The sequence below is a fragment of the Clavibacter californiensis genome, assembly GCF_021952865.1.
Taxonomy (GTDB): domain Bacteria; phylum Actinomycetota; class Actinomycetes; order Actinomycetales; family Microbacteriaceae; genus Clavibacter; species Clavibacter californiensis.
Window position 1 is genome coordinate 2,480,969 of the sequence record NZ_CP040792.1, and the last position, 112,772, is coordinate 2,593,740.

A 112,772-nucleotide genomic window follows, 5' to 3' on the forward strand; every position below is an offset into this window, starting at 1 on the left:
CTCGGCCACGTCCTCGCCGCCGCCGAAGTTGTCGACGAAGCCCTGCACGCCGTTCGGCGCCGCCGCGCGGATCCGGTCGGCCAGGCCGTCGCCGTAGACGACCGGGGTGACCCCGATCTGGCGCAGGTAGTCGAAGTTCCGCTCGCCGCACGTGCCGATGACACGGGCACCGCGCCTCATGGCGAGCTGCGCCTCGATGCTGCCGACGCCGCCGGCCGCCGCGGTGACGACGAGCGTGTCGCCCTCGGCGACCGTGACCGCGTGCAGCACGTCGTGCGCGACGAGCCCGGCGAGGAAGAGGCCGCCCGCGACCTCCCACGGGAGCTGCGCGGGCTTCAGGACGACGTTGCCCGCGGGCACGACCACGTGCGTCGCGTGCGCGGCCATGACGGTGTGGCCGAGGACGTCCTGCCCCTTCTTGAAGCGCGTGACGCCCTCGCCGACCGCCGCGATGCATCCGGCGAAGTCGCTGCCCTGGCCGTTGGGGAACGCGGTCGGCACCTCGTCGGGGAAGCGGCCCTGGCGGATGTACGCCTCGATGTGGTTGATGCCCGCCGCGAAGACCTCGACGAGCACCTCGCCGGGGCCGGGTGAGGGACGCGGGACGTCGACGACCTCGAGGACGTCGACGCCGCCGAAGGATCCGAACTGCACCTGCTGGCTGGTTGATCGCGATGAAGGGCTCATGGGCGTCATCCTGCCGCTCCCGCCCGCGACGCGCGAGGGCACGGAGCCGATCGTGAGACCTCGTTCGTAGACTGGACGCGGCCGGCATGCCAGGAGTCGGCCGCGATCGGAGTCACGTGCAGAGGATCCTCGGTGGCGTGCGCCTGGTCGCCGCGATCGTCGTGGTCGTCGCGCTCGCGGGCGACTTCGACTACGTGCAGGGCTTCACGACCTTCGCGGCCGAGAACTGGTTCAGCTACTTCACGACGCAGAGCGGGATGGCCGGTGTCGTCGTGCTCGCCGCCTCCGGGCTGCAGGCCCTCCGCGGCCGCGCCGAGCCGCCGCTCATGGCCGCGGTGCGCGCGGTCGTGCTGAGCTACGTCGTGGTGTCCGGCGTGGTCTTCGGCCTCATCGTGCTGGAGTCGAGCTCGCAGGCGTACTACGTCGAGGTGCCGTGGTCGAGCCGGCTGCTGCACTTCGTGATCCCCGCGTACGCGCTCCTCGACTGGACCCTCGCGCCGGGACGCCCGCGCGTCACGTGGAAGGCCGTCGGCTGGGCGATGCCCTTCCCGGTGGCCTGGTGCGCGTTCACGGAGGTCCGCGGTCCGCGCGTCGGCTGGTACCCGTACTTCTTCCTGGATCCCGCGCAGGTCGGCGTCCCGTTCGAGATCGCCGCGTGGCTGGCGCTCGTCGCGGGCGTGCTGGCGGGGGTGTCCGCGCTCGTCGTGGCGCTCAGTCGCGTCCGGCCGGCCGACGGCGGGCCCCGGAGGCGGACGCACGACGGCGACGCGCCGTGCGGGACGCCCTCCCGGGAGCCCGCGCCGTCGGGTGCCGATGGCGAGGCGGTCGCGGAGAGCGCGGGGGCACCGGCGCCCCGGCAGGCGCGGGGATCCGCGGGCGACAGGGAGACCGTCCGCCGCTGAGGGACGGACCACGGCATCGGCCGGCTCCCGTGGCGCCCCGCGGTCGCGTGACAGCATGGACGGATGGTCACCGACGACGGAGGCGGCGCTGCCCGACCCGATGACGCGGCACGTGGGCCCGTGCTCGAGCTGCGCTGGCCGTCGGTGGTGCGGGACGACCCGGATCCGGAGGCCCTCGTGGTCAACGTCGGCGACGCACGCTGGGGCCCGTCGCGTCGTTCCACGTGGTCGGCGGCCTGACGCCGCGCGGCGGCGTCGTACGCGGCATCGACTTCGCGTCCGTCGACGGGTCGCACGGCGCCGTGCCGCTGGATCCGGGTGACAGCACGCGCGTGCCCGTCCACGTGGCCACGTCGCAGTGGCGCGACCTGGAGCCCGGCGAGCACGAGGCACGCGCGACGATGCCCGCCTTGGGGATCCGCACGGCCGACCCGCTGCCGGTGCGGGTCACGGCCGCGATGATCGCGCGACACGTCCCGGGAGCTGTCACAGCTCTCGGAGCGGCCGCCGGCCGCAGCGCCGTCGAGACGCAGATCTCCGCCGACAGGGCACGGCTCGCCGCCGGTGCCGACCTGGAGGCGCTCGGCGCGACGCTCGCGCGGGCGGAGTCCCACGAGGACGCGATCGCCCGCATCGTCGACCTCGTCGGCGTCGACCGCGACGGAGCCCAGCAGGTGCTCAGCAGCTTCGTCGGCTGGCTGCTGCCGTACGAGATGGCCGAGACCCGGCGCCGCCTGGCGCGCAGCGAGAGCAGGCGCGACGCGCTCCGGGACGGCCCGGCGGGTACCGCGGTCTAGGGGGTCGGCTCGGCGCTCGGGCCCGGGTCGGGGGTGGCCGTCCCCTCCGCCAGGAGCTCCGGATCCGCGAACGGCGCGAGCGAGCGCAGCGCCGCCGCCCGCAGCGCCTCGTCGTCCATCGCCGCGATCCGCTCCGCCGCCTCCGCGCCCACCTCGGCCATGAGGACGGGCTCACCCGAGATCGGCATGAGGTTGTACCAGCGGGTGAAGCGGCCGTCCTCGTCGTAGGAGGTCCAGACCGTGGCCGTCGTCGACCAGAACGGCTCGGCGAAGCGCAGCCAGATGCGGTCCGCACGGCCGGGGCCGAGGGCGCGGATGGCGACGTCATGCGACGAGGGGAGCGCGGGGTCGAAGGCGATCGCGCCCTCCTGCAGCACGCCGAGCGGCACGGTGACGACCACGCGGTCGACCGAGAGCGACTCGCCGGATCCGAGCCGCAGCCCCACCCGGCCGTTGCCGTACGCGATCCGCGAGACGGTCGACTCCCGCAGCACGTCGATGTCTTGGTCGCGCAGCAGGTGCTGCACGAGGCCCGCGAAGCCGCCCGTGACGGCGACGTTGCCGACGGGCGCCGGCTCGTCGAGGCCGTGGGCGCCCGAGAGCTCGTCGGACGCGGCGCCGTGGGCGATCGCGACGTCGGTCGCCAGGAGCGCGGCGAGGCGGGCGGCGGGGGACGCGGCGCCACCCTCGGTGGAGAGGGCGTCGGCGCCGGTCTCGCGCAGGGCCGCGGCGAGGCTCACGGCTCCCGGCTGCGCGAGGGCCCAGGCGCGCGCGGCGGCGAGGGCGTCGGATCCCGCGCTCGAGGCTTCCAGCACCGCGCCGTCGGGTCCGCGGTCCTCCGCGACGAGCGCGAGGCCGTAGCGGGTGATGCCGGCGGCCTCGATGGCGTCGCGCAGCAGGTCGTCGCCGTCGGCGGCGATCCAGAGCGCGCCCAGCTCCGCGGGGTGCGGCCAGTCGGTGCCGCCGGCCGCGCGGATCCGGCCGCCGAGGTCCGCGCGCGCCTCCACGAGGACGACGTCGTGCCCCACGTCGCGGAGGGAGCGGGCGGCCGCGGTGCCCGCGATGCCGGCGCCGACGACCGCGACGCGCTCGGATCCGGCGCCCGCGCGATCCACCTCGCCCGCCGCGCGGAGCCCCGACGCGTACGCGCCCGCGACCGTGCCGGGGCGGTCGGCGCTCGTGGCCTCGCCGGCGAAGAACACGCGGTCCTGGATGGGGCGGGCGAGCGCCTCGCGGTCGGCGGTCGTGGCGCCGGGTCGGAGGAAGCTGCCGGATCCGCGCGCGAACGGGTCGCCCGCCCAGTCGGAGCGCGCGAAGGCGACGGGTTCGGGGAGGCCGGCTGCTCCCGCGGTGGGCGTGGGGGTCGGCGTCGTGGAGGGGGTGGCCGTGGGTGTCGCGGGCGTCGGCGTCGTCCGCGTGCACGCCGCGAGCCCGAGGAGCGACAACCCCGACACGGACGCGGCGAGGAGGGTGCGGCGGGAGATCGACATGCTCGGGCCAGCGTACCGGGGAGCCGTCGCCTAGGGTCGGAGGATGCCCGCCGACGCCGCCCCGCCCCCCGCGCGGCCCGCGGACGCCGCGCAGGCCGCGGTCCGGGTCGACAGCTGGCTCTGGGCCGTGCGGATCTACAAGACCCGCTCGCAGGCGACGGCCGCCTGCCGGGCCGGGCACGTGAAGGTGGCCAACGAGCGGGCGAAGGCGTCCCAGTCCGTGCGGCCCGGCGACGAGGTGCGCGTGCGCGTCGCAGGTGCCGAGCGGATCCTCGTGGTGCGCCGCACGCTCGTGAAGCGCGTGGGACCCGCGATCGCCGCGGAGGCGATGACCGACCTCACTCCCCCGCCGCCGCCGCGCGACGCCGCGCCCGCGACGATCGTGCGGGACCGCGGCGCGGGACGCCCGACGAAGCGCGACCGGCGCGAGATCGAGCGGCTGCGCGACCCGGAGGGGATGCGCGGGCGCTAGAGCCCGGCGGCCGCCGCGCGACGCGCGTGCGCGAGCTCGACGAGGATCCGCGCCCGCAGATCGTTCGACCGCTCCGCGAACCCGCGCTGCTCGGCCGCGTAGCGGGCCTTGCCCGCGGGCTCCTCGATGCGCACCGCCTCGAGACCCAGGCCGGACACGTCGTACGGGCTCGCGCGCATGTCGAGCGAGCGGATGTCGCGGGCGAGCTCGAACGCGTCGAGCAGCAGCTCGCCGGACACGAGCGGGCCGAGCTTCGTGGCCCACTTGTAGACGTCCATGCCGGCGTGCAGGCAGCCGGGCTGCTCGAGGTCAGGCTGGGTCTCGCGGGTCGGCGCGAGCGCGTTCCGCGGCACGGCCTCGGGCGTGAAGAACCGGAACGCGTCGATGTGCGTGCAGGCCAGCTTGTGCGTCTCGACGACCTCGTCGGTCGCGGCGGATCCGAGCCGCAGCGGCAGCCGCTCGTGCCGCTGCTCGCCAGGCCCGACCCTGTAGACCATCGCCCACTCGTGCAGGCCGAAGCAGGAGAAGCGGCCGGGGCGCGCGGCGGTGCGGCCGAGGATCCGCTCGATGAAGGACGCGGTGGATCCACGCGCCTCGAGATACCCGGACGCGTCGACCCGCACGCCGCCGGCCACCCGGTCGGCGTCCGCGACGTACCAGCGCCAGGCTGCGCGCTCGTCGCCCGCCGCGGCCGCGAGCACGACGCCCGCGCCCGGGTGCCAGCGGCGGAGGAGCGACGGCTTGTGCGGGTAGTAGGTGAAGAGGAAGTCGTCGACCTCGTGGGTGCGGCCGGCGAGGCGGCGCGCGCGGAACCCGGCGGAGAACGCGTCGGCGCGGTCGGCGTGGCGGGCGGCGCGGGCGCGCCAAGCGGCGGCATCCAGCACCTCGGGCAGGTCGCGCGCCTCCGCGCCGGTCGCCGGGACCGTCGCCGCGGAGGGCGCGAGGTCGGCGGCGGGGGTCATCCGTCGAGGCTACCCGCGGGATCCGCCCGGATCCGCCGGATGGCGCGGGACTCCGGGCCCTCCGGACGCCCCGCCCCGGATAGCATGAGCGCATGGATGATGACTCCCTTCTCACGCCTCCCGGCGTCGCCGGCTACACGATCACCGAGATCGTCGAGAGCGAGTCGGGCGGCGAGCCCCTCTTCATCTCCGCGATCCACCTCGACGGCGAGCACGTCGCCAACTGGATCTCCACCGACCTCGACGAGGACGACGGCATCGTCGCCGACCTCGACCAGGCGTTCGGCGGCCCGGCCACCGACCGCATGTTCCGCCAGGCCGCGGCGATCTTCCCGGACGCCGTGCTGTCCGAGATCCTCCCCGAGCTCGTGAGCTTCCTCTGGGTCGTGGCCGACGTCGCGGGCGTCGCCGACGACCAGGACCTCGACTTCGAGGCCGCCATCCGCGTCGTCGCCGCCGAGGGCGACCTCGACGCGCAGGACCGGGATCTGCTCGGCCGCCTCGAGAGCCTCACGCGCATCGACTGAGTCGCCGTCCACGAGCGCGCCGTCCGCATCGCGGGCGGCGCGCTCGTGCGTGGGCCGCGGGTGTGGACGGGACGGGCGCCCGGCGGGACGTGCGGCCTAGCGTGGGCCTGGCGTCCCGATCCGGCCGGCGACCCCGCCCACGGCCGTCGGGACGCGGGGCGCCCGACGGCGCGACACGAGCGCCGGAACGCCGGCGCCCCACGGGAAGAGGCCTGCCACCGCATGATCAACGAGACCCTCATCGACACGCCCCCGCAGCTGTGGCGCACCTCGGAGCTGGTCGACAACGCCCGGCGGTACGTCGCCGGCGGCGACGACCGCACGCCCGACCACCTGTTCCTCGCGCTGAACACGCTCACCCTCGTGCTGGCGCGCGCGGGCCAGGCGGAGCGGGCGTCCGCGCTGCTGGACCGCGGGATCGCCGCCGCCGACCGGCTCCTGCGCACGGACGCCGACGCGATCCGGTACGGCGTCGAATGCGTCATCAACCACGCCGACCTCCTCCGCTACGCCGGTCAGCCGCGCGCCGCCATCGCGCTCCTGCGGGAGGTCCACGAGCTGTCCAGCGGACGGCAGCCGGATCGCGACGAGATCCTGGGGGTCGACCTCGTGCGCGGCCGGGATGCGCGCCCGGCGGTGCTCGGGGGCGCCATGTTCATGCTGCGGCTGCGCAGCCGGATCTCGCTGCTCAAGACGCTGGTCGCCGTGGGCGACGAGCGCGAGGCGCTCGAGCTCGCGCGGCGCTCGGCCGAGGACAGCCGCGACGGCGGGGGTCCGCTGCTCGACGCGGCGCTCGACTACGTCGCGGCGCTCGACGACGCCGTGCCGCCCGCCGTGGGCGGGCCGGACTCGCGGACGCCGACCACGGCCGTCGAGGTCTGCCAGCTCATCCGGGTCGGGTCCCGGAGCGGACGGGCGATCCTCGCCGTCGACGAGTTCGACGCGGCCGTCGACCGCGTCGTCGCGACGACGACGCTGCACAACCCGCGCACGCCGATCCTCTGGCGCGTGGCCCACGCCCGGGCGGCGGGCCTCGAGGCGCGGGTCGGTCACCACCTGGGCGTCATGGGGGACGCGTGCGTCGCCGCCGGGGACAGGCGGCTGCACGAGCGTGCCCTGGTGTTCGCCGGTCGGGACGCCGGTGAGGCGCGGGGGCTCTTCCCGGATCCGCGCCCGGATGCCGGGGAGCTCGCGTCGCTCGCCGCCGACTTCGCCCGCTGCGTCGACGAGATCGGCTCCCCGCTCTCCCCCGCCGCCTGAGCCGCGCGTCGGCTGGGCGGCGGGTGCGCGTCTCGGCGGGCCGGACGTCCGCGGTGCTCCGGCGTACGGTCGGGTGATGAGCGACTCCGACATCGATCCCCTGTCCACCGTCCAGGGCGCCCCCGGCGTCACGCAGGCCGTGCCCGGCGAGGGCGACTCCGACGCGAGCGTCGGCGGCACGGTCCCCGGCGGCGAGAGCATCCAGCACGTCGACGACGACGAGGCGCCCGGCGACGGCGGACTCTCCAGCGGCGGCGACTCGCTCGGCACCGACGAGGACGCGGCCGACACGGGCGACGGCGCGGGCGACGCGCCCACCGACCTGCCCGCCTGATCCGGCGTCAGCCCGCCGCAGGCCCGAGCAGCGTCAGCCGCTCGCGGAGCAGCGCGCGGACGGCGTAGGGATCCGCGACGCTGAGCCGCCCGTCTTCCGAGACGCCGTCGCGCAGCACGAGCGGCAGGACGGATCGGCGGACGACGAGGGCGCCGCGGTTGCGCCCACGCTCGACCCGCTCGACGGGCTGCGCAAGCGCGTCGTCCGGGACGACGACCACCGCGGCCGCGAAGCGCACGCCCGCCGAGGCCGCGAGCGAGCGCGCGGCGCCGACCAGCCACGTGACGGGCGCGTCGCCCGGGGCGAAGGCGCCGTCGGGATCCGCCGCGACGGGCTGCAGCTCGCCGCGCACCAGCTGGACGGCCGTGCCCCAGTCCTCGGAGCTCAGCGCGAAGAGGCCGGCGGGCGCGAGCACGACGTGGTCGACCTTGCCCGCACTGGCGAGCGGGCGCACGTCGTGGAAGATCGTGGCGCCCATGCCGAGCGACGCCGCGGCCCGCGCGGTCGCCTCCTCGGCGAGGGCCTTCGCGAGCAGCCAGCGGACGTCGCGCGGGGCGCGGCGCACGAGCTCGGGCGACCAGGGATCCACGCCGAGGTCGCCGCCCGGCGCGACGCCCTGCCACTCGGCCACGCGGTCGAGGTAGTGGGCGCGGGCGAGCGCGCCCGCGACGCCGTGGACGGCCGCTCCGAGTCGCGTGCCGGATCCGGGCGCGGGCGCGTACCCGGCGTCGTCCGGGCCGAGCGGGTCGTCGTCCGCGGTCGTCGTGCGCCCCTGGCCCCGGTCGTACGCGGCGCGGTCGTCGGGATCCCCCACGAGCTCCCACGCGCGCTGCACCGCGTGGAACAGGTGCGCCTCGCCGCCCGTGTCCGGATGGGTGGCGCGCACGAGCCGCCGGTACGCGGCGCGGAGGGCGGCGACGTCAGCCGCGGGATCCACGCCGAGCACCTCGTACGGCGTGCGGTCGGCGGGGCTCCCCGCGCGGGTCACTCGGCCGGAGCGGCGGGCGCGCCGGACGGGTCGGCGGCGTCAGCGACCTCCGCCTCCCAGGGCGCCGGGATGCCGTAGTAGCGCTCGAGGAACTCCTGCACGCGCGCCTGGCGCTCGTCGGCCGGCACCTCGGGGAACGATCCGTCGTTCAGGCAGAAGAAGTCCTGCGACCGGCGCTTGAGGAGCCCGGGCAGGAGGTCGAGCCCGGCCCGCGACGTCGTGTCGACGTAGAGGACCTTGGCGTTCTCCTGCTGCACCGCACGCGCGGTCATCTGGGCGTAGTAGTGGTACAGCGAGTTGGTGACAGAGATGTCGGTGCTGGAGCGGAAGCGGCTGAGCTGCGTGCGGTGGAAGTCCTCCGCGAACTCCTGCTCGAGCTCCAGCAGCACGCTCTTGCGCAGCGGCGTGGCCGCGTGCTCGAGGTGACGGGTGATGAGGCGGCCGAAGCGGTCCATGAGCAGGCGCCGGTTGACGCGCGCCGAGTTCTCGAAGCCGCTGCGGTCGGAGTCGTTGTCACCCAGGCCGATGCGGGTGGACGCCTCGATGAACTTGGTGATCCCGCCGGGCGAGAAGAACATGCCGGGCTGCACGGGGCGGCCGAAGAACATGTCGTCGTTCGAGTAGAGGAAGTGCTCGCTGAGCCCCGGGATGTGCTGGAGCTGCGACTCGACGGCCTGCGAGTTGTGCGTGGGGAGGGCGGCGGGATCCGTGAAGAACTCCTCGCTGCGCACGAACGTGACGGCGGGGTGGTCGGCCAGCCACGACGGCTTCGGGGAGTCGGTGACGATGAAGATCCGCCGCACCCACGGCGCGAACAGGTACACCGAGCGGAGCGCGTACTTGAGCTCGTCGATCTGACGGAAGCGGGCCTCCGAGTCGTCGCCCTCGCCGACCACGACGTCCTTCATGCGCTCGGCGCGCCGCTTCTGGAACTCGGGGTCGTTGCCGTCGACCCAGGAGAAGACCATGTCGATGTCGAAGGTGATGTCGGACGCCTGCGCGTCGAACATGCCGCGGAGCGTCTTCCACTCGTGGCCGTACATCTCGACCGTGGTGGGCACGACCTCGGCGGCGGGCAGGATCTCACGGGTGAGCGAGTTCTCGACCGGCCAGACGATGGTCTCGCCCTCGAAGCGGAAGAACTGGAGCTCGACCGCGGTGGACGCGCCGTACGCCAGCAGGCCCACCGGCTCGATCCGCGGGCGGTAGAGGCGGAAGATCCCGGCGTCGGGGTTGTCGGTGAGGCGGCCGTCGGCGACGAGCAGCGGCGGGCGGCGGCGGCCGTCCACCGTCTTGGCGTACAGCGGCTCGTCGGCGCACGCGGCGACGAGGGCGCGGACGACCGTGTCGCGGTTCTGCACGTCGATGGCGATGACCGGGCGCTCGTCGTTGCCGCGGATCAGCCAGAAGTCGATGCCGGTCGCGAGCAGCGCGTCCCGGATGAAGAGCAGGTCGGTCACGAGAGCCTGGTGCGGCGTGAGCGTGCGGTTGACGAGCGTGGCGAGGCCCTTGCGGACGACCACGTCGGGGCGGTGGTGCGTGGTGGGCCACGTGGCGGGGGCGGGCGCGACCGCGTCGTCCTGGCGGGAGAACTCCTCCTCGCTGGTGGCGGGATCGACCGTCGGCTCGAGCGCTACGTTGAACTGCCGTGCGCTGCCCGCCATGGATCATCCCCTTGGTGCTTCTCGTGTGCCTGGTGCGGCCGCCCGACCCGACGGGTGGCGACGGATCATTCTACCGAGCGCGGGTGCGCGCCCCCGGTCGGGGGCTGCCCCCGATCAGGCGCGGTCGGTTCCCGGTCCTCGACTGTGTCGGCGCGCGCGGCGCGGCGGCGTCATCCCTCGGCCTCGGGCTCGGCGTCCGCCGGGAGGGCGGCGACCTCCCAGACGCCGGGCGCCGCGAGGAACGGGTGCGTCGCGGGATCCGGCGTCTCGGGGACGGTGCGCGGGACGTCGTGCCAGCGCAGCTCGGCGAGCTCCTGGCCGACGGGCACGGCGTAGACGACGCACTCCAGGTGCTCCTCGGCGGCGTGGCCGTCGTCCGGCCGGAGGACGGGCATCTCGTACGGGCACTCCGCGGACGCGCTGACGCCGCCGACCTGACGCTGGATGATGTCGACCTCGGTGCCGTCGGCGAGGAAGGGGCGGAGCACCGGACCGTTCGCGGGGCCGCGCTCGCCCTCGAGCCAGCGCGTCTGGACGAACGCGAAGAACGGGATCCGGTCGGCGAAGCGCGCGCCGTCCTCGTAGCCGGACCAGTAGGCGGGCCGGCCCTCGGCGACGCCCAGCACGGAGGTGGCGACGACGGGACCCGCGGCGCCGTCCGCATCCGCGCTCGCGAGGGCGACGACCTCGCCCGCCGCGACGCGCTGGTCCGGGACCGCGGTGGGCGCCTCGGCCGGCAGGGCGACGGCGTCGAACGGCGGTGCCGGAGGGCTGTCGGGGGCGGAGGCGCAGCCGGCGAGGAGCAGGGACGCGGCGAGCGCGGATCCGGTCGCCGTGAGCGCGCGGCGGCCGCGAGGTCGACGGCGGGGACGGGCGGCGCTGGCGGTGGTGCGGATGCTCATGGTCTCCCCGGGTCTCGACCCGAGAGTGGCAGCGCGTCCCGACGGCGGCAACTCGGGGGCGCGCGGGCGGGGGCGGGGCCGGGCGGATGCGAGGATCGCTGTCACACACCGTGCACGCCCGCGCTCCCCGGAGGACCCGCGGCCGTCGACCGGGACGCCCTCAGAGGAGACCCATGGACCAGCCCACCGTCCGCTCCGTAGTGCCCGCCCGGACGCGCGACGACCTCGCCGCCCTGGGGCCGAGCGTGGCGGCGCTCGCGGGCGGATCCGGCATCTTCGCCGAGCCGCACCCGCATCTCACCGGTCTCGTCGACCTGCACGCGCTCGGCTGGGAGTCGCTCGCGGTCACGGACGACGGGCTCGAGATCGCCGCGACGTGCACGATCGCGGAGGTCGCCGGGATCCCGCCGCGGGACGGCTGGGCGGCGCACCCGCTGTTCCTGCAGGCGTGCACGGCCCTGTTCGGGTCGACGAAGATCTGGCGGGTCGCGACCGTAGGGGGGAACATCTGCTCGGCGCTGCCCGCGGGGCCGATGACGGCGCTCGCGTCCGCCCTCGACGCCGAGGCGCTCATCTGGCGGGCCGCGACGCCCGACGACCCCGCCCGCGACGAGCGGATGCAGGTGGCGGAGCTCGTGACCGGCGACCGGACCACCGCGCTCCGCCCGGGCGACGTGCTCCGCTCGATCCACGTGCCGGCGGCCTCGCTGCGCGCCCGGACGGCGTTCCGCAAGATCGCGCTGTCGCCCATCGGCCGGTCCGGGTCCGTGGTGATCGGCCGGCTCGACGAGGGCGGCGCGTTCACGCTCACCGTGACCGGCGCGACGCTCCGGCCCGAGCTGCTGCGCTACCCCGCGCTCCCCGCGTCCGACGCGCTCGCCGACGACGTGCGGGCGATCGGATCCTGGTTCACCGACGCGCACGGAGCCGCCGACTGGCGCCGGGCCGTGAGCGCGCTGCTGGCGGAGGAGATCCGCGCCGAGCTGGCGGGCGACGACACGGGCTCCGGCGACGGGCCGGCTTCCGGTGAGCGCGGCACGCCGCCCGGCGCCGCCGCCACGACGACGGCAGGAGCACGCTCGTGAGCATGACCGTGGACGGCCGCGAGATCCCCGGAGAGCCGGCGCCCGGCCAGAGCCTGCGCACGTGGCTGCGCGCGCACGAGGTGTTCAGCGTGAAGAAGGGCTGCGACTCCGGCGACTGCGGGGCGTGCTCCGTGCTCCTCGACGACGAGGCCGTGCACTCGTGCATCCTGCCGGCGTTCCGGGCCGAGGGCCGCGAGGTCACGACCGCGGCGGGGCTCGGGACCCCGGGCGACCTGCATCCGGTGCAGGAGCGGTTCGTGGAGGCGGCCGGGTTCCAGTGCGGGTTCTGCACGCCCGGCATGGTCGTGACGGCGGCGTCGCTCGGCGCTGGCGACCTCGACGACCTGCCGCGCCTGATGAAGAGCAGCCTCTGCCGGTGCACGGGGTACCGGGCGATCGACGAGGCGATCCGCGGGGAGCACGGCGGCGCGGACCACGCGCACGCCGAGGGCTGCGGCGGCGGGCGGCCGGAGGGGCTCGGGCCGGTGCGGGCGACGGGATCCGCTCCCGCCGCCGGGTCCGCCGCGACGGCCGACGACGCCCGCGCCGCCGAGCGCGCCCAGACCGGCCGCGTCGGCACGTCGCTGCACGCGCCCGCGAGCGAGCGCGTCGTCAGCGGCCTCGAGCCGTACACGCTCGACGTGGCGATCCCCGGCCTGCTGCACGCGAGCCTGGTGCGGAGCCCGCACCCGCACGCGCGCATCCGCTCCATCGACACGACGGAGGCGCTCGCGCTGCCGGGCGTGCACGCCGTGCTCACCCACCACGACTCCCCCGCCACGCTCTACTCGTCCGCCCGGCACGAGGACCGCTTCGACGATCCCGACGACAGCCGCGTGTTCGACGACGTCGTGCGCTTCCGCGGGCAGCGCGTGGCCGCGGTGATCGCCGACGACATCGGGATCGCGGAGGCGGCCGTGCGCCTGGTGCGGGTCGACTACGAGGTGCTGCCCGCCGTCTTCGACCCCGAGGACGCGAGGCGGCCGGGCGCTCCCCTGGTGCACGGCGACAAGGATCCCGCCGTCTCGCGCCTCGCCGACCCGCAGCGCAACGTCGTCGCGGAGATGCACGGCGAGCACGGCGACGTGGCGGCCGGCCTCGCGCGCGCCGACGAGGTCGTGACGGGCACGTGGTCCACGCACCGCGTCGCGCACACGCACCTCGAGACGCACGCGACCGTCGGCTGGATGGAGGAGGGCCGCCTCGTCCTCCGCACCAGCTCGCAGGTGCCGTTCCTCGTGCAGCGCGAGATCTGCCGGCTGTTCGAGCTCTCGCCGGATCAGGTGCGCGTCTTCACGGCGCGCGTCGGCGGCGGGTTCGGCGGCAAGCAGGAGATCCTCACCGAGGACGTCGTCACGCTCGCCGTGCTCGCCACCGGCCGCCCGGTGCAGCTGGAGTTCACCCGGTCGGACGAGTTCACGCTCTCCCCCGCGCGGCATCCGATGCGCGTGGGCGTGACGGTCGGCGCGACGGCCGACGGCGTGCTCACGGCGCTCGCCGTCGACGTGCTCTCCGACACGGGCGCGTACGGCAACCACGGGCCCGGCGTCATGTTCCACGGCTGCAACGAGTCGGTCGCGCTGTACCGCTCGCCCGCCAAGCGAGTGGACGCGCAGAGCGTCTACACGAACAACCTGCCGTCGGGCGCGTTCCGCGGCTACGGCCTCGGGCAGGTGATCTTCGCGATCGAGTCCGCGCTCGACGAGCTGGCGCGGAAGCTCGGCATCTCGGGCTTCGAGATCCGGCGACGGAACGCGGTCGTGCCGGGCGACCCGCTGATCATCACGCACGCCGAAGGCCCCGACCTCGGCTTCGGCGGGAGCTACGGCCTCGACCAGTGCCTCGACCTCGCCGAGCAGGCGCTGCGCGACGGCGGCGGGGATCCGGTGCCGGAGGGCGACCGCTGGCTGGTGGGCGAGGGCATGGCCGCCGCGATGATCGCCACGATGCCGCCCCGCGGGCACTTCGCCGACGTGACCGTGGCTATGGCCGCGGACGGGGTCGTGACGGTGTCCGTCGGCACGGCCGAGTTCGGCAACGGGACGACCACGGTGCACGCGCAGCTCGCCGCGACGGCGCTGGGGACGACGCCCGACCGGATCCGCATCCGCCAGTCCGACACCGACGTCACCCGCTACGACACGGGTGCGTTCGGCTCCGCGGGCACGGTCGTCGCGGGCAAGGCCGTGCACGGGGCCGCGACCGCGCTCGCCGGCATGCTGCGGGAGGCGGCCGCCGCGCGCGCGGGGATCGCCGCCGACGCGTTCGCGCTCACGCCGGACGCGCTGGTCGCCGACGGCGTCGCTGTGCCCATCGCCGAGCTGGTCGGGCCCGACGGCCTGTCCGCGGCGGCGCACGAGGACGGCGCGCTGCGCTCGCTCGCGTTCAACGTGCACGCCTTCCGGGTGGCCGTGGATCCCGCGACGGGCGAGGTCCGCATCCTCCGCTCCGTGCAGGCCGTCGACGCCGGGACGGTCCTCAACCCGGCGCAGCTGCGGGGCCAGGTGGAGGGAGGGACCGCGCAGGCGATCGGCACGGCCATGTTCGAGGAGGTCGTGCACGACGGCGAGGGGCGGATCCTCACGGACGTGCTGCGGAACTACCACATCCCCCAGCTGGCCGACCTGCCCGTCACCGAGGTGCTCTTCGCCGCCACGCACGACGACAACGGGCCGCACGGCGCGAAGTCCATGAGCGAGGCGCCCTACAACCCGGTCGCGCCCGCGCTCGCCAACGCGGTGCGCGACGCGATCGGGATCCGCCCGCACGACCTGCCCATGTCGCGCGACCGCGTGTGGCGGCTCCTCCACGGCGGCGGCCCGCAGCCGCGGTTCGACAGCCCGACGACGCTCGGGGAGCGCGGGACGCGGGAGTAGCCGGGGACGTCGGTCGCGGCGATCAGCGCGTGGCGGCGGCCCGGCGCCGACGCGCGAGCACGACCGCGCGCCCGACGACCCCGACCAGCAGCACGCCGACCCCCACGGCGATGGACGCGCCCGGCAGCGTCGCCACGAGCACCAGGCAGCCCACGACGCCGAGCACCTGCAGCGCCCGCGGGTACCGGCGGTCGGCGCGCTCCTGCGTGAAGGCCGCCGCGTTCGCGACCACGTAGTACAGCAGCACGCCGAAGGACGAGAAGCCGACGACGCCACGGAGGTCCACCGTGAGGACCAGCGCGACGACGACGACGGCCACCGCGATCTCGGCCCGCTGCGGCACCCGGTACCGCGGGTGCACGACGGCGAGCGCGCGCGGCAGGTCGCCCTCGCGCGCCATCGCGAGCGACGTGCGCCCGATGCCCGCGAGCAGCGCCAGCAGCGCGCCGAGGCACGCGGCCGCCGCGCCCACGCCCACCACCGGCACCGCCCACGCCCAGCCCGCGTCGCGCATGACGTCGGCGAGCGGCGCGGTGGATCCGCCGAGCCGCGCCTCCCCGAGCACCCCGAGCAGCGTCACGGCCACGAGCGCGTAGACGACGAGCGCGCCACCGAGCGCGAGGAGGATCGCGCGCGGGATGGTGCGGGCCGGATCCCGCACCTCCTCCCCCATGGTCGCGATGCGCGCGTAGCCCGCGAAGGCGAAGAACAGCAGCCCGGCCGACTGGAGGACGCCGTAGGGCGTCGTGTCGACGACTCCCGCGATCGGGCCGGCGGCCGCGGTCGGCCCGCCTGCGACGAGGCCCGCCACGAGCACGAGGGCGATCACCGCGAGGACCACCGTGATGATCACGCGGGCGAGCCGGGCCGTGCGGGTCACGCCGAGGCAGCCGACCACCGCGAGGGCGACGACGGCGAGCGCGGCGACGGGCCGCTGCCACGCCGCGGGCACCGCGTACGCGGCGAACGTGAGGGCCATGGCGGCGCAGCTCGCGGTCTTGCCGATGACGAACGACCAGCCCGCGAGGAAGCCCGGCCACTCCCCGAGCCGCTCGCGGCCGTAGAGGTAGGAGCCGCCGGACGACGGGTAGCGGGCCGCGAGCTGCGCGGACGCCGTCGCGTTGCAGAACGCGACGACCGCCGCGATCGCGAGGCCGACCAGGAGGCCGCCGCCGGCCGCGCGGGCGGCGGACGGCATGACCGCGAATATCCCGGCGCCGATCATCGCTCCGAGACCGAGGACGGTGGCGTCGAGCAGGCCCAGGCGGCGGGCGAGGCCGGGCTGGGCGGGGGCGGCGGACGCGGCGGCGGTCATGCGCTCTCCTTGTGGATCGGTCCCGTGGTCGTCGTCAGCGGCGCGCCCGCGGTGCCGGCGCGCGCCGCGAGCACCTCCGCGAGGATCGACACCGCCGTCTCCTCGGGCGTCGACGCGCCGATGTCGAGGCCGATGGGTGAGCGCAGCCGCGCGAGCTCGGCCGCCGTCACGCCCTCCTCCACGAGCAGCGCCCTCCGGCGCGCGTCGGTGGCGCGGGATCCCATGGCGCCGACGAACGCGACCGGCAGACGCAGCGCGGCGACGAGCAGCGGCACGTCGAAGCGGTCGTCGTGGGTGAGCACGCAGATCACGGTGCGGCCGTCGACATCGGTGCGTGCGAGGTACTCGTCGGGCCACTCGGCGACGACCTCGTGCGCCGACGGGAAGCGCGCGCGGGTCGCGAAGGCCGGACGTGCGTCGCACACCGTGACCCGGTAGCCGAGGAGCGCGGCCGCGTCGGCGAGGGCCGCGGAGAAGTCGACGGCGCCGAAGACGATCAGGCGAGGTGGCGGCGCGGCCACGAGGTGCAGGACGCGCAGCGGCCCGTCGGCGCAGTCGACCTCCGTCGTGCCCGAGCGGCCGGCGGCGAGGCGGGCGGCGAGCTCGGCGCGGATCCGGCGGGCGGGGTCGGCGCCCACGGCCGCGTCCACCGCGGCGTCGGGGGCGCTCGTGATCCACGCGCCGACGGCCGGGCCGTCCAGCACGAGCGCGAGCGACGCGGCACGGCCGGCGCGCGCATCTTCCAGCGCGGCGCGCACCACGGCCGGGATCGGCGACCGCGCGTCGCCCGCCGGGGCGACCGCGACGACGACCACGCCGATCCGCCCGCCGCAGGTGAGCCCCACCTGGAACGCGTCATCGTCGCTGACCCCGAAGGACGTGAGCGCGGGCACCCCGTCGTCGAGCACGCCGTGGGCCACCTCGACGACGGCTCCCTCGACGCAGCCGCCGGAGACGGATCCGATGACGCGGCCCCGGTCGTCGACGGCCATCGCCGTGCCCGCCGTGCGCGGGGCGCTGCCGAGCACGTCCGTGACGCACGCGACGGCGAGGCGACGGCCGTCGGCGAGGGCGTCGAGCACCTCCGCGGCGATCTCGAGCACGGCACCTCCGGGACGGGAGCGCCGACGGGCGGGCGCTGAGCGGGACGGGGAGGGCGGCGACCGGATGGATCGGGATGGTACCGCCCGCGTCAAGCCTCGCACGGCCCCTGCGTAGGGTGGGACGCGGATGCCGGGGGGATCCTCCCTCAGGCGACGCGCGCGCATCCGCCGCGCTCGAGGAGGCCGCATGACTCCGACCGCACCCGACAGCCCGCAGCCGCTGTTCCGGCGGATCCGCCGCGCGTGGGCCGACGCGCCCGCGGTCGTGCAGGTGCTCACCGTCGCGGTGATCTACTTCGGCTTCCTGACCCTCATCGACTTCGCCGGGTGGAACGATGTCGGCTTCGCGCTGCTCCTCCGTGCCGGCCTCGCGCTCGTGTTCGGCGTGCTGATGATCGGATCGCGGCGCATCCGGGGCCGACGCTGGGCCCGCACCCCCAGCTGGGTCGAGGTGTCTGAGGCCGCCGAGGACAGGGAGCTCCCGGCGGGCGCGGACCTCGGCGCCTGGGTCGCGGCGCTGGAGCGCCGCCGCTCGGAGATCCGGCAGGAGGCGTGGCTCGTGCCGATCGGGCTGGTCGTCGTCGTGGCCCTGACGTTCCTCAACGGGGCGAGCGGTGACCGGGCCGTCGCCGGACTGGTGTTCCTGGCGGTCTTCGTGACCTGGGGGATGTCGAACATCGTCTCGCGCGGTCGCCGCCGTGACGGGGTGGACGCCCTCCTCATCTCGCTGCAAGAGCAGGTGCGCGCGGACGACGTCCGACGCACCGAGTGGGCGCCGCCCGCCCCCGACGACCGGATTCCCCCGGCTGCTGGATGATGTGCAGAGCGCGCGACGACCGGCCGTGCGACCGATCCGGGGAGCGAGCATGACGCCGACGAACGGCACCGCGCCTTCGACGCACGGCCGATGGCGGCGCGCCCGCCGCTGGCTCGCCGAGGCGCCCGCGGCGGTCCCTGCGATGGGCGTCGCACTGGCGTGGTCAGGGATCCTGATCTACTCGCGGGTCGGGCTCGGCCATGAGGCGGACGTCGACCGGATCGTGGCGACGCTCACGGTCGGCGTGGTCGTCGGGCTGATCCTCACGTTCGCCATCTCCCGCCGGCGCCGCGGCACCCCGTCCCGGATGCGCTGGATCGACGTCTCCGAGGCGATCGACGACGGGCGGCTCCCCGCGGACGCCGACGCCGACTCGTGGCGGTTCTCGCTGCTCCGCCGCCGCGAGGTCCGCGAAGCGCTCGGAGGACCGTGGGCGGTGCTGATCGCGGCGGTCGCGCTCGTCGGCACGGTCGCCGTGGGCGTGCTCGGCGGGCCGCCCCTCGCCTGGACCCTGCCCGCGGTGGTCGCCGTCGCCGTGGCGGGCATGGCCGTCACCAGGCGCCGACGGATCGCGCAGATCGACGCGCTCCTGCAGCCGCTGCTCGACGCGGATGCGCCGGAGAGCATCGACCGGGCCGACAGCGTGGGGCGCACGGACGACGCCGGACCCGACCCGGCCCCCACCGCGGGACCGGCCGGGCGGCCCCCGACCTGACGACGCCGAGAAGGGTCACCGCTTCCTGAGCGCCGCCGCGCCTCGCGGCGTGTCGGAGCGCGCGTCCCGTCCCGCGGTCGACGATCGACCGGGCTCCCGATCCCGCGCGATGCTACGGCGCGCCGTCGCAGGATCCGGCCCTCCGCGTGATGCCCTCGGGCTCCCGCCGTCCAGCACCGCCGCGCACCAGCCGAGCGAACGGATCCCCTCGCATGAGCGAACCCCGGACCACCGACCACCCCGCATCGCCCACGACGGACTCCCGCCGCGCCGTCCACCGCGGCCACGTCCTCCACATCACGGGGTCCCCGCGCGTCCAGGACGCCCGCCGCCACCTCGTCTCCGTGCCCGACGGCGCGCTCGCGGTCGACGACGACGGCCGCATCGCCTGGGTCGGCCCGTTCCGCGAGCTGCCCGCCGCCTTCGGGGACGCGCCCGTGCACGGCGACGCCTCCGACTTCCTGATCCCCGGCTTCGTCGACGCGCACGTGCACTTCCCCCAGACGTACACGACGAGCGCCCACGGCGGCGGCCAGCTCCTCGAGTGGCTCGACTCGTGCGTGTTCCCGTCCGAGGCGCGACTCGCGGACGAGGGCTTCGCGCGCATGATCGCCGCGGACTTCACGCGCCGCCGCATCATGGCGGGTACGACGAGCGCGCTCGTGTTCGGATCCGCGTTCCCGCACGCCCAGGACGCCCTGTTCGAGGCCTCCCGCGACGCGGGGCTCCGGCTGGTGAGCGGCCGCGGGATCCAGACGGTCGGCTCCGGCCCCGCGACCCCGCTCCTCACCTCGGAGGAGGACGCGATCGCGCTCTCCTGCGCCGAGATCGACCGCTGGCACGCCGTCGACACGGGCGACGCGACGACGGCGACGCTCCAGGTCGCGATCGTGCCGCGGTTCAGCCTGTCGGTGACGCCCACGACGCTGCGCGGACTCGGCGAGCTGTACGACGTGGCGCGCGGCGAGGGCGTCCACTTCCACTCGCACCTCAACGAGAACGACCGGCCGGGCACGGGCGAGATCGCCGCCGTCCGCGAGGTCTTCGGCACCGACACCTACCTCGACACCTACGACGGGCTCTTCCTGCCCGGATCGGAGCGCGGCGGATCCAGCCTCCTCGGCCGCCGCAGCGTGTTCGCCCACGCGGTGCACTGCCAGGACTCCGAGCTCGCGCGCCTCGCCGAGACGGGCAGCAGCATCGCGCACTGCCCGACGTCGCAGCAGTTCCTCGGGAGCGGCACCATGCCGTGGCGGCGCACGGTGGCGTCGGGCGTGAACGTGGCGATCGGATCCGACGTGGGCGCCGGCGACGAGTGGCTCATCTCCCGCGTGCTCAACGACGCGTTCAAGGTGCACCTCTCCGAGCCGGGTGAGGCGGGCGTGGAGATCGACGCCGCCGAGCTCCTCTTCACCGGCACGCTCGCCGGCGCCCGCGCCCTCGACATGGAGGAGCGCTACGGCAACCTCGACGTGGGCAAGGACGCCGACTTCCTGACGATCACACCGGACCGCTGGGAGCCTCTCGCCCTCACGCTCGCCCACGGGATCCGCGCGGACGACGACGCGCGCGCCACCGACCAGATCCTGTTCACCCTGCTGATGGGGCTGCGCGAGCCGGCCATCGCGGGCGTGCACGTGCAGGGGCGGCGGGTGTCGGCGGGTTGACGTGGACGGCCCTTCAGTCGGTCCGGTGGTCCCGCTCGCGCCCCTCCAGCAGTCGCAGCCGCACGCGGTGCGCCACGACGACGAGGGCGAGCCACGCGAGCGCCAGCAGCCATCCGGCGATCACGTCGGTGAGCCAGTGGTGGCCGAGGTAGACGCGGCTGAGGCTCACGGAGGCGGCGAACGCGATGGTGATCACGTAGGTGAGCACGCGCGTCGCCCGCCGCATCTGCCGGAGCACCAGCAGGTACGCGACGATCGCGGCGACGACGCTCGCGTTGAGGGTGTGGCCGGACGGGAACGACGGCGACGTCTCGTAGGGCGGCACGGCGTCGGCGCGCGGCGGGCGGTCGCGGCCGACGAGCTCCTTGCCGACCTCCGTCATGAGCAGGGATCCGGCGCCCGCGGTGAGCCCGAGGACGACCGGCACCCACTGGCGCCGATGGATCGCGATGGCGACGATCACCGCGACGCCCACGATCGGCACGGCGTAGACGCCCGCGGCCTCGGTGAAGACGGTGACGGCGGTGTCGAGCGACGGCGAGCGGACGTCCATGGCCAGGTGCATCGCGGGCTCGTCGAGGAGCGCGACGCTGTCGTCGTCGACGACCGCGACGTAGAGGCGCGCGAACAGGCTCGACGCGGCGGTGATGACGAGGAGGCCCAGGATCAGGAACGCGGCGAAGGTCCCGGTCGGGCCGACGCGGGTGGCGACGCCCGTCGCCGCCCGGGCGGCGCGGCCGGGAGGGCGGGTGCGATCGGGGCGGCGGCGCGGCGGCAGGCGGTCGCGGGTGGAGGAGGCGATCCCGTCGGGCATCGGGCGGTCGGACGCGGTCGCTGATCCGCCTGCGGGCGCGGCGGCGCGACGGTCGTGCACGGGGTCGCGCCGGGTCAGCCGTGGACCAGGGCGGAGGACGGCACGCGGTCGCGACGGCGGACGGCGGACGCGATGAGGCCGGCCGTGCCCGCGATGAGCCCGATGACGAACGTCGCGACGGCGCCGATGACGCCCATGAGCACGATCCCGAAGGCGCCGGCGCCCACGTCGGGCTGCCCGACGACGTCCCGCGTCGCCCACGCGGCGAGCACGGCCAGACCCAGGGCGAGGACGAGCGCGACGATGGTGGTCCCGACGAGGTACCAGCCCCAGCCGGCGCCGCGGGCCTTCGCCACGGCGAGGACGACGCCGGCGAGGATCACGAGCACCGGCACGCCGAGCGTCAGGGTGAGGGCGAGCGCGAACGCGGTGTCGGGATCCATGGATCGAGCGTAGGCCGCGCGGCCGGGCGCTGCGAGGGCGCGACGAGCGCGGAGGGCGCGCTCCTAGCATGGGCGGATGGCGGGATCACGTGGCGCGGACGACGACGGGCGGGCGGCCCTCCGGATCGCGGGCGTCGTGCTGGCCGCCGGCGCGGGCACCCGGTTCGGCGGCCCCAAGGCGCTCGCGACGCATCCCGACGGCACGCCGTGGCTCGCGACCGCGGTCCGCGCGCTGGCCGACGCCGGCTGCTCCCCCGTGCTCGTGGTGCTCGGCGCATCCGCCGACGAGGCCGCGGCGCTGCTCGGCACGCTCCCCGAGGCCGACCACGCCGTCGTCGTCCGCGCCGACGACTGGGCCGACGGCATGTCCGCCTCCCTGCGCGCGGCTCTCCGGGCCGCCGCGGCCGTGGATCCGCCGCCCGTCGCCCTGGCCGTCGTGCCGGTCGACGTGCCCGACCTCGACGCGGCCACGATGCGCCGCGTGGTCGACAGGGCACCGGTGGATCCGTCGACCCTCCGCCAGGCCGTCTTCCGCGGCCGGCCCGGGCACCCGGCGCTGATCGGCCGCGACCATTGGGCGACGCTCGCCGCCGCCGTGCGGGGTGATGCGGGCGCGCGCGCCTACCTGGCCGCGCACGGCGCGCTCCCCGTGGAGGCCGCCGACGTGAGCTCGGGAGAGGACGTCGACCGGTGTCCCTGACGCGGCGACGGGATGCGCCTCAGCGCGCGATCGCCTCCTCGAGCGCGTGCCAGGCGAGCAGCGCGCACGTGCCGCGGAGCGGGTAGCGGCCGGAGTCGGCGAGGGCGAGCGCGTCGCCGAGCCGGTCCTCCGCGCCGGGCCGGAGCTCGTGGGAGCGGATCAGCGCGCGCAGCTCGACGACGAGGGCCTGTGCCTCCGCGGCCGTCCGGCCCTCCACCAGCTCGGCGAGCATGGACGCCGACGCCTGGGAGACCGTGCAGCCGCGGCCGTGCCAGCGGACGGCGATGCGCTCGGCGGGATCCACGACCGCAGCCGCGTCGACGGCCGTGCGCGCGGGATCCCCCGCGAGCACGCGCAGGTCGACCACGTCGCCGCAGGTCGCGTTCCGCTGCTCGGAGGTCCCGAGCACGACGCCGACCGCGGGCGTCGCCGCGTCGGGCTCCGCGACGAACCGCCCGGGCGCCGACGCGGCCCGCAGCGCAGCATCGCTGCCGACGCGCCGCCGGGCGTGGTCTGCGATGAGCGCCGACGCGATCTGCCGGTCCAGCGTCATCGCCCGACCGCGTACCCCTGCGCCCCGCGCGGGTTGGCCGCCGCTCCCAGCAGGCCGGTGGCGGGATCCCGCGTCACGGCCGAGAGCCGCCCCAGCGTCCAGTCGCCGACGACCTCCACCTCGTGCCCGCGGGCCCGCAGGTCGGCGATCACGTCGTCACCGATGCGACCCTCGACCACGAGGCCGCCGGGCGTCCAGGTCCGCGGCCAGAAGGATCCGGGGACGCTCGTCGTGTGGAACGTCGGCGCATCGACCGCCTGCTGCGGCGAGAAGCCGCCGACGATCGTGCGCAGCAGGTACGGCAGCTGCCACTGGTCCTGCTGGTCGCCGCCGGGCGAGCCGAGCGCCTCCACGGGCTCGCCGTCGCGCGTGATCAGCGTCGGTGTCAGCGTCGTGCGCGGCCGGCGCCCGGGCACGAGCGACGACGGGCCGCCGGGCTCGAGCCACGTCATCTGCAGGCGCGTGCCGAGGCAGAAGCCGAGCGACGGGATGAACGGCGACGACTGGAGCCAGCCGCCGGAGGGCGTGGCGGAGATCATGTTGCCCCACCGGTCGACGATGTCGAGGTGGCAGGTGTCGCCGCGGGTCTCGCCCGCGCGGGAGATCGTGGGCTCCCCCGTGCCGCCGGCGGACGCGGGCGCGTCGCCCTCGACCATGAGCGGCGGGTGGAAGGGTTCGACGCCGTCGACGCGCCCGGGGCGCAGCTCGTGCGACGCATCATCGGCGATGAGCGCGCGCCGCTCGGCCGCGTACTCCGCGCTGAGCAGCACGTCGAGGGGCGCGCCGCCCGGCACGGCGTCGCCGTAGTACGCCTCGCGGTCGGCCAGCGCGAGCTTCTGCGCCTCGATGATGCGGTGGATCCCCGCGGGCGTCGCCGGGTCGATCTCGTCGTCCGTGAACCCGTCGAGGATCATCAGCGCCTGCAGCAGCGCCGGGCCCTGGCCCCACGCGTCGGTCTTCCAGATGCGCGAGCCGCGGAACCCGATCGACACCGCGTCCTCCCACGACGCGCGCGAGGAGGCGAGGTCCTCTGCGGTGATGAGGCCCGCGTGGTCGGCACCCGTGGAGTGCCGGTGCGGATCCTGCACGCTCGCGACCATCTCCTCGGCCACGAAGCCCTCGGCCCAGACGGTGCGGGCGGCCTCGATGCGCTGCGACCGCGTCGCCTCGGATCCGGCTGCGGTCGACGCCTCGGCGAGGATCCGGTCCATCGCCGCCGCCCACGCCGGGTTCCGCACGAGCGACCCCGCACCAGGCGCCTCCCCGTCCGGCATCCAGAACGCGGCCGACGTGGACCAGTGGTCGCGGAACAGGTCGCCCACGCCCGCGATGGTGCGGCGCACGCTCTCGAGCACGGGATGCCCGTCGCGCGCGTACCCGATCGCGAAGGCCCAGACGTCGGCCAGCTCCCACGTGCCGTGGTCGCGCAGCAGCAGCAGCCAGGCGTCGACGGCGGCGGGCACGGCCGCGGCGAGCGCGCCGGCGCCGGGCACGCGGTCGAGGCCCTCCGCCCGGAAGCGCTCCGGGGTCGCGGCGGCGGGAGCGGATCCCTGGCCCATGAGCAGCTTCGGCGCGGGATCCCCCGCGACGTGCACGACGGCCGTCATGTCGCCGCCCGGCCCGTTGAGGTGCGGCTCGACCACGTGCAGCACGAACGCCGCGGCCACAGCTGCGTCGAACGCGTTCCCGCCGCGCTCCAGCACGGCCTGCCCGGTGCCGGACGCGAGCCAGTGGGTCGAGGCGCTCATGCCGAACGTGCCGCGGAGCGTGGGTCGGGTGGTGAATGCGTCGGGCGCGCGGAACGTCACGAAGGGGTCCTTCCGGTGGGGATACCAGTCGACCACACCGATCGCGTGTCGCGGGAATGCGCTCGACCTCCCGGCCGTTCACCGTTCGACCCGGGAGGCCCATGACTGACACCACTGGCGTCGGATTCCGATCCGAGCGCGGACCCATCCTCATCGCCCTGATGCTGACGACGGGTCTCGTCGCCATCGACTCGACCATCCTCGCCACCGCCGTGCCGTCCATCGTGGACGACCTCGGCGGCTTCGCCTCGTTCCCCTGGCTGTTCTCCATCTACCTGCTCGCGCAGGCGGTCTCGGTGCCGCTCTACGCGAAGCTCAGCGACACCGTGGGGCGGAAGCCGATCATCCTCATCGGCATCGGCCTCTTCCTCGTGGGATCCGTGCTGTGCGGGTTCGCGTGGAGCATGCCCGCGCTCATCGCGGCCCGCGCGATCCAGGGCCTCGGCGCGGGCGCGGTGGCGCCCATGGCGATCACGATCGCGGGCGACATCTACACGGTCGCCGAGCGCGCCAAGACGCAGGGGTACCTCGCGAGCGTGTGGGCCGTCTCCAGCGTCGTCGGCCCGACGCTCGGCGGCGTGTTCTCCGAGTTCACGACCTGGCGCTGGATCTTCTTCGTCAACGTGCCGCTGTGCCTCCTCGCCGGCTGGATGGTCGTCCGCCGCTTCCACGAGTCCATCGAGCGCACGAGGCACCGCGTCGACTACGCCGGCGCCGCGCTCCTCACGGTGAGCCTCAGCCTCCTGATCCTCGCGGTGCTCGAGGGCGGCCAGGCGTGGGCGTGGGACTCGGTGCCGAGCATCGGCGCGTTCGCGGTCGGCGCCGTGCTGATCGTCGCGTTCCTGCTGGTCGAGCGTCGCGCCGCCGAGCCCGTGCTGCCGCTCTGGGTGTTCTCGCGGCGCCTGCTGCTCACGACCACGCTGGTCTCGCTCGGCGTCGGAGCGATCCTCATCGGCCTCACCTCCTACGTGCCCACCTACCTCGAGGGGTCGCTGCGCGTGACTCCGCTCGTCTCCGGCCTCGCGCTCGCGGCGCTCACGATCGGCTGGCCGATCTCGGCGTCGCTCTCCGGCCGCCTGTACCTCCGCATCGGGTTCCGCCGCACGGTGCTCATCGGCATGGCGCTCACGATCGTCGGCACCGGATCCATCGCGGCGCTCGCCGGCACGCCCACGCTCGCCGGCATCGCGGCCGGCTGCTTCGTGGTGGGCCTCGGGCTGGGCCTCGTCGCGACGCCCAGCCTCATCGGCGCGCAGTCGAGCGTCGGCTGGGGCGAACGCGGCGTCGTCACGGGCGCGAACCTGTTCGCCCGCTCGATCGGCAGCGCCGTGGGCGTCGCCGTCTTCGGGGCGATCGCCAACGCGATCTTCGCGGCGTCGGCCGGAGGGCAGAAGGATCCGGACGCCGTGATCGCCGCGTCCGGCGCCGTCTTCCTGGCGGTCGGCGTGTGCGCCCTGGCCACCGTGGTCGCGGGCCTGCTCATGCCGGAGTCGCGCGTCGAGGACACGGAGATCGCCCGCGCGGAGCCCGTCGTCGACTGAGCCGCCGCGCCGCGCGCGCGATTCGCGGGAATGCCGACCGCGCCCCTACAGTTGACCCGAATGCATACGTTCGCATGGATCAAGGAAGCAGGGCAGCATGGCGCAGGAGATCGAGCTCGGACTGGACACGTTCGGCGACGTCACGGTCGGACCGGACGGCCGTGAGCTGCCCTACGCCGAGGTGATCCGCAACGTCGTCGCCGAGGGCGTGCTGGCCGACCAGGTCGGCGTCGACTTCATCGGCCTCGGTGAGCACCACCGCGACGACTACGCGATCTCCTCCCCCGAGGTCGCGCTCGCCGCGATCGCCGCGAAGACGGACCGCATCCGCCTCGGATCCGCCGTCACGGTGTTGAGCTCCGACGACCCCGTGCGGGTCTTCCAGCGCTTCGCGACGCTCGACGCGATCTCGAACGGGCGCGCGGAGGTCATCCTCGGCCGCGGCTCGTTCACCGAGTCGTTCCCGCTGTTCGGCTACGAGCTGAGCGACTACGAGCGCCTCTTCGAGGAGAAGCTCGGCCTCTTCGCCGAGCTCGTCAAGGAGACGCCCGTCACCTGGAGCGGCTCGACGCGCGCCGGCCTCACCGAGCACGACGTGTTCCCGAAGACGGCGAACGGCATCACGACCTGGGTCGGCGTCGGCGGCAGCCCCGAGTCGGTCGTGCGCGCCGCGCGCCACGGGTTCCCGCTCATGCTCGCGATCATCGGCGGCGAGCCGCACCGCTTCGCGCCCTACGCCGACCTCTTCGCGCGCGCCCTCGACCAGCTCGAGCAGCCGCCGCTGCCCGTCGGGATCCACTCGCCCGGCTACGTCGGCGAGACCGACGCCGAGGCCCGCGAGGCGTTCTTCCCCGACTACCAGGTGATGCACGCCCGCATCGGCAAGGACCGCGGCTGGCCGCCGCTCGCCCGCGCCTCCTACGAGCAGGAGATCGAGCACGGCTCGCTGTACGTCGGATCCCCGGAGACCGTCGCCCGCAAGATCGCCGCGACGCTGAAGGCCGTGGGCGCCACGCGCTTCGACCTGAAGTACAGCGCGGGCCCGTTCTCGCACGAGCGGATGATGGGCGGGATCGAACGCTACGGCACGATCGTGGCGCCCATGGTCCGCGACATCCTGGCCTGATCCGCCCTCCCGGCACCCTCATCCGCCGTCACGGTGGAGGAGGTGCCCGTCGGCGGGATATCCTGCGATCGTCTCCACTCGGGGGGCGTCGCGACGGACAGGACGGGCTGCGATGACCGGCGCACCGCCCTTCGATGCCGAACCGGGTCGCGATGACGCCGAGGACCCGTCCGACGCGTTGGCCGTCCAGCCTGCAGCGGGCGCGCGGGTGCTCTCCGCCGGGCCGCTGGCGTCGCTCCGCTCGGCCACGATCGGGCGGCTCCAGTACCGCGTGCTCTATCGCGAGATGCGTCGCGCCACCTTCCCCCGCGACTCCCCCACCGGCTCGCTGCCCGGCCCGGATCCCTTCGGCCTCGCCGTCGTGGGCGAGGGCACCGCGGTCGGCTACCAGACGGTGTCGCACGACCTCGGCGTCGCCGGGCAGGTCGCGCACAAGCTCGCCGCCCGCACCGGCCGCGGCGTCTTCTGGTCCGTGCAGGCGTTCCCCGACTTCACCGTGCGCTCCTGGCGCGCGGGCCTCGACGCGTTCCCCGCGTGGGCGAGCACCGACGTGGCCGTCCTCGCCCTGGGCATCGGCGACGCCATCCGCTACACCCCGACGCCGCTCTGGGAGTCGCTGCTCGACGCCTGCATCACGGGCATGCAGGCGCGCATGCCCGAGGGCGCGCTGGTGCTCGTGACGGAGGTGCCGCCGCTCGAGATCTCGCCCGTCACGCCCCCGCTCATCGCCGGTCCCGTCGGACGCCACGTCGAGGCCCTGAACCGCAGCACGCGCCGGGTCGTCGCGCGGCACGACCGGGCCGACAGCGTTCCCTTCCCTGCCTGGCGGATCCCCGAGTTCATGGCGCCGAACCCGGAGGACACCCTCTACGGCCGGGTGTACCGGGCGTGGGCCGAGCTGCTGGTGGAGCGGATCGCGCCGTCGTGAGCGATCCCGCATCCCTCGCCGACGGCTACGCGGCCGCGGACATCCGCGCCGCCGAGGCGCCGCTGCTGGCGGCCGGGGCGCAGCTCATGCGCGTCGCGGCCGCCGGTCTCGCGCGCGCGTGCCGCGCTCTCGCGCCCGACGGTCCGGTGCTCGTGCTGGTCGGCGCCGGGAACAACGGCGGAGACGCGCTGATGGCCGCGGCCGAGCTCGCGCGCGAGGGTCGCGAGGTGGGCGTCATCCGGACAGCCGGGCGCATCCACGAGGCTGGCGCCGCACAGGCCATCGCGGCCGGCGTGCCCATCACCTCCGCGGACGAGCTGGACGACGCGACCCTCGCGGACATCGCGCGCTCGTCGGCGCTCGTCGTGGACGGGATCCTCGGCATCGGCACCACCTACAGCCCTGCTCTCCGCGGCGAGGGCCGCCGGGTCGTCGCCGCGTTGCTGCCCGTCGTGACCGCGGAGGGCGGTCCTGCCGTGATCGCGTGCGACATCCCCAGCGGCGTCGGCTGCGACGACGGCGCGGTGCCGGATCCGACCGTGCTGCCCGCCGACGTCACGGTCACGTTCGGAGCGGGAAAGGCCGGCCTGATGCAGGACCCCGGCCGTGCGCTCGCGGGCCGCGTGGAGCTGGTCGACGTCGGGCTCGACCTCTCGGATGCGACGCCGCTGGTGCGCGCCGCGCGCTGACGGCGCGCCCGGGCGGGCTCTTGTCCCCGATAGCGCCGACTTCACTCGACGCTCCCCCTGCGGAAGAGTCGAGGCAGGCCATCCGGCCCGTCGAAGGGGGACGACAACATGCACGGTCACGCCAGGGAGCACGGCACCAGGGGCGGAGGGGCCGCATGACCGGCCCGCTCGCCCTCGCCATCGCCAACGCCGCCGTCATGGCGGTCGTCGCCCTCGCCGGGGCACGCACCCCGCGGTGGCTGCGCGGATCGTCGTGGTTGCTGCTCGCGGTCTCGCTCGGGGTGCTCGCGCTGCACCTCCTCGGTGACGCATGGGACATCCCGACGAACCTGCTCGCCATCACGTTCCTGATCTCCACCTGCCTCAACGCGAGCGCCCTCGCGCCGCTCGTGATGCAGCGTCTGCTCAGCCGGCCGCCGCGCACGAGGCGCCGGGTGGCGGGCACCGAGTAGCCCGCGACCGCCGCAGCCGGGCTGCGGCGGGCAGACGGATGGCCGCATCGCCCGAGGGCGGTGCGGCCATCCGTCGTCCGGGGCCCGTCGGATCAGGCGGGCGTCACGTCGATCAGCACCTTGCCGGTCACGCCGTCCTCGACGGCCCGGTGGGCGTCGGCCGTGCGGTCCAGCGGGAAGCGCGTGATGGGGAGGCCCGCCTCCTGGCCGACGGGCAGCGCGCCGTCGATGAGCGCCAGGTGGATGTCCGCGCGGGCAGCGTCGAGCGCCTCCTGGCCCACCGTGTAGAGCAGCAGGAACTGGTAGCGCAGGTTCTTCACGAAGCTGTCGACCACGGGCAGCGTGACGGTGTCGCCGCCGTTGTTCGCGTAGACCGCGACCGAGGCGCGGTTCTTCGCGACCGCCTGGTTGAGCTCGGCGTTCTGGGCGGGGGCGACCTCGACGATCAGGTCGACGCCGTCGGGCGCGAGCGCAGAGATCTCCGCGGCCGCGTCGCCCGCCTTGTAGTCCACGACGTGGTGCGCGCCGGCGGCCGTCGCGAGGGCGGCCTTCTCGGGCGAGCTGACCGTGGTGATCACGGTGGCGCCGGCCCAGTGCGCGAGCTGGATGGCCGCGTGGCCGACCGCTCCCGCGCCGCCCGCGACGAGCACGTGCTTCCCGGCGAGGGCGCCGGGGGCGAGGCGCGAGGGGCCGTCCTCGGAGACGGTGAGGGCGCGGTGGGCGGTGACCGCGGGGACGCCGAGGCTCGCGCCGAGGTCGAAGGACAGGCCGTCGGGCAGCGGCGCGACGCGGTCGACGGGCAGGACCGTCTTCTCCTGCGCGGTGCCGGTGGGGCGGCCGTGGGCGGCCAGCATGATCCAGACGCGGTCGCCGACGGCGAGGTCGGTCACGCCGGGGCCGACGGCGTCGATGACGCCCGCGCCGTCCTGGTTGGGGACGACCTCGGGGAACGGCAGCTCCTGGCCGGGCGCTCCGCCGTCGCGGGACTTCCAGTCGGTGGGGTTCACGCCCGAGACGACGATGCGCACGCGCACCTCGCCGGGGCCGGGCGCGGCCTCGTCGCGGTCGACGGGCTGCAGGACGTCGGGGGCACCCGTGCGGGTGTAGGCGATGGCTCTCATGACGATTCCAACGCCCGGCACCCGCGCGGTGTTCCTGCGGCTCAGACCCCGAGCGTGTCGTGCGTGAACCGGCCGCCGAGCAGGGTGGCGGACACGCGCATCGCGCGGAGGTCGTCGGCGGCGGTGGAGGCGGCGAGCGGATCCCGCTCCACGACGGCGAGGTCGGCCCGCTCTCCCACAGCCACGCGCGTACGCACGGAGGCGTCCAGCGCGGCCGCCCGGTCGATGGCCTGCTCGGGGTGCCAGGGATCCCGGCCATCGCGGGACCGGCCGACGGCGGCGCTCATGGTGGCCCACGGATCCAGCGGAGCGACGGGCGCGTCGGACCCGAGGGCCAGGCGCGTGCCCGCGGCGCGGAGGTCGGCGAGCGCGAAGGCGCGGGCCGTGCGCCCGGCCCAGTAGACGTCGGCGACGTCGCGGTCGTCCATCGCGTGCTCGGGCTGGACGCTCGCGACCACGCCGAGCGCCGCGAACCGGGCGACGTCCTCGTGCGTCAGCAGCTGGGCGTGCTCGATGGATCCGGCGAGCCCCTCGACGTCGCGGTGCGCGCCCCCGAGCACCCGGTCGAGGTGCGCGAACGCGTCGAGGGCGAGCCGGTTCGCGTGGTCGCCGATGGCGTGGATCGCGGGCCGGAGCCCCTGCCGCGCGGCCCGCACCATGAGCTCCCGCAGCTCATCGGGCGGGACGGAGAGCTGGCCGCACGCGCCGCCGTGCGCGTCGCCGCCCTGGCCGTCGAGGTCGGGGTACGGGTCGAAGCAGTACGCGGTGCGGGTGTTGAGGGATCCGTCGGTGACGACCTTCGCGGGTCCCACGCGCACGAGCCCGCCGGTGCCCGCGAGCACGTCGCCCGTGCGGAGCCCCTCGTCGCGCGCCCGGTCGAGGTCCTGCGGCCAGATGCCGGCCTCCACGCGGAGCGCGTCGTGGCCGAGGGCGGCGAGGCGGCGCCAGCGAGCCGCGTTCCAGTCGATCTCGAGGTCGACGACGCCGACCACGCCGCGGCGCGCGGCCTCGCGGGCGACCTGCACGGCCTGCGCGTCGAGCGAGGACGCGTCGCCCTCCTCCACGCGGTACATGAAGTCGAAGCAGTCGTCCTCGCGCAGGAGGCCGGTGGGGTGATCCCCGTAGCCGTGCGGCGCGAGCGCGGCCGAGCTCGCCCAGCAGCAGTGCAGGTCGCCGCTGACGAGCAGCACGGGGGTGTCGCCCGCGACGGCGTCGAGCAGGTCCTTGGTGGGGAGGTCGGGCCAGAGGCCGTCGCGGAACCCGTAGCCGACGAGCGCCTCGGGGGCGCCCGCGCGCGTGACCGGCCCGGATCCGGTGGATGCGGCGCGGGCCGCGAGCGCGTCGCGGACGAGGCCGACGGCCTCCGCCGCGGACGAGGCCCGGGAGAGGTCGAGGCGGCGCGACACCTTGGTCCACTGCGTGAAGTGCACGTGGTTGTCCCAGAGGCCGGGGATGACGAACCGGCCGTCGAGCGCGCGGGTCTCGACGTCGGTCGCGTCCGCGGATCCGGCCGGCCCTACGGACGCGATGACGCCGTCGCGGACGAGCACGTCGACGGGCGCGTCGGCTCCGGGCAGGCGTCCGCCCGCGAGGAGCAGCGCGCTCACGCGTCGATCCCGGCGGATCCGCCCGCGGTCAGGTCCCTGGCGCGGCGCATCTCCGCGGCGAGCGCCGGGTTCGGGTACTCCGTGCCGTGCTCGAGCTCGTGCAGCACGCGCTCGACCACGTGCGCCGGCTTGTTCTGGCTCAGCTTCGCCTTCGCGACGAACCGCGTGGTCACGAGGCGGAGGCCCACGGTGCCGGCGCTGATGCGGGCCGCGTAGGCCGCGTCCTCGAGCGTGCCGTCCATGCGGCGCGGCTCGGGCATGCGGTCCTCGAAGCGATCGACCAGCTGGCCGAGCACCCGCAGGTTCTCCTCGGCCGAGAGGATCTCGACGCGGCAGGTGAGGTGCGCGGACACGTGGTTCCAGGTGGGGACGGCGGGGTCGGCGTCGTACCAGCCGGGCGACACGTAGCCGTGCGGGCCCTGGACGATGACGAGCACCTCGCCGTCTGCGCCGTCGCGCTGGCCGAGCTCGTGGATCCGCTCGTCGGGGCGGCCGAAGTGGGTGAGGAGCGTGAGGTCGTCGCGCTCGGGATCCAGCAGCACCGGGTAGTGCGAGGCGACGAGGCCGGCGCCCGTGCCGCTGACGATCGCGGCCCACGGGTTCTCGTCCACGAGGCGCCGGATCTCGGCGACGTCCTCGAGCGCGAAGGACGGGTTCTCCCTCACCGGGCGGCCCGCCGCGGCTCGAGGGCGGACGGGGAGGCGAGGGGCATGACGGGATGCTACCGGCCGACGGACGCCGCTCCCGTCACCGCGCGGACGCCCCGCGCCGACCGTCGGTCAGCGCGCCCGCAGCGCCGGGAACTGGTCGTCGCGCCACTCCCCGTCGAGCCGCTCGCCGGCGTCGGATGCGGCCACCTCGCGCTGCCGGAGCTCGACCCGGCGGATCTTCCCCGACGCGGTCTTCGGCAGCTCGCCGAACTCCACGCGGCGCACGCGCATGAAGGCCGGGCACCGCTCGCGCGCGTGCTTCAGCACGGCGAGCGCCGTCTCCTCATCCGGCTCCCATCCGGCCGCGAGGTGCACGTAGGCCTTCGCGACGTTGAGCCGCACGGCGTCCGGCGCGCCCACGACGGCGGCCTCCGCGACCGCCGGGTGCTCGATGAGCACGCTCTCGACCTCGAACGGCGAGATCTTGTAGTCGGAGGATTTGAAGATGTCGTCGGTGCGGCCGATGAAGGTGATGGTGCCGTCGGCGTCGCGGCGGGCGACGTCGCCCGTGTGGAAGAACCCGTCGCGCATCGACTCGGCGGTGCGGGCGTCGTCGCCGAGGTAGCCGGCCATGAGGTTCACGGGCCGCGTGGTGAGGTCGAGGCAGATCTCGCCCTCGTCGGCGGGCTGCCCGGTCACGGGATCCACCAGCACGAGGTCGACGCCGGGCAGCGCCGTGCCCATGGAGCCGGGGACCACGGCGTCGCCGGGTGCGTTGGCGACGATGGCGGTGGTCTCGGTCTGGCCGTAGCCGTCGCGGATCGTGAGCCCCCACCACTCCTCGATGCGCGCGATGACCTCGGGGTTGAGCGGCTCGCCCGCCGACATGATCTCCCGCAGCCTGCCCGGCCGCTCCCGGATCCCGGCCTGGATGAGCATGCGCCACACGGTCGGCGGCGCGCAGAACGTCGTGACCTCGGCGCGGTCCAGCTGCTCCACGAGCGCGTGCGCGTCGAAGCGCGCGTAGTCGTGCACGAAGACGGTGGCCTCCGCGATCCACGGCGCGAAGAAGCAGCTCCACGCGTGCTTGCCCCAGCCCGGCGAGCTGATGGCGAGGTGCACGTCGCCCGGCTGCAGCCCGAGCCAGTACGCGGTCGTCAGGTGCCCGACCGGGTACGAGACGTGCGTGTGGACGACCATCTTCGGCTTGCTCGTGGTGCCGGACGTGAAGTAGACGAGCGCGGGATCCGTGGACGCGACCGCGACCCCCACCCGGTCGGCGGGCGCGTCGTCGGCGTCGCGGTAGTCGGTCCACCCGGCGGGCACGGGCACGTCACCGGTGGCGCCGATCGCGATGCGCGCGTACTCCCCCGGCACGTCCTCGAAGACGGCCGTGTGCGCGAGGTCGGCGATGACGTGGCGCACGCCCGCGCGCTCGACGCGGTCCGCGAGGTCGGCGGATCCGAGCACGGTCGAGGTAGGCAGGATCACGGCGCCCGCCTTCATGATCGCGAGCATCGTCTCCCACAGCTCCACCCGGTTGCCGAGCATGAGCATGACGTGGTCGCCCTTCCGCACCCCGAGCCCCACGAGCCACGTCGCGACGCGGTCGGAGCGGGCCGCCATCTCGTCGAACGTGATCTGGCGCTCGGATCCGTCGCCCGCGACCACGCGCAGCGCCATCCGGTCGTTCCCGCGCGCGATCACGTCGAACCAGTCGACCGCCCAGTTGAAGGCGTCCCCGACGTCGGGCCACTCGAACCGCGCGACGGCTGCTGTCCGCTCGGTGCGCATCTCCTGGAGGAGGTCGCGTGCGGCGCGGTAGGAGGAGTTGGCTCGGGTCATGGGTCCATCCTGCCGCCCGCGCCCGGTGTCGGCGGCCGGGGATCCGCACGACCGCTCCGGATCGCCGACGACTCCGAAGCATTCCAGCAGTGCACGAATCCATGCAAGACGGAAGGACCGCAGCATGACCGAGATCACCGCCCACCACGGGCTCCTCAAGGATACGAACCTCCACGTCGACGACACCGGCGGCACGGGCCGCCCCGTCGTCCTGATCCACGGCTGGCCGCTGTCCGGCGAGTCCTGGAGCAAGCAGGTCCCCGCGTTCGAGGCCGCCGGCTTCCGCGTCATCACGTACGACCGCCGCGGCTTCGGCCGCAGCGACAAGCCGCTCACGGGCTACGACTACGACACCTTCGCCTCCGACCTCGACGCCGTGCTCACCGCGCTCGACCTCGTCGACGTCACGCTCGTCGGCTTCTCGATGGGCGGCGGCGAGATCGCCCGCTACATCGGTACCCGCGGCGAGGCGCGCCTGCACAGCGTCGTCTTCGCCTCGGCCGTGCCGCCGTACCTGGAGAAGACCGACGACAACCCGGACGGTCCCCTCACGAAGGACGCCGCCGCCGAGATGACGGCCGGCCTCACCAAGGACGAGGACTCGTTCTACGACGAGTTCACGACCGGCTTCTACTCCGCGGACGGCGTGCTCAAGGTGACCGAGGCCGAGCGCCAGGAGGCCATCGCGCTCTCGCACCAGTCGAAGAAGCACGCGGCGCTCGCGTCGATGGCCGCGTTCGCGACCACGGACTTCCGCGACGACCTGACCAAGGTCACGGTGCCGACTCTCGTCATCCACGGCGACAGCGACGCGACCGTGCCGTTCGAGGGATCCGGCGAGCGCACCCACCGCGCCATCGCCGGCTCGGAGCTGCACGTCGTGAAGGGCGCCCCGCATGGCGTCACGGTCAGCCACCCCGAGGAGTGGAACCAGGCCGTGCTGGAGTTCCTGAAGAAGTAGCTCGCACCGCACGCCGCAGGGGCGCTGATCCGATCCGGGTCAGCGCCCCTGCGTGCGCGTCAGCGCCCCTGCGTGCGCTTGTAGGGCTTCGGCTGGCCCTTGACCACGGGCGCGCGGCCCTGGCCCTTGGAGGCCTTCGCCTTCCCGCCGGCCGGCGGCTTCGGCGCCTCGGGCGGGGTGGACGGCTTCGCGAGCTCCTCGATGGCCTCCTCGTAGGCGAGGCGGCCGGTCTTCGTCAGGCGCGTCTCGGTGCTCTGCGGGTCGAAGACGGCCTTCCCGTAGTGGTCCTCGATGGCGCGGATGGACGAGGCGAGCTTCGCGCGCGAGATGCCCAGCTGATCCGCCGCCTTCGGATGGTGCAGCACCTCGGCCGCGACCACGAAGTGACGCTGGTGGCTGATCTTCACGGGTGGTGCCTCTCGTCGCGGCGGATGCCGGATGTCCCACGGTACAGCCCGGGTCGGTGCCGCCCGGGCGCGCCCGCGTGGGCCGGTAGCGTCGAGGCGACGGACGGCGCCGACGGGGAGGCACGGGATGGCGGGACTCGAGGTCGTGGCGGCGGTGCTCGTCCGCGACGGGCGCGCGCTCGCCTGCCGCCGCGCGGCGCACAAGCCGGGCGCGGGCACGTGGGAGTTCCCGGGCGGCAAGGTCGAGCCGGGCGAGACGCCGGAGGCGGCGCTGGCGCGGGAGATCCGCGAGGAGCTCGGCGTCGACGTGACCGTCGGCGCGCTCCTCGACCGCTCCGAGGTGCCCGTCGGCGAGCGCGTGATCGACCTCGCCTGCTACCTCGCGGATCCGGTCGGGCCGCTGCCGACGACGAGCACCGACCACGACGAGCTGCGCTGGGTGCCGCTCGCCGACCTCGGCGACCTCGCCTGGTCGGCGCCCGACCTGCCGGCCGTGCGGCGTCTCGTGCTCGAGGCGCGGCACCCGGGGGCGGACTGGGTGATCGACGTCGGGGCGATGCCGCCGGCCCTCGGCTCGTCCCGCGAGGCCCACGCCGCGCGCCTGGCGGAGCTGTCGGACGGGTGCGCGCGCGCCGTCGCCGACCTCCGAGCGGGCGTGCGCGCCGCGCACGCGGCGGGGCTCGACGAGCACCGCATCGCGGCGTCCGCGCGGCTGGCCCTCGCGGACGTGCGCGCGATGCTCGGCTGAGCCCCACCGCGGCCCGTGACCCCGAGGGCGCTCCGGGCCGTCTGAGGCGATGACGCCACATCGGCGACGGGATGCCCGAGCCCCGCCTACGGGCAGGATCGCGCCGCGCCCCCGCGCGGGGGCTGGGGACGTCGGGGTCCGGGGAGGGCCTCGACCGCCGTAGCGTCCTCCGACGTCCGGCGGCCGTCGCCGCGGACGTCCCCCACCTGATCCGAGAGACGCCCATGCCCGCGACACCCCTCGCCTTCCGTTCCCGCTACGCGGCCGTCGCCGCCCTGGCGCTCGTCGCCTCCCTCGCCGTGCCCACGGCCGCCCAGGCCGCGACGCCCGTGCATCACGCCGTGCACCGCCCCGCACCCCGCCCTGCAGCGGCCGCCCACCACGCCCAGCCGGGCGCCGCCGACGGGATCGACCGGATCGTCGTCCCCGCCACGGCGGATGCGCGCTTCGGCGGCGGCACGATCTTCGCTCCGCGGGACGCCGGGCGGAAGGTCCTCGGATCGGTCGTCGTCACGCCCGGATTCCACGGCCGGGAGTCGGACATGGCGGTCTACGGCTCCGAGCTCGCCGCGGAGGGCTTCGTCGTCTTCACCATCGACACGCTCGCCCGCGCCGACCTCCCCGACCGCCGTGCCACCGAGATGCTCGCGGCCGCCGACTACCTCACGGGCCGGAGCGCCGTGAAGGCCGAGGTCTCCCCGGACCGCGTCGCCCTCCTCGGCTACTCCATGGGCGGCGGCGGGACGCTCCAGGCCGCGCAGGAGCGCCCGTCGATCGCGGCCGCGCTGACCCTCATGCCGTACGACTACCCGCCCGCCGGCGACCCGAAGGCGGTCCACCCCGCGTACCCGGAGCTGACGGTGCCGACGCTCATCATCACCGGGCAGAAGGACGCGACCGCGATCCCGGCGAGGTTCGGCAGGCCCGCCTACGACTCCATCCCCGCCGGCACCCCGAAGCAGTACCTCCAGCTGACGGGACTCGGCCACGCGGCCGGCATGGGGAAGCCGACCGCCACGATCCGGGCCGCCATCACCGCGTTCCTCGAGCGCTACCTCGACGGCGACACCGCCTACGCGAAGGAGATCTGCCCGGCCCCGGCGGTCGGCGGGCCCATCAGCGCGTCGACCAGCTCCTGCCCCACGAGCTGACACGTCCGCTCGTCCCGCGCGGCGTCCGACCATCCGGTCGGGCGCCGCGCGGGCGTGTCCCCTGGTCGCCGCCTAGGGTGGGGACGAACCACCATCCGCCCCCGCTCGACGCGGGCCGGCCACCGAACGGAGCGCTGATCGCGCTGAGCACCACCCCGCCGCCCGGCGACCCGCGGCGCCCCCGCCGGGATCCCGGAGCCGCGCGTCCGCCGCGCCAGCGCCGCCGCCGCGTCAACCCGCAGGAGATGCGCGACGTCCGCGCGCGCCTCCGCGGCACCATCTACGAGGGCACGGAGCCCGCGCACGGCCGTCTCGGCGACCTGTACTCCCCGCGCCAGATCGTCGACTTCTGCCTCGACCTCGGCGAGGTGATGCTCGCCTCGGGCGCCGACGTGCGCGCCGTCGAGATCGCCATCGTCGCCGTGAGCACCAAGTGGAACCTCGCGCCGCTGGAGCTCGACATCACGGGCACGGCCATCACCATCCAGTACGCGCCGCTCGAGGGCCCGCCGCTCGTCAAGCTGCGCGTGGTCACGGCGGAGGGCAGCGACCTGCACCGGCTCTCGCTCGTGTACCAGATCGTCGACGAGCTGCTCCACGACGACCGCGACATGACGAGCGCCGTCGACGGCCTCGTCGAGGTGCTCAAGTCGCCGCCGCGCTGGCCGTCGTGGATCACCGACGCCGCCATGGGCCTGTTCGGCGTCTCCGTGTCGCTGCAGGCGGGCGGATCGCTTCCGGGCGCCGCCGGGGCGTTCCTGCTGATGATCGGCGCGATGGTCCTCGGCCGGCAGCTGTCGCGCCGCGGCATCCCGCCGTTCTTCGTGGTCGCCGTGCAGTCCGCGATCGTCGCCGCCGTCGGCACGCTCGCCATCTGGTCGGGCGTCATGCCCGCCGGGAGCGCCGCCGCGATGGTCGCGGCCGTGGTGGTGCTGATCCTCCCCCACGTCACCATCGTCACCTGGGCGCAGGACGCCATCTCCGGGTTCCGGGCCATGGCGCTTTCGCGGGCGATGATCATCGTGCTCATCGTCGCGGGCATCGCCGTCGGGATCCCGGGCGGCCTCGCGCTCACGGCCGGGGTCGACATCGAGGTGGATCCCACCGACATCACGCTGCGCGCGCTCCCCCTCTGGATGCTGCTGATCACCACGTTCTTCGCGGCCGGCGCCACGGGGATCACGCAGGGCGCCAACGCGCGCGTGATGCCCGTCGCGATCGGCGTGGCGCTCGTCGGCACGGTCTCGCTCTGGATCCTCAAGACGGCTGGAGTGCCGCTGCTCGCGGCGACCTTCCTCGTGGCGACGCTGCTCGGTGCGCTCGGGACGGTGGTCTCGGCGCGCGTCCGGGTGTCGGCCACGGCGATCGCGGTGCCCGCCTTCTGCGGATCCCTCCTTCCCTCGCTCGCGGTGGCCTCGGCGCTCCTCAACTCCATGGCCGGCACGTCGGGAGCCACGGGCGCGTTCGTCGGCGCGATGGCGACGACCCTCGCGATCGGCGCGGGCCTCGTGCTCGGCAGCCTGCTCGCGACGCCGCAGGCGCGCCGGCACCTCCGCCGCCGGGCGAAGCGCGTCGTGGTGCAGTCGGTGCGCCTCGACACGACCCCGATCGGCATCATCCGCGACCCGTCGCTCCTGGATCCGCCCTCGCGTCCGGCGGGCGGTGGCGTCGACCTCGGATGACCGGGCGCGTCGCCTGTGCGACGGAGGCCCGGGCCTAGCCTGGGAGGACCTGTCCCCACGAGGGACGCCACCCACTCGCGAGGAGGATCCCCATGGACGTGCACCCCGGCGTCAGCCTGCTGGACGACGACGTGCGGGACGCGCACGAGCTGTTCCGCTCGCTGCACGCGCACCCCGAGCTCTCGATGCAGGAGCACGCGACCGCGGCCGCGATCGAGGCGTACCTGGAGGCGATCGGCGCCGAGACGAGCCGCTGCGGCGGTACCGGCGTGGTCGGGATCCTCCGGAACGGCGACGGGCCCGTGGTCGCGTTCCGCGCCGACACCGACGGCCTTCCCATCCTCGAGGAGACGGGCCTCGCGCATGCCAGCCGCGACACGGGCATCGACCCGTCGGGGAAGGAGGTGCCCACGATGCACGGCTGCGGGCACGACTTCCACGTCGCCGCCGCGCTCACCACGGCGCAGGCGCTCGCCGCGAACCGCGACGCGTGGGCCGGCACGATCGTCTTCGTGTTCCAGCCGGGCGAGGAGACCGGCGAGGGCGCCCGCGCGATGCTCGCCGACGGCCTCTGGGACCGCGCGCCCCGCCCCGAGGTGATCCTCGGCCAGCACGTCTTCCCGCTCCCCGTCGGCGTGGTCGCCACGCGCGAGGGCGCGTTCATGAGCATGAGCGACTCGTGGCGGGTCACCGTGAAGGGCCGCGGCGCCCACGGCTCGCAGCCGCAGAACTCCATCGACCCGATCGTCGCGTCCAGCGCCATCGTGCTGCGCCTCCAGACGGTGGTCGCGCGCGAGGTGGATCCGCAGGCCGCCGCGGTCGTCACGGTCGGCACGTTCCAGGCGGGCACGAAGGAGAACATCATCCCGGAGCACGCGGTGCTCGGCCTGAGCATCCGGACCTTCGACCCGGCCGTGCGCGAGCGCGTGCTGGCGTCCGTGCGGCGGATCATCCTGGCCGAGGCCGCCGCGAGCGGGGCGCCGGAGCCCGAGATCGAGGAGATCGTCTCGTTCCCGCTGAACCGCAACGACCCCGAGGCGACGCGCGGGATCGTCGCGGCGCTCACCGCGCAGCTCGGGACGGACAAGGTCGTCGAGTCGCCGCCCATCATGGGCAGCGAGGACTTCGGCATCCTCGGGGAGGCCATCGGCGTGCCCACCGTCTACTGGGCGTTCGGCGGCGTGGAGGCGTCGGCGTTCGGCGGCGCGACCCCGCCGCCCGGCAACCACACGCCGCAGTTCGCGCCGACCATGGAGGGCACGATCGAGACGGGCGTGAAGGCCGCGACGGCCGCGCTGCTCTCGCGTGTCGGCACAGGACGGGCATAGGGTCGAGGACACCCACCAGGAGGAGGCACCATCATGTCGGATGCACTGATCGGCGGCGTCGTCGTCGCTCCTCTCGCCCTCGCCTACGTCGCGCTCATCGTCACGGCGCTCGTCCAGGTCGTCCGCGACCGCACCCTGGCCGGGCTGTCCCGCGACCTCTGGATCGCCGCACTGGTGCTCATGACCGTCGTCGGCGCGATCGCCTGGTACGGCGTGGGGCACCGCACGACCGACGCGCAGCGCGCCGTCCAGCGTCTGCGCCTCGGGCTCAGCCTCTAGCCGCCGCCCGTCCGCTCCGCCCGGAGCCCCCGCGCCCGCCGCTCGACCCCGGTCAGCGGCGGGCGCGCCTGTTCCGCCACGCGGACCACGCGCCCGTCGCCCACAGCGCCCAGAGCACCAGGAGCGGCTGGAAGACCAGTCGGATCGCCCGCGCGGCGTCGGTCTCGAGGCCGAACGCGGGCGTGCGCGTGACGAGCTGCGAGATGTTGCCGGGGAAGATCGCGACGAAGAACGCCGCGACCACGAGGCCGACCCACACGCGCCAGCGGCCGAGGAGCACGAGCGACAGGCCGAGCAGGATCTCCACGACGCCCGACGCGAGCACCACGAAATCCGGATCCATCGGCAGCCACGTCGGCACCTGCGCCTGGAACGACTCCCGCGCGACCGTGAGGTGCCCGGTGCCGGCCGTGATCAGCACGAGGCCGAGCAGGATCCGGCCGAGCGTGCGCGGGATCGAACGGCGGCCGCCGTCCGGGGCGATCCGCTTGTCGGCCGTGGGGCGGGTCGCGGAGCTCGGGGTCATGCGCCCAGTCTGGCGCGGGCCGGATGCGCGGCCCCTCCACGCGGATCCCCGTGGCAGCCCCTCTTCCCCGGGTGCCGGAACCGGTCCTAGCATCCCGCCATGACCGATCTCCCCGACATCGCGACCGGCGCGGACACCGACGTGCTCGGCCCCGACGACCGCCCCCGCCCGCCGCGCGCCGACGAGCGCGCCTGCCTCACCGGCTTCCTCGCCCTCAACCGCGCCACCGTGATCCGCAAGGCCCGCGGCCTCTCCGACGCCGACGCCGCGCGCCGCGTCCTCCCCAGCCTCACCTCCGTCGCGGGCGCGCTCCGGCACCTCGCCGACGTCGAGCGTTCGTGGACGGTCGAGCTGATGGAGGCCGGCGACTACGACCGGCGCTTCGGCGGGGACGACGACCCGGACGGCGAGTGGCGGGTGAGCCCGACCGATCCGCTCGCCGAGATCGTCGCCGACTACGAGCGCGCCTGCGCGGAGAGCGACGCCGTGATCGCCCGGCACGACCTCGACGACATCGCGGCCGCCGGGCCGCCCGACGAGATGCCGTCGCTGCGCTGGATCCTCGTGCACCTCATCGAGGAGACCGCGCGCCATGCCGGCCACGTCGACGTGGTCCGGGAGCTGGTCGACGGCGTCACCGGCGAGTGATCCGCGTCAGCGCTGCACCAGCACGGCGATCCAGCCCGCGACGAACAGCAGGAGCGGCACGCCCACCGCGATGACGCCGCCGAGCGTCGGCGTCATGCGCAGGCGGCGCACCGGCCGAGGACGGGACGCGCGGCCGGGGTCAGGCAGGCCGACGGCGCGCAGGACCGCATCGAGCGCGGAGGGATCCTCCGGTCGCTCGATCGGGTCGGCGCGCCACCGCTCCCACCGATCGACCTTCGCGACGAGCGCCGTCGTCGCCTCGACGACGTCGCGCCACCGCTCGGGGTCGCGCGTGACGACGTCGTCGTACGAGGTGAGCAGCAGCCGGTCGCCCACGACCTCGACGTCGAGGCCCCGCACCCGGTCGATGAGCAGGGCGAGGATGTCCGGCGTGAAGAGGTAGAGCGCGTCGCGCTCGCTGCCGGCCGGGCAGTAGAGCGCGTAGTGGCGGTCGACGTCGCCCTCGAGCGAGAGCCGCTGCTCCCGCTCCGGACGGGACATCATCGTCAGCGCGCGCCGGAGGACGCCCCGCCGGGCGATCACCCGGATGTGCGGCATCTCGTGCGCGAGCCGGATCATCGCGTACCCGCCGAAGCGCGCCGCCCCCTCGCGACGGCCGGCCGTCACGATCTCGTGGTTGCCGAACTCGACGCCGGGCGCCGCGGTCGGGCGCATCACGCGCGTGAGGTCGAAGTAGCGACGCGCGGAACCGAAGTGCCCGTCCGACATCGGCCCCGGGAGGTACTCCATGCCGTTGGCCTCGGCGAAGCGCACGAGCCGGGGGTGCGCGCGGTAGCCGCCGCGGCGCTCGCGGGAGCGGATCACCCAGCTGCCGAAGACGACGAGCAGGATCGCGGGCAGCGTGCCGACGAATGCCTGCCAGGCGGCCTGCTCGACGGCATCGGGGGCGCCCTCCTGGAGGGTGTCGGCCATGATCCAGGCGAGCATCACGACCATCAGGGCGCTCGCCCCGGCGAGGGACACCATGAGCGCGGTGCGCGCCTTCACGCCGATCCCCTCCGCCTCGGGGTGCGCGCGGCGGAACTCCCGACGGAAGGCGCGCACATCACGTCACCGGATCCGGTCGGTGAGCGGATCCGTGTCGAGCCGCGCCCGCGTGAGCGCCCGCTCGCCCGTCACGGCAGCGTCGTGATCACGAAGGCGAGCCCGAAGAAGACCACGCCGAGGGCAATGAGCAGGAGGAGCCCGAGCGTCGGCCGCATCCGCAGCCGACGCCCGGCCGCCGCGACGCCGCGTGACCGACGGGCGCGACGGCGGGTGCGCCCCGGCTCCGGCACCGCGAGCGCGTCGTCGGACGCGGTGAGCACCGAGGCCTCCTCGCCCTCGAGCGACCGCAGCCGGTCGTCGCGCCAGCGCTCCCAGCGGTCGACCTTCGCCGTGAGGGCGGCGGTCGCGTCGACCACGTCGTGCCAGCGGTCGGGATCCAGCGTGACCATGTCGGCGGGCGAGCGCAGCAGCAGGCGGTCGCCGCGGATCTCCACGTCGAAGCCGCGCACCCGGTCGACGAGCACGGCCATGACGTCCGGCGTGAAGAGGTAGAGGGCGTCGCGCTCGTACCCCTCTGGGCAGTAGAGCGCCGCATGCCGATCGAAGTCGCCCTCGAGCTCCAGGCGCTGGTCGCGCGCGACGTCGATGGTCGGCGTCATCTCGCGGCGGAGGCGCGTGCGGTTCGAGATCACCTGGATGTGCGGCAGCTCGCGGCGGAGTCCGATCATCGCGTAGCCGCCGTACTGGGTGATGCCGTCGAACCGCGACCCCTGGTTGAGCTCGTGGTTGCCGAACTCGACGGGGCGCGCGGTCCGCGGCCGCATGACGCGGGTCACGAACATGCCGCGCGATGCGGATCCCATGTGCCCGTCGGAGACCGGCCCCGGTGTGTAGCTCAGGCCGTTGATCCGCCCGAAGCGCGTGAGGCGGTAGTGGGAGCGGATCGTGCTGCGGCGGCGGCGCGTGCGGATGAGGCGCCAGGCGAAGAAGACGCCGGTGCCGAACATGGGGATCGCGAACACGGTCATGCCGAGGGCGTCGCCGCGGGCCTCGGGGTCGTCGGTGACGATCGCGCCCACACCGCCGGCGAGGAGGAGGACGCCGCCGAGCGGGATCGCGAGCAGGGCGAGGATCCCCATCGCGATGCGGCCGAGCACGAACAGCGGCGACACGATGACGGGGTGCCGCGCCGTGAACTCGCGGCGGAACCGGCGGAGGTCGTCGCGGTCGATGCGGCCGGTCAACGGCGTCGTGTCCAGCTGCGGTCGGCTGGGCGCGTGCGTCGTCATGGATCCCCTCGTCCCGCGGCATCCCGGCCGCCCGTCCACCGTAGCGACGCGATGCGGCGCCGCCCGGCGCGCGGACGCCCCCAGGTCGGGCGGCACGAGGGCGTCACCTCCGGTCGGGCGCATGACGGATGCCGCGCCCGTAACCTGACCCGATGGATCTGCAGCAGCTCTTCGGACTCGATGGACGCACGGCGCTGGTGACCGGCGGCAGCTCCGGGATCGGGCGCGCCATCGCCGAGGCGCTCGCCGCGGCGGGGGCCCACTTGCTCGTCGCCGCGCGCACGGCGGCCACGATCGACGACACGGTGGCCGGGATCCGGGCCGAGGGCGGTTCGGCGGACGGAATCGTCGCCGACCTCTCGACCCGGGCAGGCGCGCACCTGCTCGCCGATCGGGCACTCGCGGCCGGTGACGTGGACGTGCTGGTGTGCTGCGCGGGCATCAACCTCCGCCCGCCGATGGCCGAGCTCGGCGAGGACGTCTGGGACGCCACCATGGCCGTCAACCTCGACGCGCCGTTCATCCTCGGCCAGCGTCTCCTGCCCCCTATGGCGGAGCGCGGCAACGGCCGCGTCATCCACGTCAGCAGCCAGCAGGCGCAGCGCGCGTTCGCGGCGAGCGGTGCGTACGGGGTGTCGAAGGCCGCGGTGGAGGCGCTCGCCCGCTCCCAGGCGGAGGCGTGGTCGGCCCAGGGGGTGACGGCCAACGTGCTGGTCCCCGGCTTCGTGCTCACGGCCCTGAACGAGCGGCTGGGCTCCGATCCGGTGGCGGTCGCCGCGCTGGCGGCGCGCACCTTCGTCGGCCGCAACGGCTCCCCCGGCGACTTCGCGGCACCCGCCGTCTTCCTGGCGGGCAGGGGATCCGCGTACGTCACCGGTCAGACCATCGCGGTCGACGGCGGCTTCTCCGTGCACTGACGGCTGGCTCGGGCGCCGTGGACGCGGCCGCGGACCCGTCAGCGCGGGAACGCCGTCGCGCCCACCTTCTCGTACGCGGCCCACGCGTCGACCGGCCCGCGCCCCGCGACCGCGAAGTCGCCGATCGCCCGCGCCTTGTAGATCGCCGGGTTGTGGCTCGCGACGACGCGGGCGTTCCGCCAGTGCCGGTCGAGCGCGCGTTCGCGGAACGTGGCCGACGCTCCCCCGACCTCGAACAGCAGGCTCGCGGCGGCGGGCGCCTGGTCGACCGCGTGCACCTGCGCCTGGTAGACGGCGTTCTCGGCGGCGTCGAGCGTCGGCTTGTCGAGGGCGTCGCCTGGCTCCGCGGTCGCGACCGCGTCGTCCAGGCGGGCCGCGGCCGCGAGGGTCGTGGCGCGCACGGCGAAGGCGGCCGTGGAGATCCGGCCGACGACGTCGAGCACCTGCGGGTCGTCCTGGGGCAGTGCGGCGTTCGCGTGGATGTAGGTGCGCGTGCGGCTCCGCACGTACGCGACCGCGTCGTGCTCCACCTCCTGCGCGATCCCTGCCAGCACCGCCACGAGGTGGAGCTGGTAGAAGGCCTGGATGTGCGAGAGCGGCGCCTCGCGGTAAGCGGTGACGGTCGCCGGATCCACCTCCACGCCCGCGAAGGTCGTGGTGCCGCTCGCGGTGAGGGTCTGGCCGAAGGCGTCCCAGTCGTCGACCGCGGTGACGCCCGGAGCGTCGGTGGGGATCGCGAGGGTCACGCGCTCGACGCCGTCGGCGGCCTCCCGACCGGCGGCGAGGTAGATCCAGTCGGAGTAGAGCGTGCCCGTGGAGTAGTACTTGGTGCCGTCGAGGATCCAGCGCCCGTCGCGCTCGGTGAGCGTCGTGGAGATGTCGGCGAGCGTGTTGCCGGTCTGCTCGCTCGTGGCGTTGCCGACGATGGCGCCGGACGCGATGCGGCGGATCCACTCCTCGCGCGCGGGCCCGGGAGGCCGGCGCAGCACGAGCTCGACGTAGCCGAAGTGGCCGCGGAGGAGGTGCCCGACGTTCGCGTCGGCGGCCGACAGCTCGATCACGAGCTCGGCGAGCTGGGCGATCGTCGCGCCGCTCCCGCCGTCCGCGACCGGCAGCCGCAGGGCCCCAAAGCGCGCCTCGCGGAGGAGCGCGACGGCGTCGTGCGCGAGCTCCCGGTCGCGCTCTCGGGCGACGGCGCCCGCGCGGATCCGGTCGAACAGCGGCAGGAACTCGGCCCGCAGGTCGGCGGTGGAGGTCCCCGTCGCGGCCGCCGTCACCGTCACCGTCACGAGAACGCGCCCCGGTACGCCGCCGCCGGGTGCGACTCCGGCAGCCGGTCGCGCCCGGTCAGCTTGTGCCGCAGCGTCCCCGGCTCGTACTCCCGCTGCTGCAGGCCGCGCTCCTGCAGCACGGGCGTGACGTGGTCGACGAAGTCCTCGTAGCTGCCGGGCAGGGTCCAGTTGATGACGTTGATCCCGTCGACGCCCGCCTCCTGCCAGCCCGCGAGCACGTCCGCGATCTGCTCGGGCGTGCCCACGACGCGGCCGCGCAGCTTCGCGGAGAGCCGGGCGAGGTCGGCGATGGTCGGCTCGCGGTCGGGTGACGCCTCGCGCAGCCAGTTCAGGTGGCTCTGCCCGGCCTGCGTCTCCACCTGCGAGAGCGGCGTCGCCGGATCCAGCTGCTCGCCCGTCTTCGGGTCGAAGCCGAGGTTGGAGTGCAGGAGGAACCCGTCGGCGGAGAGGTACTCGTCGATCTCGGCCTCGTTGCGCTTGGCCTCCTCCTCCGTGCTGCCGGTGATGAAGGAGAGCCCGAGCCAGAAGGAGAGGTCGTCCGCCCGCCGGCCCGCGTCCACGGCGAGCGCCCGGGTGTCATCGATGAGGGCGCGGGTCTTCTCGGGCGTCGACGACAGGATGAACTGCGCCTCCGCGTTCCGGGCGGCGAACCGACGGCCGACGGGCGAGGATCCGGCCTGGAACAGCACGGGCGTGCGCTGCGGCGACGGCGATGACAGGTGCGGGCCCGCGACCTTGTAGCGCGGCCCCTCGTGGTCGATGCGGTGGATGCGCGACGCGTCCGAGAACACCCCGCGCGCCTTGTCGCGCTGGAGCGCGTCGTCGTCCCACGAGCCCTCCCACAGCTTGTAGACCACCTCGAGGTACTCGTCGGCCCAGGCGTAGCGGGCGTCGTGGTCCTCGAGGCCGTCGTGCCCGAAGTTGCGGGCGGCGCCGTCGAGCGCGCTCGTCACCACGTTCCAGGCGATGCGGCCCTTCGTGATGTGGTCGAGCGTCGACACCTTCCGCGCGAAGTCGAACGGGTGCGCCTGCAGCACGGAGCTCGTGAACGCGAAGCCGAGGTGCTCGGTGCTCACGGCGAGCGCGGAGATCAGCACGGAGGGGTCGTTGCTCGGGAACTGGAGGCCCTCGCGCGCGTTCACGTCATAGGCGCCGTCGCCCGGACCGTAGAGGCCGACGACATCGGCGAAGAACATGGCGTCGAACCGGCCGCGCTCCAGCGTCCTCGCGAGATCCACCCACAGCTCGACGTCGTCGAACTCGTGCTGGCGGGCGTCCGGGTGTCGCCACAGGCCGTGCTGGATGTGGCTGGCGGTGTTCATCACGAAGGCGGCGAAACGGAGCGGGGGCCGGGCGTCGGGCATGGGGATCCTCTCGTCGGACCTCCAGCGTCGCACGGGTGAGGAGATGCGGATGTGGACGGGCGTAGCCGGCCGTCACACGCGCGCTGTGCAGCGCGCACGCAGGAGCGCACGGCCAGCCGCTACCGTCGGCGCACACGGACGCGGACCTCGATCAGGTGCCGGTCCGCGATCCACTCCTCTCCCTCCCCGGCGCCGACGCACGTCCGCGCCGCCCCTCTCCGGAAGGTCCCGCATGCCCCGTCGCCCCACGATCACGCACCGTTCCACCATCGCCGCCGCTGCCGCCGTCTGCCTCGGCGCCGCCCTGCTCGGCTCGGCGGCCCCCGCGTCCGCCGCCGACGCGGACGCGCCCGCGTCCGCTCCCGCCTCGTTCGTCCCCGTCGCCGCGCCCGCCGCTCCGGCCTCCGACGAGGTCTCCTACTGGACGCCCGAGCGTCGCGCGGCCGCGACGGAGGACGACGGCCCGGGCGACGCGACGGCCGCGTCCGGATCCGAGGTCGCGACCTCCGACGCGGCCCGCACCGTGGACCACGCCGAGCAGATCGAGCCCGTGTCGCACATCGGCCGCATCTACTACGTGCAGGAGGGCTACGGCCACTGGTGCTCGGCGAACGTCGTCGCCTCCGCGAACGGATCGACCATCGCCACGGCGGGGCACTGCGTGACCATGGACCAGACCTTCTCGAGCCAGATGGTCTTCTACCCCGCCTACGAGTCGGGCGGCTCGCCCTACGGCGGGTGGCCCGTCGTGGGCGGCAACGTCACGTCCGGCTGGTACGAGGGCAACAACGCCGACCAGGCGGAGGACACCGCGTTCATGGCCGTCGCCCGCGACGGCGAAGGGGCGACCGTCCAGAGCGTCGTCGGCGCCTCCCCCGTGCTCTTCGACCAGCCGGCGACGCAGGTCTTCTCCGCCTTCGGCTACCCCGCGGTCGGGCGCTTCGACGGCGAGCACCTCGACCGCTGCACCGGCTCGGGCACGGCGCAGGGCACCGCGCAGATCCTCATCGCGTGCGACATGACGGGCGGCGTCTCGGGCGGCCCGATCCTCGCCGGCGACGGCAGCGGCGGCGCGCAGTTCGCGAACGTGGCCGAACGCGACGACACGGGCACCCACAACCTCGGCCCGCTCTGGCAGGCATCCGCGCACTCCGCGTACGACCTCACGGCGGCCATCGCGACCTGATCCACGCAGCGTCCCCCGGGTCGCATCCGCGGACCCGCCCGTTCCATCCTCCTGAAGGAATCGCCCATGATCAGATCACCGCACCCGTCCCGCCATCCGCTCCGGATCGCCGTCGCGGGGGCACTCCTCACCGGTGGCGTCCTCGTGTCGCTGGCCGCCGCCCCGGCTGATGCGGCACCGGCGCACCCGTCGGCGGACGCGTCGGGCGTCAGCGCACCGACCGTCGTCTCCGTGCCGTCCGCGCAGGCGGCCGCTGCGCTGGCGTACTGGACGCCGGCGCGCAAGGCCGCCGCGAACGCCGCATCGGACGGCACCGTCCCCGGCTCCGCTCCGGAGGCCGCGTCGGCCGCCGCCGCGCCCATCTCGGTCGCCGAGCACGTGGCCCCCGTCCCGCACATCGGCCGCTTCTTCTACGACCGCGACGGGCACAGCTACGCCTGCAGCGCGAACGTCGTCCAGTCGGGGAACCGCTCCACCGTCGCGACGGCGGCGCACTGCCTGACCGGCGGCGGCGCCTTCTCGACGAACGCCGTGTTCACCCCCGACTACGACGACGGGACCTCGCCGTACGGCGACTGGCCCATGGAGACCGGCGTGATCGCGGGCGGCTACTTCGCCGACAACGGCGACATAGCGGATGACTCCGCGTTCCTGGTGGTCGCGCACGACGCCGCGGGACGTGACATCCAGAGCGTGGTGGGCGGCTCACCCGTGCTCTTCGACCAGCCGCTCGTGCAGCCGGGGACCGTGTACGGCTACCCCGCGCAGGGCCGCTTCGACGGCCTCACCCTGCAGCGGTGCCGGGGTGCCTTCCACGCCTTCAGCACGCAGCAGATCGTGCTCGACTGCGACATGCGCGAGGGCGTCTCCGGCGGTCCGATCTTCGAGGGCGACGACGCGAGCGGTCCGCAGTACGCGGACGAGAACGCGCGGGTCACCGCGGAGCCGAAGGTGCTGGGCCCGATCTGGCTGGCCGACGAGCACGCGGCCTACGACACCGCGGCGGCGTACACGGGCTGAGCCGCGGCAGCCGGCGGCTGCCGATCGGATGAGGGGCCGCGGTCACGGTGCGTTACGCGCCGTGACCGCGGCCCTTCCCCGGTCGGGGGAACACGGGCACGGTAGGCGTCACCCGAGCGGATCCCCGCTCGCGACCGCTCCCCTGCACCGCAGCCGCACCGCTGGAGACCCCATGACCACCGCCCCGCCCACCGCATCCGCCGCCCCGCGCGCCCCGCTGCCCGACGGACCCGCGTCGGACTCCGACGCCGAGGCCCCCGCGGACGTCGCGCGCCGCCGTCGCCGCGTGCTCACCGCATCGTTCATCGGCACCACCGTCGAGTACTACGACTTCTACCTCTACGCCACGGCATCCGCGCTCGTGTTCGGCAGCCAGTTCTTCCCGAACCAGACACCCGCGCTGGGCCTGCTCGCATCGTTCGCCACGTACGGCGTCGGCTTCCTCGCGCGGCCCATCGGCGGGATCGTCGCCGGGCACCTCGGCGACCGCATCGGCCGCAAGCGCATGCTCGTCTACTCGCTCGTGCTGATGGGGATCGCGTCGACCCTCATCGGCGCGCTCCCGACGTACGCGACCATCGGCATCGCGAGCGTCGTCGGCCTGGTGCTCCTGCGGCTCGTGCAGGGCATCGCGGCGGGCGCCGAGTGGGGCGGATCCGCGCTGCTGTCGGTCGAGCACGCCCCCGCCCACCGCCGCGGACTGTTCGGCGCGTTCACGCAGATGGGATCCGCGGGCGGCATGCTGCTCGCCACCGGCGTCTTCGCGGCCACGCGCTTCGGCCTCGGCGAGGAGCAGTTCCTCGCCTGGGGCTGGCGCCTGCCGTTCCTCCTCAGCGCCGTGCTCGTCGCGGTCGGCCTCGTGATCCGCCTCCGCGTGGAGGACGCCGCCGAGTTCCGCGACATCAAGGCCGCCGGGGAGGTCGAGCGCTTCCCGCTCGGAGTCGTGCTGCGGAAGCACCCGCGCGCTGTGCTCATCACCGCCGGCCTCCGCCTCGTGCAGCCCGCGCTCTACTCGATACTCACCGTCTACACGCTCTCCTACCTCGCCCAGAAGCGCGGCGACTCGGGCGTCGCGCTCACGTCGGTGCTCATCGTCTCGGCGCTCAGCGTGCTCACCACTCCCCTGTGGGGCTGGATCTCCGACCGCGTCGGCCGTCGCCGCCTCACCATCGGGAGCGCCGCCGGCATCGGGATCCTCATCTGGCCGTTCTTCGCGTTCCTCGACTCCGGCCCGCTGCTGCTCCTGCCCCTCGTCTTCGCGCTCGGCATGAACGTGTTCCACGACTCGATCTACGGACCGCAGGCCGCCTGGTTCGCCGAGCAGTTCCCCACGGGCGTCCGCTACAGCGGCGTCTCGCTCGGCTACCAGGTCGGCAGCATCTTCTCCGTCGGCCTCACGCCGCTGCTCGCCGTGCTGTTCCTGCAGTGGGGCGGCGGATCCCCGTGGATCCTCTGCGCGTACATCGGGCTGTACGCGGTGCTCACCATCGCGGCGGCGCTCGCGGCGAAGGACCCGGCGCGGGACGCGGTCGCGGCCCGGCGATCGGAGGCGGAGGCGGCGTCGTCGTCGGACGCGGACGGGGCCGTGCACCCGGCGGTGGCCGTGGCGGGATCCGCTCCGGCGGGCGGCAGGGAGCGCGAGCGCGCGACGACCCGCTAGGGCCATGCGACGCGAGGCGGTGGCCGGGAGGGATCCCGGCCACCGCCTCGTCGTGCGTCGCGTCGCGACGGTGCGCCGGTCAGAGGTCGACGGGCGTCCCGTCCGCCGCGCGCACGCGCAGCGCGTAGCCGTCGCGCGGACCGGCCTCGAGGTCCGCGAGGGATCCCGCCGGCAGGTCGAGCGCGGCGCGCGCGGCCTCCGTGGGCGCCGGATCCACGGCGGTCTGCGTGAAGGCGAGCAGCTCGACGGCCGGGCCGATCGTGGTGCCCGGGTTCGGCGTGGATCCCCAGTCGATGAGGAACGGCACGTCGGGCCGGGCGCCGCGCGGGTGCGTGAGCCGCCACTCGAGGAGCGCGCCGCCGGGTGTGCGGCGGGACAGGTCGGCGACCGGGCCCGGGTCCTCGCCGGCGTCGCGCGCCCGAGCCGCGACCTCCGCGATGCCGGCCGGGTGGACCGCGTACGTGACGACGCGCGGGCGGGTCAGCTCGGCGATGCCGAAGCGCGTCGGCACGGCGCGGTCGACGCGCGCCGGATCCGGCCCGATGAGCTCGAGGTACCGCGGGCCGCGCACGCCGTCGACCGTGAACGCGACGAGCGCGTTCGCCGTGCCGGTGGGGTGGACGCCACCGGGCTCGGCCTCGACGCCCGTGCGACCGGCGAACCACGCGACGAGCGCCGCGAGGTCCGGCCCCGCGATGACGACGTGGTCGAGGAGCGTCGGGACGGCGGACCCGCCGACCCCGGTCACGCGCCCGCTCCGCGCCGGGAGGCGGGCACCTCGGGTTCGCCGAGGGACAGCATCAGCCGGTTCGCCCAGTTGAAGAACGCGGCGCCGTTGATCACGTCGACCACGGCCGCGTCGTCGAGGCCGGCCGCGCGGAGACGGGCGACGTCGGCGGATCCGAACGCGAGCGGCGTCGCGGCGAGGGCCACCGAGGCGGCGACCACGGCGTCCCACCGCTCGTCGGCGAGCGGCGCGCCCGTGCCCTGGTCGAGGAGGCGCTGCACGTCGTCGCCGCGGCCGGAGAAGCGCGTGGCGGCGGCCGCGTGCACGGACGCGCAGAAGACGCAGCCGTTGGCGCGGGAGGTCGCGGCCGCGGCGAGCTCGCGCTCGGCCCGGCCGATCCCGCCGTCCGGGTTGTGGAAGATGTCGAGGTCGGTGAGCGTGCGGGCCTCGAGCGCGGCGGGATCCCGGGCCAGCAGCCGGAAGTACGGCATGCGCGCGCGGGCGGGCTCCACGAGGGCGGCGCGCTGCACGTCGTCGAGGTCGGCCTCGTCGACGGGCGCGAGCCACGGCACCCAGCCGAGGCCCTCCTGCGTGAAGGCGTCGGGCCGCCCGAGGTCGACGGGGTCGGTGACGGGATCGGCGGCGGTCATCGGGCGGCTCCTGCCGGGTCGGGGGTGGATGCGGTGCGGGCGGGATCCGCGGGCGCGGCGACGGGCTCCGCGGCCAGGACGGCCAGCCCCCACGCGACCCGCAGCTGGAACGCGAGGAACGCGATCAGCTGCGAGAGGCTCACGATCTCGTCGGGCGTCCACCCGGCGGCGCCGAGCGCGCGCAGGGCGTCCGGGCTCGACTCGCGCGGCCGGATCACCAGCAGGTGCGCGTGGGCGAGGGCGGCGGCGAGGCGGGGGCCGACGGCGTCGCGCGTGGCGGCGTCCGGGGTCCACGGATCCGTCGCGACGCTCTCGGCGGCGAGGCCCGGCTCGCGGTACGCGCCGGTCGGTCCCGCGGTGGCGCCGTCGCGCGCGGCCCGGTCGACGACCGGCGCGAGCGACGCGTCGGCGTCGCCGAGGAGGTCGGCGTAGAAGGCGGCGGCGCGGTCGGATCCGTGCAGCCGCGCCACGAAGGCCGCGACCGCGTACCGCTCGGCGTACGAGAACGCGCCCGGATCCGCGGGCTCGAGCAGCGCCTCGAAGCTGCGCTGGGCGTTCGCGCGGGCGTCGGGACGGAGGTCGCGGATCCGGCTCAGGGGGTGGTCGGGGGCGAGGCCGGCCAGGAGGTCGACGACGTCGGCGGGGTGGGTCATGCGGCTCCTCCAGCGGGGTTCGGGGTGGATGCGGGCAGGTGGGCGGCGCGCAGCGCGTCGGCCGCGGCGGCCCCGGTCGCGAGCCCGAGGCGGGGCGCGACCTCCGCGCCCAGCAGCTCGAGGCTCCGCAGCGTGAGCGCGTGCGTGGCGGGGATGGAGTGCACCTGGAACGAGACGTCGGTCGCGGCGTCGAGGGTGCGGTCGGCGGCGAGGCCGTCGGCGACCTGGTCGACCGTGCCGAGGTGCGTGTCGGTCACGCGCAGCACGGCGTCGAGGTCGAGCGCGTCCGCCGCGTCGCCCACGATCGTCCGGGCGAAGCGCCGGAGGGCGGGCTCGGCGAGGGCGCGGGCCGCGGCGACCTCGCCGGGATCCACCACGAGCGCCGTCCGCGACGCGAGCACCCGCTCGGGAGCGCCGGCCGGCAGCGCCTCCCGGTACGCGTCGATGATGGGAAGCTGCAGCTCGTGCAGCGGCGCGTCGGGCGCGGTGTCGGGGCGCGGCTGGGTGCGGGAGAGCATGAGGCCGTCGCCGCGGGATCCGATGCGCGCGCCGCCCTGGACGGAGAACGTGCCTTGCCAGATGCGCGCCGCGAGCCCGTCGGCGGGCGGGTAGATGCGCGACCCCGTGCCGCGCACCCCGCGGCCCTCGAGCGCGTCGAGCAGCACCTGCAGGTGGTCCTGGAACAGCGCGTGGCGGTCGCCGGAGTCGTGCCCGAACGCCGGGAACGACGCGGGCGTGCCGCCGGACGCGACCCCGAGCTGCACGCGCCCGCCGCTGAGGAGGTCGAGCACGGAGGCGTCCTCGGCGGCGCGCAGCGGATCCTCGAGCGGCAGCGTGAGCACGGCCGTGCCCAGCCCGATGCGGGTGGTGCGGGCCGCGGCCGCCGCGAGGAACACGAACGGCGACGGCAGCCCGCCGCCCTCCTCGCCGAAGTGGTGCTGCGCGAGCCACACGGCCGCGAAGCCGTGCCGTTCGGCGTGCTGGATCTGCTCCAGGGCCGCCTCGTAGCGCTCCGCGGGCGTGCCGGCGTCGAGCACGCGGCCGAAGAAGCCGAGCCGGGCGCCGGTCATGCGCGCGCCCCCTCGTCCGCGGGGGCCGGGCGGGCGGTGCCGGGGATCGCCCGGATCAGCTCCTGCGTGTACTCGTGCTGCGGGTCGTGGAACACGTCGTCCACCCGTCCTCCCTCGACCTGCCGGCCGCGCCGCAGCACGGAGACCGTGTCGGCGATCTGCCGCACGACCGCGAGGTCGTGCGAGATGAACACGTACGTGAGCCCGAGCTCGGACTGCAGGCGCGCGAGCAGCCGCAGCACCTGCGCCTGCACGGTCACGTCGAGCGCCGAGACGGCCTCGTCGAGCACCACCAGCTCGGGCCGGAGGATGAGCGCGCGGGCGATGGCGACGCGCTGCCGCTGTCCGCCGGAGAGCTCGCGCGGGTGCCGGTCGGCGGTCTCGGGCGGGAGGTCGACGAGCCGCAGGTGCTCGGCGACGGCCTCCCGGCGCGACGCGGCGTCGCCGCCGTCGCGCAAGTTGAGCAGCGGCTCGCGGACGATCTGCGCGACGGTCTGCCGCGGATCCAGCGACCCGAACGGGTTCTGGTGCACGAGCTGCACGGTGCGCCGCGACTCCCGCAGCGCCCGACCGCGGAGAGCCGTGACGTCGACGCCGCCGATGCGGACGGTGCCGGCGGTCGGCCGGTCGAAGCCCGCGATGGCGCGCCCGGTGGTGGTCTTGCCGGAGCCCGACTCCCCCACGATCGCGTGCGTCGTGCCGCGCGGCACCGCGAAGGAGACGCCGTCGACGGCCACGAGCGGCGCGGATCCGCGGCGGCGGAACACGCGCCGGAGCCCCGCGACCTCCACGAGCGGCGGCGCGTCCCGTTCGACGACCGCGGGCCGTCGTTCCACGACCTGGCGGAACGACGGCGCGTCCGCGAGGAGCGCCCGCGTGTACGGCGTGGCGGGCGCGGCGAGCACGCGGGCGGCGGGTCCCTGCTCCTGCACGCGGCCGCGCTGCAGCACGACCACGTCGTCGGCGCGCTCGGCCGCGACCGCGAGGTCGTGCGTGATCATCAGCACGCCCACCCCGGTCTCCGCGCGGAGGCGGTCGAGCAGGTCGAGCACGCGCCGCTGCACGGTCACGTCGAGGGCGCTGGTGGGCTCGTCGGCGATGATCAGCTCGGGCTCCAGCGCGATCGCCGCGGCGATGAGCACGCGCTGGCGCATGCCGCCGGAGAGCTCGTGCGGGTACTGCCGGGCGCGGGTCTCGGGGTCGTCGATGCCGACGCGCTCGAGGAGGTCGAGCACGCGGGCGCGGTTCCGCCGGCGGTCGCGGGAGCCGTGGATGCGCAAGCCCTCGGCGACGCTCTGCCCGATGGTGCCGACGGGGTCGAGCGAGCTGCCCGGATCCTGCGGCACGAGCCCGATGCGGCGCCCGCGGATGCCGCGGAGCCGGGACTCCCCGATGCCCACGAGCTCCGTGCCGCGGAGCGCGACGGCGCCGCCCGCGATGGTCCCGTTCTGCGCGAGCAGGCCGACGACGGCCTGCGCGATGGACGACTTGCCGGATCCGGACTCGCCCACGAGCGCGGTCACGCGACCCGCGGCGACCTCGAAGGAGACGCCGTCGACGGCCGTGCGCGTGCCCGCCGCCGTGCGGTAGTCGACCCGGAGGTCGCGCACGGCGAGGAGCGGGGACGTGGGATCGGTCATGCGAGCTGCCCTCCTCGGATGGACTGGCTGATGCGGTTGGTGGCGAGCACGACGGCGACCACCACAGCGCCCGGCAGCACGGTGAGCCACCACGCGGTGGCCACGTAGTCGCGGCCCTCGGCGACGAGGAGGCCCCACTCGGGCGTGGGCGGCGGGGCGCCGTAGCCGAGGAAGCCGAGGGTGGAGATCTGCAGGATCGCGGACCCGAACTGGAGCGCCGCGAGCGCGATCACGGGCGTGAGGGAGTTGGGCAGCACGTGCCGGCGGAGCACCTGCGCGAGCGTGCCGCCGGATCCGTACGCCGCCTCCACGTACTCGCTCACGCGCACCCGCACGACCTCCGCGCGGGAGAGCCGGGCGAACACGGCGATCGAGGTGACGCCCACCGCGATCGCGGCGTTCGTGGTGCCGAAGCCCAGCAGGATCACGATGCTGAGGGAGAGCAGCAGCCCGGGGATCGCGAGCAGCACGTCGACGAGCCGCATGAGGACGTCGTCGACGATGCCGCCGACCGCCCCCGCGACGACGCCGAGCAGCGTCCCGACCACGAGGCCGACGAGCACCGCGACGACCGCGCCCACCACGGACTGCGACGCCCCGAACACGACGCGCGTGTAGAGGTCGCGGCCGGTGGAGTCGGTGCCGAACCAGTGCGCGGCGCTCGGCGCCTGCAGGGACGGCGCGACGGACGCGGTCGGGCTGCCGGAGGCGAAGAGGCCGGGGACGAGCGCCCACAGCAGCATCACGAGCACGACGAGCACGGGGACGACGAGCCCCCACGCGAGGCGGGCCCGGCTGGTGGGACGCGCGCGGGGCGCGTCGAGGGTGGCGAGCGTGGTGGCGCTCATCGCGCACCTCCTCTGCGCAGTCGCGCGTCGAGGACCGGATAGAGGAGGTCGACCACGAGGTTGATGACGACATAGGCGACGGTGGAGAGCACGACGACGGCGAGCAGCACCGGGCTGTCGCGGCTGGCGACGGCCTGCACGGTCAGCTGGCCGACGCCCGCGCGGCCGAACACGGCCTCGGTGACGACGGCCCCGCCGACGAGCTCGCCGAACAGGAGCCCGGCCATGGTGAGCGTCGGCAGAAGCGCGTTCCGGCCGACCCCGTGGAGGAGCAGCCAGGGCGTGCCGGCGCCGCGGGAGCGCACCACCTGCACGAACGGCATCGCGGAGACGTCGTCGATGCTGCGGATGAGCACCTGCGCGAGCGGCGCCGCGATCGGCACCGCGATGGTGAGCACCGGGAGGATCAGCGCCTCGCCGGGGCTCGCGCCGATCAGCGGCACGAGCCCCAGGCGGAACGACAGCACCTGGATGAGGATGATCCCGACCCAGAAGACGGGCAGCGAGACGAGCAGCGGCGGCAGGTCGCGGAAGACGCGGCGGATCCAGCGGGCGCCGCCGTAGGTCGCGAGGAACGCGATCGGCACGGCCAGCACCACGGCGACCAGGAGGCCGAGCACCGCGAGCACGAGCGTCGACGGGATCGCCGTGGCGAGCAGCGTCGACACGGCCGCGCCGCTCTGCACCGAGTACCCGAGCTGCCCCTGCGCGAACGCGGCGGCGGACTCGCCGAGCCGCACGATCAGCGGCCGATCGGCCCCGTACGACTCGCGGATCGCGGCGAGCTGGTCCGGCGAGAGGCCGAGCTCGGGGCTGCCGTAGCGGGCGAGCACCGCGTCGCCGGGGAGCGCCGCGAGCAGCACGTAGGCGACGACGTAGGCGAGCACGAGCACGACGACGGCCTGGCCGGCACGGCGGAGGACGTAGCTCATCGCGCTCCCCCTCGCCGTGCCGCCCGCCGCGCCGTCGCGCGCGACGGCCGGCGCATCAGCGGTCCAGCCAGACGCCCGCGAAGGTCGGTCGGCCGACCGACTCGGTGGCGAAGCCCTGCACGTCGCCGCGGAGGCCGTAGACCTGCGGCTCCTCGAACAGCGGCAGCACGTAGGCCTGGTCGGCGATGTGCTGCTGCGCCGCGGCGGACGCGGCCTGGCGCCCCTCCGTGGTGGGGGCCGACGCGATGGCCGTGAGGAGCGCGTCGAGCTCCGGGTCGGCGATGCTGCCGTCGGACGGGTCGCGGTTGAGGAGCACGTTCCGGTTGGTCGAGAAGTACTGCGACTTGAGCACGTCGTAGTCGGCGCGGCCGACCATCGAGTGGTAGACCTCGAGCGCGTCCGGGTCCTGCGAGGCCTTGGTCTGCGCGGCCTGGTCTCCCGAGAACAGCTCGACCTTCACGCCGAGCTCCGCGAGCTGCGACTGGATGAGGGTCACGACCTCCTTGGAGCGCGGCTGCGGGAGCGCCTCGTTGAAGACGAGCTCCAGGTCCTGCCCGTCCTTCTGGCGCACGCCGCCGGATCCGAGGGTCCAGCCGGCCTCGTCGAGGAGGGCGGCGGCCTTGTCGGCGTCGTGCTCGTAGGAGGCGGAGGTGTCGACGTAGCCGAGCGCGCTCTTCGCGAGCACGCCCGTCGCGAGCGGGTAGCTGTCGCTGAAGAGGGTGTCGAGGATCGCCTGGCGGTCGACGCCCGCGATGATCGCCTGCCGCACCCGCACGTCCTCGAGCTGCGGGGTGCGGAAGCGGAGGTTGAGGCCGTTGTCGACTCCGTTGGTCGCCGCGGCGACGAGCTGCAGGTCGCCGGTGCGGAACTGCGCCTCGTCGGGCGCCTCGATCTGCCGGGCGACGTCGGCCTGCCCGGAGACGACGGTGCCGACGCGCACGCTGTCCTCGGCGGCGACGATGAGGTCGACCCCGTCGACGAGCGCGCGGCCCTGGCGCTCGGCCTCGGGCGGCGCCCAGTCGTAGTCCTCGCGGGCTGTGAGGGAGATCTGCGTGCCGACGGCCTCGTCGCCGACCACGAAGGGGCCGCTGCCGATGACCGTCTTCGCCTGGCCGGGCCCGAAGCCGTCGTCCGCCTTCGCGAGCGTGGAGTCGGAGACGAGCCCCGAGTTGATGGTCGAGGTGGCCTGCGCGAAGCCCGGCGCCGGTGCCGTGAAGTGAAACTTCACCGTGTCCGCGTCGACGACCTCGCCGCGGTCGTAGTTGTTGATCGCCTCGCTGACGGTGAGCGCGCGGTCGACGTCGCCCTTGCCGTAGAGGTCGAAGTTCGCGACGACGTTCTCCGCGGTGAGCGGCGTGCCGTCGGAGTAGGTGACGTCGGTGCGGATGTCGAAGGTGTACTCGGTCGCGTCGGCATTGACCTCGGGCAGCGCCGCCGCGATCCACGGCTCGAGCTCGAGCGTCTCCGGGTCCTGCCAGAGCAGCCGGTCCGTGATGTTGTTGACGACGGCGCCGTTCGGGTAGAAGCCGGCGGCCGGCGGGTAGAGCGTCGTCCAGGTCTGCGGCTCGAGGTAGGTGAGCGTGCCGCCGGCCTTCGGTTCGCCGCTCGCGCCCTGTTCCCCTCCGCCGCCCGCCGAGCACCCGGCCATCAGACCGGTCGCCGCGACGAGGGCGGTGAGGGCGATGACGGGGCGGGGAGGACGAGGCATGGTTCTGCTCCTGCGTGTGCTGTGCGTGGATGGGGTGACACGACTCCAACACGCATGCAGGGTCTTCGCGGGCCCGCGGAACACGCGGCGTAACGGGGTGCAACGCGGCGTCATGCGGGGAATACCACCCGCGTGCTCGCCGTTGCAGCGCCGGCGTGACGCCTCGCCGCCGTCGGCTCCGCTGCCGGTCGCCCGCTCCGCCTAGGGTCTCAGGATGACCGCGCACCCCACCGTCCGTCCCGCCGTGCCCGACGACGCCGACGGGATCGCCGAGGTCCACATCCGCACCTGGCAGGAGACGTACGCGCACCTGCTGCCGGCCTCCTACCTCGACGGGCTCGACGTCGTGACGCGCGCGCAGCAGTGGCGCGGCACGCTGACCTCCGCGTCCACGGCGCCGCCGTTCGTCGCGCTCGACACCGATCGCATCGTCGGCTTCGCGCTCGCGGGACCCGCGCGCGACGAGGATCCGCCACGCCCCTTCCAGCTCTACGCGATCAACGTGATCGCCTCCGCCCATGGCACCGGCGCAGGCCAGGCCCTGTTCGACGCGGCCGTCGGCGACTCCCCCGCCTACCTCTGGGCCGCCGACGACAACCCGCGCGCGGAGGCGTTCTACCGCCGGAACGGGTTCGCGCGGGACGGCGGGGTGGAGTCGCAGACGTTCCAGGGAGCCGAGATGGTCACGGTGCGGATGGTGCGGTGAGGGTGCCCGGGCGGCCGTCGTGGGACCGCCCGGGAGTCGGTCACATCGTGTTCCAGTGGAAGTCGCCGTTGCGGTCGGCGCCCTTGCCACCGCACTTGTAGCTCCGGCCGTTGGCAGCCTGTGCCACCTGCCCGACCTGCGACGGAGAGCAGTATGTCCCGGGGCCGATCAGCCCGGTCTGCTGCGCCGGCTCGGGAGCCGGGGCGGCCGGAGCCGGGGCGGGAGCAGGAGCGACGGGCGCCGGAGCGGGAGCAGCCGGCTGCTGGACGGGCGCGGGCGCGACCGTCGGCGCGACCGTGGGCTCGGGCGTCGGGGTCGGGGCGGGCGCCAGCAGCGTGAGCGTCACGGTGGATCCGGCATCGGTGCGCGATCCCGCGACCGGGCTCTGCGACTTCACCGTCATGCCGTCGGTGGCGCTCGGCACTCAACCCGACTCGAGCACGAACTGGACGACGTAGCCGGCCTCGCGCAGGAGCGCGCGGGCGTCCGTCGCGGTCTTCGCGTTGACGTCCTCGACGATGTGGACCACGGGTGTCGGCGACGCGGTGGGCGTCGGGGTGGGCGACGGCGTCGGGCTCGCGCTGGCGGAGATCGCCTCGGCCTGGCGCGGAGCGGGAGCGGACGCCGCCACCGGTACCGTGGCCCCGATGACGATGAGCACGGCCGCGCCCAGGGCGGCGACGCCGTTGCGCGAACGGGTCGTCAGGACGGGGATCCAGCTGCGATGGCCCGTGGCGTACGGGTAGAGAGCAGTGGCGATCCCGACGAGGCCGAGCGAGACGAACATGCCGCCGAAGCCGCCGAGGGCAGTGATGATCAGCACGGCCAGCGCCACGACGGACGCGACGACCCACGTGGTCGCCGGGTGGCGGCTCGGCCGGGTGTCGGTGATCACGGAGGCAGGAGCCGCAGGAGCGACCGGCGCCGTGACGGCAGCCTGTCGCGGGGGTACCGGCATCGCGACGGTCGCCGCAGCCGCGCGGGCGCTCTTCTCCCGAGCTGCCGCCTCACGCTCCGTCGCCTTCGCCTGCATGGCCGCCTCGCGCTGCGCGACCTTCGCGGCGCGCTGCTGCTCGGCCTCCGCGGCACGCACGGCCTTCGCCTGCGCGGCCTCGGCGGCCCGCATCGCCTTGTGGTGCGCGGCCTCGGCGGCCCGCGCGTTCCGCGCGGCCTCGACCTGCTGCGACGCGGCGACGGCCGCCGTCGCGGCTGCGCTCGAGGCCGGCGCCTGCGTCGCGGTGGGCTGCACCATCGGCGCGACGTGGTGCGTCCACACAGATCCGTCCCAGTAGCGGAGCTGCCCGGATCCGTCGGGGAACCAGCCGGCAGAAGCGGCAGAGGGGACGTCGGGCATGGAGCTCCTCGGGTGCGTGCCGCGGCGAAGGGGTAAGCGGCAGGTGGTGCCGTCGAGTGACGACGCCTGAGGCTATGAGCGCGCTCTCGAGGACGTAAGCCCTCTCTTGGGGGGAAAGGGCGCGACAGTCGGCCGACACCCGCCCTAACGCCGACTCGACGGCTTCGACCAGACGCCGCTTGCAACTCCTAGCCGTTGCGCACGCCACTTACGCCAGATCGCTAAAAGTAATCGACTTAAAAATACTATCGTCATTGGACAACCAGCGGCCAATAAAATCTTTTACATTGGCCGAAAGGTCCATGTCCGCAATCGTGTTCTCAACCGGGGCCTCAAGCCTTTGAAAGGTTTCTAGGTAGGAACGCCGTAGGCCATCATCTGCGACCGCCCGCATCCTCCTGCGGCCCCCACCCGCCAATATTGTCTCCACTGGAGCGACCGAGGCCAAAAACACTACATTCTTCGTCATTTGGGACAAAGGGCTTTCGACGCTCCACACTTGAGGCGCATCGTAGACCTGAAAGAACTGATAAGTCTCAGCCGTGCAGTGGAACCACTCGAGCGGTTCGCCCGATTCCCAGTCAGCCATAAACGCTGCAACTAGTTCCTGAATGACGCGTTCGTCATGCCGCTCCGAGATATCGAAGTTATAAGTGACAGACCTAAGAAAAGACGTCGCGAGCGAAGGGGCGCCCTTGTAACCCTCAAACCATATATCACCAAATCCTAGCCCTGCTTTTTTCATAGCCGTAATAGCTTCTTCGACATCTATAGTGCCGCTCAGGAGCATAATCCCATGCACTAGTGGCGCGTCGGAACTCAGCGCAAGCAGCCCCTGCCTTTGCGATTTCGAAAGACGGGTAAACATGTCCATCCATACGCCTTGGCCAACAGGGTCAAATATGGTGTCCGTGAAGCCTTCCGCCACACCGTGAAGTATAAAGTGCTTTGCCCTCAGAGAGATGCGAGTGTCCTGATTTACAAGATCCGCTAGAAGCTGCTCTTCTGCCGCCGATGCGACTGTAGCTACATGCTCATCTGCGACGGCGTCGGCAAGAATCGTCCAAGCCCCCGTAAGCGAACTTAAATCTGCTTCGTCCGTCGTTGTCGTATTGGTATAGAAGGCGACTATATGCCGAGTAAGCGATCGAATAAATGCCGGAGAAACAATAGCGAATCTTGCACAGCGAGCTATGAAAGCTAATACGTGCTCACGGTTGGCAGGAGTGCGCCTCCGCGTGTCGTTGAGCATAACCGCGAGAGCACGTTCGGAACCTTGATCTGCGTAGTTATTAGTTATCTGTATGGCCAGCTGAGCTACTACGTCCCACTCCTCACGAGCTACATGCGGCAATAGGTCTTGTGCCAGCTTTTCCGGAGTATCATTAATGCGCGTGAGATGGAAGGCCGCAAAATATTCCATAAAAGTGCGATGAGTGAATGTGTAAAGCACGTCGCCGGCCGACGTAGTACCAGCATCAGCAAAAACCCACGCTCGGCCCGTGCAGAAGTCTACGAATTCCTCAGCCGCTCGGCGTGCGGTCTCTTCGGTTTCCATGGCGCGGGGATAAAGATACTTTGTCATAATGCGAACAAGATCAACGCGCGCAACTCCGGAGTCAGCCGTGTCAGAGATTAAGACCCAGTGCGCCACGTACTTCATGGCGGCGTCAACATGCGCGCGCGCCTGAAGGGCTACTTCAATATCACGATGACCATCCCACTTCTCAAAGAGTAATACCGCGCATTTTTCATATACGGCTGGTCGATTCCGAGGAATGAAATTTTCTCCGCGAAAAATAATGCACATTAAAGCAAGCATTAAGGGATTAGATCGAAGGTCTGTTACAGCTTCGCTTTGCTGCATGAAGCTATGGGCTCTGACAACCGCTTCTGTTGCCGTATAGTCCGACTGTGAGGCAAACCATTTACCGACGTACTCTTTAACATCACCCTCGACAAAGCCGTCAATGTTGAACGCTGAGTAGACTGTCGGATCTAGGCGTGCCTGGGAGTAGCCAACTCTACGCGACGTGACAAGAATCTTCGCAAGCGGGTACCGGATACCGAACGTTTCCACCGCTTGCGTCACAGCGCGGCGCTTACTCGTGTCTATTAGTTCATCAAGCCCATCGAAGATCACGACGGCTTCTCCAGTCAAAAGCAGATCCTCAACCAGGCCGGGTAAAGGATCCAGTTGGTATATCGGAGCTAAAGTAGTTTCGACAAACTGCAGGACGGATAGTCCGTCTGGCTGCTTCGCGAAATCACGGAGAATTACGTGAAACGGCACAAGTTCCGTGGGGCTACTCGCCCAGCTCATCGCCAGGTACTCCGAAAGAGTGGACTTGCCCCCGCCCGGATCTCCAAGTACGACAGTACGATCAATTGCCCGTTGAAGATCTTGTAGCCCCATGGGCGGACCTACCGAAAAGGGAAAGCTAAGGTCACTTTTTTGCAAGCGTGGGGCGACATATAATTCACCCATTGGAATTTTCCGATTCGTCTCAAAATCAGGAGGGGTGATATAGCCGTGAACCTCTTTGCACAATCCTCTGTACGTTTGAATCCACTCGTTTCGAGCAGCATGCACATCGGCGTGCGCACCTCTTACAATAGCTTCCGTATTTTTTTCAATCGCCTCTAAAATAGCCGTCATGCGCTTTAGTAAGTTTGCCTGCTGAAGACTGGACAGTAGCTCCGGACTCTGTTCACGAAGTTCGTCTACCAGACTCTGACAAGAAGTGACCAATGCCCCCACGAGATGCCCGGCAAAAGCCACAGCGTCACTCCTGGTGGCCGATTCGTGTTCCAGACCTGATGACACGTAAATTTCGATGGCTTGCCGCAAGTCAACTATCTTGTCACCCTGCGTTCCTCCATCCGCAAGCGAACACAGAATAAGCTCGTTGAGCACACCTCTAAAAGAAGGTGTAGAAATCACATTTGACAACGTCTTTGCGGTAACTTTACCCCGCATGAATCCTGCCAGCTTCACAGGGCCGAGATCAGCCAAAAGCGTGTCATGATCTAGCTTCTGAAGAGTCCCAGCGAGATCGTTGAGTCTGCGATCGCCCTTTTTGCGATGCCGTTCACCGATAATTGCTCCTGCAACTCCGAGAACATCTACAAAAACACCTATGACCTCGACGACCATGACACTCCTTAGGTTCTAGTCGAGAACCTATATGTCGCCTCTCCGTTACCGCTCCCCCCTTTTTTGGGGCCAATAACAACATGCGAGGAGAATGGAAAAGCCACCTTCTTTAAGAAGGTGGCTTTTCCCTTACCGTGTCGGGCTGACAGGATTTGAACCTGCGACCCCTTGACCCCCAGTCAAGTGCGCTACCAAGCTGCGCCACAGCCCGCTGTCCCATCGCTGGGCAACTCGTAGAGCCTACCGCATCGGGGGCACTGCTCCGGCACGTCCGACGACGCCAACCGGCACCGGATCAGGCGGTCGCGCCACCGGACGGCCGCGCCGACGACGAGCCCGCCGCCGCACCCCGCGCCACCCGCCCCGGCTTCGGGAACGCGTCCCGCATGTGGTCGCTCCGCAGGATGTCGGCCACCCCTATGAGCAGCAGCGAGAAGACGATCTGCTCGATGACCATCCAGAGCGGGTAGAGGCCCGGGATCGCGGCGATCACGAGGGTCACGATGGGGAAGATCTGGCTGAACAGGCGCAGGCGCGAGTACGCCCACCAGTAGCCCGCCGAGGCGCGCCAGGCGAAGTAGTAGAGCGTGAGGGTCATCGCGAGCACCACGAAGGAGCGGAACCAGACGGCGGGGGCGATCGGGACGCCGTCCTCGGCGAGGGTCAGGGCGATGGCCACGGCGGTCGCGCCTACGACGGTCTCCGCGATGAGGATCCACCGGATCCAGCGGAACGCGCGCGCCGTCCACGGGTGGTCGCGCATGTCCTCGGCGATGACGTGGCCCGCCTGGCGCCCGGCGGCGATCCGATCGAGACGGCTGAGCAGCTGGTCCACCGGGGCGATCCTCTCGGGTCTCATGAGCGGGCGTCGGATGCGCCCGCATCAGGGTACGACCTGACGCCTGGCGCCGGCCGCGAACACGGGGAGCGGCGCGATCCGGACAGGCGACGAGGGGACCCTTCGACGGTCGGCGGATCCCCCGCATGACCCCCCATGACGCCCCGCGTCGTCACGCGGGGACACCCGCCGTCACACCCCTCGCGACCGCCACGGTCCCGCCCCTACCGTGGCCCCACCGCGAGGCGCGGCACCGGTCGCGCCCCTTCACGAGAGGACAGGACATGACCCTGATCGACCGCGAGCCCCGATCCGCATCCGGCTCCCCAACACCCACACACGGCACCACCGACGCGACGGCCGACCGCCCGCGCCCCGCACCCCTCGGCGACGCGCCCGTCGACCGCTGGAACGGCACCCCGCGCCCCACCACGCCGGCCGCGTGGATCGCCCGCGCCCGCGAGGTCGCCGACATCCTCGCCGTCGACCAGGTCGAGCGCGACCGCGCCGGCGCCAGCCCGCACCAGGAGGTCGCGCTGCTCAAGCACGCCGGCCTCGTCACGCTGCTCGGGCCCGCGGAGCACGGCGGCGGCGGGCAGACGTGGGAGACCGCGTACAAGGTGATCCGCGCGGTCGCCCGCGGCGACGGATCCATCGGCCAGCTCCTCGGCTACCACTACCTGTGGGCCTGGGCGGCGCGCCTCGTCGCGACCGACGCGCAGATCGAGGCGGTCGAGGAGCTCGCCACGACCGGCAACCTGCTCTTCGGCGGCGCCGTGAACCCGCGCGACTCCGACCTCGTCATCCGCGAGGACGGCGACGACCTGATCTTCTCCGGGCGGAAGTCCTTCTCCACGGGCGGCATCGTCTCCGACCTCACGGTGCTCGAGGGCGTCATCGAGGGCACCGAGACCCATGTGTTCGCGATCGTGCCGACCGACCAGCCGGGCATCGTCTTCGGCCACGACTGGGACAGCCTCGGGCAGCGGCTCACGGAGTCGGGCTCGGTCGAGATCCGCGACGTGCGCGTCCCGTGGACGGACGCCGCCGGCTTCGTCGACAAGGTGTTCCAGCCGCTCGTCTACGGCACGCTCAACGTGCCGGCGATCCAGCTGGTGTTCGCGAACTTCTACCAGGGCATCGCGGAGGGTGCGCTCGAGACGGCCGCCGCCTACACGCGCAGCAGCACGCGCGCCTGGCCGTACGGCGGCGACGACAAGGAGCGCGCGACCGACGAGTGGTACGTGCTCGAGGGCTACGGCCAGCTGCAGTCCAAGGTGTGGGCGTCAGAGGCGCTGCTGGATCGGGTGGGCGCGGAGATCAGCGCCGTGCTGCACGCGCCGCGCGAGAAGCTCACGGAGCGCACGCGCGGCGAGATCGCGGTACGCGTCGCGGCGGCCAAGGCGCGCATCGCGGAGGACGGGCTGGAGGTCGGCACGCGGATCCTCGAGCTCACGGGCGCCCGCGCCTCCTCCTCGAAGGCCGGGCTCGACATCTTCTGGCGGAACCTGCGGACGCACACGCTGCACGACCCGGTCCCCTACAAGCGCCGCGAGGTGGGCCGGCACGTGCTGCTCGGCGAGATCCCGGAGCCGACCTGGTACACGTGATCCGCACCCGCGAGACGACGGACGGCGCCGACCCCGAGAGGGATCGGCGCCGTCCGTCGTGCTGCACGCGACAGCGGAGAGGCAGCGCTAGCGCTTCCGCTTCTCCCGGACGCGCATGTTGACGATGATCGGGCTGCCCTCGAAGCCGTAGATCTCGCGCAGGCGACGCTGGATGTAGCGGCGGTACTGCGGGTCGAGGTACCCGGTCGTGAAGAGCACGAATGTCGGCGGGCGGCTCGACGCCTGCGTGCCGAACAGGATGCGCGGCTGCTTGCCGCCGCGCACGGGGTGCGGGTGCGCCGCGGTGAGCTCGGCGAGGAACGCGTTGAACTTGCCCGTCGCGATGCGGGTGTCCCACGACTCGAGCGCCGTCTCGAGCGCCGGCACGAGCTTCTCCATGTGGCGGCCGGTGCGCGCCGAGATGTTGACGCGCGGCGCCCACGACACGTGCGCGAGGTCGGTCTCGATCTCGCGCTCGAGGTAGCGGCGGCGCTCGTCGTCGAGGAGGTCCCACTTGTTGAACGCCAGCACGAGGGCACGACCCGACTCGAGCACCAGCTCGATGATGCGGATGTCCTGCTCGCTGATGACCTCGGAGACGTCGATCATGACGACCGCGACCTCCGCCTTCTCCAGCGCAGCGCTCGTGCGGAGCGACGCGTAGAAGTCGGCGCCCTGGGCGAGGTGCATGCGGCGGCGGATGCCGGCGGTGTCGACGAAGCGCCACACCTTGCCGGCGATCTCGACCTGCTCGTCGACCGGGTCGCGCGTGGTGCCGGCGAGCTCGTTGACGACCACGCGCTCCTCGCCCGCTGCCTTGTTGAGCAGGCTGGACTTGCCGACGTTCGGGCGGCCGAGGATGGCGACGCGGCGGGGTCCGCCGACCTCCTCCTTCGCGACCTTGGAGACGAGCGGCAGGGTCTTCAGCACGAGGTCCAGCAGATCCGCGACTCCGCGCCCGTGCAGCGCGGAGACGGGGTGCGGCTCGCCGAGGCCGAGCGACCACAGCGAGGCGGCGTTCGGCTCCTGGCGCGCGTCGTCGACCTTGTTGGCCGCGAGGATCACCGTCTTCTTGGTCTTGCGGAGCAGGCGGACGACGTGCTCGTCCGTGCTCGTGGCGCCCACGTTGGCGTCGACCACGAAGAGCACGGCGTCGGCGAGGTCCATCGCGATCTCGGCCTGCATGGCCACGGACGCGTTGATGCCCTTCGCGTCGGGCTCCCAGCCGCCGGTGTCGACGAGCGTGAACCAGCGGCCCGCGTACTCGGCCTTGTAGGAGACGCGGTCGCGCGTGACTCCGGGGGTGTCCTCGACGACGGCCTCGCGGCGGCCGAGGATGCGGTTGATGAGCGCCGACTTGCCGACGTTCGGGCGGCCGACGACCGCGAGCACGGGCAGCGCCGGCAGGTACGTGACCTGGTCGGGGTCGTCCGTGGCGGATTCGAGGACCTCGAGGTCCTCGTCGTCCAGCTCGTAGTCCTCGAGCCCGGCGCGGAGCGTCTGCGCGCGCTGGGAAGCGAGCTCCTCGTCGATGCTCGACAGGCGCTCGTGGAGCCCGCTGTCGAGCTCGGGGAAGTCGTCGTCGTGATCAGCCATGTTGTTCCTCTGGCGTGTCGGCCCGTCGCCGGGCCGCGCCTCAATCTGTTCGTGCGTGAACGAGATCGACCACCGCCTGGACGGTCTGGTCGAAGTCGATGTCCGTGGAGTCGATGGTGGTCACACCATCTGCGGCGTTCATGAAATCGACGACCTGCGAGTCGGCCCGATCCCGGGAGGCGAGTGATTCGCCGACCGCGGCTGCCGACTGGGTCGACGTCTCCGCGGAACGCCTGCTCATCCTAGCTTCCGGGGAGGCCGTCAGCAGAATGCGCACCTGTGCGTCGGGCGCGACGACCGTCGTGATGTCGCGGCCCTCGACCACGATGCCCGGCTTGTCGCTCGACGCCATGAGCGAGCGGAACAGCTCCACCATGTAGTGCCGCACCTCGGGCACGCGGGCCACGCGGCTCACGACGGCGGAGACGCGGGGCTCCCGGATCGCCTCGGTGACGTCGGTGCCGCGGACGCTCACCCGCGTCTCCTCGGGGTCGATCGCGATGTCGTAGTCGAAGCCCTCGATGAGGCTCGTGACGGTGGCGGGATCCTCGGTGTCGACTCCGCTCTCCAGCGCGAACCAGCTGAGCGCGCGATACGCGGCGCCCGTGTCCTGGTAGTCGAAGCCGAGGGCGCGCGCGGCGGCGCGGCTCACGCTCGACTTGCCGCTGCCGGCGGGGCCGTCGACGGCGACGACCGTGCGGTTGAGGGTGGCGTCCACGAGGAGGGTGTCCTCCAGGGGGTCGGGTGCGGTCGGGTCGGGTGCGTTCACAGCGTCTCCGGTCATCCGGCGATCCTCCAGTCACGTTCTTCGAGCCGCGCGACCAGGCGGTCGCGGGCTTCGGGCAGCACGGCGATCTCGACGAGACCCACCTGCGCGCCCTGCGAGTGCTCGAGGCGCAGGTCCTCGATGTTGACGTCGGCGGCGCCCACGTCGTCGATCAGCGCGGCCAGCTGGCCGGGGCGGTCGTCGATCATCACGGTCACGGCGGCGAAGCGGCGGTCCTGCCCGTGCTTGCCGGGGATCCGGGCGACGCCCGCATTGCCCGCGTGGATCCGCTCGGCCACCCGCAGCCGGGAACCTCGCGCGTCGACGTCGTCGAGCGCGTCGATCACGTCGTCGAGGTCGGTGCGGAGCGCCTTGAGGATGGGCACGATGCGGGACGCGTTGGCGCCGAGGATCTGCACCCACAGCGCCGCGTCGCTCGACGCGATGCGCGTGGTGTCGCGGAGCCCCTGCCCGGAGAGGCCGAGAGCTGCCGCGTCGCCGTCGGCCAGCCGGGACGCCAGGAGGCTCGCGACCACCTGGGGGACGTGCGAGACGAGCGCGACCGACGCGTCGTGCTCCTCCGCGGTCATCTCGATGGGGACGGCGCCGAGGTCGAGGATCAGCTGCTCGACGGGCGCGCCCGCGGCGTAGGTGATGCCGTCGTGGCCCGCGATGACCCAGGGCCGCCCGAGGAAGAGGTCGCCCGTCGCGGAGACCGGGCCGCCGCGCTCGCGCCCGGCGAGCGGGTGGGATCCGAGGTAGCGCGAGAGGTCGGCACCCATGTCGCGGAGCTCGGCGAGCGGCGCGGCCTTCACGCTCGCGACGTCCGTGACGAGCGCGTCCGGGTGCGCGGCGAGCTCGGCCGCGACCACGCGCGCGGTCACGTCCGGCGGCACGCAGACGACGACGAGCGACGGCCGGTCGGGCGCGGGCGAGATGTCGGCGATTCGGCCCGCGCCCATGTCCGACGCGAGGCGGAGCGTGGTCGGCGACGCGTCGGCCAGCACGACGTCGACGCCGCGCGCACGGAGGCCGAGCGCGATGCTCGTGCCGAGGAGTCCCGTGCCGACGATGCGGACGGTGCCCTGCACGCGCGTGTCCGTCGCGGCGGCCGCGCCCGCGGCCTCGCTCACTCGCCGTCCTCGCGGTCCACGTCCCCCTGCGCCTCGGCGGCGGCGCCGGCACCCTGCGGCGTCGCGGGTCCGGCCTGCGCGCGGGCCTCGCGCGAGATGGTGAGGAGCTGGCCGAGCTCGTCGGAGGTGAGGTCGCGCACGCGGCCGACGCCGAGGGATCCGAGGTGCAGCGGCCCGAACTGGCGGCGCACGAGCTCCTCCACCGGGTGGCCGACCTCGTCCAGCATGCGGCGCACGATGCGGTTGCGGCCCGAGTGCAGCGTGATCTCCACGAGCGTCTGGTCGGCCCCGCCCGAGAGGATGCGCGCCCGGTCGGCCTGGATCGGCCCGTCCTCGAGGTCCACGCCCTGCGTCAGGCGCTGGATCGTCTGCGGAGTGACGCGCCCCATGACCTTCGCGATGTACGTCTTGAGCACGCCGAAGGACGGGTGCGCCAGCACGTGCGCGAGGTCGCCGTCGTTGGTGAGGATCAGCAGGCCGCTCGTCTCCGCGTCGAGGCGGCCGACGTTGAACAGGCGCTCCTCGAACTCCTCCGTGAACTCGCGGAGGTCGGGGCGGCCGCGCTCGTCGCGCAGCGAGGAGTAGATGCCGACGGGCTTGTTCAGCATGAGGTAGCGCTTGGAGGTGTCGAGCTGCACGGCCTGGTCGTCGACCGCGACCTCGTCGACGTCGGGGTCGATGCGACGCCCGGGCTCGGTGACGACCTCGCCGTTCACGGTGACGCGGCCCGCGGCGATCATGTCCTCGCATACGCGGCGGCTGGCGACGCCGGCGGCGGCCATCACCTTCTGCAGGCGGACGCCGGCGACGGGCTCGTCGGGGTTCCAGGCGTGCCCGGGGGCGCGGTCGTCGGGCTCAGAGGAGGGGGTCATGGAAGCCTTCCGCCCCGTCGGGGAGCAACGGGGAGATCGGGGGGAGCTCGTCGAGCGAGTTGATGCCGAGCTGCGTGAGCAGGTGGTCTGTCGTACCGTAATGGATCGCGCCGGTCTCGCCGTCGGTGAAGGCCTCGGTCACGAGGCCCCGCGCCAGCAGCGTCCGCACCACCGAGTCGACGTTCACGGCGCGGATCGCGGCGACCTGGCTGCGGCTGATCGGCTGCTTGTACGCGATCACCGCGAGCGTCTCGAGGGCCGCCTGCGAGAGGCGGGTGGGGTTCTGCGTGAGCACGTGGTCGCGGATCACGGTGTCGTACTCGGGCCGCACGTACACGCGCCAGCCGCCGCCGACCTCGCGCAGCTCGAAGCCGCGGCGCACTCCCCCTGTCCTCCCGTCGAAGTCGTCGACGAGCCGCTGGATCGCGCGGCGCACCTCCTTCACGGGCGTCGAGGTCGCCGTCGCGAGGGTCGTCACGCTCTGCGGCTCGTCGGCGACCATGAGCAGCGCCTCGAGCGCGCGGTCGAGGTCGAGCGGGGCATCGGCGGGCTCTACGGCGGTGCCGTCCGCGGGATCCTGCAGCTCAGCCGTCATAGCCGGCCCCCAGGCTCGCGAGGGCGTCGTCGGTCCAGCTCTCGGCGGTCCACGTGAGCGTGAGCTCGCCGAGCGCCTCCGGCTGGTCGAACTCGATCGCCGCGACGCGGTACAGCTCGAGCACCGCGAGGAAGCGCGCGATCACGACGCCCGTGACCCCCGCGTCCGCGACGAGCTCCCGGAACGTGAGCGGCGCCCCGCCCCGCAGCCGCGCGACGACGACGGCCGCCTGCTCGCGGATGCTCACGAGCGGCGCGTGCAGGTGGTCGAGCCCCACGGTCGGGATCTCGCGCGGCGCGAGCGCGATGAGCGCGATGGCCGCGAGGTCGGCGGGCGACGTAGTCCACACCAGCTCGGGCACCTGCGCGCGGAACCGCTCCTCGAGCGGCACGTCGCGGAAGGCGCGGGCGGACTCGGCGGCGAGCCGCTCCTGGAACCACGACGCCGCCTGCTTGAACGCGCGGTACTGCAGCAGGCGCGCGAACAGCAGGTCGCGGGCCTCGAGCAGCGCAACGTCCTCGGCGTCCACGAGCTCGCCCTGCGGCAGGAGACCCACGAGCTTGAGGTCGAGCAGCGTCGCGGCGACCACGAGGAACGAGCTGGCCTCGTCGAGGTCCTCCGGCCCGTCGAGCCCGCGGATGTGCGCGATGAACTCGTTCGTCACGAGGCTGAGGCTCACCTCGGTGATGTCCATCTCGTGGCTGCCGATGAGCGAGAGCAGCAGGTCGAACGGGCCCTCGAAGTTGCCGATGCTGACGCGGAACGCGCGCTCGGGATCCGTCCGGAGCGCGGCGGCGTCCGCGTCGACGGCGAGCTCCGGCTCCGCCAGGGGTGCGCCCCTACGCGACGGCGCCACGCGCGATGAGCTCCCGCGCCACCTTGCGGTACGCGAGCGCGGCCGGGTGCTCGGGCGCGAACTGGATGATGGGCTTGCCCGCCACCGACGCGTCCGGGAACTTGACCGTCCGGCCGATCACGGTCTCGAGCACGCTGTCGTCGAACGCCTCGACCACGCGCTGCAGCACCTCGCGCGAGTGCAGGGTGCGCGAGTCGTACATGGTCGCGAGGATCCCGTCGAGCGCGAGCCCCGGGTTCAGCCGGTCCTTGACCTTCTCGATCGTCTCCACGAGCAGCGCGACGCCGCGGAGGGCGAAGAACTCGCACTCGAGCGGGATCAGCACGCCGTGGCTCGCGGTGAGCGCGTTGACGGTGAGCAGGCCGAGCGACGGCTGGCAGTCGATGAGGATGACGTCGTAGTCGGCGCTCACCTTGCGCAGCACGCTCGCGAGGATCTGCTCGCGGGCGACCTCGTTGACGAGGTGCACCTCGGCGGCCGACAGGTCGATGTTCGCGGGGATGACGTCGAGGCCCTCGAAGCCCGTGGTCTGGATGGCCTCGCGCGGGTCCTTCACGGTGCCGAGCAGCAGGTCGTAGATGGTGATCGCGTCGTGCGTCTGCACGCCGAGGCCCGCGGACAGCGCGCCCTGCGGGTCGAAGTCGACGGCGAGCACGCGGCGGCCGTAGCTCGCGAGCGATGCGCCGAGGTTGATGGCGGTGGTCGTCTTGCCGACGCCGCCCTTCTGGTTGCAGAGGGAGATGATCTTGGCCGGTCCGTGGCCCCGGAGCGGCTCGGGCTCGGCGAACTCGCGCAGCTCGCGACCGGTGGGTCCGAGCACGGGGACGTCCATTCCCGGGAGCTCGGTCACATCTGGCTTGCGCGTCACGTGGATCTCTCTCTGCCGCTCCTCCGACGCGGTCCCGTCGGATCCTGGAAGTCTACCGGGGAGGGTCGCTCACGCCCGGCGGGCACGCGGGTGCGCGGTCGTGTAGACGTCGCGCAGGGTGTCGACCGTCACGCGCGTGTAGATCTGCGTGGTCGCCACCGACGAGTGGCCGAGCAGCTCCTGCACCACGCGCACGTCGGCGCCGCCCGCGATGAGGTGCGTCGCGAACGAGTGCCGGAACGTGTGCGGGGAGATCTCCTCCGCGACGCCGGCGCGCTCGGCGGCCGCCTTGATCACGAGCCACGCGTTCTGCCGCGAGAGCGCGTGGCCGCGGAGCCCCAGGAAGAGCGCGGGCGTCGCGGTGCCGCGCGCGGCGAGGACCGGGCGGACGCGCACGAGGTACGCGTCGACGGCGCGGCGCGCGAAGGACCCGACGGGCACGATCCGCTGCTTGCCGCCCTTCCCGAGCACGCGCACCAGCTCGGCCGCTGCGCCGTCGGGGCCGAGCACGTCGTCGACCGTGAGCGCCGTGATCTCGCTGACGCGCGCGCCCGTCGCGTACAGCAGCTCGAGCAGGGCCTTGTCCCGCACGCGGAGCGGCTCGTCGCCGTCGGTCGCGTCGAGGATCCGGCCCATGGTCTCGATGGAGACGGCCTTCGGGAGACGGCTCGGCAGCTTGGGCGGCCTCTGGTCCGCGGACACGTCGACGTCGACGATGCCCTCCTCCACGAGGAAGCGGTGGAAGCTCCGGACGCTCGACAGCATGCGCGCGAGCGACGACGCCGTGAGGCCACCGTGCTCGGGGTCGCGGACCCGCTGCGCGAAGGCGGCGATGTGCACGGCGGTGGCGCCGGCCGGATCCGCGACGCCCTCGGCTGCGAGGTGCGCCGTGTAGCGCGCGAGGTCGCGGCGGTACGCCTGGAGGGTGTTCTGGGACAGGCCGCGCTCCACCTCGACGTGCCGGAGCCAGCGGTCGACGGCGCGCCGCAGCGCGACCGGGATCTCGGGGGCGGCGTCGGGCGCCGCTCCCGGGGATCCGTCGGCCGCGTCGGTCACGAGGCGGACGCGCCCTCGCCGTCCCGCAGCTTCGGGTGACGCGGCCACGGCGCGTCGGCCGGCCCGAGCGTCGACCAGCCGCGCGAGCGGGCGACGTGCGCCTGCAGCACCGCGATCACGGTCGACGGGTTCTGGATCCGCCGCTCGAGCACCGCCGTGACGACCTCGTCGAGATCCACCCAGCGCACCTCGATGTCGGCCTCCTCATCGGTGCGCGCGAACGCCTCCGCCGTGGGGGTCAGACCGCGCGCGAGGTAGACGCGGATCGCCTCGTCGCTTCCGCCTGGCGTCGTGTAGTACTCCGCCAGCACGCTCCACTCGGCGGCGACCAGGTCGGCCTCCTCCGCGAGCTCGCGCTGCACGGCCGTGAGCGGCGGCTCGCCCGTGATGTCGAGCAGCCCCGCCGGGATCTCCCACTCGCGCATGCGCACGGGGTGCCGGTACTGCTTGATGAGGAGCACGCGGTCCTCGTCGTCGATCGCGAGCACCGCGACGGCGCCCGTGTGGTCGACGAACTCGCGCGTGATCTCGCCGTCGCCGTACGCGAAGGTCTCACGGCGGATGTCCCAGATCTTGCCCCGGAACACCCGCTCGCTCGACGTGACGTCGTACGAGACGGCGTCGTCGTGCAGGCCGTCAGCCGGCGCGCCCGCGACGGCGTCGGTCACGCGACCGCCTCGGCGTCGTCCTCGACGAACAGCGTGCTGGCGGCCTGGCGGTCGAGCGCGGCGCGGATGAGGCCGGCGAACAGCGGGTGCGCGCGGTTCGGGCGCGACCGCAGCTCCGGGTGCGCCTGCGTGCCGATGTAGAACGGGTGCACCTCGCGCGGCAGCTCCACGTACTCGACGAGCGTGCCGTCGGGCGACGTGCCCGAGAACACGAGGCCGGCGTCCTGGATCCGGTCGCGGTACTGGTTGTTGACCTCGTAGCGGTGGCGGTGGCGCTCGTGCGAGACGGGCGCGCCGTACAGCTCGGCGGCCAGGGATCCGGGCGCGAGCGCCGCCTCGTAGAGGCCGAGGCGCATGGTGCCGCCCAGGTCGCCGCCCGCGATGATGTCGACCTGCTCGGCCATCGTCGCGACGACCGGGAACGCGCTCTCGGGGTCGAACTCGCTGGAGGAGGCGCCCGTGAGGCCGGCCTCGTTGCGGGCGTACTCGATGACCATGCACTGCAGGCCGAGGCACAGGCCGAGCACGGGGATCATGTTGTCGCGCGCGAACTTCAGCGCGCCGAGCTTGCCCTCGATGCCGCGGATGCCGAACCCGCCCGGGACGCACAGCGCATCCAGGTCGCCCAGCTTCTTCGCCGCGCCCTCGGGCGTCTCGCACTCGTCGGAGGCGACCCAGCGCAGCTTCACGCGCGCCGAGTGGGCGAACCCGCCGGCCCGCAGGGCCTCGGTGACCGAGAGGTACGCGTCCGGCAGGTCGATGTACTTGCCGACGAGGCCGACGGTGACCTCGTGCTTCGGGTCGTGCACGGCGTCGAGCAGGTCGCTCCAGCCGGACCAGTCGACGGCGTCCGCTGCCGGCAGCCCGAGGTGGTCGATGATGTAGCTGTCGAGGCCCTGCCCGTGCAGCATCTCGGGGATGTCGTAGATGCTCGGCACGTCCACCGCGTTCACGACGGCCTGCTCGTCGACGTCGCACATGAGCGCGATCTTCTTCTTGTTCGAGTCGGAGACGGGCCGGTCGCTGCGGAGCACGAGCGCGTCCGGCTGGATCCCGATGGAGCGCAGCGCAGCGACGGAGTGCTGCGTGGGCTTGGTCTTCTGCTCGCCCGACGCGCCCATGTACGGCACGAGCGAGACGTGCACGAAGAAGACGTTGTTGCGGCCGAGCTCGTGGCGCACCTGGCGCGCCGCCTCGATGAACGGCTGGCTCTCGATGTCACCGACCGTGCCGCCGATCTCGGTGATGATCACGTCGGGCTGCGGCTCGTCCGAGGACTGCAAGCGCATGCGGCGCTTGATCTCGTCGGTGATGTGCGGGATGACCTGCACCGTGTCGCCGAGGTACTCGCCGCGGCGCTCCTTGGCGATGACCTCGGAGTAGATCTGGCCGGTGGTCACGTTGGCCGCCTGGTCCAGCTCGATGTCGAGGAAGCGCTCGTAGTGCCCGATGTCGAGGTCGGTCTCCGCGCCGTCGTCGGTCACGAAGACCTCGCCGTGCTGGAAGGGGTTCATGGTGCCCGGATCCACGTTGAGGTAGGGATCGAGCTTCTGCATGACGACGCGCACGCCGCGCGCCGTGAGGAGATTGCCGAGGCTGGCCGCCGTGAGGCCCTTGCCGAGCGAGGAGACGACGCCGCCGGTCACGAAGATGTGCCTGGTCGTCTTCGCCGCGCCTGTCGTGCTGGTGATGCTGTCCGTCGAGCTCGGGTCCGTGTCCGCTGAATTGATGTCCGCCACGGGCTTCCATCCTACGTGTGTTCCGGGGCAGCGCGACAGCCACGCCGCGCGGGGCTGCCGCCGGTCGTCCGCTCAGCGCAGGGAGGCGGCCGTCTCCACGAGCTCGCGCGCGTGCGCCAGGCCGCTCTCGCTGTCGGGCAGGCCGGAGAGGAGGCGCGCCATCTCCTGGATCCGCGCGTCGCCCTCGAGCTGCGTGACGCTCGACGCGGTGACCTGGCCGTCGCCGCCCTTGACCACGCGCAGGTGGTTGGTCGAGAAGGCCGCGACCTGAGCGAGGTGCGTGACGACGATGACCTGCGCGCGCTCCGCCAGCCGTGCCAGCCGCCGTCCGATATCGATCGCCGCCGCACCGCCCACGCCCGCGTCGACCTCGTCGAACACGAAGGTGGGCACGGGGTCGTCGCCGGCCACCACTACCTCGATGGCGAGCATCACGCGCGACAGCTCGCCGCCGGAGGCGCCCCGCCCGAGCGGACGCGCCTCGGCTCCCGCGTGGGGGCGCAGCAGGATCTCGACCCGGTCGGCGCCCGACAGTGCAGGCTCCTCCCGCGGCGACACCCGCACCTCGAGCGACGCGTCGGCCATGGCGAGCGCGCCGAGCTCGGTCGTGACGGCCGCGGCGAGCCGCGCGCCGGCCTCTTCGCGGACCGCGGTGACGCGCCCGGCCAGCTCGCCGACGAGCTGCTCGTCGCGCTCCACCTCGACGCGCAGCAGGTCGATGCGGTCGGTGTCGCCGTCGAGCTCGAGCAGGCGGGCGCTGCCGGTGTCGAGGAACGCGAGCGCGTCCTCGACCGTCGGACCGTGCGCCCGCGTGAGGGCCGCGAGCTCGGCGCGGCGGTCCTGCAGGGTCTCGAGCTCCCGGGCGCCGTCGGCGTCGAGCCCCGCGAGGTAGCCCGAGAGCTGCACGGCGATCTCCGACACGAGGATCCGCGCGCTGTCGAGCGACTCGATGATCTCGGCGAGGCCCGGGTCGTGCGCCGCCACCCGGTCGAGGCGGCGATGGGCGGTGTCGAGCACCGATGCGGCGTCGGCCATCTCCCCGGACGCGTCCTCGGACGACATGAGCTCGTGGGCGGCGGAAGCGGCCGCCCGCAGGTCCTCGAGGTTGGTGAGCCGGTCGGTGCGCTCGCGCAGCTCCTCGTCCTCGCCCGGCTGCGGCGCCACGGCCTCGATCGCGTCGATCGCGATGCGCAGCTCCTCGGCCTCGCGCGTGCGGGCGTCCTGCTCCGTGACGAGGCGGTCGAGCTCGGCCCGCGCCGCCTGCCAGCGGCGGAACACCTCCTGGTACTCGGCGAGCACGGGCGCCAGCGCGGATCCAGCGAACCGGTCGAGCGCCTGCCGCTGGGCGGTGGACGACCGCAGGCGCATCTGGTCGGACTGGCCGTGCACCACCACGAGCTGCTCGCCGATCTCCGTCAGCAGCGCCGCCGGAGCCCCGCGGCCCCCGACCGATGCGCGGCTGCGGCCCTCGGACGAGAGCTGACGCGTGACGATGAGCTCGCCTCGCATGCCGTCGCCGAACGGGTCGACGTCTCCCCCGGCGTCGCGCACGCGCTCGGGCACGGGCCCGTCGGCCGCGATGATCCAGCGCCCCTCGACGACCGCGCGCTCGCTCCCCTGCCGCACGGCCCCCGAGTCGGCGCGCGCGCCGAGCAGCAGGCCGAGGGCGGTGACGACCATGGTCTTGCCCGCGCCGGTCTCGCCGGTGACGGCCGTGAAGCCGGGCCCGAGCGGCAGCGTGGCCTGGCCGATCACCCCGAGGTCGCGGATGGTGATCTCCTCAATCACGGTCGACCGGCCCCCTCCAGCCGGTGACCGGCAGCTCGAACTTGTTCACGAGGCGGTCGGTGAACGGCGACTGCTTGAGGCGCGCGAGGCGCACGGGGATGGCGGAGCGTCGGGCCTCGACGCGTGCACCCGGCGGCATGTCCCGCGTGCGGCGCCCGTCGCACCAGAGCACCCCGGATCCGGAGGTGCGGCTGAGCACCTCCACGGCGACCGTGGACTCCGGGCCCACGACGAGCGAGCGGGCGAAGAGCGTGTGCGGGCTGAGCGGCACCACGAGCATCGCCTCGAGGCTCGGCCACACGATGGGGCCGCCCGCCGAGAAGGCGTACGCGGTGGATCCCGTGGGCGTCGAGACGACCATGCCGTCGCAGCCGTAGGACGCGAGCGGCCGCCCGTCGATCTCGACCACCACCTCGAGCATGCGCTCGCGGCTGGCCTTCTCCACGGTCGCCTCGTTGAGCGCCCATGTGCGGTAGACGATGTCGGCGCCGACCTTGAGCGTCACGTCGAGCGTCATGCGCTCCTCGACCGTGTAGTCGCGGTCGAGCACGCGGCGCACGGTGGCCGTGAGGTCCTCCCGCTCGCTCTCGGCGAGGAAGCCCACGTGCCCCAGGTTCACGCCGAGCAGCGGCACCGAGGTGCCGCGGACGAGCTCCGCCGAGCGGAGGATCGTGCCGTCGCCGCCCAGGACGATGACGATCTCGAGGTCGGCCGTCTGCACGTCCTCTCCCAGCACGGCGACGCCGTCCATCTCGGGCGCGAACGGGAGGATGTCGGCCTTCTCGTCGGCCGTGAGCACGAGGTGCACGTCGGCCTCGGCCAGCTGCGCGCACACGCTGAGCGCCGCGTCGATGGAGTCGCGCCGTCCCGTGTGGGACACGACCAGGATGTGCCTCGCGGGTCCAGCCACTTCGCTCACGCTCCTGTGATCTCGTTCGACGTCGATCTCCATTGTGTCGGATTGCTCCCCGCGCGACCGCTGAACCAAGCCAGGTACTCGTGGTTCCCGGCCCCGCCGACGATCGGGGAGGAGACGAGGCCGGCCGTGCCGAGGCCGAGGTCCCATGCGGCCCAGAGGACGCGCATGACGGCGTCGTCGCGGAGACCCTGGTCGTGCACGATGCCCTCGCGGATCCCCGTGCGCCCCACCTCGAACTGCGGCTTGATCAGCAGCACGATGTCGGCGCCGTCCGCGGCGGTGCGCGCGATGGCGGGCAGCACGAGCCCGAGCGAGATGAAGGAGAGGTCGCCGACGACGAGCCCCGGTCGCTCCCCCGCCATGTCCGCGGGCGTCACGCCCGCGAGCGACTCGGGCGTCAGATCGCGCACGTTGAACCCCTCGACGACGTCGACGCGCGGATCCTCCCGGATGAGCGGATCCAGCTGGCCGTGCCCCACGTCGAGCGCGACCACCCGCCGCGCCCCCCGCTCGAGCAGGACCTGCGTGAACCCGCCCGTGGACGCGCCGACGTCCAGCGCCAGCCGCCCGTCGACCGCGACCCCGGGGAAGGCGTCGAGCGCGCCGACGAGCTTGTGGGCGCCGCGGCTCACGTACGCGTCCGTGCCGGCGACCTCGACGACGGATCCGGGCATCACCCGGAACGACGCCTTGACGACGCCTCGTCCGTCGACCGTGACGAGCCCGTCGGCGATGAGCCGGGCGGCGTGGGTGCGGGAGCGCGCGAGCCCGAGCGTGGGCAGGGCGGCGTCGAGCCGAAGGTCGCCGCCGAGCGGCTCGCCGGGAACCGGGTCGGCTGCGGGCGCGGGCGCGGATCCGTCGCCGGGGTCAGCCACGCGTGACGGCCCCGTCGCCGCCCTCGAGCCGCGCGCGCAGCTCGTCGTGCAGCAGCCCGAACGCGGCCGCGCGGTCGCCGAGCGGCTGCTCCTCGATCAGCTGCAGCCGGGAGACCAGCCCCTCGGCCACGTCGCGGCCGTCGTCGGAGTCCGGCCCCGGTGCGGATCCCGCTCGAGCGCTGTCGTCCGGGTCGTCGCTCACGCCGTCACGCTACGCCCGGCCCGCGCCGGCGGCACCGGCGGCGACGTAGAGGGACTCCTGCACATCGAGCCCGTAGATCGGCCGGCCCGAGTTCCAGATCACGGCGCATGCGGCGCGGAGCGTGTCGATGGTGGATCCGCCGTCCTTGACGACCTCGACGCGGTCGCCCGCGATGCGCACGGACGACTTCCCGACCGTCGCCACGCGGCCCTCCTGCGAGAACCGCGTCTCGGGGTACGGCTCGTGCAGCTGCCCGAGGTGCTCGAGGATGAACGTCGGCCGCTGGTCCTCCTCTGCCGCGAGGAGCTGCTTCGCCCGGTCGATCCCGGTGAGCACGTGGACGGACGCCATACCGGCGCGCGTCGCCCCGAGGATGTCGGTGTCGAGCCGGTCGCCGAGGAACACGGGCCGCTGGGCGCCGAAGCGCTCGCGCGCCACGTCGAAGATCGGCGTCTCCGGCTTGCCCGCGACCACGGGCAGCCGACCGACCGCCGTGTGCACGGCCGATACGAGCGTGCCGTTCCCGGGTGCGATGCCCCGCGCGACCGGGATCGTCCAGTCGGTGTTGGTCGCGACCCACACGACATCAGGATCGGCCAGCGCGAACGCCGCCTCCGCCAGCTGGGTCCAGCCCACCTCCGGCGAGAACCCCTGCACGACCGCCGCCGGGCTGTCCGCCGTGGAGCGCGTGACCACGTAGCCGGCCTTCTCGAGCTCGTGCACGAGACCCTCGCCGCCGACGACGAGCACGGTGGATCCGGCGGGCACCCGGTCCGCGAGCAGCCGCAGCGCGGCCTGCGGCGACGTGACGACGTCCTCGGGCGCCACCGTGAGTCCGAGCGAGCTCAGGTGCTCGGCCACCGACGCGTCGGTGCGCGAGGCGTTGTTGGTGATGTAGCTGAGCCGGATCCCGTCGCCGGCGGCGCGGTTCAGCGCGTCGACCGCGTGCGGGATGCTGTCGGGTCCCGCGTACACGACGCCGTCGAGGTCCGCGAGGATCACGTCCACGCCGTCGAGCGGCGCACTGCCCTTCGACGCCCTAGCGAACATCGCGGTCCGCCTCCCCGGCGTCGTCGGCCTGCGGGGCCTCGTCGTCGGCGACCGCGGCGGGCGACTCGTCGGCCGCATCGCCGTCGACCTCCCACTCGTCGTCGACGTCGACCGCGATGTCCTCGCTGTCGCCCTCCTCGCTCGGCGGGCTCGGCTCAGCTGCCTCGACGGGGTCGTCCGAGGCGTCGACGTTGGCATCCGCAGCCTCGTCGGACTCCACGGCGCTCGCGCTCGCAGCGATCGCGTCGCCGGATCCGTCGTCCTCGGACGGTTCGTGCCCACCGTCCTCGACCGCGAGCTCCTCCTCGACGACCTCGACCATGTCGTCCCAGCCCTCGTCCGGATCCGCGAACGCCGCCTCGGCCGCGTCGGCGCGCTGACGCCAGGCGTCCGCCTCCGCCGAGCGACCCAGCTCCTCGAGCACCTCCGCGTAGGCGTGGAAGAGGTCCGCGCTGTACGAGTAGGCGACGTCCCGGTTCAGCTGCGCGATCGACAGCTCGTCGAGAGCAGCCTCGGTCTGCCCGAGGTCGAGGCGCGCGCCGGACATCGCGATCGCGAGCGCGACCTGCTCCGCCGCCGGCAGCGTCTCCTTCGGGACCGAGCGCCCGAGCTCCAGGGCCTTGTCCGGGCGTCCCTGCCCGCGCTCGCTGTCGACCATGAGGGCGAGCTGGTCGTCCTTGCCGGAGATGCGCCGGTAGGTCCGCAGCTCGCGCAGCGCGAGCGCGTAGTCACCGACGGCGTACGCCGTGATGGCCAGCGACTCCCGGACCACCGCGATGCGACCGGCACGGCGAGCAGCCGAGGTGGCGTGCCGGTGCGCGAGCTCCGGATCCTCCTCGATGAGCCGCGCCGCCATCACCAGGTGCTGCGCGACGCCCTCGGCGTTGTCCTTGCTCAGCGTCTTCAGCTCGTTGCGCGCGATGCGGTCGAGATCACCCGGCTTCACGTCCTCGGGGATCTCGGGGTCCTCGTGGCGCGGACGCACGGAGCGCAGCTCACGCGCGCGCAGCTGCTCCTCCGTCAGGGTCTCCTCGTAGCGTGGGGCATCGCGGTCGTTCCTCGCGGGTCGTCCATCGCGCGTCCAGAGCTTGTCGCCGTCGCGCGGCGGTCGAGCGCCACCGCGTCCGGCATCACGGCCACCGGAATCCCGACCGCCGTCCTTCGACCAGGGCTTGCGCTCCCCGTCCCTGTCAGACCGCGGCGAACCCGACCCGCCATCACGCGACCAGGGCTTGCGCTCCCCGTCGCGCTGCGGCCGAGAAGCTCCCGCACCGTCCTTCGACCAGGGCTTGCGTTCCCCATCACGCTGCGGCCGCGAAGCTCCCGCACCGTCCTTCGACCAGGGCTTACGCTCCCCGTCACGCTGCGGCCGCGAAGCTCCAGCACCGTCCTTCGACCAGGGCTTACGCTCCCCGTCACGAGCGGGACGTGCCGCACCGCCGGCCCCGCCGCCGTCCTTGGACCAGGGCTTGCGCTCCCCATCGCGCTGCGGCCGGGGTGCCCCGCCCGCGTCCTTGGACCACGGCTTGCGCTCGCCATCACGAGCGGGACGAGCCGGACCGCCGCCATCACGAGACCAGGGCTTGCGCTCCCCATCGCGCTGCGGCCGACCGGCCTCTCCACCACCGTCCTTCGACCAGGGCTTGCGGTCGCCGTCACGGGCCGGGCGGTCTCCCCCGGCGGCACGCGGACCGGAGGAGCGCCCGCCTTCACGGGGCCCTCGAGGCGCACCCGCGGAACCGCGCTCGTACGGCGGCTTGCCATCATCACGTCCACGCGGCGAGTGCGACGATCCGCGGTCCTGGCCCTCGGGCCGGCTGTCTCGATCGGATGAGTCGCTCACTGTGCTCCTGTCGGCCGCATGGGCCAGATGATGTCTGTGGTGTTGTGGGTGTCGCCGAAGTCAGCTCCCAGGCTAACCGGTGCCGTCGGTCGTGTGCAGCGGACCGGCATTGACGACCATCGCGGTCGCGCACCGATCCTCGGCGGGCCGCATCGCCTCAGCGATGTCAGCCCCGAGACACGCAGGCGGAAACGGCTCCACACGAGGCGCGATCCGTACGCCACCGTCGCGACGGCCCAGCTCGGACACGAACTCGAAGTCGCCGCCGTGGAGGACCGACCGCGATGGTCCGGGTGTTAACGCAGAAAGGCCCGCCGCACGATGTGCGACGGGCCTCCCCGATCATTCTCAAGTTAAGTCCGGCGGTGTCCTACTCTCCCACAGGGTCCCCCCTGCAGTACCATCGGCGCTGAGAGTCTTAGCTTCCGGGTTCGGAATGTGACCGGGCGTTTCCCTCTCGCTATGGCCGCCGAAACACCCCATACACACCCCCAACGAGGGCATGAAATCTGTGATGAATCGACCAGTCAAGCTGGTTGTTCAATTAGCACCCGACCGTATATCGGGAACCACATAGTGGACGCAAGCAAAGTGTTTTCAAGATATCGGCTTATTAGTACAGGTCAGCTCCACGAGTCTTTAGTCCTCGCTTCCACATCCTGCCTATCAACCCGGTAGTCTAGCCGGGAGCCTTCACCCTGAAAGGGATGGAAATCTCATCTCGAAGCCGGCTTCCCGCTTAGATGCTTTCAGCGGTTATCCGTTCCGAACGTAGCTAATCAGCGGTGCTCCTGGCGGAACAACTGACACACCAGAGGTTCGTCCATCCCGGTCCTCTCGTACTAGGGATAGATCTTCTCAAATTTCCTACGCGCGCAGCGGATAGGGACCGAACTGTCTCACGACGTTCTAAACCCAGCTCGCGTACCGCTTTAATGGGCGAACAGCCCAACCCTTGGGACCTACTCCAGCCCCAGGATGCGACGAGCCGACATCGAGGTGCCAAACCATGCCGTCGATATGGACTCTTGGGCAAGATCAGCCTGTTATCCCCGAGGTACCTTTTATCCGTTGAGCGACAGCGCTTCCACAAGCCACTGCCGGATCACTAGTCCCGACTTTCGTCCCTGCTCGACTTGTCAGTCTCACAGTCAAGCTCCCTTGTGCACTTACACTCGACACCTGATTACCAACCAGGTTGAGGGAACCTTTGGGCGCCTCCGTTACTCTTTAGGAGGCAACCGCCCCAGTTAAACTACCCACCAGGCACTGTCCCTGAACCGGATTACGGTTCGAAGTTAGATATCCAGAGTGACCAGAGTGGTATTTCAACAATGACTCCACCCGAACTAGCGTCCGAGCTTCACAGTCTCCCACCTATCCTACACAAGCCACACCGAACACCAATACCAAGCTGTAGTAAAGGTCACGGGGTCTTTCCGTCCTGCTGCGCGTAACGAGCATCTTTACTCGTAGTGCAATTTCGCCGAGTTCGCGGTTGAGACAGCTGGGAAGTCGTTACGCCATTCGTGCAGGTCGGAACTTACCCGACAAGGAATTTCGCTACCTTAGGATGGTTATAGTTACCACCGCCGTTTACTGGGGCTTAAATTCTCAGCTTCGCACTTGCGTGCTAACCGTTCCTCTTAACCTTCCAGCACCGGGCAGGCGTCAGTCCGTATACATCGTCTTGCGACTTAGCACGGACCTGTGTTTTTAGTAAACAGTCGCTTCCCACTGGTCTCTGCGGCCTTCAAACGCTTCAGGAGTAAATCCCTACACGCCTCAGGCCCCCCTTCTCCCGAAGTTACGGGGGCATTTTGCCGAGTTCCTTAACCACGATTCTCTCGATCTCCTTAGTATTCTCTACCTGACCACCTGAGTCGGTTTGGGGTACGGGCGATTGGAACCTCGCGTCGATGCTTTTCTCGGCAGCATAGGATCACTGATTTCGTCCGTGAGGACTACCCATCGGGTCTCAGGCTACATAGAAGACGGATTTGCCTATCTTCTGCCCTACATCCTTAGACCGGGACAACCATCGCCCGGCTCAGCTACCTTCCTGCGTCACACCTGTTAATACGCTAAACGCCCCAGCGTAGGGTCGTGTGCTAGGCCAAGACCGTCACCCCGAAGGGATCGAATCAAGGATTCAGACACTTAGCATTACTGGATTGTCTTGGGCGGTTCTTCATCGGTACGGGAATATCAACCCGTTGTCCATCGACTACGCCTGTCGGCCTCGCCTTAGGTCCCGACTTACCCAGGGCGGATTAGCCTGGCCCTGGAACCCTTGGTCTTTCGGAGGACGGGTTTCTCACCCGTCTTTCGCTACTCATGCCTGCATTCTCACTCGTGTGGCCTCCACGGCTGGTTCACACCGCCGCTTCGCTGGCCACACGACGCTCTCCTACCCATCCATACGGCTGGACCACGAAGGCCTGCCTATAATATAAATGCCACAACTTCGGTGGCGTGCTTGAGCCCCGTTACATTGTCGGCGCGGAATCACTTGACCAGTGAGCTATTACGCACTCTTTCAAGGGTGGCTGCTTCTAAGCCAACCTCCTGGTTGTCTATGCAACTCCACATCCTTTCCCACTTAGCACGCGCTTAGGGACCTTAGATGGTGGTCTGGGTTGTTTCCCTCTCGACGATGAAGCTTATCCCCCACCGTCTCACTGCTGCGCTCTCACTTACCGGCATTCGGAGTTTGGCTGAAGTCAGTAACCTTTTGGGGCCCATCGTCCATCCAGTAGCTCTACCTCCGGCAAGAAACACGCAACGCTGCACCTAAATGCATTTCGGAGAGAACCAGCTATCACGAAGTTTGATTGGCCTTTCACCCCTATCCACAGCTCATCCCCTCCATTTTCAACTGAAGTGGGTTCGGTCCTCCACGACGTCTTACCGTCGCTTCAACCTGGCCATGGATAGATCACTTCGCTTCGGGTCTAGAACATGCGACTCATACGCCCTATTAAGACTCGCTTTCGCTACGGCTGCCCCTCACGGGTTAACCTCGCCACATATCACTAACTCGCAGGCTCATTCTTCAAAAGGCACGCTGTCACACCAACAAGGGTGCTCCAACGGTTTGTAAGCAAACGGTTTCAGGTACTATTTCACTCCCCTCCCGGGGTACTTTTCACCTTTCCCTCACGGTACTTGTCCGCTATCGGTCATCTGGGAGTATTTAGGCTTATCAGGTGGTCCTGACAGATTCACACGGGATTTCTCGGGCCCCGTGCTACTTGGGATACTCTCCGGACAGGCGACGACATTTCGACTACGGGGTTCGCACCCTCTATGACTGGCCTTTCAAGACCATTCGTCTATATCGCGCTCATTGCCCTCACAGCTCGGTAGAACTGTACGGAAAGTCCCGCAACCCCGACCATGCAACTCCTACCGGATATCACACATGATCGGTTTGGCCTCTTCCGGTTTCGCTCGCCACTACTAACGGAATCGCTTTTGCTTTCTCTTCCTGTGGGTACTGAGATGTTTCACTTCCCCACGTTCCCTCTACCCGCCCTATATATTCAGGCGGGAGTCACCAGGTCACCCAAAGGGCCTGGCGGGGTTTCCCCATTCGGAGATCCTCGGATCACAGCTCTATTATCAGCTCCCCGAGGCTTATCGCAGATTTATACGTCCTTCTTCGGCTCCAGATGCCAAGGCATCCACCGTTTGCTCTTAGAATCTTGAAATCACATGAGATTGAATCGTTTCGCCTCCCCTAGAGGAGACAGAATTGACCAATGATCTATAAATAGATCTTTGTGATCCACCGGTAAACCGGTGAATCTAAGATGCTCGCGTCCACTGTGTAGTTCTCAATATACGGGCGGTACCCCACCACCATCCACAACAGGACGACGGAAAGGGTCCGACAAGAAACCAGACACACCCGAAAGGTGCGGCCCGGTCCCTCAGGACCCAACAGCGTGCAACATGCCCTCGACACACCAGACCACGTTCCCACCCCACAAGGAGGCGTACTAGCAGCCCGACACATCAGCCGGCATCAATGTCAATGTTCCACCCATGAGCGCCACCGCCAGAACAGATGCCTGACGCGTGACTTGGCACCATTGATCTCCCTGTATACAGAGGAGAGGCGCACATGCTCCTTAGAAAGGAGGTGATCCAGCCGCACCTTCCGGTACGGCTACCTTGTTACGACTTAGTCCTAATCACCGATCCCACCTTCGACAGCTCCTCCCTTGCGGTTAGGCCACTGGCTTCGGGTGTTACCGACTTTCATGACTTGACGGGCGGTGTGTACAAGGCCCGGGAACGTATTCACCGCAGCGTTGCTGATCTGCGATTACTAGCGACTCCGACTTCATGAGGTCGAGTTGCAGACCTCAATCCGAACTGAGACCGGCTTTTTGGGATTCGCTCCACCTTACGGTATCGCAGCCCTTTGTACCGGCCATTGTAGCATGCGTGAAGCCCAAGACATAAGGGGCATGATGATTTGACGTCATCCCCACCTTCCTCCGAGTTGACCCCGGCAGTCTCCTATGAGTTCCCACCATTACGTGCTGGCAACATAGAACGAGGGTTGCGCTCGTTGCGGGACTTAACCCAACATCTCACGACACGAGCTGACGACAACCATGCACCACCTGTATACCGACCTTGCGGGGCACACATTTCTGCATGTTTCCGGTATATGTCAAGCCTTGGTAAGGTTCTTCGCGTTGCATCGAATTAATCCGCATGCTCCGCCGCTTGTGCGGGCCCCCGTCAATTCCTTTGAGTTTTAGCCTTGCGGCCGTACTCCCCAGGCGGGGAACTTAATGCGTTAGCTGCGACACGGAGACCGTGGAATGGTCCCCACATCTAGTTCCCAACGTTTACGGCATGGACTACCAGGGTATCTAATCCTGTTCGCTCCCCATGCTTTCGCTCCTCAGCGTCAGTTACGGCCCAGAGATCTGCCTTCGCCATCGGTGTTCCTCCTGATATCTGCGCATTCCACCGCTACACCAGGAATTCCAATCTCCCCTACCGCACTCTAGTCTGCCCGTACCCACTGCAGACCCGAGGTTGAGCCTCGGGATTTCACAGCAGACGCGACAAACCGCCTACGAGCTCTTTACGCCCAATAATTCCGGACAACGCTTGCACCCTACGTATTACCGCGGCTGCTGGCACGTAGTTAGCCGGTGCTTTTTCTGCAGGTACCGTCACTTTCGCTTCTTCCCTACTAAAAGAGGTTTACAACCCGAAGGCCGTCATCCCTCACGCGGCGTTGCTGCATCAGGCTTTCGCCCATTGTGCAATATTCCCCACTGCTGCCTCCCGTAGGAGTCTGGGCCGTGTCTCAGTCCCAGTGTGGCCGGTCACCCTCTCAGGCCGGCTACCCGTCGTAGGCTTGGTGAGCCATTACCTCACCAACAACCTGATAGGCCGCGAGTCCATCCCCAACCGAAATTCTTTCCACGACCAGACCATGCGGCCAGTCGTCATATCCGGTATTAGCTACCATTTCTAGCAGTTATCCCAGAGTCGGGGGCAGGTTACTCACGTGTTACTCACCCGTTCGCCACTGATCCGCCAGAGCAAGCTCTGACATCACCGTTCGACTTGCATGTGTTAAGCACGCCGCCAGCGTTCGTCCTGAGCCAGGATCAAACTCTCCATAAATGCTTAAACGCACGACCACCCGAAAGCGATCGGCACATCTAAAGCCAGACGTGAACGGGAATCGAACACGAACTAGCAAGTTTGAAACCGACAGAACAAATCATTACTGACTTGCTTGTTTGTTTAAATGTATTCCAAAGGAATCCGAAACGAGCATCCGAAGGACACCCGCAACGGGCATTTGGCATTTGACATTGTGCACGCTGTTGAGTTCTCAAGGAACGGACGCTCCCGACACCGACCATCACAGCCAGCCATCGGAGCTCACACTCCACCGCTCCCCGTGGGAGTGATCCAGACCAGAAGGCCCAGCACTCACGTCAGAAGCAGAATCAGACCCTAGCTCAGTTGATGGTAAACACGCAACCCTTCAGGGCCACGGCAACTTCTGTTTCACCAGGATCCAGAACACCAGAACAGCTCCGGAAGCTTCTCAGCTCCCCGCCCGTTCCGGCGACAAGAGGAGACATTACGCGGACCACCCCACCCCCGCAAAACCACGCACATCCCGGGCGTGTCGCGACGGCCTACCCGCAGGAATACCCGATCAGGATGCCATTCAGGCGACGGTGACGCCCGCGAGGGTCTTCTTGCCCCGGCGGATCACGGCGTAACGGCCGTGCAGGAGGGCGTCCACGACAGCGGTCGCGTCGCCCACCGCGACGTTGTTCACGTAGACCCCGCCCTGCGTGATCGCACGCCGAGCCTCACCCGCGCTCGAGACGAGCCCCGTGTCGATGAGCGCCTGGATCACCATGGTGCCGGCGGGGATCTCCGCGGACGGGAGCTCCCCCAAGGCGGCGCGGAGCGTCGGCTCGTCGAGCGCGGTCAGCTCGCCCTGGCCGAACAGCGCCTGCGCGGCGGCGATCGCGGACTCCGTCGCCGCGACCCCGTGCACCAGCGACGTCACCTCCCACGCGAGCGCGCGCTGCGCCTCGCGCCGGAACGGCTCGGCCTCCACGGCGCGGGCGAGCTCGTCGAGTCGCGCCCGGTCCAGGAACGTGAAGATGCGCAGGCGGTGGATCACGTCGGCGTCGTCGGTGTTGAGCCAGAACTGGTAGAACGCGTACGGGCTCGTGAGCTCGGGATCGAGCCACACCGCGTTGCCCTCGCTCTTGCCGAACTTCGTGCCGTCGGAGTTGGTGATGAGGGGCGTGCCGATGGCGTGCGCGGTGGTCCGTTCGCTGCGCCGGATCAGGTCGGTGCCGCTGGTGAGGTTGCCCCACTGGTCGCTGCCGCCGGTCTGCAGCACGCACCCGTAGGTGCGGTGCAGCTCGCGGAAGTCGAGACCCTGCAGGATCTGGTAGCTGAACTCCGTGTAGCTGATGCCCTCGTCGGAGTTGAGGCGCGCGCTCACGGCGTCCTTCTTGATCATGGTGCCCACCCGGAAGTGCTTGCCCACCTCCCGGAGGAAGTCGATGGCGCTCATCGGCGCCGTCCAGTCCAGGTTGTTCACGATCCGCACGGCGTTGTCGCCCTCGGGGCTGAGGAACGCCGAGACCTGCGCCTGCACACGACCCACCCAGTCCGCGACCACCTCCGGGTCGTTGAGGGTGCGCTCGGCGGTCGGCCGCGGGTCGCCGATCAGGCCGGTCGACCCGCCCACGAGTCCGAGCGGACGGTGCCCGGCCAGCTGGAGACGCCGCATGAGCAGCAGCTGCACGAGGTTGCCCAGGTGCAGGCTCGGCGCGGTGGGGTCGAAGCCGCAGTAGTAGGTGATGGGCGGGCCGGACAGCAGCTCCTTCAGCGCATCCTGGTCCGTGGAGACGTGCACGTACCCGCGCCAGACGATCTCCTCCCACACGTCCTCGAAGGACGGGTCGTTGCGCTGGGAGGAGAGGCGGTCGGGAGCGGCGTTCGTCACGCGATCACGGTATCAGCGCGGCATCGCGGGGACGGTGGGACGCGGCGGTGTCGTCCCCTCCCGCGTCGCCTCCCGGGCGGGGTGGTCGGGCACGGACCGCTGTCGGTGGTCCCGGACATGCTCGTGAGCGCACCGGGGCGATGTGATCAGCCCCATGGGCTTGATCCGTGGAGATCAAGTGCATAGCTTTGATGTGCACGCATCAATGGCACGGCCTTGAGGGGGATCCGCATGTTCGTCATCACCGCCGACCAGAAGGGCAGCAGGACAGACGTCGACCGCGCCGGGACGGGACGGGACGATCTGGCGTCGCGCTTCGAGGGCCGGCTCGTGCTCCCGGTCGACCGCACGTCCGGCGACGAGCTGCAGGCGCTCGTCGCCGACGCGGACACCGCCCTCGACATGGCGCTCGTCCTCACCCGCGCCGGGCACTGGAGCGTCGGGCTCGGGATCGGAGCCGTGCGCACCCCGCTCCCCCGGGCGACGCGGGAGGCCACCGGCCCGGCGTTCATCGCCGCGCGCGACGCGGTCGGCGCGGCGAAGCGCAGCGCGACGAGGTTCGCGCTCGCGGTGGATCCACCTGCTCCCCCGACACCCGGTGATCCGGGATCCGACCTCCCGGGCTCCGCGCTCCCCGGCCCCGACGAGGTCGAGGCGCTCATCACGCTGCTGCTCCTGGCGCGGGACCGCCGCACCGCCCAGGGCTGGGACGTCGTCGACCGGATGGCGGACGGGAGCACGCAGCGGGAGGTCGCCGCCGCGCTGGGCATCACACCCCAGGCCGTGAGCACGCGGCTGCGCACCAGCGCATGGCGCGCCGAGCGGGCCGCGATCCCGGGGCTCGTCGCGCTGCTCGCCCACCTCGAGGCGCAGGCGACCCGGGGCGAGGACCCCGTGGCACCCGCACCGCGCTCCTCCCGTTCGGGGACGCGCTCGTGATCCCGGTGGGGACTGCCGGGGAGATCACGGCGTGGATCGTCCTCTGCGTGCTGGTGACCGCGGCGCTCGTCCTCGCGCTGCTGGCGGTGCGTGCGCCCCGCACGGGCCGCGTGGTCGCGGCCGCGGGCACCCTCGCCTGCGCCCTCGCGCTCGGGCTGGCCCTCACCGGCCCCGCGTCTCCCCTCGTCGTCGGCTTCGTGGGCATGGTCGCGGTCGTGCTCGCGGTGCTGGGCGGCGGGTCCGCGTCAACCGTGGTGCTCGCCCTCGCGACCCGCGGCTCGGTGCCGCCCGGAGCGTTCGGCGGGATCCTGGTGGCGCCGCGCGGGCACGAGGACGATCCGTCGGCGCTGCGTCGACCCACCCGCGAGGTGCTGCGCGGCGGCGCGACCATCGGGATGCTCGAGCGGCTGGCCGTGGTGGCCGTCATCCTCGCCGGCTACCCCGAGGCGCTCGCGGTCATCATCGCCATCAAGGGCGTCGGCCGGTTCTCGGAGCTCGGCGAGGCCGCCGAGGCGCGGGAGCGGTTCATCATCGGCACCCTGGTCAGCTGGCTGTGGGCCGCGACCTGCGCGGCGGTCGTGCTGGTCGTCCGCTAGCCGCTCGTTACCCCGCGTCGCGCGGAACGGTCAGCGGCGGACGCGCGGCACGTGCGCCCGGTACGCGGAGACGGTCGGGTCGCCCGGCACCCAGAAGCGCCACGGGAACAGCTCGCCGGAGCCGCCGGGTCCGGACACGCCGACGCGCGGGCCCGCGGCGGGGAGGGCGAGCGGCTCGTCGGGGAGGACCAGCCGGTACGGCGGCGCGTCCAGCGCCGCGCCGTCGTCCGACAGCGGGATCCCCAGGGCGACCGCGAGCCGCGCCGGCCCCCGCGCCAGGTCGCGATCGCGGACCGCTGCGCCGCGTCGGCGCCGCGCGAGCTCGGCGCCCTCCACGACCTCGCCGGCGCGCAGCAGCACGCCCGCGCTCGTGCCCTCGGGTCCGCAGACGATGTTCGCGCACGTGTGCATGCCGTACGTGAAGTACGCGTAGAGGTGCGCGGGTGGGCCGAACATGGTCGCGTTGCGCGCGCGCTTCCCGCGGAAGGCGTGCGAGCCGGGATCCTCGCCGACGCCGCGATAGGCCTCCACCTCGGTGAGGCGAACGGAGACGCGGCCCTCCTCGGAGTCCCGCGACAGGATCGCCCCGAGGAGCGCGGGCGCCACCTCGACCGCGTCGCGCGCGAAGAAGGCCGCCTCGATCACGCGCGGATCAGATCAGCTCGCCGTTGAGGCTCGCGACGACCACCACGAAGACCAGCACGGCGACGGCCACGCCGATGACGAGCGGCAGGAGCCAGCGGTGCCGCGGCTCGGGCCGTTCGGGACGGCGGCCGTTCGAGAGCGTCACTCCGACGCCTCACCGGAGGCCGCCGCCCGGCGCTCGGCCGCGGCATCGGCCCGCGCGCGCAGCTCGGCCACCCGGCGCACGAGCTCGGCGCGCTGCTCGTCGACGCGCACCCGGGCGGTGCCGCCCACCCCGTCGCGGCTCGCCACGGATCCCTCGATGCTCAGGACCTCGCGGACCTCCGGCACCAGGTGCGGGGACACGGTCCTCAGGTCCTCGTCGGACAGGTCCTCGAGGCCGATGCCGCGGGACTCCGCGAGCTTCACGAGCTCGCCCGTGATCTCGTGCGCGTCGCGGAAGGCCACGCGGTGCTTCACGAGCCACTCGGCGACGTCGGTCGCGAGCGAGAAGCCCTGGGGCGCGAGCTCGGCCATGCGGTCGGTGTCGAAGCGGAGGGTCGCGATCATGCCGGTGAACGCCGGGAGCAGGACCTCGAGGGTCTGCACCGAGTCGAAGACCGGCTCCTTGTCCTCCTGCAGGTCGCGGTTGTACGCGAGCGGCAGGCCCTTGAGGGTCGCGAGCAGGCCGGAGAGGTTGCCGATGAGGCGCCCCGACTTGCCGCGCGCGAGCTCCGCGATGTCGGGGTTCTTCTTCTGCGGCATGATCGACGACCCGGTCGAGAACGAGTCGCTCAGCGTGACGAACCCGAACTCGCGCGTGTTCCAGAGGATGATCTCCTCGCTCAGCCGCGACAGGTCGATGCCGACCTGCGCGAGCACGAACGCGAACTCGGCCACGACATCGCGGGCGGCCGTCCCGTCGATGGAGTTCTCGGAGCTGCGCGCGAACCCGAGGTCGCGGGCGACCGCGCCGGCGTCGAGGCCGAGGGTCGAGCCCGCGAGGGCACCGGATCCGTAGGGCGAGACGTCGGCGCGCGCATCCCAGTCCGCGAGGCGCTCGAGGTCGCGGAGCAGCGGCCAGCAGTGCGCCAGGAGGTGGTGCGCGAGGAGCACCGGCTGCGCGTGCTGCAGGTGCGTGCGGCCCGGCATGATCGCGCCGCCCGCCGCCTCGGCCTGCGCGGCCAGGGCGTCGACGAGCCGCACGAGCATCGCGTGGATCACCGCGGCGTGGTCGCGGAGGTACATGCGGACGAGCGTCGCGATCTGGTCGTTGCGGCTGCGGCCCGCGCGGAGCTTGCCGCCGAGCTCGGTGCCCGCGATGTCCATGAGCCCGCGCTCGAGGGCGCCGTGCACGTCCTCGTCGGCCTCGGACGCGACGAGCGCGCCCGACCGCACGCGGTCCTCGAGGGTGTCGAGCGCCTGCAGCATGGCCTGCCGCTCGGCGTCCGACAGGTAGCCCGCGGACGCGAGAGCACGGGCGTGCGCCCGGGATCCGGCGATGTCGTACGGCGCCAGCTGCCAGTCGAAGTGCGTCGAGCGGCTGAGCGCCACGAGCTCCGGCGACGGGCCGCCGGCGAAGCGGCCGCCCCAGAGGGCGCCCGCCTCGCCCGCGCGGGTGGACGGATCCGTGCTCTCGGTCATGCTCCTACTCCGCGGCGGGTGCGGGGTCGACCGCCAGCGCGGCCTGCTCGACCGCGAGGTCGCGACGCGCCGAGATCTTGCTCGGCAGCGACCACAGCTCGATGAAGCCCTTGGACAGCGACTGGTCGAACGTGTCGCCCGTGTCGTAGGTGGCCAGGTCGAAGTCGTACAGGCTCGACTCGCTGCGGCGGCCCGTGACGACCGCGCGTCCGCCGCGGAGCGTCATGCGGATGTCGCCGGAGACGTGCCGCTGCGAGTCCTCGATGAAGGCGTCGAGCGAGCGCTTGAGGCCCGAGAACCACAGGCCGTCGTAGACGAGGTTCGCCCAGTCCTTCTCGACGCCGCGCTTGTAGCGGCCGAGGTCGCGCTCGATCGTGAGGCTCTCGAGCTCCTCGTGCGCCTCGATGAGCGTCATGGCGGCGGGGGCCTCGTAGACCTCGCGGCTCTTGATGCCGACGAGGCGGTCCTCGACGACGTCGATGCGGCCGATGCCGTGCGCGCCGGCGGCGGCGTTGAGCTCCTGGACGATGCGGAGCGGCGAGTAGCGCACGCCGTCGATCGCGACGGGGACGCCCGCCTCGAACGTGATGGTGACCTCGGTGGGGTCGCGGAGCACGTCGGGGTCCTGCGTGTACTCGTAGAGGTCCTCGATGGGGCCGTTCCACGGGTCCTCGAGGAAGCCGGTCTCGACGGCGCGGCCCCAGACGTTCTTGTCGATCGAGTACGGGCTCTTCTTGCTCTGCTCGATGGGCAGGTCGTGCTCGTTCGCGTAGACGATGGCCTTGTCGCGCGTGAGCGCGAGGTCGCGGACCGGTGCGATGGAGGTGAGGTCGGGCGCGAGCGCGGCGACGGCGGCCTCGAAGCGCACCTGGTCGTTGCCCTTGCCGGTGCAGCCATGCGCGACGCTGTTCGCGCCGAGCTCGTGGGCGACGCGCGCGAGGTGCTTCGCGATCAGCGGGCGACTGAGGCCCGAGACCAGCGGGTAGCGCTTCTGGTAGAGCGCGTTGGCCTTGAGCGCGGGGACGATGTAGTCGTCCGCGAACTCGTCCTTCGCATCCACGACGACGGCCTCGACGGCGCCGCAGTCGAGCGCGCGCTGCCGGATGACCTCCATGTCCTCGCCGCCCTGGCCGACGTCGACGGCGAGTGCCACGACCTCCTTGCCGGTCGCGTCCTTGAGCCAGCCGATGCCGACCGAGGTGTCGAGTCCGCCGGAATATGCCAGTACCACGCGTTCGGCCATGCCGTTCTCCGTTTCGTTGCTGAGGTGTCTCGGGGTGTGGGGCTGCGTCAGGACTGGCGCAGGAGCCAGACGAGCAGCGCCTTCTGGGCGTGGAGGCGGTTCTCCGCCTCGTCCCAGACCACCGATCGCGGGCCGTCGATGACCTCGGAGGCCACCTCGTACTCGCGGTCGGCGGGAAGGCAGTGCAGGAAGATCGCGTCGTCGACCGCGTGCTCCATGAGCTCGGTCGTGACCTGGTAGGCGCCGAGCTCGGCCAGGCGCTGGGCCTTCTCCTCCTCGCGGCCCATCGACACCCAGGTGTCGGTGATGACGACGTCGGCGCCCGTGACGGCCTCGACGGGATCCATGAGGACGCGGACGGAACCGCCCGTGGACGCGGCGATGCGCTCGGCGTCCGCGACGACGGCCTCCGACGGCACATAGCCCGCGGGGGCGGCGATGCGGACGTGCATGCCGGCGGTGACGCCGCCGAGGAGGTAGGAGTGCGCCATGTTGCTGGCGCCGTCGCCGAGGAAGACCAGGGTCTGGCCCGCGAGGTCGCCGCGGTGCTCGCGGATGGTGAGCAGGTCGGCGAGGATCTGGCACGGGTGGAAGTCGTCCGACAGCGCGTTGACGACAGGGACCGTGGTGCCCGCGGCCATCTCCTCCAGGCCCGCCTGGCCGTAGGTGCGCCAGACGATTGCGGCGACCTGGCGCTCGAGCACGCGCGCGGTGTCGCTCGCGGTCTCCTTGCCGCCGAGCTGGCTGTTGGCGGTGCTGATGATGAGCGGGACGCCGCCGAGGTCCGCGATGCCGACCGCGAAGGAGACGCGGGTGCGGGTGGAGGACTTGTCGAAGATCACCGCGACCGTCTGCGGGCCGGCGAGGGGGCGCTCGGACCAGCGCTCGCGCTTGAGCTGCACCGCCAGGTCGAGCACCTCGGCCTGCTCGGCCGGGCTCAGGTCGTCGTCGCGCAGGAAGTGGCGGGTCATCGCATCGCTCGCTCTCGGGGGACTCGGGATCGCTCAAGCCTAGGGGACGTGCGGGGGCGGATCCGTCGACGGGCACCCCCGCCCGGGGGTGCCCGTCGACGGGTGCCGCATGGGGCCAGGACCGCCGTCCCGGCCGGCCCCGCGCGGTTCAGCGCAGGTGCGCCAGGGCGCGGCCGAAGCGCTCGCGGAAGTCGCGCACCTCGTCGTCGCCGACGATGAGCGGCGGCGCGATGCGGAGGCTGCGGGCGTTCGGCGCGTTGATGATGAGCCCCTCGCCGAGCGCGGCGGCCGCGATGCGCCCGCCGTCCTCGTGGTGCAGGCCCACGCCGATGAGGAGGCCGCGGCCGCGCACCTCGGCGATGAGCGGGGAGTCGAGGCCCGTGATGGCCGCCCGGATCTCCTCGCCGCGGCGCGCGGCGTTCTCGACGAGCCCGGCGTCCTCGATCTCGGCGAGCACGGCGTTCCCCGCCGCGGTGGCGAGCGGGTTGCCGCCGAAGGTGGATCCGTGCTGGCCCTTCTGCAGGAGGTCGGCCGCGCCGTCGAACGCGACGAGCGCGCCGATGGGCACGCCCCCGGCGATGCCCTTGGCGATCGTGACCGCGTCCGGACGGACGCCCTCGTGCTCGTACGCGAACCAGCGGCCGGTGCGCCCGACGCCGGTCTGGATCTCGTCCAGGATGAGCAGCGCCCCGTGCTCGCGCGTGAGCTCGCGGGCTCGGCGGAGGAAGCCCGCCGGCAGGTCGACGACTCCGGCCTCGCCCTGGATCGGCTCGAGGATGAGCGCCTGGACGGTGTCGTCGACGGCGGCCTCGAGCGCCTCGAGGGTCGGCGCGATGTGCTCGACGCCGCCGGGCAGCGGGAGGAACGGCGCCTGCAGCGCGGGCTGCCCGGTGAGCGCGAGCGCGCCCATCGTGCGGCCGTGGAAGGACCCCTGCAGCGTGATGACGCGCGTGCGCCGCTCGGATCCGTTGCGGCGGGCGAGCTTGAAGGCCGCCTCGTTCGCCTCGGCGCCCGAGTTGCCGAAGTACACGCGGCCGGAGTCGCCCGCGCCCGTGATGCGGCGGAGGCGCTCGGCGAGGGCGATCTGCGGCGGCGTGGCGAAGTAGTTGGAGACGTGCGCGAGCGTGGACACCTGCTCGGTGACGGCGCGGATCAGCGCCGGGTGCGCGTGCCCGAGCGAGTTGACGGCGATGCCCGCGAGGAAGTCGAGGTACTCGCGGCCCGTCGAGTCCCACACGCGGCAGCCCTCGCCTCGCACGAGCATGGCGAGCGGCGGCGGGGAGGAGCGCATCATGGCGGCCTGGAAGCGGTCGGACCACTCGCTCTCGGTCTGGGTGGTGCGGCGCTCTGGCTGGGTCGTGGTCATGCGGGCACGACCTCCGTTCCGATTCCGTTCGTGGTGAAGATCTCGAGGAGCATCGAGTGCGGGATGCGGCCGTCGATGATCGCGGCCTTGGGCACTCCCCCGTCGACCGCCTCGAGGCATGCCGCCATCTTGGGGATCATGCCCGACTCGAGCGACGGCAGGAGCGCACGGAGCTCGTCCGCGCGGATGTCGGAGACGAGCGATCCGCGGTCGGGCCAGTCGCGGTAGAGGCCGGCGACGTCCGTGAGGATCACGAGCTTCTCGGCGCCGAGGGCCACGGCGAGCGCGGCGGCCGCGGCGTCCGCGTTGACGTTGAGCGACACGGCGGGATCGGACTCGTCGGGCGCGATGGAGGAGACGACCGGGATGCGGCCCGCGTCGAGCTGCGCGAGCACGGCCGTGGGATCCACGGACACCACGTCGCCCACGAGGCCGAGGTCGACCTCGACGCCGTCGACGACCGCGCCGCGACGGCGGCCCGTGAACAGGCCGGCGTCCTCGCCCGAGACGGCGGCCGCGAGCGGCCCGTGCGCGTTGATGCCGCGCACGACGTCCCGGCTGACCTGGCCGGTGAGCACCATGCGCACGACCTCGAGCACCTCGGGGGTGGTCACGCGGTATCCCCCGCGGAACTCGCTCTCGATGCCGAGGCGCGTGAGCATCGCGCTGATCTGGGGACCGCCGCCGTGCACGACGACCGGACGCAGCCCCGCGTAGCGGAGGTACACGACGTCCTCGGCGAAGGTGCGCGTGAGCTCCTCGTCGACCATGGCGTTGCCGCCGAACTTCACGACCACGATGCGGTCGTGGAAGCGCTGCAGCCACGACAGCGACTCGATGAGGATCGCGGCCTTCGACTCGGCCTGCGCCTGGTCGCGCTCGGCGGCGTCCTGCGTGATGGCGGTCACGTCCGTCCCGTCTGCGTCGCCCATCAGCTGGCGTACGCGCTGTTCTCGTGCACGTAGTCGTGCGTGAGGTCGTTGGTGAGGATGGTCGCCGTGGCGTCGCCCGCATGCAGGTCGATGAGCACGTGCACGGCGCGCGGGTGGAGGTCGACCAGGTCACGGCTCTCGTGCGGCTCCCCCGCGCGGCACACCTGGACGCCGTTGATGGCGACGTCGATGCCGTAGGGGTCGAAGGCGGCGCCGGTCGTGCCGACGGCCGCGAGCACGCGGCCCCAGTTGGGGTCGTTGCCGAAGACGGCGGCCTTGAAGAGGTTGCTGCGGGCGACCGCGCGTCCGACCTCGACGGCGTCGAAGTCGGACGCCGCGTGGACGACCTCGATGGCGATGTCGTGCGACGCGCCCTCGGCGTCGGCCTGCAGCTGCTCGGCGAGGTCGGCGCACACCGCGGTGAGCGCGGCCTGGAACTCGTCCGCGTCCGGCACGACGCCGGATGCGCCGCTCGCGAGGAGCGTGACCTGGTCGTTGGTCGACATGCAGCCGTCGGAGTCGAGGCGGTCGAACGTGACGCACGTGGACTCGCGGAGGGCGGCATCGAGCGCGGCGGAGTCGAGGTCGGCGTCGGTGGTGATCACCACGAGCATCGTCGCGAGCCCCGGCGCGAGCATGCCCGCGCCCTTGGCCATGCCGCCCACCGCCCAGCCGTCGTCGGAGGATCGCACCGACTGCTTCGGCTTCGTATCGGTGGTCATGATGGCGCGGGCCGCGTCGTCACCCCCGCTGTCGGTGAGCGCGACGGCGACGCGGGCCACCCCGTCCTCGAGCTTCTCGAGCGGGAGCTGCTCGCCGATGAGGCCGGTGCTGCAGACGAGCACGTCGCCGCTCGAGACGTCGAGCGCGCGGCCGACCGCCTCGGCGGTGGCGTGCGTGACCTGGAACCCGCGGGAGCCGGTGTAGCAGTTCGCGCCGCCGGAGTTGAGGACGACGGCGCTCACCCGGCCGTCGCCGATGACCTGGCGCGACCAGAGGATGGGGTTCGCCTGGCAGCGGTTGCTGGTGAAGACCGCGGCGGCCGCCTGCGACGGGCCGGTGTTGCGGACGAGGGCGACGTCGAGCGCGCCCGTGGACTTGAGGCCCGCGGCGACCCCTCCGGCGACGAAGCCTCGTGCGGCGGTGACGCTCACGGGGCCACCCCGTTGACCGGGAGGCCCATGGCCTCGGGCAGGCCGAGCGCGACGTTGGCCGACTGGATCGCCGCGCCCGCCGTGCCCTTGACCAGGTTGTCGATGGCCGTGACCGTGACGACGCGGCCCGCGGCCTCGTCGATGGCGAGTCCCACGAGGGCCGTGTTGGATCCCGTGACGTCGGACACGTTCGGGAACGACCCCTCCGGCAGCAGGTGCACGAACGGCTCGTCGGCGTAGGCGAGCTCCCAGGCCGCGCGCACGTCGTGCGCGGAGAAGCCGGGGGCGAGGCGCGCGGTGGCCGTCGCGAGGATCCCCCGGGCCATCGGCACGAGCACGGGCGTGAAGGAGACGCTCACGTGCCCGCCGCCCGCCGTCTCGAGGTTCTGCCGGATCTCCGGCGTGTGGCGGTGGGTGCCGCCGACCGCGTAGGCGCTCGCGGATCCGAGGATCTCGCTGGCCAGCAGGTTCGTGCGCAGCGAGCGTCCCGCGCCGGACGGGCCGACCGCGAGCACGGCGACGATGTCCTCCAGCTCGATGACGCCCGCGCGGATGCCCGGCTGGAGGCCGAGAGTGATGGCCGTGACGTTGCAGCCGGGCACGGCGATGCGCTTCACGCCCGACAGGCGCGTGCGCTGGGTTCCGCCCTCCTCCGCGTGCAGCAGCTCGGGCAGGCCGTACGGCCAGGCGCCCGCGAAGTCGCCGCCGTAGAACGCGTCCCACGCGGCCTCGTCGACGAGCCGGTGGTCGGCCCCGCAGTCGACCACGAGGGTCTGGTCGTCGAGCTCGGCCGTGATGGCGCCGGACTTGCCGTGCGGCAGCGCGAGGAAGACCACGTCATGGCCGGCCAGCTGCTCGGCGGTCGTCTCGACGAAGGTGCGGTCGGCGTACGAGGTGAGGTGCGGGTGCACCTGACGCAGACGCTCGCCCGCGTTCTGGAATGCGGTGAGCGTCTGGACCTCGAGGCGCGGGTGGTCGGCGAGCAGGCGGAGGAGCTCCCCGCCCGCGTAGCCGCTGGCACCCGCCACGGCGACTGAGAATGACATGCCTCAAATCTAGTGCCGGTGCCGGAGGGGTCCCGTCGGCCGGGCGTCCGCAGACGCACGCGCGGGCGGGCCCTCCCTGAGGAGGAGCCCGCCCGCGTGGACGGTCGTGCCGCGACCGCCGCGGCGGCGCCTACTCCCGGAGCGACGCGCCGAACCGCTCGGCGGCCGACCGCACGGATCCGTCGCGGGCCTCGCTCGCCTCGGCCGCAGTCAGCGTGCGGTCGGGCGCCCGGAAGCGGAGCGCGAACGTGAGCGAGCGCGTGCCGTCCTCGACGCCGGGACCGCGGTAGTCGTCCACGAGCCGGGCGGACTCGAGCAGCTCGCCCGCGCCCTCGACCACCGTGCGGAGCAGCTCCCCCGCCGGGACCTCGAGCGGCACCACGAGGCTGAGGTCCTGCGTGGCGACGGGCATCGAGGTGAGCGTGCGCACCTCGACCGCGCCGCCCGCCAGCTCGACGAGCCGGTCGAGGTCGACCTCGGCGAGCGCGACGCGCTCGGGCAGGTCGAGCTCGGCGGCGAGCGCGGGCAGGAGCTCGCCGGCGAAGCCCACGATGACGGGGCCGTCGGCCGTCACGGCCTCGACCGCGGCCGTGCGTCCGGGATGCAGGGCGATGTGGCTGCCCTGCTCGAAGCGGATCTCCACGCCCACGGCGTGCGCCAGCTGCCGCACGGAGTCGAGCGCGTCGACGAGGCCCGCGCGCTGCGCCGGGGTACCCGGCTGCTTCGGCACGGCGTCCCCGAGGATCAGCACGCCGACGTGGCGCGGCTGCGGCGGGATGCCCGCATCCAGCGCCCGCAGCGTGTCCGCGTCGGGGCGCGCGGCTCCGGGCGGCATCTCGGGCGAGCCGTACGCGACTCCCGCGCGGGGCAGGAACACGGTGCCGGTCTCGAAGATCGCGAGGTCGGTGGATCCGCGCGACAGGTTGCGCCGGGCGATGTCGACGAGCCCCGGCAGGAGGGAGCGGCGGAGGTACGGGAACGCGACGTCGAGCGGGTTCGCGAGGCGCACCGCGGGCGCGTCGTCGCGGTCGGCCGCGCCGAAGCGGGCGTTCTGCTGCTCGGAGGCGAACGGCGACCCCATGACCTCGCTGAGCCCGGACGCGGCGAGCGCGATCGAGGCCTGGCGTCGGAGCCGCTGCGCGGCGGTGAGGCCGCGGCCCGGGGGCGCGACGGGCAGCACGGCGGGGATCCGGTCGTAGCCGACGATGCGGGCGACCTCCTCCACGAGGTCGGCGCGGTGGCGGAGGTCGGGTCGCCAGGTCGGCGGGGTGACGACGAGCACGCCGTCGCGCTCCTCGAGCGCGCAGCCCACGTCGACGAGCGCGTGGCGCACCTCGTCCTCGGTGTAGTCGACGCCGACGAGCGACGCGGGGTAGCCGAGGGGCAGCTCGATCGCCTCGCGCGGCGCGGTCGTGTCGAGGATCGAGCCGAGTCCCTCCGCGTGACCGCCGGCGAGCTCCTCGAGGAGCTGCACCGCGCGCGCCGCGGCGGCGGGAGCGATGCGCGGATCCACTCCCCGCTCGAAGCGCTTGGACGCCTCGCTCGGCAGCTTGTGCCTGCGGGCCGTGCGGGCGATCGACACGGGGTCGAAGCCGGCCGCCTCGATCAGCACGCGGCTGGTGCCCGCGCCGATCTCGGTGGCCGCGCCGCCCATGACGCCCGCCAGCCCGACCGGGCCGGAGCCGTCGGCGATGACGAGGTCCTCGGAGTGCAGCGCGCGCTCGCGCCCGTCGAGTGTGACGAGCGTCTCGCCCTCGGCCGCGCGGCGGACGACGATGCCGCCCTGCAGCCGGTCGAGGTCGTACCCGTGCAGGGGCTGGCCGAGCTCGAGCATCACGTAGTTGGTGATGTCGACCACGAGCGCGATGGAGCGGACGCCCGCGAGGGTGAGGCGCGACACCATCCACGTCGGCGTGGGCCGGGACACGTCGAGGCCCGAGACCACGCGCGTGACGAACACGTCGGCGCCGGCGCGGCCGCGGATAGGGGCGGCGTCGTCGACGCGCACCTCGACGCCCTGGACGGGCGCGTCGGCCGCGAGCAGCGCGAGCGCGTCGGCGGGGTCGGTGAAGGCCGCCCCCGTGGCGTGCGCGTACTCGCGGGCGATGCCGCGGATCGAGAACGCGTAGCCGCGGTCGGGCGTGACGTTGACCTCCACCGCCCGGTCGTCGAGGTGGAGGAGCGCGAGGGCGTCCGTGCCGACCGCGGGGTCGAGGCCGAGCGAGGAGAGCACGAGGATCCCGTCGTGCTCCTCCCCGAGGCCGAGCTCGCGCGACGACGCGATCATGCCGTCGGACACGTGCCCGTACGTCTTCCGGGAGGAGATGGGGAACGGGCCGGGGAGCACCGCGCCGGGCAGGCTCACCACGACCTTGTCGCCCACGACGAAGTTGTGCGCGCCGCAGACGATGCCGCGCACGTCCTCTCCGCCGTCGGCCGCCGTGGCGCCCTCGGGGGCGACGCGCACCTGGCACCAGTTGATGGTCTTGCCGTTTGTCTGCGGCTCGGGGCTCGCCTCGAGCACCTGCCCGACGACGACGGGACCGGAGATCGAGAACGCGTGCACGTCCTCCTCCTCGAGGCCGACCTTCACGAGGGAGGCGTGGACGTCCTCGGGGGTGACCCCCGCGGGGAGCTCGACGTGCTCGCCGAGCCAGCTGATCGGGATCCTCACGACTACACCACCATCCCGAACTGCGCGCCGAACCGGATGTCGCCCTCGACGATGTCGCGCATGTCGGAGAGGTCGTTGCGGAACATGAGGGTGCGCTCGGTGCCCATGCCGAACGCGAAGCCCTGGTACTCGTCGGGATCGATGCCCGCGGAGCGCAGCACGTTCGGGTTGACCATGCCGCAGCCGCCCCACTCGATCCAGCGGGGTCCGCCCGCGGCGGCCGGGTGCCAGACGTCCATCTCGGCGCTCGGCTCGGTGAAGGGGAAGTAGTTGGGGCGGAGGCGGATGCGCGCGTCCTCCCCGAACATCGACCGAGCGAAGTGCTCGAGCGTGCCGCGGAGGTGCGCCATGGTGAGGCCGCGGTCGATCGCGATCCCCTCGATCTGGCGGAACGCGGGCGTGTGCGTCGCGTCGAGCTCGTCGCTGCGGAAGGTGCGGCCCTGCGCGATCGTGTAGACGGGCAGCTCGTCGGCGAGCAGCGTGCGGATCTGCACGGGCGAGGTGTGCGTGCGGAGCACCAGGTGCGCGTCGGTCGGATCCACGTAGAAGGAGTCCTGCATGGCGCGCGCGGGGTGGTCGGGCGGGAAGTTGAGCGCGTCGAAGTTGAACCACTCGCTCTCGAGCTCGGGGCCCTCGTTCACCTGCCAGCCCATGCCCACGAAGATGTCGGCGATGCGCTCCTCGAGCATGGTGAGCGGGTGGCGGGCGCCGGCGCGCCAGCGGCTCGGCAGCGCGGTGACGTCGACGGCCTCGGCCACGAGCCGCTCGGCGGCCTCCTGCTCCTGGATCTCCGCCTCGCGCGCCTGGAACGCCTGCGTGACGCGGGCGCGCGACTGGCCGACGAGCTTGCCGGCGTCCTTGCGGTCGGCGGGCGGCAGGTCGCGGAGCGATCCGTTCAGCCGGGCGAGCGGGGACGCCTCGCCGATGTGGGCGGAGCGCGCCTGGGCGAGCGACGCGGAGTCGGTGGTCGCGGCGAGCGCGGCCATCGCCTGCTCCACGGCGGCGCCGACGGTCTCCTCGGAGATCTGGGGTTCGGACATGAGGCCCGAGTCTACCGATCTGGGGTGCCGCTCCCGGCCCGCGACCGGCCCGCCGCGAGCGGCCCGCCCTGCGCCTACGCCCCCTGCGACGTCTCCGCCGCGATGGTCTTCGCCACGCGCGGTCCGCGCTTGCGGGCGAGCCGCCGCGCGATGGTCGACACCGTGAGGTTCAGCACGAGGTACATGCCCACCATGACCACGAAGATCGGCAGCGAGTTGGCGCGGCTCGTCGCCTCGAGGATCAGCTCGCCCTGCTTGGTGAGGCCGACGAGGCTGACGATGGTGCCGAGCGCGGTGTCCTTGATGAGCACGACGAGCTGGGCGACGATGATCGGCAGCATCGTGCGGAACGCCTGGGGGAACTCGACCAGCAGGCGGTTCTGCAGCGGGCGCAGGCCGATGGCGAGACCCGCCTCGCGCTGTCCGCGCGGCAGCCCGAGGATGCCGGAGCGCAGCGCCTCGCCGATGATCGCGCCGTTGTACAGCGTGAGCGCCGTGACGACCGACCAGTACGGGCCGATGGGGAAGATCAGGTAGATGAACAGCATCATCAGCAGCACCGGCATGCCGCGGAAGAACTCGAGCACGACCGTGACCGCGTAGCGGACGACCCGGTGCTCGCTCATCCGCAGGAGCGCGAGCACCATGCCGAGGAGGATCGCCAGCACGGCGGCGACCGCGGCGGACTGCAGGACGACCCACAGGCCCTTCAGCAACAGGCCCCACACGAGCGGGTCGTTGAGCACGAGCCAGATGTCGGGGCTGAACTGCCCCGCCTGCTGCAGCTTGACCGCGGCGAAGGCCAGCACGGCCACCACGATGACCCCCGTGACGACGGAGAGGATGCGGGAGCGACGGCGGGCCTTGGGGCCGGGCACGTCGTAGAGGACCTGGCTCATCGGGAGACCGCCACTCGCTTCTCGAGGTGGTCCGCCAGCTGGCCGAGCGGGACCGTGATGATGAGGTAGAAGAACGCGACGCCCACGAACACCCAGACGACCGCGTCGCCGTTGGCGTTCGCGACGTCCCGACCCACGTTGAACAGCTCGTAGATGAAGTACGCGCCCGCGATCGACGTGTTCTTGGTGAGCGCGATGACCACGTTGATCAGCGGCGGGATGACGGTGCGCGCGGCCTGCGGCAGGATCACCGACCCGAGCGTCTGCGAGAACGTGAGCCCGATGCTGCGGGCGGCCTCGGCCTGGCCGACGGGCACGCTGTTGATGCCCGAGCGGATCGCCTCGGCGAAGAACGGCGCCGTGTAGAGCGTGAGCGCGAGCACCGCGGCCGTCATGAACGGGAGCGCGCCCGAGATCGACGTGATCACGACGCTGAAGAAGGTGAAGACGAGCAGCAGCGGGGTGTTCCGCAGCAGCTCGACGTAGACGGTGGAGGTGGCGCGGAGGCTCGCGACGGGCGAGATCCTCATCGCGGCGATCACGACCCCCAGCGGGAGGGCGAACAGCACGGTGAGGCCGAGGAGGCGCAGCGTGCCGCCGAACCCCCGCAGGAACACGTCGAGATTGTCGAGGATCACATCCACGGCGCACCTCCTATGGTCTGCACCCGGCGGGCCGGGCGATGGTCGGATCCGGGCTCGTCTGGCCCGGACAGGGGACGGGTCCCGCGCGCGCATCAGCGCACGCGGGACCCGGTGGGACTAGTAGCGGTCGATCGCCGGGGGCTCCGGCGTGTCGATGACCGTGCCGGCCGTCGCCTCGAACAGGCGCGCCCAGGTGCCGTCGTCGTAGGCCTCCTGCAGCGTGTCGTTGATGAACGTGCGGAAGGCCTCGTCGCCCTTGGCGATGCCGATGCCGTACGGCTCCTGGGTGAAGGTCTCGCCGTCGCCGACGAGCTTGAACTCGCCCTCGTTCTGGGCGATGAAGCCGGAGAGGATCACGTTGTCGGTGGTGACCGCGGCGACCTGGCCGTTGCGCAGCGGGTCGAGGCACTTGCTGTAGACGTCGGTGGGCACGACGATCGCGCCGAACGTGGCCTCGATGTTCGCGGCGGGGGTGGATCCGGCGACGGAGCAGACCTGCTTGCCGCGGACGTCCTCGGGCGTGTTGATCGTGGTGTCGTCCGCGAGGACCATCAGCGCCTGGCCGGCGACGTAGTAGGGGCCCGCGAAGTCCACGACCTCCTTGCGCTTGTCGTTGATCGTGTAGGTCGCGACGACCGCGTCGACCGAGCCGTTCTGGATGAAGGGCTCGCGGTTCGCGGACACCGTCTCCGTGAACGTGATGCCGTCGAAGGGGATGCCCATCTTGCTGGCGACGAGCGCGGCGATCGCGACGTCGAAGCCCGCGGGCTTGCCGTCGAGCCCCGCGAGGCCAAAGAGGGGCTGGTCGAACTTCGTGCCGACCTTCATCTCCCCTGCCGCGGCCAGGCGGGCCATCGTGGTGCCCTCGTCGAACGTCGGGTTCTCCGCGAGCGCGAGCTTGTAGGGGCCGTCGCCGTTCTCGGGGGCGTTCGTGCCGGCGTCGATGCCGCTGTTCGACGCGCTGCCGGCGGCGCCGCAGCCCGTGAGGGCGACGACGACGATCGCGGCGGCCGCGGCGATGGTCAGTTTCCTGTTCTTCATGGTTCCCGTTTCTCTGCTGGTGAGGTGGATGACGGACTCGATGGGGATCGCTCGTGGTGCGTGGTGCGGGTCGTGCCGTGGTGCGGCGCCCGGACGCGCCTGCCTCGGCGGCGTCCGGATGCGGGAGGGCGGAGGGCGCGTGCCCTCCGCGCGCGTCAGTGGGCGAGGATCTTGGAGAGGAAGTCCTTCGCGCGCGGGCTCTGCGGGTCGTCGAAGAAGGCCTGCGGGGTGGTGTCCTCCTCGATGGCGCCGTCGGCCATGAAGATCACGCGGTCCGCTGCCTTGCGGGCGAAGCCCATCTCGTGGGTGACGACCATCATCGTCATGCCGTCCTTCGCGAGGCCGACCATCACGTCGAGGACCTCGGTGATCATCTCGGGGTCGAGGGCCGAGGTCGGCTCGTCGAGGAGGATCAGCTTCGGGTCCATCGCGAGCGCGCGGGCGATGGCGACGCGCTGCTGCTGGCCGCCCGACAGCTGGGCCGGCATCTTCTGCGCCTGGTTGGCCACGCCGACGCGGTCGAGGAGCTCCATCGCCCGCTTCTCCGCCTCGGCCTTGCCCTGCTTGCGCACCTTGATGGGGCCGAGGGTCACGTTCTCGAGCACGGTCTTGTGCGCGAAGAGGTTGAAGGACTGGAAGACCATGCCGACGTCGGCGCGGAGTCGCGCGAGCTCGGCACCCTCGGAAGGGAGGTCCTGGCCGTCGATCGTGATGGTGCCGTCGTCGATGGTCTCGAGCCGGTTGATCGCGCGGCACAGCGTCGACTTGCCGGACCCGCTGGGACCGATGACGACGACGACCTCGCCGCGGTTCACCGTGGTCGAGATGTCCTTGAGGACGTGCAGGTCCCCGAAGTGCTTGTTGACGTGGGATACGACGACCAGGGGCTCGCCGACCGCTGCTGCGGCGGGCGAGGCGGGGTCCGCCGTCGGGCTCTGCTCCATGCGAACACCATATCCATGCCGGTGTTTCGTCCGCGTTTCCGCCGGGCATCGTCGCCCCATCGTGACGCGTCGGCCGCGTTTCCGCCGATCAGGGGCGGTGCCGGCGCGCACCCGGACGACGCGCATCCGCCGGGTGTCCGGCGCGTGTCGGTCAGGCGCGCTGCGCGAACGCCGACTCGTAGAGGCAGACGGACGCTGCCGTCGCGAGGTTCATCGACTCGGCCTGGCCGTAGATCGGCACGACGACGGCGCGGTCGGCGAGCGCGAGGTGCTCGTCCTGGAGGCCGCGGGCCTCGTTGCCGAAGAGCCACGCAGTGGGGCCGGCGAGCGCGCCGGACGTGCGCTCCGCGAGGAGGTCGTCGCCCTTCACGTCCGCGGCGAGGACCTGCAGCCCCGCCGCCTTCACGCGCTCGAGAACGGCGTCGAGCTCGGGCATGATCGCGACCGGCAGGTGGAAGAGCGAGCCCGTCGTGGCGCGCACGACCTTGGGGTTGTAGAGGTCGACGGAGCGGCCCGTGAGGATCACCGCGTCGGCTCCCGCGGCATCGGCGGCGCGGATGATGGTGCCGGCGTTGCCGGGGTCGCGCACCTCCTCGAGGATCGCGATGAGGCGCGGGTCGTCACCGAGGATCTGCTTGAGCGACGTCGGGAACTGCCGGCAGACGCCCACGACGCCCTGAGGGGTAACGGTGTCGGCCATCGACGCGATCACGTCCTCGGTGACGAACTCGACCTCGACGCCCGCCTCGCGGACGGCGCGCGCGAGGTCGGGGTAGCGGTCGAGGGCCGTGGGGGTCGCGAACAGCTCCTGCACGAGGTCGGGCCGGAACGCGAGCGCCTCGGAGACGGCCTGCGGCCCCTCGAGGAGGAAGAGGCCCGTGTCGGCGCGCGCGTCCCGCTTCGCGAGCTTGGCGACGCCACGGACACGCGGGGAGCGGGGATTGTCGAGCATGCCTGCAACACTAACGGCGCGCCCCCGGATGGGGACGCGCCGTCGGCGGTGATGCGGGATGCGCTACGCGTTCGCCGCGACCTTGGGGGCCGAGGTGTTCGCGGGCAGGGCGGCCTTGGCCGTCTGCACGAGCGACGCGAAGGTCGCGGGCTCGTGGACCGCGAGCTCCGCGAGGATGCGGCGGTCGACCTGGACGCCGGCGAGCGAGAGGCCCTGGATGAGGCGGTTGTACGTGAGGCCGTTCGCACGCGCGGCGGCGTTGATGCGCTGGATCCAGAGGCGGCGGAACTCGCCCTTCTTCGCGCGGCGGTCACGGTACGCGTAGACGAGGGAGTGGGTGACCTGCTCCTTGGCCTTGCGGTACAGGCGCGAGCGCTGCCCGCGGTAGCCGGCGGCGCGCTCGAGGATGACCCGACGCTTCTTGTGGGCGTTGACGGCCCTCTTGACTCTTGCCATTTCAGTGATTCCTATTCGAGTTCAGGTGTCGCGGACGACGAGGGGCCTAGCGGCCGAGGAGCTTCTTGGCGACCTTCATGTCGGCCTTGGCCAGCGGCTGGTCCTGGTTGAGTCGCGCCTTGCGCCCGGAGGACTTGACCTCGAGGTTGTGCCGCATGCCCGCCTGCTGCTTCATGATCTTGCCGCTGCCGGTGACCTTGAAACGCTTCTTGGCACCCGAGTGGGTCTTCTGCTTAGGCATTGTTCTCTTCTCTCGCTTCTCGTGCGCTCGCCTTGGTGGCGTCGCGCTTCGCGTTGGCCTCGGCCTTGGCCTCGGACTTGTTCTTGTGCGGTCCGATGACCATGACCATGTTGCGGCCGTCGATCGTGGGGGTGGACTCGACGCTGCCGAACTCGGCGACGTCCTCCGCGAACATCTTGAGCAGTCGCACGCCCTGGTCCGGACGCGACTGCTCGCGCCCACGGAACAGGATCATGGCCTTGACCTTGTCGCCGTCCTGCAGGAAGCCCTCGGCGCGCTTGCGCTTGGTCTCGTAGTCGTGCTTGTCGATCTTGAGGCGGAAGCGCACCTCCTTGAGGATGGTGTTCGCCTGGTTGCGACGCGCTTCCTTGGCCTTCTGCGCGGCCTCGTACTTGAACTTGCCGTAGTCCATGATCTTCGCCACGGGGGGCTTGGAATTGGGCGCGACCTCGACGAGGTCGAGGTCGGCTTCCTGCGCGAGCCGGAGTGCGACGTCGATGGATACGACGCCGACCTGCTCGCCTGCTGGGCCAACGAGGCGAACCTCGGGAACTCGGATTCGATCGTTGGTACGGGGATCGCTGATGGACTGCTCCTATTCGTGTCTTCGGGTGGCCCGGCAGCTCTCGGGGAGCCGCTCGGATTCGAGACGAGGAGGGTTCTTCACCAGGGTGCGACGGTACGTCGTACTCGGCAACACGCCCGTGCCCGCGTGATGCGGGGCTCCCGTCCTGCGCGGTTCCCGTTGGGGAGCCGTTCGGACGGGGGAGCGAAATCGACCCGGTAACCTATGGAGGCGGTCAAGCGCGGGTGGGA

General features: G+C 72.4%; 103 protein-coding genes, 1 tRNA gene and 3 rRNA genes (1 of these 107 cut by a window edge). 33 read left to right on the plus strand and 74 right to left on the minus strand.

The window, feature by feature from the left end:
• Positions 1 to 687: the 5' portion of an NADP-dependent oxidoreductase gene (locus tag FGD68_RS11965; RefSeq protein ID WP_237609478.1), read on the minus strand. 321 nt of this gene lie to the left of the window's left edge; 687 of the gene's 1,008 nt are visible here — the first part of the coding sequence; it begins with the start codon at positions 685 to 687; the stop codon falls past the left edge of the window.
• Between the two features lie 116 nt (positions 688 to 803).
• Between FGD68_RS11965 and FGD68_RS11970 the strand changes: the two genes are divergently transcribed.
• The 3 genes from FGD68_RS11970 to FGD68_RS11980 all read left to right on the plus strand — a co-directional run bounded on the left by FGD68_RS11970 (position 804) and on the right by FGD68_RS11980 (position 2,386).
• Positions 804 to 1,589 (plus strand): Pr6Pr family membrane protein, encoded by a 786-nt coding sequence (locus FGD68_RS11970; protein ID WP_237609479.1) that lies wholly within the window; start codon positions 804 to 806, stop codon positions 1,587 to 1,589.
• Between the two features lie 63 nt (positions 1,590 to 1,652).
• A complete protein-coding gene (locus FGD68_RS11975) occupies positions 1,653 to 1,829 on the plus strand; it encodes a hypothetical protein (protein WP_182480998.1) in 177 nt (58 codons plus the stop codon).
• The gene (locus FGD68_RS11980) at positions 1,814 to 2,386 is read left to right on the plus strand and encodes a hypothetical protein (protein WP_119373849.1); all 573 of its coding nucleotides are present in this window, start codon (positions 1,814 to 1,816) and stop codon (positions 2,384 to 2,386) included. The genes FGD68_RS11975 and FGD68_RS11980 overlap by 16 nt, the downstream gene beginning before the upstream one ends.
• On the opposite strand, the gene FGD68_RS11985 is transcribed toward FGD68_RS11980, so the two are convergent.
• Positions 2,383 to 3,876 (minus strand): flavin monoamine oxidase family protein, encoded by a 1,494-nt coding sequence (locus FGD68_RS11985; protein ID WP_237609480.1) that lies wholly within the window; start codon positions 3,874 to 3,876, stop codon positions 2,383 to 2,385. The two genes, FGD68_RS11980 and FGD68_RS11985, sit on opposite strands and share 4 nt — an antisense overlap.
• A 43-nt stretch (positions 3,877 to 3,919) precedes the next feature.
• Between FGD68_RS11985 and FGD68_RS11990 the strand changes: the two genes are divergently transcribed.
• A complete protein-coding gene (locus FGD68_RS11990) occupies positions 3,920 to 4,348 on the plus strand; it encodes an RNA-binding S4 domain-containing protein (RefSeq protein WP_119373846.1) in 429 nt (142 codons plus the stop codon).
• On the opposite strand, the gene FGD68_RS11995 is transcribed toward FGD68_RS11990, so the two are convergent.
• A complete protein-coding gene (locus FGD68_RS11995) occupies positions 4,345 to 5,310 on the minus strand; it encodes a 3-methyladenine DNA glycosylase (RefSeq protein ID WP_237609481.1) in 966 nt (321 codons plus the stop codon). The two genes, FGD68_RS11990 and FGD68_RS11995, sit on opposite strands and share 4 nt — an antisense overlap.
• Positions 5,311 to 5,402: 92 nt before the next feature.
• On the opposite strand from FGD68_RS11995, the gene FGD68_RS12000 reads away from it, so the two are divergent.
• The 3 genes from FGD68_RS12000 to FGD68_RS12010 all read left to right on the plus strand — a co-directional run bounded on the left by FGD68_RS12000 (position 5,403) and on the right by FGD68_RS12010 (position 7,431).
• On the plus strand, positions 5,403 to 5,837 hold the full coding sequence (locus FGD68_RS12000; RefSeq protein WP_119373933.1) for a hypothetical protein: 435 nt from the start codon (positions 5,403 to 5,405) through the stop codon (positions 5,835 to 5,837).
• Between the two features lie 222 nt (positions 5,838 to 6,059).
• Entirely contained in the window at positions 6,060 to 7,097 is a 1,038-nt protein-coding gene (locus FGD68_RS12005) for a hypothetical protein (protein ID WP_119373823.1), read from the plus strand.
• A 76-nt stretch (positions 7,098 to 7,173) separates the two neighbouring features.
• The gene (locus FGD68_RS12010; RefSeq protein ID WP_119373822.1) at positions 7,174 to 7,431 is read left to right on the plus strand and encodes a hypothetical protein; all 258 of its coding nucleotides are present in this window, start codon (positions 7,174 to 7,176) and stop codon (positions 7,429 to 7,431) included.
• 7 nt (positions 7,432 to 7,438) lie between these two features.
• On the opposite strand, the gene FGD68_RS12015 is transcribed toward FGD68_RS12010, so the two are convergent.
• From FGD68_RS12015 to FGD68_RS12025, 3 genes are all read right to left on the minus strand, one after another.
• Positions 7,439 to 8,419: a DnaJ domain-containing protein gene (locus tag FGD68_RS12015; protein ID WP_237609482.1), complete on the minus strand. Its 981-nt coding sequence runs from the start codon at positions 8,417 to 8,419 to the stop codon at positions 7,439 to 7,441.
• Entirely contained in the window at positions 8,416 to 10,083 is a 1,668-nt protein-coding gene (locus FGD68_RS12020; protein ID WP_104234897.1) for a stealth family protein, read from the minus strand. The genes FGD68_RS12015 and FGD68_RS12020 overlap by 4 nt, the downstream gene beginning before the upstream one ends.
• A gap of 170 nt (positions 10,084 to 10,253) precedes the next feature.
• Positions 10,254 to 10,985: a hypothetical protein gene (locus FGD68_RS12025; protein ID WP_237609483.1), complete on the minus strand. Its 732-nt coding sequence runs from the start codon at positions 10,983 to 10,985 to the stop codon at positions 10,254 to 10,256.
• Positions 10,986 to 11,158: 173 nt separating this feature from the next.
• Here FGD68_RS12025 and FGD68_RS12030 point away from each other — a divergent pair, with 173 nt between their 5' ends.
• Both FGD68_RS12030 and FGD68_RS12035 read left to right on the plus strand, forming a co-directional pair.
• Entirely contained in the window at positions 11,159 to 12,070 is a 912-nt protein-coding gene (locus tag FGD68_RS12030) for an FAD binding domain-containing protein (RefSeq protein WP_237609484.1), read from the plus strand.
• Entirely contained in the window at positions 12,067 to 14,946 is a 2,880-nt protein-coding gene (locus FGD68_RS12035) for a molybdopterin-dependent oxidoreductase (RefSeq protein WP_237609485.1), read from the plus strand. Before FGD68_RS12030 ends, FGD68_RS12035 begins: the two co-directional genes overlap by 4 nt.
• Before the next feature lie 22 nt (positions 14,947 to 14,968).
• On the opposite strand, the gene FGD68_RS12040 is transcribed toward FGD68_RS12035, so the two are convergent.
• Together FGD68_RS12040 and FGD68_RS12045 are read right to left on the minus strand one after the other, a co-directional pair.
• Positions 14,969 to 16,261, minus strand: a complete 1,293-nt coding sequence (locus tag FGD68_RS12040; RefSeq protein ID WP_237609486.1) for an APC family permease — start codon at positions 16,259 to 16,261, stop codon at positions 14,969 to 14,971.
• On the minus strand, positions 16,258 to 17,364 hold the full coding sequence (locus tag FGD68_RS12045) for an XdhC family protein (RefSeq protein ID WP_237609487.1): 1,107 nt from the start codon (positions 17,362 to 17,364) through the stop codon (positions 16,258 to 16,260). The genes FGD68_RS12040 and FGD68_RS12045 overlap by 4 nt, the downstream gene beginning before the upstream one ends.
• Before the next feature lie 187 nt (positions 17,365 to 17,551).
• On the opposite strand from FGD68_RS12045, the gene FGD68_RS12050 reads away from it, so the two are divergent.
• From FGD68_RS12050 to FGD68_RS12060, 3 genes are all read left to right on the plus strand, one after another.
• Positions 17,552 to 18,181, plus strand: coding sequence for a hypothetical protein (locus FGD68_RS12050; protein WP_119373479.1), 630 nt, complete (start codon positions 17,552 to 17,554; stop codon positions 18,179 to 18,181).
• A 49-nt stretch (positions 18,182 to 18,230) separates the two neighbouring features.
• Positions 18,231 to 18,896 carry a hypothetical protein gene (locus FGD68_RS12055; RefSeq protein WP_119373478.1) on the plus strand — a complete coding sequence of 222 codons (666 nt, stop codon included), beginning with the start codon at positions 18,231 to 18,233 and terminating at the stop codon, positions 18,894 to 18,896.
• A 212-nt stretch (positions 18,897 to 19,108) separates the two neighbouring features.
• Positions 19,109 to 20,563 carry an amidohydrolase family protein gene (locus FGD68_RS12060; protein WP_119373477.1) on the plus strand — a complete coding sequence of 485 codons (1,455 nt, stop codon included), beginning with the start codon at positions 19,109 to 19,111 and terminating at the stop codon, positions 20,561 to 20,563.
• A gap of 13 nt (positions 20,564 to 20,576) precedes the next feature.
• On the opposite strand, the gene FGD68_RS12065 is transcribed toward FGD68_RS12060, so the two are convergent.
• Positions 20,577 to 21,377, minus strand: coding sequence for a phosphatase PAP2 family protein (locus FGD68_RS12065; protein ID WP_119373480.1), 801 nt, complete (start codon positions 21,375 to 21,377; stop codon positions 20,577 to 20,579).
• Positions 21,378 to 21,451: 74 nt separating this feature from the next.
• Entirely contained in the window at positions 21,452 to 21,820 is a 369-nt protein-coding gene (locus FGD68_RS12070) for a hypothetical protein (protein WP_119373960.1), read from the minus strand.
• Between the two features lie 76 nt (positions 21,821 to 21,896).
• On the opposite strand from FGD68_RS12070, the gene FGD68_RS12075 reads away from it, so the two are divergent.
• Positions 21,897 to 22,520: a nucleotidyltransferase family protein gene (locus FGD68_RS12075; RefSeq protein ID WP_237609488.1), complete on the plus strand. Its 624-nt coding sequence runs from the start codon at positions 21,897 to 21,899 to the stop codon at positions 22,518 to 22,520.
• Between the two features lie 19 nt (positions 22,521 to 22,539).
• Here the strand turns inward: FGD68_RS12075 and FGD68_RS12080 are convergent, their stop codons facing one another.
• Together FGD68_RS12080 and FGD68_RS12085 are read right to left on the minus strand one after the other, a co-directional pair.
• Positions 22,540 to 23,073, minus strand: a complete 534-nt coding sequence (locus FGD68_RS12080) for an iron-sulfur cluster assembly scaffold protein (RefSeq protein WP_237609489.1) — start codon at positions 23,071 to 23,073, stop codon at positions 22,540 to 22,542.
• On the minus strand, positions 23,070 to 24,881 hold the full coding sequence (locus FGD68_RS12085) for a gamma-glutamyltransferase family protein (protein WP_394803866.1): 1,812 nt from the start codon (positions 24,879 to 24,881) through the stop codon (positions 23,070 to 23,072). Before FGD68_RS12085 ends, FGD68_RS12080 begins: the two co-directional genes overlap by 4 nt.
• A 101-nt stretch (positions 24,882 to 24,982) precedes the next feature.
• Between FGD68_RS12085 and FGD68_RS12090 the strand changes: the two genes are divergently transcribed.
• From FGD68_RS12090 to FGD68_RS12110, 5 genes are all read left to right on the plus strand, one after another.
• On the plus strand, positions 24,983 to 26,422 hold the full coding sequence (locus FGD68_RS12090; RefSeq protein WP_119373525.1) for an MDR family MFS transporter: 1,440 nt from the start codon (positions 24,983 to 24,985) through the stop codon (positions 26,420 to 26,422).
• A 97-nt stretch (positions 26,423 to 26,519) separates the two neighbouring features.
• A complete protein-coding gene (locus FGD68_RS12095; RefSeq protein ID WP_119373526.1) occupies positions 26,520 to 27,548 on the plus strand; it encodes an LLM class flavin-dependent oxidoreductase in 1,029 nt (342 codons plus the stop codon).
• 112 nt (positions 27,549 to 27,660) lie between these two features.
• A complete protein-coding gene (locus FGD68_RS12100; RefSeq protein WP_104237408.1) occupies positions 27,661 to 28,476 on the plus strand; it encodes an SGNH/GDSL hydrolase family protein in 816 nt (271 codons plus the stop codon).
• Positions 28,473 to 29,165 carry an NAD(P)H-hydrate epimerase gene (locus FGD68_RS12105; RefSeq protein WP_237609490.1) on the plus strand — a complete coding sequence of 231 codons (693 nt, stop codon included), beginning with the start codon at positions 28,473 to 28,475 and terminating at the stop codon, positions 29,163 to 29,165. The genes FGD68_RS12100 and FGD68_RS12105 overlap by 4 nt, the downstream gene beginning before the upstream one ends.
• Positions 29,166 to 29,320: 155 nt before the next feature.
• Positions 29,321 to 29,617: a hypothetical protein gene (locus tag FGD68_RS12110; protein WP_104237406.1), complete on the plus strand. Its 297-nt coding sequence runs from the start codon at positions 29,321 to 29,323 to the stop codon at positions 29,615 to 29,617.
• A gap of 92 nt (positions 29,618 to 29,709) precedes the next feature.
• Here FGD68_RS12110 and FGD68_RS12115 read toward each other — a convergent pair whose 3' ends face one another.
• The 4 genes from FGD68_RS12115 to FGD68_RS12130 form a co-directional block, all read right to left on the minus strand.
• Complete coding sequence (locus FGD68_RS12115) at positions 29,710 to 30,738, minus strand: NADPH:quinone reductase (protein WP_237609491.1); 1,029 nt, start codon at positions 30,736 to 30,738, stop codon at positions 29,710 to 29,712.
• Positions 30,739 to 30,779: 41 nt separating this feature from the next.
• The gene (locus FGD68_RS12120) at positions 30,780 to 32,345 is read right to left on the minus strand and encodes an amidohydrolase (RefSeq protein WP_119373223.1); all 1,566 of its coding nucleotides are present in this window, start codon (positions 32,343 to 32,345) and stop codon (positions 30,780 to 30,782) included.
• Complete coding sequence (locus FGD68_RS12125; protein WP_119373222.1) at positions 32,342 to 33,010, minus strand: FMN-binding negative transcriptional regulator; 669 nt, start codon at positions 33,008 to 33,010, stop codon at positions 32,342 to 32,344. The genes FGD68_RS12120 and FGD68_RS12125 overlap by 4 nt, the downstream gene beginning before the upstream one ends.
• Before the next feature lie 114 nt (positions 33,011 to 33,124).
• Positions 33,125 to 34,840: an AMP-binding protein gene (locus FGD68_RS12130; RefSeq protein ID WP_119373221.1), complete on the minus strand. Its 1,716-nt coding sequence runs from the start codon at positions 34,838 to 34,840 to the stop codon at positions 33,125 to 33,127.
• 124 nt (positions 34,841 to 34,964) lie between these two features.
• Between FGD68_RS12130 and FGD68_RS12135 the strand changes: the two genes are divergently transcribed.
• Positions 34,965 to 35,801, plus strand: coding sequence for an alpha/beta fold hydrolase (locus FGD68_RS12135; RefSeq protein ID WP_119373220.1), 837 nt, complete (start codon positions 34,965 to 34,967; stop codon positions 35,799 to 35,801).
• A gap of 59 nt (positions 35,802 to 35,860) precedes the next feature.
• Here FGD68_RS12135 and FGD68_RS12140 read toward each other — a convergent pair whose 3' ends face one another.
• Positions 35,861 to 36,208: a LysR family transcriptional regulator gene (locus FGD68_RS12140; protein ID WP_119373219.1), complete on the minus strand. Its 348-nt coding sequence runs from the start codon at positions 36,206 to 36,208 to the stop codon at positions 35,861 to 35,863.
• A 127-nt stretch (positions 36,209 to 36,335) separates the two neighbouring features.
• Here FGD68_RS12140 and FGD68_RS12145 point away from each other — a divergent pair, with 127 nt between their 5' ends.
• The 5 genes from FGD68_RS12145 to FGD68_RS12165 all read left to right on the plus strand — a co-directional run bounded on the left by FGD68_RS12145 (position 36,336) and on the right by FGD68_RS12165 (position 41,396).
• Entirely contained in the window at positions 36,336 to 36,956 is a 621-nt protein-coding gene (locus FGD68_RS12145; protein ID WP_237609492.1) for a (deoxy)nucleoside triphosphate pyrophosphohydrolase, read from the plus strand.
• 224 nt (positions 36,957 to 37,180) lie between these two features.
• On the plus strand, positions 37,181 to 38,107 hold the full coding sequence (locus FGD68_RS12150) for an alpha/beta hydrolase (protein WP_237609493.1): 927 nt from the start codon (positions 37,181 to 37,183) through the stop codon (positions 38,105 to 38,107).
• A gap of 245 nt (positions 38,108 to 38,352) precedes the next feature.
• The gene (locus FGD68_RS12155) at positions 38,353 to 39,789 is read left to right on the plus strand and encodes a threonine/serine exporter family protein (RefSeq protein ID WP_237609494.1); all 1,437 of its coding nucleotides are present in this window, start codon (positions 38,353 to 38,355) and stop codon (positions 39,787 to 39,789) included.
• Between the two features lie 92 nt (positions 39,790 to 39,881).
• Complete coding sequence (locus FGD68_RS12160) at positions 39,882 to 41,117, plus strand: amidohydrolase (RefSeq protein ID WP_119372744.1); 1,236 nt, start codon at positions 39,882 to 39,884, stop codon at positions 41,115 to 41,117.
• Positions 41,118 to 41,150: 33 nt separating this feature from the next.
• The gene (locus FGD68_RS12165) at positions 41,151 to 41,396 is read left to right on the plus strand and encodes a hypothetical protein (RefSeq protein ID WP_119372745.1); all 246 of its coding nucleotides are present in this window, start codon (positions 41,151 to 41,153) and stop codon (positions 41,394 to 41,396) included.
• A 52-nt stretch (positions 41,397 to 41,448) separates the two neighbouring features.
• Here the strand turns inward: FGD68_RS12165 and FGD68_RS12170 are convergent, their stop codons facing one another.
• Entirely contained in the window at positions 41,449 to 41,922 is a 474-nt protein-coding gene (locus tag FGD68_RS12170) for a DoxX family protein (protein WP_119372746.1), read from the minus strand.
• 99 nt (positions 41,923 to 42,021) lie between these two features.
• Between FGD68_RS12170 and FGD68_RS12175 the strand changes: the two genes are divergently transcribed.
• Entirely contained in the window at positions 42,022 to 42,570 is a 549-nt protein-coding gene (locus tag FGD68_RS12175; protein WP_119372747.1) for a DinB family protein, read from the plus strand.
• Between the two features lie 6 nt (positions 42,571 to 42,576).
• On the opposite strand, the gene FGD68_RS12180 is transcribed toward FGD68_RS12175, so the two are convergent.
• A complete protein-coding gene (locus tag FGD68_RS12180; protein ID WP_237609495.1) occupies positions 42,577 to 43,578 on the minus strand; it encodes a hypothetical protein in 1,002 nt (333 codons plus the stop codon).
• A 128-nt stretch (positions 43,579 to 43,706) separates the two neighbouring features.
• Entirely contained in the window at positions 43,707 to 44,867 is a 1,161-nt protein-coding gene (locus FGD68_RS12185) for a hypothetical protein (RefSeq protein ID WP_119372748.1), read from the minus strand.
• 152 nt (positions 44,868 to 45,019) lie between these two features.
• Here FGD68_RS12185 and FGD68_RS12190 point away from each other — a divergent pair, with 152 nt between their 5' ends.
• Positions 45,020 to 45,784: an SDR family NAD(P)-dependent oxidoreductase gene (locus tag FGD68_RS12190; protein WP_119372749.1), complete on the plus strand. Its 765-nt coding sequence runs from the start codon at positions 45,020 to 45,022 to the stop codon at positions 45,782 to 45,784.
• Positions 45,785 to 45,822: 38 nt separating this feature from the next.
• Here the strand turns inward: FGD68_RS12190 and FGD68_RS12195 are convergent, their stop codons facing one another.
• Positions 45,823 to 47,073: an acyl-CoA dehydrogenase family protein gene (locus FGD68_RS12195; RefSeq protein WP_237609496.1), complete on the minus strand. Its 1,251-nt coding sequence runs from the start codon at positions 47,071 to 47,073 to the stop codon at positions 45,823 to 45,825.
• Positions 47,070 to 48,440, minus strand: coding sequence for an LLM class flavin-dependent oxidoreductase (locus tag FGD68_RS12200; protein ID WP_119372750.1), 1,371 nt, complete (start codon positions 48,438 to 48,440; stop codon positions 47,070 to 47,072). The genes FGD68_RS12195 and FGD68_RS12200 overlap by 4 nt, the downstream gene beginning before the upstream one ends.
• A 232-nt stretch (positions 48,441 to 48,672) precedes the next feature.
• On the opposite strand from FGD68_RS12200, the gene FGD68_RS12205 reads away from it, so the two are divergent.
• The 3 genes from FGD68_RS12205 (at position 48,673) to FGD68_RS12215 (ending at position 52,306) form a co-directional block, all read left to right on the plus strand.
• On the plus strand, positions 48,673 to 49,626 hold the full coding sequence (locus FGD68_RS12205) for a trypsin-like serine peptidase (RefSeq protein WP_119372751.1): 954 nt from the start codon (positions 48,673 to 48,675) through the stop codon (positions 49,624 to 49,626).
• A gap of 66 nt (positions 49,627 to 49,692) precedes the next feature.
• Entirely contained in the window at positions 49,693 to 50,646 is a 954-nt protein-coding gene (locus FGD68_RS12210; protein ID WP_237609497.1) for a trypsin-like serine peptidase, read from the plus strand.
• A gap of 172 nt (positions 50,647 to 50,818) precedes the next feature.
• Positions 50,819 to 52,306, plus strand: a complete 1,488-nt coding sequence (locus FGD68_RS12215; protein ID WP_237609498.1) for an MFS transporter — start codon at positions 50,819 to 50,821, stop codon at positions 52,304 to 52,306.
• A 79-nt stretch (positions 52,307 to 52,385) separates the two neighbouring features.
• Here the strand turns inward: FGD68_RS12215 and FGD68_RS12220 are convergent, their stop codons facing one another.
• Genes FGD68_RS12220 through FGD68_RS12255 form a run of 8 tightly spaced genes read right to left on the minus strand, consistent with a single transcriptional unit; the run spans position 52,386 to position 60,534 of the window.
• A complete protein-coding gene (locus FGD68_RS12220; protein WP_104237084.1) occupies positions 52,386 to 53,054 on the minus strand; it encodes a VOC family protein in 669 nt (222 codons plus the stop codon).
• Entirely contained in the window at positions 53,051 to 53,683 is a 633-nt protein-coding gene (locus FGD68_RS12225; RefSeq protein WP_119373883.1) for an alkylhydroperoxidase domain protein, read from the minus strand. The genes FGD68_RS12220 and FGD68_RS12225 overlap by 4 nt, the downstream gene beginning before the upstream one ends.
• Positions 53,680 to 54,336, minus strand: a complete 657-nt coding sequence (locus tag FGD68_RS12230) for a CMD domain protein (protein WP_237609499.1) — start codon at positions 54,334 to 54,336, stop codon at positions 53,680 to 53,682. Before FGD68_RS12230 ends, FGD68_RS12225 begins: the two co-directional genes overlap by 4 nt.
• Entirely contained in the window at positions 54,333 to 55,406 is a 1,074-nt protein-coding gene (locus FGD68_RS12235) for a putative FMN-dependent luciferase-like monooxygenase (RefSeq protein ID WP_237609500.1), read from the minus strand. The genes FGD68_RS12230 and FGD68_RS12235 overlap by 4 nt, the downstream gene beginning before the upstream one ends.
• On the minus strand, positions 55,403 to 57,046 hold the full coding sequence (locus FGD68_RS12240; RefSeq protein ID WP_237609501.1) for a dipeptide ABC transporter ATP-binding protein: 1,644 nt from the start codon (positions 57,044 to 57,046) through the stop codon (positions 55,403 to 55,405). The genes FGD68_RS12235 and FGD68_RS12240 overlap by 4 nt, the downstream gene beginning before the upstream one ends.
• A complete protein-coding gene (locus FGD68_RS12245) occupies positions 57,043 to 57,894 on the minus strand; it encodes an ABC transporter permease (RefSeq protein WP_220452716.1) in 852 nt (283 codons plus the stop codon). Before FGD68_RS12245 ends, FGD68_RS12240 begins: the two co-directional genes overlap by 4 nt.
• Positions 57,891 to 58,826, minus strand: a complete 936-nt coding sequence (locus FGD68_RS12250; RefSeq protein ID WP_119373347.1) for an ABC transporter permease — start codon at positions 58,824 to 58,826, stop codon at positions 57,891 to 57,893. The genes FGD68_RS12245 and FGD68_RS12250 overlap by 4 nt, the downstream gene beginning before the upstream one ends.
• Positions 58,827 to 58,881: 55 nt before the next feature.
• Positions 58,882 to 60,534 carry a TIGR04028 family ABC transporter substrate-binding protein gene (locus tag FGD68_RS12255; RefSeq protein WP_119373348.1) on the minus strand — a complete coding sequence of 551 codons (1,653 nt, stop codon included), beginning with the start codon at positions 60,532 to 60,534 and terminating at the stop codon, positions 58,882 to 58,884.
• A gap of 214 nt (positions 60,535 to 60,748) precedes the next feature.
• Between FGD68_RS12255 and FGD68_RS12260 the strand changes: the two genes are divergently transcribed.
• Positions 60,749 to 61,240 (plus strand): GNAT family N-acetyltransferase, encoded by a 492-nt coding sequence (locus FGD68_RS12260; protein ID WP_119373349.1) that lies wholly within the window; start codon positions 60,749 to 60,751, stop codon positions 61,238 to 61,240.
• A 40-nt stretch (positions 61,241 to 61,280) separates the two neighbouring features.
• On the opposite strand, the gene FGD68_RS12265 is transcribed toward FGD68_RS12260, so the two are convergent.
• The 5 genes from FGD68_RS12265 to FGD68_RS12285 form a co-directional block, all read right to left on the minus strand.
• Positions 61,281 to 61,664, minus strand: a complete 384-nt coding sequence (locus FGD68_RS12265) for a PASTA domain-containing protein (protein ID WP_237609502.1) — start codon at positions 61,662 to 61,664, stop codon at positions 61,281 to 61,283.
• The gene (locus FGD68_RS12270; RefSeq protein ID WP_237609503.1) at positions 61,665 to 62,594 is read right to left on the minus strand and encodes a DUF2510 domain-containing protein; all 930 of its coding nucleotides are present in this window, start codon (positions 62,592 to 62,594) and stop codon (positions 61,665 to 61,667) included. It abuts the gene before it with no gap.
• Positions 62,595 to 62,802: 208 nt separating this feature from the next.
• Positions 62,803 to 65,751 (minus strand): NACHT domain-containing protein, encoded by a 2,949-nt coding sequence (locus tag FGD68_RS12275; RefSeq protein WP_119373437.1) that lies wholly within the window; start codon positions 65,749 to 65,751, stop codon positions 62,803 to 62,805.
• A 137-nt stretch (positions 65,752 to 65,888) separates the two neighbouring features.
• Positions 65,889 to 65,962 (minus strand) — tRNA-Pro (locus FGD68_RS12280).
• 84 nt (positions 65,963 to 66,046) lie between these two features.
• On the minus strand, positions 66,047 to 66,586 hold the full coding sequence (locus tag FGD68_RS12285; RefSeq protein ID WP_119373436.1) for a hypothetical protein: 540 nt from the start codon (positions 66,584 to 66,586) through the stop codon (positions 66,047 to 66,049).
• Between the two features lie 287 nt (positions 66,587 to 66,873).
• Here FGD68_RS12285 and FGD68_RS12290 point away from each other — a divergent pair, with 287 nt between their 5' ends.
• Entirely contained in the window at positions 66,874 to 68,199 is a 1,326-nt protein-coding gene (locus FGD68_RS12290; RefSeq protein ID WP_237609504.1) for an acyl-CoA dehydrogenase family protein, read from the plus strand.
• A gap of 87 nt (positions 68,200 to 68,286) precedes the next feature.
• Here the strand turns inward: FGD68_RS12290 and der are convergent, their stop codons facing one another.
• The 20 genes from der to tyrS form a co-directional block, all read right to left on the minus strand.
• The gene (gene der / locus FGD68_RS12295) at positions 68,287 to 69,795 is read right to left on the minus strand and encodes a ribosome biogenesis GTPase Der (protein ID WP_043586316.1); all 1,509 of its coding nucleotides are present in this window, start codon (positions 69,793 to 69,795) and stop codon (positions 68,287 to 68,289) included.
• A gap of 40 nt (positions 69,796 to 69,835) precedes the next feature.
• Positions 69,836 to 70,579, minus strand: coding sequence for a (d)CMP kinase (gene cmk / locus FGD68_RS12300; protein ID WP_237609505.1), 744 nt, complete (start codon positions 70,577 to 70,579; stop codon positions 69,836 to 69,838).
• Positions 70,576 to 71,694: a prephenate dehydrogenase gene (locus FGD68_RS12305; protein ID WP_237609506.1), complete on the minus strand. Its 1,119-nt coding sequence runs from the start codon at positions 71,692 to 71,694 to the stop codon at positions 70,576 to 70,578. The genes cmk and FGD68_RS12305 overlap by 4 nt, the downstream gene beginning before the upstream one ends.
• Positions 71,691 to 72,566, minus strand: coding sequence for a pseudouridine synthase (locus FGD68_RS12310; protein ID WP_119373496.1), 876 nt, complete (start codon positions 72,564 to 72,566; stop codon positions 71,691 to 71,693). Before FGD68_RS12310 ends, FGD68_RS12305 begins: the two co-directional genes overlap by 4 nt.
• A complete protein-coding gene (gene scpB / locus FGD68_RS12315; protein ID WP_119373497.1) occupies positions 72,550 to 73,161 on the minus strand; it encodes an SMC-Scp complex subunit ScpB in 612 nt (203 codons plus the stop codon). The genes FGD68_RS12310 and scpB overlap by 17 nt, the downstream gene beginning before the upstream one ends.
• A complete protein-coding gene (locus FGD68_RS12320; RefSeq protein WP_119373498.1) occupies positions 73,151 to 74,017 on the minus strand; it encodes a segregation and condensation protein A in 867 nt (288 codons plus the stop codon). The genes scpB and FGD68_RS12320 overlap by 11 nt, the downstream gene beginning before the upstream one ends.
• Positions 74,001 to 74,849, minus strand: coding sequence for a ParA family protein (locus FGD68_RS12325; RefSeq protein ID WP_390611057.1), 849 nt, complete (start codon positions 74,847 to 74,849; stop codon positions 74,001 to 74,003). Before FGD68_RS12325 ends, FGD68_RS12320 begins: the two co-directional genes overlap by 17 nt.
• A gap of 105 nt (positions 74,850 to 74,954) precedes the next feature.
• Positions 74,955 to 75,941, minus strand: coding sequence for a site-specific tyrosine recombinase XerD (gene xerD / locus FGD68_RS12330; RefSeq protein ID WP_237609507.1), 987 nt, complete (start codon positions 75,939 to 75,941; stop codon positions 74,955 to 74,957).
• Positions 75,938 to 76,609, minus strand: a complete 672-nt coding sequence (locus tag FGD68_RS12335) for an NUDIX domain-containing protein (protein ID WP_237609508.1) — start codon at positions 76,607 to 76,609, stop codon at positions 75,938 to 75,940. Before FGD68_RS12335 ends, xerD begins: the two co-directional genes overlap by 4 nt.
• Positions 76,606 to 78,300 carry a CTP synthase gene (locus tag FGD68_RS12340; protein ID WP_182480934.1) on the minus strand — a complete coding sequence of 565 codons (1,695 nt, stop codon included), beginning with the start codon at positions 78,298 to 78,300 and terminating at the stop codon, positions 76,606 to 76,608. The genes FGD68_RS12335 and FGD68_RS12340 overlap by 4 nt, the downstream gene beginning before the upstream one ends.
• Positions 78,301 to 78,420: 120 nt before the next feature.
• A complete protein-coding gene (gene recN, locus FGD68_RS12345) occupies positions 78,421 to 80,136 on the minus strand; it encodes a DNA repair protein RecN (protein ID WP_119373291.1) in 1,716 nt (571 codons plus the stop codon).
• A complete protein-coding gene (locus FGD68_RS12350; RefSeq protein ID WP_390611050.1) occupies positions 80,129 to 81,046 on the minus strand; it encodes an NAD kinase in 918 nt (305 codons plus the stop codon). Before FGD68_RS12350 ends, recN begins: the two co-directional genes overlap by 8 nt.
• 5 nt (positions 81,047 to 81,051) lie before the next feature.
• Positions 81,052 to 81,930 carry a TlyA family RNA methyltransferase gene (locus FGD68_RS12355; RefSeq protein ID WP_237609509.1) on the minus strand — a complete coding sequence of 293 codons (879 nt, stop codon included), beginning with the start codon at positions 81,928 to 81,930 and terminating at the stop codon, positions 81,052 to 81,054.
• Positions 81,923 to 82,132, minus strand: coding sequence for a hypothetical protein (locus tag FGD68_RS12360; RefSeq protein ID WP_237609510.1), 210 nt, complete (start codon positions 82,130 to 82,132; stop codon positions 81,923 to 81,925). The genes FGD68_RS12355 and FGD68_RS12360 overlap by 8 nt, the downstream gene beginning before the upstream one ends.
• Before the next feature lie 9 nt (positions 82,133 to 82,141).
• A complete protein-coding gene (locus tag FGD68_RS12365; RefSeq protein WP_119373593.1) occupies positions 82,142 to 83,182 on the minus strand; it encodes an HAD-IIA family hydrolase in 1,041 nt (346 codons plus the stop codon).
• Positions 83,172 to 84,167, minus strand: coding sequence for a tetratricopeptide repeat protein (locus FGD68_RS12370; protein ID WP_119373594.1), 996 nt, complete (start codon positions 84,165 to 84,167; stop codon positions 83,172 to 83,174). The genes FGD68_RS12365 and FGD68_RS12370 overlap by 11 nt, the downstream gene beginning before the upstream one ends.
• Positions 84,168 to 85,382: 1,215 nt before the next feature.
• Positions 85,383 to 85,499 (minus strand): 5S ribosomal RNA (rrf, locus tag FGD68_RS12375).
• Positions 85,500 to 85,618: 119 nt separating this feature from the next.
• Positions 85,619 to 88,738: ribosomal RNA gene (locus tag FGD68_RS12380) — 23S ribosomal RNA — on the minus strand.
• Positions 88,739 to 89,165: 427 nt separating this feature from the next.
• Positions 89,166 to 90,686, minus strand: a 16S ribosomal RNA gene (locus tag FGD68_RS12385).
• The 16S, 23S and 5S rRNA genes sit together here, the layout of an rRNA operon.
• A gap of 559 nt (positions 90,687 to 91,245) precedes the next feature.
• Positions 91,246 to 92,550 (minus strand): tyrosine--tRNA ligase, encoded by a 1,305-nt coding sequence (tyrS, locus tag FGD68_RS12390; RefSeq protein WP_119373708.1) that lies wholly within the window; start codon positions 92,548 to 92,550, stop codon positions 91,246 to 91,248.
• A gap of 231 nt (positions 92,551 to 92,781) precedes the next feature.
• Here tyrS and FGD68_RS12395 point away from each other — a divergent pair, with 231 nt between their 5' ends.
• Together FGD68_RS12395 and FGD68_RS12400 are read left to right on the plus strand one after the other, a co-directional pair.
• Entirely contained in the window at positions 92,782 to 93,489 is a 708-nt protein-coding gene (locus tag FGD68_RS12395; protein WP_119373707.1) for a DNA-binding protein, read from the plus strand.
• 5 nt (positions 93,490 to 93,494) lie between these two features.
• The gene (locus tag FGD68_RS12400; protein WP_237609511.1) at positions 93,495 to 94,085 is read left to right on the plus strand and encodes a hypothetical protein; all 591 of its coding nucleotides are present in this window, start codon (positions 93,495 to 93,497) and stop codon (positions 94,083 to 94,085) included.
• Positions 94,086 to 94,115: 30 nt separating this feature from the next.
• Here the strand turns inward: FGD68_RS12400 and FGD68_RS12405 are convergent, their stop codons facing one another.
• From FGD68_RS12405 to infC, 19 genes are all read right to left on the minus strand, one after another.
• The gene (locus FGD68_RS12405; RefSeq protein ID WP_237609512.1) at positions 94,116 to 94,730 is read right to left on the minus strand and encodes a DNA-3-methyladenine glycosylase; all 615 of its coding nucleotides are present in this window, start codon (positions 94,728 to 94,730) and stop codon (positions 94,116 to 94,118) included.
• A 7-nt stretch (positions 94,731 to 94,737) separates the two neighbouring features.
• Positions 94,738 to 94,875, minus strand: a complete 138-nt coding sequence (locus tag FGD68_RS12410; protein WP_012038681.1) for a hypothetical protein — start codon at positions 94,873 to 94,875, stop codon at positions 94,738 to 94,740.
• Positions 94,872 to 96,353 carry an argininosuccinate lyase gene (gene argH / locus FGD68_RS12415; protein ID WP_237609513.1) on the minus strand — a complete coding sequence of 494 codons (1,482 nt, stop codon included), beginning with the start codon at positions 96,351 to 96,353 and terminating at the stop codon, positions 94,872 to 94,874. Before argH ends, FGD68_RS12410 begins: the two co-directional genes overlap by 4 nt.
• Before the next feature lie 4 nt (positions 96,354 to 96,357).
• Positions 96,358 to 97,596 (minus strand): argininosuccinate synthase, encoded by a 1,239-nt coding sequence (locus FGD68_RS12420; protein WP_104236324.1) that lies wholly within the window; start codon positions 97,594 to 97,596, stop codon positions 96,358 to 96,360.
• 47 nt (positions 97,597 to 97,643) lie between these two features.
• Positions 97,644 to 98,567, minus strand: coding sequence for an ornithine carbamoyltransferase (gene argF / locus FGD68_RS12425; RefSeq protein WP_119373007.1), 924 nt, complete (start codon positions 98,565 to 98,567; stop codon positions 97,644 to 97,646).
• A 148-nt stretch (positions 98,568 to 98,715) separates the two neighbouring features.
• On the minus strand, positions 98,716 to 99,933 hold the full coding sequence (locus FGD68_RS12430; RefSeq protein WP_119373006.1) for an acetylornithine transaminase: 1,218 nt from the start codon (positions 99,931 to 99,933) through the stop codon (positions 98,716 to 98,718).
• Positions 99,930 to 100,841 (minus strand): acetylglutamate kinase, encoded by a 912-nt coding sequence (argB, locus tag FGD68_RS12435; RefSeq protein WP_182480914.1) that lies wholly within the window; start codon positions 100,839 to 100,841, stop codon positions 99,930 to 99,932. The genes FGD68_RS12430 and argB overlap by 4 nt, the downstream gene beginning before the upstream one ends.
• A gap of 23 nt (positions 100,842 to 100,864) precedes the next feature.
• Positions 100,865 to 102,019 carry a bifunctional glutamate N-acetyltransferase/amino-acid acetyltransferase ArgJ gene (gene argJ / locus FGD68_RS12440; RefSeq protein WP_119373004.1) on the minus strand — a complete coding sequence of 385 codons (1,155 nt, stop codon included), beginning with the start codon at positions 102,017 to 102,019 and terminating at the stop codon, positions 100,865 to 100,867.
• A complete protein-coding gene (argC, locus tag FGD68_RS12445; RefSeq protein ID WP_119373003.1) occupies positions 102,016 to 103,065 on the minus strand; it encodes an N-acetyl-gamma-glutamyl-phosphate reductase in 1,050 nt (349 codons plus the stop codon). Before argC ends, argJ begins: the two co-directional genes overlap by 4 nt.
• A 130-nt stretch (positions 103,066 to 103,195) precedes the next feature.
• Positions 103,196 to 105,739, minus strand: a complete 2,544-nt coding sequence (pheT, locus tag FGD68_RS12450) for a phenylalanine--tRNA ligase subunit beta (RefSeq protein WP_119372632.1) — start codon at positions 105,737 to 105,739, stop codon at positions 103,196 to 103,198.
• 2 nt (positions 105,740 to 105,741) lie between these two features.
• Positions 105,742 to 106,779, minus strand: a complete 1,038-nt coding sequence (pheS, locus tag FGD68_RS12455) for a phenylalanine--tRNA ligase subunit alpha (RefSeq protein ID WP_104236317.1) — start codon at positions 106,777 to 106,779, stop codon at positions 105,742 to 105,744.
• Between the two features lie 74 nt (positions 106,780 to 106,853).
• Entirely contained in the window at positions 106,854 to 107,678 is an 825-nt protein-coding gene (locus tag FGD68_RS12460) for an amino acid ABC transporter permease (protein WP_119372631.1), read from the minus strand.
• Positions 107,675 to 108,322: an amino acid ABC transporter permease gene (locus tag FGD68_RS12465; RefSeq protein WP_119372630.1), complete on the minus strand. Its 648-nt coding sequence runs from the start codon at positions 108,320 to 108,322 to the stop codon at positions 107,675 to 107,677. Before FGD68_RS12465 ends, FGD68_RS12460 begins: the two co-directional genes overlap by 4 nt.
• Positions 108,323 to 108,439: 117 nt before the next feature.
• Positions 108,440 to 109,363 (minus strand): glutamate ABC transporter substrate-binding protein, encoded by a 924-nt coding sequence (locus tag FGD68_RS12470; protein WP_104236315.1) that lies wholly within the window; start codon positions 109,361 to 109,363, stop codon positions 108,440 to 108,442.
• Between the two features lie 155 nt (positions 109,364 to 109,518).
• Positions 109,519 to 110,307, minus strand: a complete 789-nt coding sequence (locus FGD68_RS12475) for an amino acid ABC transporter ATP-binding protein (protein WP_012038694.1) — start codon at positions 110,305 to 110,307, stop codon at positions 109,519 to 109,521.
• 151 nt (positions 110,308 to 110,458) lie between these two features.
• The gene (locus FGD68_RS12480) at positions 110,459 to 111,259 is read right to left on the minus strand and encodes a TrmH family RNA methyltransferase (RefSeq protein ID WP_119372629.1); all 801 of its coding nucleotides are present in this window, start codon (positions 111,257 to 111,259) and stop codon (positions 110,459 to 110,461) included.
• A gap of 63 nt (positions 111,260 to 111,322) precedes the next feature.
• The gene (rplT, locus tag FGD68_RS12485; protein WP_012038696.1) at positions 111,323 to 111,715 is read right to left on the minus strand and encodes a 50S ribosomal protein L20; all 393 of its coding nucleotides are present in this window, start codon (positions 111,713 to 111,715) and stop codon (positions 111,323 to 111,325) included.
• Between the two features lie 46 nt (positions 111,716 to 111,761).
• Complete coding sequence (gene rpmI / locus FGD68_RS12490) at positions 111,762 to 111,956, minus strand: 50S ribosomal protein L35 (RefSeq protein ID WP_015490648.1); 195 nt, start codon at positions 111,954 to 111,956, stop codon at positions 111,762 to 111,764.
• Positions 111,949 to 112,542, minus strand: coding sequence for a translation initiation factor IF-3 (gene infC, locus FGD68_RS12495; RefSeq protein ID WP_015490649.1), 594 nt, complete (start codon positions 112,540 to 112,542; stop codon positions 111,949 to 111,951). Before infC ends, rpmI begins: the two co-directional genes overlap by 8 nt.
• Positions 112,543 to 112,772: the final 230 nt, after the last annotated feature.

What these genes read in the sequence shown, in the direction of transcription:
- pheS (WP_104236317.1), bottom strand. Translation starts at nt 106,779, where the DNA reads ATGTCCGAACCCCAGATCTCCGAGGAGACCGTCGGCGCCGCCGTGGAG.
- FGD68_RS11975 (WP_182480998.1), top strand. Translation starts at nt 1,653, where the DNA reads ATGGTCACCGACGACGGAGGCGGCGCTGCCCGACCCGATGACGCGGCA.
- FGD68_RS12420 (WP_104236324.1), bottom strand. Translation starts at nt 97,596, where the DNA reads ATGGCCGAACGCGTGGTACTGGCATATTCCGGCGGACTCGACACCTCG.
- FGD68_RS12025 (WP_237609483.1), bottom strand. Translation starts at nt 10,985, where the DNA reads ATGAGCATCCGCACCACCGCCAGCGCCGCCCGTCCCCGCCGTCGACCT.
- FGD68_RS12160 (WP_119372744.1), top strand. Translation starts at nt 39,882, where the DNA reads ATGGACGTGCACCCCGGCGTCAGCCTGCTGGACGACGACGTGCGGGAC.
- rplT (WP_012038696.1), bottom strand. Translation starts at nt 111,715, where the DNA reads ATGGCAAGAGTCAAGAGGGCCGTCAACGCCCACAAGAAGCGTCGGGTC.
- FGD68_RS12070 (WP_119373960.1), bottom strand. Translation starts at nt 21,820, where the DNA reads ATGGATCCCGACACCGCGTTCGCGCTCGCCCTCACCCTGACGCTCGGC.
- FGD68_RS12065 (WP_119373480.1), bottom strand. Translation starts at nt 21,377, where the DNA reads ATGCCCGACGGGATCGCCTCCTCCACCCGCGACCGCCTGCCGCCGCGC.
- FGD68_RS12055 (WP_119373478.1), top strand. Translation starts at nt 18,231, where the DNA reads ATGACGCCGACGAACGGCACCGCGCCTTCGACGCACGGCCGATGGCGG.
- FGD68_RS12050 (WP_119373479.1), top strand. Translation starts at nt 17,552, where the DNA reads ATGACTCCGACCGCACCCGACAGCCCGCAGCCGCTGTTCCGGCGGATC.
- FGD68_RS12005 (WP_119373823.1), top strand. Translation starts at nt 6,060, where the DNA reads ATGATCAACGAGACCCTCATCGACACGCCCCCGCAGCTGTGGCGCACC.
- FGD68_RS12080 (WP_237609489.1), bottom strand. Translation starts at nt 23,073, where the DNA reads ATGACGCTGGACCGGCAGATCGCGTCGGCGCTCATCGCAGACCACGCC.
- FGD68_RS12365 (WP_119373593.1), bottom strand. Translation starts at nt 83,182, where the DNA reads ATGTTCGCTAGGGCGTCGAAGGGCAGTGCGCCGCTCGACGGCGTGGAC.
- FGD68_RS12090 (WP_119373525.1), top strand. Translation starts at nt 24,983, where the DNA reads ATGACTGACACCACTGGCGTCGGATTCCGATCCGAGCGCGGACCCATC.
- FGD68_RS12395 (WP_119373707.1), top strand. Translation starts at nt 92,782, where the DNA reads ATGTTCGTCATCACCGCCGACCAGAAGGGCAGCAGGACAGACGTCGAC.
- FGD68_RS12185 (WP_119372748.1), bottom strand. Translation starts at nt 44,867, where the DNA reads ATGACGACGCACGCGCCCAGCCGACCGCAGCTGGACACGACGCCGTTG.
- FGD68_RS12430 (WP_119373006.1), bottom strand. Translation starts at nt 99,933, where the DNA reads ATGACCACGACCCAGCCAGAGCGCCGCACCACCCAGACCGAGAGCGAG.
- FGD68_RS12240 (WP_237609501.1), bottom strand. Translation starts at nt 57,046, where the DNA reads ATGACCGATCCCACGTCCCCGCTCCTCGCCGTGCGCGACCTCCGGGTC.
- FGD68_RS12215 (WP_237609498.1), top strand. Translation starts at nt 50,819, where the DNA reads ATGACCACCGCCCCGCCCACCGCATCCGCCGCCCCGCGCGCCCCGCTG.
- FGD68_RS12095 (WP_119373526.1), top strand. Translation starts at nt 26,520, where the DNA reads ATGGCGCAGGAGATCGAGCTCGGACTGGACACGTTCGGCGACGTCACG.
- scpB (WP_119373497.1), bottom strand. Translation starts at nt 73,161, where the DNA reads ATGACGGCTGAGCTGCAGGATCCCGCGGACGGCACCGCCGTAGAGCCC.
- der (WP_043586316.1), bottom strand. Translation starts at nt 69,795, where the DNA reads ATGGCTGATCACGACGACGACTTCCCCGAGCTCGACAGCGGGCTCCAC.
- rpmI (WP_015490648.1), bottom strand. Translation starts at nt 111,956, where the DNA reads ATGCCTAAGCAGAAGACCCACTCGGGTGCCAAGAAGCGTTTCAAGGTC.
- FGD68_RS12040 (WP_237609486.1), bottom strand. Translation starts at nt 16,261, where the DNA reads ATGACCGCCGCCGCGTCCGCCGCCCCCGCCCAGCCCGGCCTCGCCCGC.
- argH (WP_237609513.1), bottom strand. Translation starts at nt 96,353, where the DNA reads ATGACCGAGAGCACGGATCCGTCCACCCGCGCGGGCGAGGCGGGCGCC.
- FGD68_RS12325 (WP_390611057.1), bottom strand. Translation starts at nt 74,849, where the DNA reads ATGGACGTCCCCGTGCTCGGACCCACCGGTCGCGAGCTGCGCGAGTTC.
- FGD68_RS12255 (WP_119373348.1), bottom strand. Translation starts at nt 60,534, where the DNA reads ATGCCTCGTCCTCCCCGCCCCGTCATCGCCCTCACCGCCCTCGTCGCG.
- FGD68_RS12020 (WP_104234897.1), bottom strand. Translation starts at nt 10,083, where the DNA reads ATGGCGGGCAGCGCACGGCAGTTCAACGTAGCGCTCGAGCCGACGGTC.
- FGD68_RS12275 (WP_119373437.1), bottom strand. Translation starts at nt 65,751, where the DNA reads ATGGTCGTCGAGGTCATAGGTGTTTTTGTAGATGTTCTCGGAGTTGCA.
- FGD68_RS12250 (WP_119373347.1), bottom strand. Translation starts at nt 58,826, where the DNA reads ATGAGCTACGTCCTCCGCCGTGCCGGCCAGGCCGTCGTCGTGCTCGTG.
- FGD68_RS12175 (WP_119372747.1), top strand. Translation starts at nt 42,022, where the DNA reads ATGACCGATCTCCCCGACATCGCGACCGGCGCGGACACCGACGTGCTC.
- FGD68_RS12245 (WP_220452716.1), bottom strand. Translation starts at nt 57,894, where the DNA reads ATGAGCGCCACCACGCTCGCCACCCTCGACGCGCCCCGCGCGCGTCCC.
- FGD68_RS12060 (WP_119373477.1), top strand. Translation starts at nt 19,109, where the DNA reads ATGAGCGAACCCCGGACCACCGACCACCCCGCATCGCCCACGACGGAC.
- FGD68_RS12030 (WP_237609484.1), top strand. Translation starts at nt 11,159, where the DNA reads ATGGACCAGCCCACCGTCCGCTCCGTAGTGCCCGCCCGGACGCGCGAC.
- FGD68_RS11985 (WP_237609480.1), bottom strand. Translation starts at nt 3,876, where the DNA reads ATGTCGATCTCCCGCCGCACCCTCCTCGCCGCGTCCGTGTCGGGGTTG.
- FGD68_RS12470 (WP_104236315.1), bottom strand. Translation starts at nt 109,363, where the DNA reads ATGAAGAACAGGAAACTGACCATCGCCGCGGCCGCCGCGATCGTCGTC.
- FGD68_RS12135 (WP_119373220.1), top strand. Translation starts at nt 34,965, where the DNA reads ATGACCGAGATCACCGCCCACCACGGGCTCCTCAAGGATACGAACCTC.
- FGD68_RS12290 (WP_237609504.1), top strand. Translation starts at nt 66,874, where the DNA reads ATGACCCTGATCGACCGCGAGCCCCGATCCGCATCCGGCTCCCCAACA.
- FGD68_RS12210 (WP_237609497.1), top strand. Translation starts at nt 49,693, where the DNA reads ATGATCAGATCACCGCACCCGTCCCGCCATCCGCTCCGGATCGCCGTC.
- FGD68_RS12460 (WP_119372631.1), bottom strand. Translation starts at nt 107,678, where the DNA reads ATGAGCCAGGTCCTCTACGACGTGCCCGGCCCCAAGGCCCGCCGTCGC.
- FGD68_RS12260 (WP_119373349.1), top strand. Translation starts at nt 60,749, where the DNA reads ATGACCGCGCACCCCACCGTCCGTCCCGCCGTGCCCGACGACGCCGAC.
- FGD68_RS12480 (WP_119372629.1), bottom strand. Translation starts at nt 111,259, where the DNA reads ATGCTCGACAATCCCCGCTCCCCGCGTGTCCGTGGCGTCGCCAAGCTC.
- FGD68_RS12110 (WP_104237406.1), top strand. Translation starts at nt 29,321, where the DNA reads ATGACCGGCCCGCTCGCCCTCGCCATCGCCAACGCCGCCGTCATGGCG.
- FGD68_RS12270 (WP_237609503.1), bottom strand. Translation starts at nt 62,594, where the DNA reads ATGCCCGACGTCCCCTCTGCCGCTTCTGCCGGCTGGTTCCCCGACGGA.
- FGD68_RS12150 (WP_237609493.1), top strand. Translation starts at nt 37,181, where the DNA reads ATGCCCGCGACACCCCTCGCCTTCCGTTCCCGCTACGCGGCCGTCGCC.
- FGD68_RS12075 (WP_237609488.1), top strand. Translation starts at nt 21,897, where the DNA reads ATGGCGGGATCACGTGGCGCGGACGACGACGGGCGGGCGGCCCTCCGG.
- FGD68_RS12170 (WP_119372746.1), bottom strand. Translation starts at nt 41,922, where the DNA reads ATGACCCCGAGCTCCGCGACCCGCCCCACGGCCGACAAGCGGATCGCC.
- FGD68_RS12115 (WP_237609491.1), bottom strand. Translation starts at nt 30,738, where the DNA reads ATGAGAGCCATCGCCTACACCCGCACGGGTGCCCCCGACGTCCTGCAG.
- FGD68_RS12200 (WP_119372750.1), bottom strand. Translation starts at nt 48,440, where the DNA reads ATGCCCGACGCCCGGCCCCCGCTCCGTTTCGCCGCCTTCGTGATGAAC.
- cmk (WP_237609505.1), bottom strand. Translation starts at nt 70,579, where the DNA reads ATGACCGGAGACGCTGTGAACGCACCCGACCCGACCGCACCCGACCCC.
- FGD68_RS12010 (WP_119373822.1), top strand. Translation starts at nt 7,174, where the DNA reads ATGAGCGACTCCGACATCGATCCCCTGTCCACCGTCCAGGGCGCCCCC.
- FGD68_RS12205 (WP_119372751.1), top strand. Translation starts at nt 48,673, where the DNA reads ATGCCCCGTCGCCCCACGATCACGCACCGTTCCACCATCGCCGCCGCT.
- argF (WP_119373007.1), bottom strand. Translation starts at nt 98,567, where the DNA reads ATGACCCGCCACTTCCTGCGCGACGACGACCTGAGCCCGGCCGAGCAG.
- FGD68_RS12310 (WP_119373496.1), bottom strand. Translation starts at nt 72,566, where the DNA reads ATGACCCCCTCCTCTGAGCCCGACGACCGCGCCCCCGGGCACGCCTGG.
- FGD68_RS12130 (WP_119373221.1), bottom strand. Translation starts at nt 34,840, where the DNA reads ATGACCCGAGCCAACTCCTCCTACCGCGCCGCACGCGACCTCCTCCAG.
- FGD68_RS12190 (WP_119372749.1), top strand. Translation starts at nt 45,020, where the DNA reads ATGGATCTGCAGCAGCTCTTCGGACTCGATGGACGCACGGCGCTGGTG.
- argC (WP_119373003.1), bottom strand. Translation starts at nt 103,065, where the DNA reads ATGTCATTCTCAGTCGCCGTGGCGGGTGCCAGCGGCTACGCGGGCGGG.
- FGD68_RS11995 (WP_237609481.1), bottom strand. Translation starts at nt 5,310, where the DNA reads ATGACCCCCGCCGCCGACCTCGCGCCCTCCGCGGCGACGGTCCCGGCG.
- FGD68_RS12475 (WP_012038694.1), bottom strand. Translation starts at nt 110,307, where the DNA reads ATGGAGCAGAGCCCGACGGCGGACCCCGCCTCGCCCGCCGCAGCAGCG.
- FGD68_RS11990 (WP_119373846.1), top strand. Translation starts at nt 3,920, where the DNA reads ATGCCCGCCGACGCCGCCCCGCCCCCCGCGCGGCCCGCGGACGCCGCG.
- FGD68_RS12145 (WP_237609492.1), top strand. Translation starts at nt 36,336, where the DNA reads ATGGCGGGACTCGAGGTCGTGGCGGCGGTGCTCGTCCGCGACGGGCGC.
- FGD68_RS12100 (WP_104237408.1), top strand. Translation starts at nt 27,661, where the DNA reads ATGACCGGCGCACCGCCCTTCGATGCCGAACCGGGTCGCGATGACGCC.
- FGD68_RS12225 (WP_119373883.1), bottom strand. Translation starts at nt 53,683, where the DNA reads ATGACCGCCGCCGATCCCGTCACCGACCCCGTCGACCTCGGGCGGCCC.
- FGD68_RS12000 (WP_119373933.1), top strand. Translation starts at nt 5,403, where the DNA reads ATGGATGATGACTCCCTTCTCACGCCTCCCGGCGTCGCCGGCTACACG.
- FGD68_RS12165 (WP_119372745.1), top strand. Translation starts at nt 41,151, where the DNA reads ATGTCGGATGCACTGATCGGCGGCGTCGTCGTCGCTCCTCTCGCCCTC.
- FGD68_RS12235 (WP_237609500.1), bottom strand. Translation starts at nt 55,406, where the DNA reads ATGACCGGCGCCCGGCTCGGCTTCTTCGGCCGCGTGCTCGACGCCGGC.
- FGD68_RS12155 (WP_237609494.1), top strand. Translation starts at nt 38,353, where the DNA reads ATGCGCGACGTCCGCGCGCGCCTCCGCGGCACCATCTACGAGGGCACG.
- FGD68_RS12230 (WP_237609499.1), bottom strand. Translation starts at nt 54,336, where the DNA reads ATGACCCACCCCGCCGACGTCGTCGACCTCCTGGCCGGCCTCGCCCCC.